This window comes from Candidatus Thiodiazotropha sp. LNASS1 (assembly GCF_964212655.1).
Taxonomy (GTDB): domain Bacteria; phylum Pseudomonadota; class Gammaproteobacteria; order Chromatiales; family Chromatiaceae; genus Thiodiazotropha.
Window position 1 is genome coordinate 57,307 of the sequence record NZ_OZ156465.1, and the last position, 115,343, is coordinate 172,649.

Sequence of the window (115,343 nt, forward strand, 5' to 3'; positions counted from 1 at the left end):
AAACGGGCTGCTTGAAGTCGTTGCCTGGGGCAGCCGGCTGTTTACCGGCGGTCTGCTGATTGCATTACCGATTGTCGGGGCCATGCTGATGGTTAATATGGGCATGGGTGTGGTGATGCGTGCGGCACCGCAGTTGAACATCTTTTCGATCGGCTTTCCGATTACCATGCTGCTCGGGTTTGCCCTGATATGGGTCACCCTGCCGAATGTCTTCAGTGTCTTCAATGAACTCCTCGATGAGGCCTTTCAGCATCTGATGCTGACCCTTCGGGTGACGGGGTGAATCATGGCTGAGAACGAAAACGGCCAGGAAAAAACAGAACAACCCTCGGCGAAAAGACTGCTGGATGCCAAGCGGAAGGGACAGGTTCCCCGTTCCCGTGAACTCAACAGCATGGCGGTAACCATGATTGGCGTGACCACGCTTGTTGTCATGAGCAATGCCATTGGCGACGGTTTGTCGCAGATGATGAGTGAGAGCTTTGTTCTGACCCGGGAGCAGATCTTCGATATCAACATCATGTTGATTCAATTGGGTGATCGTTTCCTGCAAATGATGGTAACGCTGCTACCTTTTTTTCTCTTGGTCGTGGTGGCAGCCATCTTCAGTTCTGTCGCCCTGGGCGGGTTTTCCGTCAGCAGCGAGGCATTGGCGCCAAAACTGAGTAAATTGAGCCCGTTAAAAGGTATGAAACGCATCTTTTCCGCGCGCGGGCTGGTAGAGATGCTGAAAGCTTTGGCCAAGTTCATCTTTATCGGTGGTGTCACCATACTGTTGCTCTGGAAGTCGCTGGATAAATTTCTCGCTTTACATGGTATGGAAATCTCGCAGGCAATGGAAAAACTGAATAGCCTGATCGGCTGGTCGGTGATCCTCATGACATCAACATTGATTCTTATCGCAGCGATCGATGTGCCGTTCCAACTGTGGGATCACAAGCGCCAACTGAAAATGACGCGCCAGGAACTGCGCGACGAATTGAAGGAGACCGAAGGCAAGCCGGAGGTGAAGAGCAGAATCCGGCAGCTGCAACGCGAGATGGCGCAAAAGCGCATGATGCAGGAGGTGCCACAGGCCGATGTCATCGTCACCAACCCGACTCACTATGCGGTCGCATTAAAATACGATCCGCAAACCATGCATGCACCGAAACTGTTGGCAAAGGGCGCTGACCTGGTGGCAATGACTATCCGTGAAGTAGGTGCTGAGGCCAAGGTACCCGTAGTGGAGTCACCGATGCTCGCGCGTGCCATCTATTTCCATACTGAATTGAATGCCTTTATTCCCGCCGGACTCTATCTCGCTGTCGCTCGACTGCTGGCCTACGTCTTCCAGCTCAGGGCCTACCGAACCGAGGGCGGGGAATATCCAGAGCTGCCGGATGAGCTATCGATTCCGGAAGAGTATCAACACAATGACTAAAGAGTTTTTAGTTATGAGTTTTGAGTTTTTAGTTATGAGACGTTAGTGATGAGTTTTGAGTCTATATGTTCACTTCACTATTGTTTCTTTTTAGGGCAGCTCACTAATGTGTGCACATTGTGCACACCCATAACTCAAAACTCAAAACTCAAAACACAAAACTTACCAAGGGTGTAACAATGGACGCCACAGCAATCCTCGACAATGTCAGACAAACAGGCGCACGCGGGCTGGGTGCGCCAATCATGCTGTTGATGTTGTTGACGATGATCGTGATTCCATTGCCACCGATTGCATTGGATATATTCTTTACCTTCAACATCACCCTCTCTCTGGTGGTGATGCTGGTGGTGGTCTACACTCGCCGACCCCTCGAATTCTCGGTTTTCCCCAGCATGCTGCTGATTGCCACGCTGCTGCGTCTTGCCCTCAACGTGGCATCCACCCGGGTAGTTCTGTTGGAAGGCCATACCGGTGGTGATGCCGCCGGTAAAGTGATTGAAGCCTTTGGCGCCTTTGTCATTGGTGGTAACTATGCTGTCGGCCTGGTGGTCTTTCTGATCCTGGTGATCATCAATTTTGTGGTTGTGACCAAGGGTGCGGGCCGAGTCTCTGAGGTCAGTGCACGTTTCACCCTGGACGCGATGCCCGGAAAACAGATGGCAATCGACGCCGACCTCAATTCCGGCCTTATCGATCAGGATGAGGCCAGGACACGGCGTGAGGATATCGCCCGTGAAGCGGACTTTTATGGTGCTATGGATGGTGCCAGTAAGTTTGTTCGTGGTGATGCTATCGCCGGGATACTGATCCTCTTCATTAATATAATAGGCGGTCTCTCCATCGGTATGGCCCAGCACGGGCTTGATTTCTCCACGGCGTTGCAGAACTATGTGCTGCTGACCATCGGTGACGGTTTGGTGGCTCAGATCCCCTCACTGTTACTTTCCACATCGGCTGCGATCATTGTCACCCGGGTGGCCAGCAGCCAGGATGTCGGCGGACAGATCGTCAGTCAGCTATTCAGCAGTCCCAAGGCGTTATCGGTAGCGGCATCAGTGCTGTTTCTGATGGGTATCATTCCGGGAATGCCCAACTTTGCGTTTCTTACACTGTCTGCGGCTGCCGCGGCAGGCGCATGGATGATCTGGCAACGTCAGATGAAACCGGTGGAAGAACCGGTCATAGAAGAACCGGTGGAGCAACCGGAGCAGCGTGAACTGAGCTGGGAGGATGTGCAACCGGTCGATCTGATAGGACTCGAAGTGGGTTATCGCCTGATCCCGTTGGTCGATCGCAATCAGGGCGGGCAGCTGATGAATCGCATTAAGGGTGTCAGGCGCAAGCTCTCGCAGGAGATTGGCTTCCTTATCCCTTCGGTGCACATTCGCGACAATCTGGATCTCAATCCCAACAGCTATCGAATCTCGATCAATGGTGTCTCTGTGGCATTGGCGGATATCTTTCCTGATCGTGAGTTGGCGATCAATCCAGGACAGGTATTCGGAGAGTTACAGGGTACCGTCACCAAGGACCCAACCTTCGGTCTGGATGCGGTCTGGATCGATCCGGATCAGAAGGATCATGCACAGACCCTGGGTTATACCGTGGTGGATGCCAGTACCGTGGTTGCCACCCATCTGAGTGAAATCCTACAGTCCCATGCCAACGAAATGATGGGCCATGAAGAGACACAGCAGCTCCTGGATATGCTCGGCAGGACCGCACCGAAACTGGTGGAAGACCTGGTTCCGAAGGCGCTTTCATTGAGCGTGGTGACGAAGATTTTGCAGAACCTGCTGACGGAGCATGTACCCATCCGTGATTTCCGTACCATCGCAGAAACACTGGCGGAGCAGTCACAAAGAACTCAGGATCCAACGGCGTTGACGGCTTCTGTCCGGGTTGCGCTGTCGCGGGGAATCGTGCAGCAATTGATTGGTAGTTCCGAGGAGATACCGGTGGCTGTGCTGGATCCGAGCCTGGAGCAACTGCTGCAAAGAACCCTGCAGGCATCTGAAGAGGGGCAGGCGGGATTTGAACCGGGGCTGGCGGAGAGATTGCAGAATGCGCTTTCCGAAACCTCTGCCGCAATGGAGGCCACTGGGCAGGAGGGTGTGCTTTTGGTCGCTGCGCCGATCAGACCCTGGATGGCTCGCTTCGCCAAGCACGCGGCTCCGGGGATGCATATTCTTTCCTACAACGAAATACCCGACAATCGACAGATCAAGGTGGTTACGACAATCGGTAATACGGCAAACGGTGATTGATGGTGCGCTAAGCTGGTGTCAGAGTTGGCTGCCAACTGCCGAATATGAGATAGTGACGGCAGGAGCATGATCTGAGGTGGCGTTTGGAGGGGTGGCCGGCGCTCGACCTCGGTAAGGACTTATCAAATGATCAAGTTAATCATAAAGGGGTGGTCAGACGAGTGTGCTTGGCTGAGTAGTGATAACTGGTCACATCTCGATTACTGTCAAAGACTCCACCATTGCACCTGTTTGCGGGGTATGGCGCTAAACCGTGCGGCTGAATCGCTGGTAAACAGAGAGTCATGTACGCTGGAACTGGTGAGTAGAGAACGGGCGGAGGCGCTGATCTTCATCCTTGCTTCGTGTGGTGCGCAATTTGACCTAAAATTTCTGCGACCACAGAAAGTCATATCGCTGGAGCTGTATCGCAGGAGCGCTGAAATCAAAACAGTCACCCAGGCAATTGCTGACGCCAGGTGAAACACCTCTGATTGTCCAATACTGACTGCATGTTCCTGTCCAATGTCGTTGAGCGTTGCGGGATGTGGCGTCTGCCCGGACACACCCCGACAGTTCCGGCAGGCCTCGCTCATATCGGATTACTTAGCCGTGACTTCGATGCTGTATACAGATCCTGCCGATTTTCTGTATCGGAACAAGGAACCTTAATCACAACCCAGGCAGTGCCGAATCCTTGGCGGATAGAGGTAGGGAGTCAAGAGACCGGCGTCTGCTTGAGGTCCGCCGGTACAGCGTCCATATCTAGCTGTCCTTCCAACCTGTTGTATTAAAGGTAAAAAATCTTGCCATTCCCGATGTGTTAGGGATTGGAACAGTAATTGCAGTAATTGTGTTGAACCCCTGATGGGAGCGATTGGCTTCAACGCCGTACTGGCTGAGACCGGTAGCGTAATAATAAAGCCGGAGAGTGGATAAGCAGGTTGACAGGCGCAAGCTCGACCCAGAGTGACCGCCGGGGATAGCGGACTATGAAGATACGACGTTTTTTTGCCTCTGACATGCGGCAGGCTCTGCGCCAGGTGCGAGAGGTGCTGGGTGCGGACGCTGTCATTCTCTCCAACAAGAACGTGCAGGGCGGGATTGAACTGGTGGCTGCGGCGGATTATGACGAATCCGCATTCAATGCTACCCAGCCAACCGCCATCGAACCCGCATCCCAATCACTGTCTGAAGACAGCACGACCCTGTCTGCTGCGGCCAGGACAGCCTATGCAACCAGCAGCGATGTCGAACAATCTGTAAAACCCAAGCAGGATTATCAAGACACCAAATCAAGTCAGAGACAGGAGCAGCCCCGGGTCGAATGGAGTCAGGATCCGGTATTGAGAGAGATGCGTCGGGAGATGCAGGCATTGCGACGGATGATGGAGAACGAACTCTCTGAGTTGACTTGGCGCGACCTTGGGCATCGTCGACCCCAGACACAGGATTTAATCCGCCGACTGATGGCATTGGGACTGGATACGGGTCACTGTAAGGAACTGGCATATCGTGTGGAAGATGCCGAAACACCCGAACAGGCATGGCGTCAGGCCTTGACCCAGCTCGGTGCAGAAATACCGGTTATAAAAAAGGACCTGCTCGATGAAGGCGGCACCCTTGCGCTGGTGGGACCAACCGGCGTCGGAAAGACCACCACCATTGCCAAGTTGGCTGCCAGATTCTGCCTGCGTCACGGCAATCGCCATCTTGCCCTGATTTCGGCCGACAGTTACCGGATCGGTGCTCAGGAGCAGCTACAAAACTATGGCCGAATCCTCGATGTGCCGGTTCGCAGCGTCACCTCACCGGAAGAGCTCAACAATGCCCTGCATGCCTTCGCGGAAAAACGTTTGGTTTTGATAGATACCGCCGGTATGGGACAGAGAGACCTCAAGCTGACAGAACGCCTGGCGCTGCTGCACAAGGGTAATCATCCCGTTAAATCTTTGTTGACCCTCTCCGCAACCACCCAACGCTCGGCCCTGAGTCACGCAATCCAAGCGTTCAATATCGTAAAACCTATTGGTGTCATCCTGACCAAGATGGATGAGGCCGCCTCGCTCGGGGGTGTGTTGTCCGCCGCTCTCGATGCAAAACTGCCGCTGGCCTTCGTGACTGACGGTCAGCGGGTGCCGGAGGATATTCAAAACGCCCATGCAGACAGGTTGATGAAACAGGCAGTGGAGCTGTCCGAGCTGATGGGCAGCAGTCCGGATGAGGAGTATCTGGCGATGGCTTTCGGGGGAATGAATGACTATGCACATGTCTGAACAGATCGAAGATCAGGCGACAGGGTTACGCAGGATGATCAACCCGGAACCAGTGAGAGTGATTGCGGTCACCGGTGGTAAAGGGGGGGTTGGAAAAACCAGTATATCAGCCAATCTGGGCGTTGCCTTCGCCGAACTCGGCCGTCGGGTAATGCTGCTCGATGCCGATCTGGGACTGGCAAACCTGGATGTGATCCTCGGTTTGCATGCGGAGCGAAATCTCTCCCATGTCATGCAGGGTGAATGCTCTCTGGAAGATGTCATGGTGACCGGGCCCAAAGGCATGAGGGTCGTGCCAGGCGCTTCCGGAATCCAGCATATGGCTGAAATGACACCCGCCGAGAATGCCGGATTGATCCATGCCTTCAGCGAAGTGGCCAATGATGTGGACGTTTTGTTGATCGACACGGCTGCCGGTATTTCCGATCTGGTGATCAGTTTCAGTCGTGCGGCACAGGAACAGATTGTTGTGGTATGTGATGAGCCTGCATCCATCACGGACGCTTATGCGATTATCAAGTTACTGAACCGGGAACACGGAATCAGTCGTTTCCGTATCCTGGCGAATATGGTGAAGAGCGTGCAGGAGGGGCGGGACCTTTACAATAAAATGTGCCGGGTAACCGATCAATACCTGGACGTTATGCTGAACTATATGGGCAGCATCCCATATGACGAACAACTGCGGAAGGCTGTAAGAAGTCAAAAACCCGTAGTCGAGGCCTATCCGCGCTCACGAGTATCACAGGCATTCAAGAATTTGGCCAAAAAGGCCGATAACTGGCCTGTACCCTCGGGTGTCAGCGGTGATTTGCAGTTTTTCGTCGAGCGATTGATCCAATTTTCTAGCCAATACGGGGAGATATGACGGTGAGCGGTTTAGCGACATACACCGCCATGCAGCAACAACAGAACTTTGATGATCTGGTGGATCAACATGCCGGACTGGTGAAAAGGATTGCCTATCACTTGATGAATCGGCTGCCACCGAATGTTCAGGCGGATGATCTGATTCAGGCGGGGATGCTGGGTCTGCTCGAGGCGAGTAGAAACTATGATCCCACGCAGGGCGCCAGTTTTGAGACCTATGCGGGTATCCGCATTCGCGGCGCAATGCTGGACGAGATCCGGCGCAGTGACTGGACGCCACGTTCTGTTCATCGCAAGGCACGCATGGTTGCAGAGGCGATGAGGGAAATCGAGAACAATGAAGGCCGAGACGCACGTGATGTGGAAGTGGCCGAGGCCTTGGGCATGAGCCTGGAGGACTATCACCAGATTCTGCGGGATTCGACAGGATGCCGCATATTCAGTCTGGATGAGTTGACTGCAGTGAGTGATGGCTTTCCTGTTGCACGGGAAGGGCCAGCAGATACTCCGTTTGACGGTTTACAGAAAGATGCCTTCAAGAAGGCATTGGCGGAAGCAATTGCCGGTTTGCCTGATCGCGAACGGCTGGTTATTGCCATGTATTACGATGATGAGATGAATCTTCGTGAGATAGGGCATGTACTGGGTGTCAGTGAGTCCAGGGTTTGCCAAATACACAGTCAGGCCACGCTGCGTTTGCGGTCGCGTTTGACAGATTGGCTCTCATTGGTACATGACGAAGAGTAATGGTTGGCCTGTGATCTGCTGATTGGTTATCAGCGGTAACAGGATGGAGGTAGCATTGGACAAGAATATGAAGATCCTCATTGTGGACGATTTTTCCACCATGCGGCGAATTATCAAGAATCTATTGCGCGATCTTGGGTTTAACAACACCCAGGAAGCGGATGATGGTCTTACCGCGCTACCTATGTTACAGAGCGGGAATTTCGATTTTCTCGTTTCAGACTGGAATATGCCGGGGATGACCGGTATCGATCTGCTGAAAGCCGTAAGGGCCGATGACAAGTTGGCCGCATTGCCGGTATTGATGGTGACGGCGGAGTCGAAACGAGAGCAGATCATAGAAGCGGCGCAGGCAGGTGTGAATGGCTATGTCGTCAAACCATTCACCGCCACGACCTTGGAAGAGAAGATCAATAAGATCTTCGAACGCGTGGGTTAAGTTGAGACTGGGCCGGGAGTAGAAAATGGGACAACCAGATAACCAACAACGATTAGAGATTGCAAAGTCCCTCGTTATCAGCCTGGAAGCCGGTGATGATGCGGAATCCGAGCGTTTGATTTCAAGTCTGACGCCGGCAGAGAAAAATGATGACCTGTTTCAAGAGGTGGGTCGTCTCACACGTGAACTGCATGATGCCATAAACGGCTTCCTGCTCGATGCCCGTATCTCTGACATGACGAATGTGGAGATACCCGATGCCAAGGAGCGGCTCACCTATGTCATTACCATGACCGAGCAATCCGCAAATCGCACCTTGACAGCGGTTGAACAGAGTATCCCGCTGATTGAGAAGATCGAACAACAGTCTGCAGAACTCGCAGAGCAGTGGGACAAACTGCGTTCCCGACTGCTCAATAAAGATGATTTCAAAGAGCTTAGTGGCGCACTTTCGAGTTTTTTACAAACCACCGGGACGGATGCCGGTGAGCTGCATAAGAACCTTTCGGAAGTGCTGTTGGCTCAGGATTTTCAGGATCTCACTGGTCAAATCATTCGCAAGGTCATCACCCTGGTCCATGATGTTGAAGAGAAACTTGTCATGCTGGTGCGTATTACCGGTAGCAAGCTGGACGATCCTGATCAGAAAAAAGATGTTAAAGAAGAGCTTGCAGGACCGGCTATTCCAGGGCTGGATCAGGGAGACCAAGTGACAAGTCAGGACGATGTGGACGATCTGCTCTCCAGCCTGGGATTTTAGTTATACAGGTAAGGACCGATATAGATTTCAACAACATTCGGTAAAGTTCGGTGATCTACCGGGAGCATTAGATGAGCATCGATGTCAACGACGAAATCCTTCAGGATTTTCTGGTCGAGGCTGGAGAGATACTTGAGCTGCTTAGTGAGCAGTTAGTGGATCTAGAGCAGCAACCTGATGATTTCGATCTGCTGAATGCCGTTTTTAGAGGCTTTCACACCATTAAGGGTGGTGCCGGGTTTCTATCAATAGATCCCTTGGTGGAGGTTTGCCACCGGGCTGAGGATGTCTTCAATATACTGCGCCAGGGGCAACGCAGTGTGGGTCCGGATTTAATGGACTCCGTGCTCGAAGTGCTTGATATTGTCAATGCCATGTTCGAGCAGGTGCGCGAAGGCGTCATGCCGGAACACGCGGACCGGGATCTGATCGAGCGACTCAACCGTTATGCCGTGCCGGAAGGCGAAAAGGAAGAGGTTGAGGAGGAAGAGGTTGCGGAGTCAGTTGAAACAGTCACTCAGGACGAGCAAGCACCTGTAACCGATACAGAGGTGTCGACGCAACCCGAACCACCTGCGGTGAAAGAGCAATCCTCGTCCAATGAGATCAGTGATAACGATTTCGAAACACTGCTGGATGCCATCCAGGAACCCGCCCCAGCCGGCAAAGACGACAATATCACAGAGGATGAGTTTGAAGATCTGCTGGATGAATTGCACGGCAAGGGCAAATTCACCGGCAAGCCACCGGCACAAACCAAGGCAGAAAAATCTGCGGCATCCGACGACATCTCAGAGGATGAGTTCGAGGCCCTGCTCGATGAGATACATGGTGAGGGCAAATTCAGCCCTGATAAGCTGAGCAAGGAGGAAGCGACCGCCAAGGATACGGTTAAACCGAAAGTAGCGGATAAACCTCCTGCTGGCGACGACGAAATCTCCGAAGATGAATTTGAGGATCTACTGGACCAGATCCACGGTTCGGGGAAATTTGATCCGAACAAGATTAAGCCGGATGACGCGGCCAAGGATAAAAAAGCTAAAAAAGCGGGACAGCCGGCGCAAAAGGCATCCCCTAAGAGCACGGCCAAACCAGCGAAAAAGCCGGCGGCTAAGGCAAAAACCAAACCAGCCAAAAAAGCTGCCGCAGAAGCGAAACCGAAAGCAGCGCCCAAGCAACCCAAGGCTGCCGCCAGCAAGCCTGCAGCCGAAACCTCTGTCCGTGTGGATACCCAAAGGCTCGACGATATCATGAATATGGTGGGTGAGCTGGTGCTGGTGCGTAACCGACTGGCGACACTGAAGGCCACCATGAACGATGAGGATGTGGCCAACGCGGTGGGTAATCTGGATGTGGTGACTTCCGATCTGCAATTGGCAGTCATGAAGACACGGATGCAGCCGATTAAAAAGGTCTTCGGGCGATTTCCCCGGGTGGTGCGTGATCTGGCGCGGAGTCTGAAAAAGGAGATCGATCTCGAAATGGTGGGTGAGGACACCGATCTTGATAAAAATCTTGTCGAGGCCTTGGCCGATCCCCTGGTCCATCTGGTACGCAATTCGGTAGATCATGGCATCGAGCTGCCGGATGAACGTGAGGAGAAGGGCAAGCCGAGGCGGGGCAGGGTGGTACTGTCCGCTGCCCAGGAAGGTGATCACATTCTGCTTTCCATCGCCGATGACGGTAAAGGCATGGATCCGGAAGTGCTGCGCAAAAAGGCTGTAGAGAAAGGCATGATGGATAGCGAGGCGGCCGCCCGTCTTGACGACAAGGAGTGTTTCAATCTTATTTTTGCACCTGGATTTTCCACAAAAACCGAAATCTCCGACGTCTCGGGGCGTGGTGTCGGCATGGATGTGGTGAAGACCCGGATTGCCCAGATGAACGGTTCGGTTGAGATCGATTCCGAATGGGGCCAGGGCAGCATCATTATAATCAAACTGCCCCTGACGCTGGCAATACTGCCCACTTTGATGGTGGTCTTGGGACAGCAACCCTTCGCACTGCCCCTGGCCAGTGTGGTTGAAATATTCAATCTCAATCTGAAACGCACCAATGTGGTGGATGGCCAGCTGACTATCATGGTTCGCGAGCGCGCTCTGCCACTCTTCTATCTGCGTAACTGGCTGATTCCGGACAAACCGATCAGTGATGAAGACAGGTCAAAAGGACATGTTGTGATCGTCAATGTAGGAAATATCCAGGTCGGTCTGGTAGTCGACCACCTGATCGGTCAGGAAGAGGTTGTGATCAAACCACTCGGCGCACTTCTGCAGGGCCTGGACGGTATGGCCGGCGCCACAATCACCGGTGACGGTAAAATAGCCCTGATCGTGGATGTGCCCGGTTTGATGCGCAAGTATGCCAAGAAGTATTAGGGCCGATTGGAATAGTGATAACAGGCCCGAATACATCCAGGCCGTTTCAGTTGAGCTTAAAGGGAACGAGCAAGATGGCCGGCAGCCCTGCTCACATACAAAGCGAAAAGAGTGAAAAATCGGATAATGGGCGCCAAACTGAAAGTACTGATTGTTGATGATTCAGCTTTCTTTCGAAACCGGATCACTGCGGCATTGTCGCAGGCGGATGATATCGAGATCGTCGGTATTGCAGCAGATGGCAAGGAAGCCATTGAGCGTGCCCGGCGACTAAAGCCCGATGTGATAACCATGGATGTGGAGATGCCCGTAGTTGATGGTATCTCTGCAGTACGCAAAATCATGGCGGAGACGCCAACGCGAATCCTGATGTTCTCCGCCCTGACAAAGGAGGGTGCCAAGGAGACATTGGACGCTTTGGATGCGGGGGCAATGGATTTTCTGCCCAAGGATATGAGCAATCTCGGCAGTGGTGTGGAAGAGGCCAACAAACAGCTGCTGGAGCGTGTCAGGGCAGTAGGTCAATCACGACTGAGCAGTGTGCGAAGCGTCCTCGGCGGCCACTCTCATGCCAGTCGCACGTCCAAATTGGCACCTTCTTCGATTACCGCCGGGCGGAAACCCGAGCTTCTGGCAATCGGCGCATCCACGGGTGGACCGGTGGCATTGCGCCAGGTATTAAGCGCATTACCGCGCAACTATCCATTGCCGATTGTCGTGGCGGTACATATGCCTGGCAGCTTCACCGGTGCTTACGCGGAACGATTGAATACCGTGTGTTCAATCAAAGTCAAAGAGGCAACCGATCGAGACATGCTGATTGCAGGTCAATGTCTGGTCGCCCCGGGTGGGAAGCAACTGAAGGTGGAGCGTGGGCCCTCACAATACCAGGTGCGGATTACCGATCCGCTGCCCAACCAGATTTACCATCCCAGCGTGGATTTGATGCTCTCTTCGGTCGCCGAAAGCTACCGTGAGCGGGCCTTGGGCGTGATCCTGACCGGGATGGGGGCGGATGGTTTGCAGGGCGCCAAAAAGTTGAAACAGGCGGGTTCAAGTCTATGGAGCCAGGATCAACAGAGTTGTGTTGTCTACGGTATGCCCCAAGCTGTCGAAAAAGCCGGTCTGTCTGACCGGGTAGTGGCGCTTGATGAGATTGGGCCGCTTTTAGCGAGGTTATCCTAGGGCCTGTGTACGCTAACCAAACAGGCCCTGTTGGCAGATAGAACAATGTGCAAGATGAGCAGGGTTAATAATAGGAATTTTGTGCCGATGAGAGTGTTATGAGACTCGACTTTCTTAGCTTTATCGGAATTATCATCGCATTTCTCGCGATACTGGGCGGCAATTGGCTGGAGGGTGGTCATATAGACTCCCTGGTCAATGGCCCGGCCATGGTGATCGTGACCGGCGGCACCATCGGAGCCATATTGCTGCAGACGCCAGTACCGGTATTTTTGCATGCACTGCGTCTCTCCGGCCGGGTATTCTTGCCTGCCAGACTGGATATGCGCGCAACCATTGAGAAACTGGTGGCATGGAGCAATATCGCCAGAAAAGAGGGTTTACTGGGATTGGAGACCATTGCGGACGAAGAACCCGATCCTTTCATCCGTAAAGGCATGCAACTGCTTGTTGACGGCAGTGAACCCGAGAGCTTGCGGGATATACTGGAAATGGAAGTGGACGCAAGCGAACAGCACGATATCCAGGCGGCCAAGGTCTACGAAGGTATGGGGGGCTATTCTCCCACGATCGGTATTATCGGTGCGGTTATGGGTCTTATCCATGTCATGCAGAATCTGGCGGACCCGAGCAAACTGGGCAGCGGTATCGCCACTGCATTCGTAGCAACTATCTATGGCGTCGGACTGGCCAATCTGTTTTTGCTGCCCATTGCGGCAAAATTGAAAACCCAGTCTGAGAACATCGCCAAATTCCGAGAGATGGTCATCGAGGGTGTGATCGGTATCGCTGAAGGCGACAATCCCCGCAGTATTGAGACCAAGCTCAAGGGCTTTCTCCAATGAGCAAGCGACGCAAACGTAAACAGGAACATGTCAATCATGAGCGATGGATTGTCTCATATGCCGATTTCATTACCCTGCTGTTCGCCTTTTTCGTCGTCATGTACTCGATTTCCTCGGTCAACGAGGGCAAATACAGGGTACTCTCGCAAACCCTCACAGAAGCCTTTCAGGAAAACAGTCGCAGTGTCGACCCGATACAGGTCGGTGAAATCAATCGCAATTCAGGCAATATGGCAGGTTTAGACCAGGATAACGCCCTGATCCAGACCGAACAGATTCAAGGGCCAGGCACCTATCAGGATCCGGGCCTGGATATGCACAAGATGCCCAACAACGAGACGCAACGGCTCAGTTTTCTTGCTGCCACCATCGAGGATATGTTGAGTGACTATGTCGATCAGGAACTGGTTGACGTCAGTTTCACCGAGGACCGGGTGATCGTCAACATGAAGGACAAAATGCTGTTTCCCAGTGCCAGCGCCCATCTTTCGCGAGAGGCTGTGAAAGCACTCAGAAGTATCAGCCGGGTGTTGAATACCGTACCCAACCAGATACAGGTCGAAGGCAATACGGACAATCGTCCCATCAACACCAAGGAGTTTCCTTCAAACTGGGAGCTGTCCGCTGCCCGTGCGGCAAGCGTGGTCCATCTCATGACACGCATGGGAATCGGGGCGCAGCGCCTGTCGGCGGTGGGATATGCGGAGCATCGGCCGGTTGCGGATAACGGGACAGAGTCGGGGAGGGCGAAAAATCGCCGGGTTTCCCTGATTATCATGGGAATGAGCGGCGGTGAGGACCGGGTTATCGATCTCCCCACAGGTGGCCAATGAAGGTCTGGACCGTAGCCAATCAGAAGGGCGGGGTGGGAAAGACCACCACCACCGTCTCATTGGGTGGCATGTTGTCCCAATGGGGTCTGCGGACGCTGTTGCTGGATATCGACCCACACGGATCCCTGACCAGCTATTTTCGCTACGATCCGGATGGATTGGATGAGAGTGTCTACAGCCTGTTTAAAGCTGTGGCACAAAAAAGCCATGTGGATCCCCTCAGTCTGATCTATCCGACAGGTACGGAAGGGCTGGATCTGATGCCCGCGGAGATGGCGCTGGCCACCCTCGACCGTCAGGCGGGAAAACTGGATGGCATGGGTTTGGTGATCAAGCAGGCACTGACTCAACTGGAGGACCGATACGATCATGTAATTCTCGATTGTCCGCCGATACTCGGGGTCTTAATGATCAATGCCATGGCGGCCTGTGAGCAACTGATCATTCCAGTGCAGACCGAATTTCTCGCCCTCAAGGGTTTGGAAAGGATGTTGCATACCCTGGAGATGGTTATGAAATCCAGGCATGTGCCTCTGCCATACCTTGTTGTACCCACCATGTTCGATCGGCGTACCCGGGCATCCATAGACAGCCTCCGGGTGATGCGGGAGAGCTATCCGGGGCGTGTTTGGCACAGCCTGATTCCGGTGGATACGCTCTTCAGAGAAGCCAGCAAGGCCGGCATTCCACCGGCGCTGTTCGCGCCGCAGAGCCGGGGGGTCGCAGCCTATGAAAGGTTGTTGCGCGACCTGCTCGATGAAGGTGAAGAGCCGGTAATTCAAGCAGGTGTCGCCACATGAATCGCCGGGTCAGGCAGTCTCAGCCGCCGCAGCCGGTCAGCAAGATTGCAGAGCCTGATACTGCACTGAAAAGCTATCTCGATACGCTGTTGTCAGAGATCGATGATTTGACGGTCACGCCTCCCCAGGTGGAGGTTAAAGAGCCGTTGCCCGATGCCGATATCAACTATGACAGGCATACTGAGTCTACGCTGACAACAGTATCGGAGCCGACGTCCGGCGGGGCTGAAACTTCGCTTGAGCCCAATGAACCGGACTGGGTTGCAGATGCGTTTCAGGTATTGTTGTTCGAGGTGAATGGAATCAAATTGGGGATTCCGCTCTCATCACTAAGGGGGATACTCCCCTTTGCGGGAGAGGCAAGTCAATTGCCGGGACAGCCAGCCTGGTCGTTGGGCGTCATCGTCAACAGGGAAGAAAAGGTCGTAGTCGTTAACAGCGCCAGATTGTTGATGCCGGAAAGATTGGATGAGAGTAGCGCTATCAGACCACAACACCTGTTGCTGATCGGTGATGGACGGAGAGCACTGGCGGTAGACACCATCTGCAATACGCTAATGGTGGAGAAAGAGGAAGTTCGGTGGCGTTCCGGCAGTGGGATAAGACCCTGGTACGCAGGTATTATCATACAGGAGTTGAGTGTGTTGCTGGATGTTGACGGGATCTTGAATATGCTCGCCGGCTGAATAGCCCTAGAGTGATATCGTTATGAGGTTTAAGCATGACTATTGAAGACGATGAAGAGGCTGGCGGTGGTCCGCTGATTCAGTTTGTAACATTCATTTTGATGGAAGAGGTCTACGGCATCAATGTAATGCAAGTGCAGGAAGTGCTTCGTATTACTGAGATCGCTCCCGTACCCGGCGCACCATCTTATGTTCTGGGTATCATCAATCTGCGTGGTAATGTTGTGACCGTCATTGATACCCGCACCCGGTTTGGGCTACCCACCAAGGAAGTGGATGACGCCAGCCGCATCATTGTTATCGAGTCTGAAAAACAGGTTGTAGGTATTTTGGTTGACGCTGTAGCCGAAGTGGTCGAACTGCGTGAAACGGATATCGATCCGGCGCCGAATGTGGGTACCGAAGAGAGTTCACGCTATATTCAGGGTGTAGCGACACAAGAGGACAGACTGCTGATCCTGGTCGATCTCAATAAATTGCTGACAGATGAGGAGTGGCAGGAGATCAGCATGTATTGATTTCTGTCGCGCATCGGAGATTGAACAACCGGTATCCATACAGGGTCGAATTTCCTAATTACATATTGCATTTCCCTGCAATGATGGGTTTTTATCAGTAACAGGCTAGCAGGACTTTGTCCCTGGAAGCGTTTTTCGGCTATTCTACCTATTGATCGACAGCGCAAGAGGCAAAAACGGTTAGATTTCGAAAAGGAAGCCAAACATGCCTGAGATTGGAGACCAAAATCCTCTTATTCCCCTGACTCCGGTGAAGCCAGCCAAGCCGCCGTTGCGACGTGAACGCCCCAGGCCTGCAGATGAACGTAAACAGAGACAGCAGAGGAAACCGAAAAAAAATGAGGATGATGGAAAGCCGCACATCGATGAGTATGCCTGACACTCCTCCTCTGCCCCGCTAAGGATGACAGGTATGACGGGTAGTGATGCGACACTCTTTTGGTTTGGTCTTCTGCCAATAGTGCTGCTGTTGTTGGTGCTGGTGGTTGTCTTTTTGATATTTGAACGAAATCGACGCGAGTCCTACGAACAGCTTCGGCGGGAAATCGACACATTAAAGCAGACAGTCAGTGCGCTCTGTTCCAGTGCCGTCGGTGTCGATAAGCGCGTGAACCGCTTGGAGCGCCATGGCAGAGACCTGGAAGAGCGCCAGGAAAATATCGAACAGAGCAGTCACCAGGGCGAACCCCCATACAGTGATGCCATCCGCATGGTGCATGCCGGAGCCGGCCCCGAACAGCTTGTCTCTGAACTGGGGATCAGCCGGGATGCCGCCGATCTGATTATCATGATCCACGGCATAAAAAGTGAAGACGCCTGACCCGTGTCCGGTACCCCTGCTTGGTTTCGCTGCCTACAGCGGCACGGGTAAGACCACCCTGCTGAGACAACTGATACCCCTGTTGCGCGATGCCGGTTTGAGGCTGGGGGTGATAAAGCATGCCCATCATCAAGTCGAAGTCGACCAGCCGGGAAAGGATAGCTATGAATTGCGCAAGGCGGGTGCCGGTCGGGTACTGCTCGCCACTTCCCGCCACTGGGCATTGATGGTGGATGAGCCGAAAGAGCGTGAGCCGGTACTGAAGGAGTTACTGACGCGACTCGATTGCAGTGAATTGGATCTGGTTTTGGTCGAGGGCTTCCGGCATCTGGCGTTTCCCAAGATAGAATTGCATCGCGGGACCCTGCGCAAACCCCTGCTGTTTCCGGCCGATACGTCAATTATTGCCATTGCCAGCGATAATGGGATCGGAGAGGCGACAGCACTGCCCCAACTCGATCTTAACGATGTGCCGGCCATTGCCGATTTTATATGCGATTATTGTGCGCGTTTCAGTTCAGTCGAGAGTGATGTAAACGCCCTTTAGGTGATTATTTTTCGGCGGTGATGTAGCAGATCCATCCGGCATCCGCCTCACCTTCGCGGACAGGTAGAAACACACCATCGGGTTCGCCATCTTCATCGAATCCCTGCCAGTAGAATGTAACTTTACTGAATCCCACTTCATCCAGCAGTTCATGGATCTCCGGCAAACTCCACAGACGCCAGTCGTAACTGAATGCGCGCTCCATGCGTGAGCCGTCCTCAAAATCAAAATGTATGTGACAGATCAGGTTGCCGGTGATGGGGTCATACTTCTCCTGTTCCCAGATGTAGGTGAACAGGCTGTCGTCATCCTCGATCTCCCGCTCCTCCTCGATCTCTTTGTAAGAGTCATAACCCCCATAGGCATCCATAAACAGGATACCGTCTTCGGCCAGTTGACCATGGACTCGCTGAAAATAGTTTTTCAGCGCTGTCCGCTCTTTAAACAGCCAATAGCTGAAATTCATGGCGGATATGATCTGCATCGGCTCGGTTTCTGCCGAGAGGACATTATCCTCGATTAATCTGATTCGTTTCTGCTGTGACGATTTCAGTCTCTGCAGTTGATTATCCCGACCCCAATCGAGCACCTCTTTATCCAGATCGATCCCGATAGCATGATTGGATTTGCGTCGCCGCACCCATTCGCAACAGACATTCGCGGTACCGCAGAAATCCTCCCGCAGACGTTTCGCCCTGCGACCGTGTATTTTCTTGTAGGTGTCATCCACGAAATCGATTTCGGCCTCCGCGCATTGCACAGAGAGTTCATAGAGGTGGTGACGATCGGCCGTTTTTGCCATCGAGGGTGATTTTTTCTTTCTTTTCGCCATGTTGATTCGTTACTTGGTCAGGTGATGCCGGTGTTAAAAAAACAGATCTGCAGAAACGTCATTGCTGTTGACCGGCGAACTATACTCCTAAATAGAGCCCTAAAAAACAGACGCAACCCGGATTGACAGAAGACCTCCGGCCGTGCGCTTTTCACGCATTTTGTGATCCCGTCTTCGTATAGAATGAAAGATATTATAAGTATTTGTTAAATAATATGAATCAGATGCACAAGCTTTTCCAAGGCTGAGCATCAGGGAGAGGTAAAAAGAGGTGAGGAAATGGCAATAGCAATTACACTCAGAGAGTATCTGCAAAATCACGGTGTCAGTTTCGACGTCATCGATCATCGGCGGACCGACTCCACCCTGCATACCGCTGAAGCGGCCCATATACCCGGCGACAGAATGGCCAAATCGGTCTTGCTCGGAGATGACGAGAGCTACCTGCTTGCGGTTATTCCCGCGACACATCGGCTGGAGCTGGAACAGTTGAAACAGCTGACCGGCCGTAAACTCAGCCTGATTTCCGAGGATGAACTGCAGCAGGCCTTCGCGGATTGCGAAACCGGCGCGGTACCGCCAACAGGCATGCCCTATGGCATCGAGACCCTGGTTGATGCCAGCTTGCTGAGGCAGCCCGATCTCTACTTCGAGTCCGGCGACCACGGCAAACTGATCCACATCAGTGTCGACACATTCAGAGAAATAGAGTCCGACGCCATCGTCGCCGAATTCAGCAGACACCTTTAGCCATTTGATTCCGGAGAGGAACTGGTTTAATCTTGCGCCTCCAAAAATCCGGAGAGATGTCCGAGTGGCTGAAGGAGCACGCCTGGAAAGTGTGTATACGTTAATAGCGTATCGAGGGTTCGAATCCCTCTCTCTCCGCCAAATAAAAGGGGGCCCAACAGGGCCCCCTTTTATTTGGCGGATAGCGAGGATTTGATTCAAACCCTTCGTTCGACCAGGCGCACAGCGCCGCAGGACGCCGCAGCGTAGCGAAGGCGCCCCGAAGGGGTGAGCCGCAGGCGAATCAATCCCTCCCACCAGCCGGCACCCATGCAAAGGAGTCCCTCGGCCCCCTTTTATTTGGCGGATAGGGAGGCTTTGATTAGAACCCTTCGTTCGACCAGGCGCACAGCGCCGCAGGACGCCGCAGCGTAGCGAAGGCGCCCCGAAGGGGTGAGCCGCAGGCGAATCAATCCCTCCCACCAGCCGGCACCCATGCAAAGGAGTCCCTCGGCCCCCTTTTATTTGGCGGATAGGGAGGCTTTGATTCAAACCCTTCGTTCGACCAGGCACGCAGCGCCGCAGGATTTCCCATTCTCCATATGCCATTGACAAAAGAACAAGAAATCTTCAGAATTCGCGTTCCACAAAAAGCGCCCGTAGCTCAGCTGGATAGAGTACCTGGCTACGAACTAGGGGGTCGGAGGTTCGAATCCTTCCGGGCGCGCCATTTTGCTTTCACCCCCTGAAAAACCTGCTAACGCCTTGAAAGGTAAGGTCGTTTTTGGGGTTCGAAAACCCTCTCCCCGCACATACGCCAATCTGTCCGCAAAAGTGAGTTTTAGCACGGCATGGCGGTCTTCCATGCACCCGGAGGCCCATAGTTCATGCGGGTTTGCGAGAAAGTCCATCGCGGTTCGAAAACTTTCATCGAAGTCTCTGATTGGACGGCCACATTGAGCGATTTTTTCCTGCATAACCTGCTGTTCCAGTTGAAGCTGGCCGATGCGTTTTTCATAGGCACTCACTACGGCATTCGATTCCGCATCGACAATGCGATCAAGCAACTGCTCAATCTTGCGTTCGGTTTTTGCAATCTCCAGTGCAAGAGATTTGCTATGCGTCTTTTGGAACTCCAGGCGGTAATTCCAAAGGTCTTTAAACATGGCTAAGGCCGCATTGAACAACTCTTGAGACGGTTTGAGTGACAGTAGGAACTGCTCAAACTCGCCCTCAATCACATCACGTCGAATTGATTTACGGTAGCTGGAACAGCCCTTCTGAAAACACATGTAATAGGGGTGATGCGCTGTGCGCCCCTTTGACCAGCACGCTGTAAGCGTGTGGCCGCACTCGCCACAGGTGACGAACCCGCGCAGGGGAAAGTCCATCGATATATCCTTTCTGGCGGGGGCTTTCGCGGTGGATTTCAGGCGATCCTGGATGGTTTTGAATGTTTCAAGACTGATCAGCTCTTCATGCCGTCCTGGCCTCAAGCTTACTTGCCAATCTTCTGAATCGACATAACCCGCGTACAACACTTTTGTCAGCAGATCAGTTACCCGTTGGTTTCGTACCTCACCATTCTTATCCTTAGGGAATTCAGGGAATGACTCCAGGAAACGTTTTACCTCAACCTGCAATTGGAAGCGTCCGGTGGCATAGCCTTCCAAGGCCTCCTGGACGATGCCGGCAAAGGGTTCGTCTCTGACAAGGACTTTGCCCTGGCCGGAGGTTTTCTGATAGCGATAGCCAACGGGAGCTTGGAACACCCAGTAGCCGTTCTTGAGCCGTGACTTCATCCGGTTGAGGGTTTGTTCGGAGTTCTTCTGGCGCTGGTGCTGCGAAACACTGGCCAGCAGGTTTTCAACCAGGACAGAATCCGAGTCATCGCCAAACTCAATGGAAGGGCTTTCCAGGGTAGCCCCGGCCTTGGCGATAGCGCCTCTGAGCTGAAGGTGAGCATCAAGCCCTCTCGCTAGCCGCGAAATATCGTCGATAATGGCGACACGCGGATTTTTGCGGTGTTTGCTCAAATGCTTGAGCATGGCCTGCATCCCCGGGCGCTTGGTCAGGCTACCGGAAACGTCATCGGTAAAGACCGCTTCGACCTCATATCCCTTATATTTGGCGTACTCACGACAGCGCGTTTCCTGGGAGCCGAGCCCGTCACCCCGTGTCGTTTGGGTTTTATTGGATACACGGCAGTAAATGACCGCCTTTGTGTCTTTAGTCGTCATGTGTAATTCCTTTCGGGTTCACCTGCTCCTCCTGAGCCGGAACCTGGGGCGATTCCTGCTGCTGATCCAAAGACGAGAGAAGCTGTATCGAATCTACCCCAAAACCCATATCGACAAAAGCCGCCATGATCGACCACAGGGTTTTTAACAGTTCAGCCTGTTCTTCCTCGCTCAAGTCAAAATTCTTGACGTGCTCCCGGTATTTCTCCAGATCGCACTGAGGAGGTGCCATCACTGGCTGACCTTGGGCAGAAAGCCATTGTTCATTTAAGTCAAATTTCTCTTTATCGGTCAATGGTTTTCTCCTTTCACGGCAGACATATCACCAGGTTTGAACAGGCATGGCGAGCATGATGATGGGGGCGACGCAAAAGAAATTTACAGCACTTGGTGCAACCTCTTTTGTCTACGGAAGACTGAATCGCAATCATGGAAACTGCGATACGCAGCGTATCTATATTCATCTTACTGTCTCAGCCGTTAATAAATTCTTAATTTGTTTCGTATAAGCCATGGGATCATCGCTCTCTAGTCGGCGCTGACCGCCGGTTTCGCTGCTGTACAACTTGGCGTTGCGCCTTGAAGGATTTGAGCTGCGCGGCCCGTTGTTCACGAAACCAGGCCTGATTGAAGGCGCTTCTGACGGGTCCTTCCTCATACTTTGGGCGCAGTTCCGGGAAGGGGCGATGAAGCTTGACCATCAGCGAGCCCCGTCCGCTCTCTTCCCGGCGCTGGGTTTCAGTTTTACCCCGGTCCTTCAATTGCCTGCTGATATAAGGGCAGCGGGCATGATCGAACGGTGTGTGCACAGGCCGGGTGTCACGCAGGCTGTCCGGCGTGCCCCGGCTCAAAGCCGGGTCACGTCCCGCATAGCTCATACGGCTTGCCTGTTTACCGCGCCCGGTCATGATCGTGGCTCCTGTCCTGATGGCGCTCCGGTTCCTCAGTGCTTTCCTTGCGTTCATCCTCATAGCTCTGCATGCGCTCTTCGCGCATTTCCCGCAGAGTCAGACGGCCATTGACCGGCAGGCTGGCAAGATCGATTTCCAATCCCTTGCCGTCACGATGCTCCCAGGCCGCGCCGATACGGTTCCAGTAACCCTTGCCGTCTCTGGATTGCTGCACGGTGTAAGCAACGAAATCCGGTTTTTTGCTGTAGGTGTTGTTGTCCTGGTCTTTCATGGTCTGTTTCCTCATGAATAGGGCCTTCGCGTATGATCATTACGGACGCGAGCGCCGGAAGGCCTTGCCGCTGCATCCCCTGGAATTTCTCCATCGCTCACCCTTTGTCATGGCCGGTGATGACGACATACGGACATGTGCCGCCATGGGCGGGTCTTTGTAATCGGCCCCGCAAGCCTAGGTAGTCGCAATCGAGCATGTGGCGGTAGGAGCCACGTCGCTCGTAGGTGTAATCCGTCAGGAGGTACGGACCCACCGGCGAGAAAATCAATCCGGCGATGAGCAGCAGCGGCCAAAGGCCGTACAGGCTGCAGAGCCCCCGCAGGCCCATGGCCACCCATTGCAGGGTGCGCCTTTTTTTCGGTTTGTAGACAGGCATACCTTTTCCTCCTTAGCTATCGCAGCTTGAGACGCACCTTCCTGAGGAAGGGCTTGCCGTGAAAGGGATTGATTCCGGCCTGCTTGCGCCAGGGTTGGATTTCCGCATAGGAGACCGGCTCGATGAGCGCGGGAGGCGCGCGGCGCACCAACAGCAGGCCGTTGGGACTGCGGCGGATTTCATCGGGTGTCATCAGGGGACGGGCGGTTTCACTCATTTGTTCATGCACAAACCCGTCGCGCTGTGAGAGGCTGGCCGCCATCACGCTCTGGTCGCCCAGCATCTTGCTGATCATCTCCAGGGTTTTCGGCGAACGCTGCCCCGGCAGAAACTGCTTGATCTCGGTCTCGGAGAGCAGGGTTTCCAAGGCAGTCTTACCGTAGACCCGTTCGAAGGCGGACAGGTCCTGGAAGATCAGATGCAGACGCAGGCCGTAGGACCGGCCCCAGGTAAGCAGACTTTCCAGGCCATGGATTTTATAATTTGTAGCTTCATCCATGATGAAGTAAACCGGCCTGCTTTTATGGGGATGACGCTTAATGGCGGTCATCGCGCACCATTGAATCAGGCCGATATACGGTTTGTAGACCTCCATGCGACTAGCATCGGCTACGATAAACAGGTTTACCGGTTTCTCCCCTTCTTTGAGATCATTCATGGAAAAGGTCGAGCGCCGCATGGCTGGAGCCAGTCGCCCGAAAGCGAATGGGGCTATGGCTTGTTGCGCGCCGGAAATAAATGAATCGAAGGTTTTTGACCCGATGAGCGCAAACCAATTGGCCGCCCAAGAACGGATCAATTTGGCGAACTCCACTACATCCTCTGGATCGTGATATTTTGCCCAAGGCGCTTGCTCAATGGGCATAGCGCCTTTAGGCAACGGATTGCCCTCCAGATCAATACCCAATACCCAGCGCAAGTTGTTTTCGAATGCCTCCCGGTCTTCAAGTAACAAGGCAACTGAAGCCAGGGTTGCGTCATTTTTTTCCACCATAATTTCAATGACTGTGCTCACACCGATAGCCCGGCGTGACCCTTCATTGAAATACCGGTCATTACTCCCGCTCTCCGCCTGTTCTGGATATATCTGTGCTGAGAATTCCCGCAGATCGTCCGACACATCGCGCAAGCCGCCGGGGCGGTCTAAATCCTCTACAATGATGTCCAGGGGATTGTAGCTGTCTCCTACCCCGACAATTTCCTGCCACAGACCGCCGGGATTGAGATACCGAACGACCTCGCCCCGTGCTTCCAGCGGTTCTTTCATACAACAGAGCAATTCGCCCTTAAAATCCCCCATCACCTTGCTTTCCTTGATGGAAAAGAGGTTCGGGATCACTGTGCAAATACCCTTGCCGGACCCGGCAGGCGCGACAGTCACGGCATTGGAGACATAATCGATAAAGAGCGGTTTCTTGCTACCGCCCAGCAGACCCCAGAAAGGCCCGTGCTGCTTGCGGTTGAGTTCTGATTTTAAGTCCCTGGCTTTGGCCCAATGCGCCGTGCCATCCTTGCCCGTGGGTCGATGCGTCCCGAACCATTCCAGGATGCCCGCCAGCAATCGGAAACAATCGGCTAGGATCGAACCCATGGCCAATAGAAGTATGCCCATGAGCACGGCGGACAAGGGTTGGATTTCCTCGCCGATCCTGATCGGTCCGCTCCAGTCGAGCGCAAGATACAACAGGAAGATGATCACAGCGCGTTCCATGATGCCCATGGGCTTATTCTTCTCTGTGCTCATAGCAATTACCCTCCCAGGCCGTGACGAATACGGATCACGCGCGGTTCCATGACGCCGTTGGCGCGAAAGTAATCGATCCAGAATCGACGGATTTCGTCTTCGTCACGGCAGAAGGGACCGTAAGACGGGCGCAACAGCATCAGAACATCGACTTGCACCCCCTCTAATGAACGGGGTTTAAGACGCTCCTGGTACACACGGCGCTTGGCAAACAGGGCAAAGGGTGGCATATCGTTCTGGACTTGGCAGAACTGTGCGGAATCGGAATTCATCACAAGATCAGAGGCCAAAACAATCTTTGCGCCGGGACGCACACTCGGCATGCGTGACAGGTCGGCAACCATCTCCAGGATTGGTGATTGGGAGGTTTGGCGGTGCTCATCAACCGGATCGTCGGAAAGCACGTCCTGCAATTCCGGCAGGAAGCGTTTTTCATACAGGCGCTGGCGCTGCTTCTTGAGGTAACCTTGTGAACCCGTATCCGCGCCGATGGCTGTCAGTTGATCCGGCTCCCTGGCGGGGCCGCAGATATGGAAGCGTGGGGATAGCACCGACGCTTGCTGATCGCCTTCGGTGGTGTAGACGGCAATCCGGTCACCGAATGCCAGCCTGTCATACGCCTGCTTGAAGTAGCGCAACAAAGCGCGTTGCTGGTCGGCATCGAAGCGTGGTTCGCTGGCATCGATCAAAACGTGTGTCTGCGTCCCGCTCACACCATCAAAGCAGCCGTAACGGTCCGGCACGGGTTTGCCATAGGTCTGAAAGGCGGCATAGCCGAGCCCTGCCATTGTGGTGAGGATAGCGACGGTTCCGCCAATCATCAGCGGCCAATTTGTTTTACGTCTGCGGCGGTATTTCATGATGAACGATCTCCATATGTGGCATGCAGGTTTTCAAACAGGCCTCGCAGCTCGTACAACGCGCTCGCCTTGGTTTCGTCCATGGATTTTCGATAGTCTTGGAAATTCGGAGGAACATCCAAAGCAGGCGGGGCAGTGTCTTCGAGAAAGTCCTGATAGGAAGCCAATTGATTTAAGGCGGCATCAGGCAGGGGCGTGTTGTCACTGCGTGCCGCTTGATGAGTTTCGTTTAACCGGGCAATGTCTGTGTATAGAGCGCTTTCAGCCTCATCCACTCCACGAAACAATTCGCGGCGGGCCTCCAGGCACCGACTGAGCAGTTTCTCTACTTTCACCTCTTCTTTACGGTATTCTTTCCATGCCCGGTCGAGCGCCTGCCGGGTGGCGGCGTGCCGGTCCTCGATCTCAGCGACGTATCCCGCATAGGCATCCTGAAATGCTTCATAGGCGGCGACCTTGACGCGGTGGTACTCGCTAAAGTACGGATAGGAATCAGCGATTTTTTTGCTTTTCTGGTAGGCGAGCACAGACATGCCAACTCCTGTCATTACCATGTAAAGCGCATGCGGGTTGGTCAGTATGCCGAGATAAGCCGTCAGAGATGGGCGCAACTCTTCCAGAGTGCCTTGCACGATCACCAGCCCGGAGGTTGAGTGGAAAAGCCCGACAACCAGCATGCACAGCCAGAACAGCCCGCGCGCCCGCCGACGGATCGCAACGAACTCGGGATTGTCCGAGTCCGCCGCATGTGCGCCGTACTGCATCCAGCGGCCAATATGGAATGCGACCCACACACAGAAGAATACGTTGGTGCCAGAGATCAGCAGAGCGAACAAAATAGCGTCGTCAGGGCTGGCGGCGAGATGAGCGTTGAGCAGAAAGCCGGTGATAACCACCGCCTCGAACATGATCATCAATATGAAGACCAAAACCGTTTCCATGTTTACCGATCCTCGGCCGCACGCGGCAGGCCATGGCGTAAACGAAAGGCCTCCTCGGCCTGGGCTTTACGGTGGAATTCAGCGGCGCGCTCTTTCAGTTCTACCGCCGCTCCACCAAGTAGATCGTCAACATAGAAAGTTTCAGGAATGAAACTCTCACGAATGGTTTTCAGGGTGTTGATTGCAGCACACGCTTCCGCACGTAGCTCCTGGTATTCCCGACGGGCATTCCTCGGTCCGACTTCATGTGCTTTCCGCAATCGGGCCAATTCGCCGTTCATACTCAGACCGGCAAGTGCTTGTGAAATAACCCAGTCCTGATTAAAAGTATTCATGAAACGGTCTCCAGTGTTGGGTGTGAAACAGGCCTTTCATCTCTGCTTGGCCTTCGGCACGGCCAGCTTAAACAAACCTTTTCCCCCATTTCATCCCCATGTATAATTTGTGGTTATGATTGAGAGAGATAACAAGACCGCAGATGATGCCGTAAACGATGTTCAGCAATTGACGTTGGAATACCGTCTCGCGGCGCTATCTGAGTTTCGAAAATATGTAGCTTCTGAAACGAAGCCGAATGGGAAGAAGAAATGGACTGTAGCGCCAATACTTGAGGAATTTTCAAATATCGCAAAAAAGCGGAAAACAGAATTCGAGCAGCACTACGATGCAAAGAAACTGGAAAATGTAATCAGAGGGCGATACGACATTATTCAAGATGTTTACTTTCATAATATTGTGAGCCAATTTTTACGGAAGCACTGTCCGGATCGTATCGAGAAATTTGCTTTACGTGATGACTTGGTTATCTTGGGAAAACAGCTCAATTCTTTCTACTATCAAACACCACCTAACGATGTTGTTGTAGCCATCTCAGAACATTACCGCGAGATAAGGGTTATGCAGGTGATATTTAAACCAACAAAAAACTATACCAGCCTTAGACATCCATCAGGAGAAATACGCTTATTTGTTTCATATGTCGCCTCAAAAGAAGTTAAAGACCTTTTTTATACAACCGCATTTGTATTTCCGGAGCCGTTCCACCATGCAGTTGGTGTTTGGCTTCCAATATACGGTTTGCATTTCTTACGCGGTTACCAAAATAAACTCCCGTTTATTTTCTCCTTGCAGAAGACTGAATCCAGTCAAGAATTGGTACCTGAGTCATGGACAGTTAACGGTTTTTGCTGGACAGTCCATCAATTTCTCTTTAATAGTGAAATTGATGAAGTTGTTGAGACGACAAATGAAGATGTAGTTTCTGTCGCAAACAACATACTTGGTGGGTTAATAGCGAGTGAGAGCGTGTAATGGGCCTGCCAGCAAAAAAATTATCGTATTACAAGGATCGGGGGGAAATGGAATACCCACCCAATATTCTCGAAGGCGCTTTATTTAACGATATAGAGGAAATTGAAGCCGCGATTTCCGAAAACCCCGCATGCATTAAAGATGTATCGCAGGAGGGAATGAACGCGCTGCAATTGGCATTGAGTCATGGCTGTTTTGAAGCAGCAGAATATTTGGCACAGGCGGGGGTCGATCCGCTCCATAGAGATTCATTCGGGCGTACAGCCGTGATTATTGCATCGGAGCTTGGATTTGAGCGTGGCGCAAAAATCGCTTGGGAAGCGGAGATGCGCGCAGCACCCATGCATATCGATGAACAGGGAGAAATTGTTCAGGATGCACCTAAACCACCTGGACCATTCTAAAATAGGCGTACTACACAAAGAATCTTTGTAATATAAATGCCTGTATAAAATGTAGTACATGAAATTTTATTACGCTCGCTGGGTTCGCGAATAATTGTTTTTTCACCGAATGTATCGGTAATCATGAATTACCAAAAGATGCAGACGCACATAAGTTATTACTCTGTAACCACTAGTAAACTTAAAATTAAACGTGGCCATCACTAATCCAACCCAAAAAATCCAATCAAAGCACGACAGAACTCGTCGAAGCATTGAAAGCCGTGGGTAGTGAGACCCGATAATCCTATTCCTCCAGCGCCCGGATTAATGTCTGTTCGTGAACCCGGAAGGATTCCGCAAGTTCCGTGATGGAGGAGTAGAAGTTGGTCTCCAGCTTATGGCGGGCCAGGGCGATCTGTTCCGAATTCAACTTCCGGGGCCGTCCCAGCTTCTTACCCCGCCGCCTCGCGGCTTCAAGACCCTCCTTGGTCCGTTTGGATAAAATCTCCCGTTCCCAGGTCGCCAGGGCGGCGGCCAGGGTGAACAGAAATTTCCCGTCTGGCGTAGTGGTGTCGAAATGCTGTGACAGCGACAAAAACTGAATGCCCCGTTGATGCAGTTTTTCCAATTCAGATAACGCATCGAGCGACGAACGGAAGGCGCGGTCCAGGGAACTGACCACCAGGACATCGCCGGGTTTCAATTCATTCAATACCTGCTCATAGACCGGGCGTTTCCGGCTGACGGCGGAGACGCCATCCTCGACAAAGATCAAATCGCATTCCTGCTGCAATTGATCACGTTGCCGGTCGTTCAACTGCTGGTCTGTCGAAGTACGGATATAGCCCAGTTTTCTCATCCTAAAATCCTTTCTCCGTGCGTTTTTCCATAGAGCTTAGACAAAAACGAACGTTTAAATCCGCATCCTAAAATGGAAGGTTACCTTCCATATTTACCTTTCCCACCAAGCCCTTACGATCATTCGTATTTCCAATCTTGAATCCGGCTTCTGAGCGGAATTTACAGGAATCCTAACAAAAACGTTCGTTTTTATAGGGGGCCGGTCAGGCCATGAAATCAATCGTTATTTTGCTTGCGTTGACAGTTTTCCACAGTACTGTAGCTTGCGCGGAAGAAACCGGGATCGAGTGGAAGACCCTGCCGGAATATATGGCGATGGATGGGATGGCGCAGTTCGAATTAATTGCGGAAACGCGACGGGTCGTAATGCGCAAGCTGGCTCATGAGGACTTGTACCGCGCTGAATGTGTCTCGGACCTATATAACTTTGATACCCAAGCGGGACGAAAACAATTCTATAACACCAAGGGGTTTCTGAAAGTCGCCGCAAAAAAGGGACTCGATTGGAAAGCGCAACAGCTTGTAGCACATATGATTACGAAGGAATTTTGTCCTGCTTTACCCATGAGGCGATAAGCGTTTATTCATACGAGAGTATGCAAACATCCTATTGTGTGTCATCGACATCTTCGGGCCAGATGAAGCCAATGGGTTTTTTCCTGTTTTTCGGGGGCGTCAGAAGGCGTTCGACATGCGCGTAGAGATTGCTGATATGCTTATCGTGCTCTTCCACTTTTCGGGCCAGGTCTTTATGGGTTGCCAGGATTTCACGCAGTCGAACAAAGGTGTCCATGATCGCAATACTGACCTGAACGGCCTGCTTGCTCCGCAATACCGCCGATAACATGGCAACGCCTTGTTCAGTGAAAACGTAAGGCAGATATTTCCTATGTTGCCCACGGCCTGCCGGGTTTAAGGTCACAATTTGTGATCTTAAAAAGTCGTACTCCTCCTTATCCAACTGAAACATGAAGTGCTGGGGAAAACGTTCGATATTACGTTTGACCGCCTGAACGAGTACGCGGGTTTCGACACCATACAATACTGCCAGATCGGCATCCAGCATGACCTTGGTACCACGGATGAGATAGATTTTTTCCGCTATGCGCTCAATCGGGATGATCGTTTGGCTCTTGTTCATGCCATCCTGCGTAGCAGATGGAAAGCGGAAAGCCAAGGGAAAAGATCGTGTCCGGTTGGAATCAAACTTAAGAGAGATCGAACCCGGCTGCCGGAGCCTTGTCCGGTAATGATGACATCTGTTTATTAATAACAGAATCGTCGGGAGTCTGATCAAATGAGTGCTGTTGATTGAAGCGTCTGCCGTTTGCATCCAGCCCTTCGACTTTCTGCTCCAGTTCCTCCAACCGCTGTTCCACATCATCCCGCCCGTATTGCAGTGTCTCTTCCGCTTCCGGGGCCTGGGAAGGATCATCTTCAACGTTGTCTTTCAGTGTATCGGCCTCCTGGCGGTTGTCCCGCACATCACCCCGTAAATCCAGGGCCTCGGTCAAGAGCACGGTCAGTTCAACAAGTCTATCCTGCTGCGCTTCCGTGCGGACTACCTGACCGTCGGCCTTTATAGAATTCACCTGCTCGCGTAGTGCCTCCAATTCTTCTCCGTCGGTCACGGCCATCCGTTCGCCGTCCCGTACGGTATAGAAGACGCCCTGTTCATCTTGATAGACCGCAGCCCCGTTGGCACCGGTCAGTAATTCTGTCCGGCTCTCAATACCCTGGATTTGAGCATTGATTTGGGTTTCCAGATAATCCAGCCGGTCATCGGCATCATCATAGAAAGCCGTAACGTCATCATAGGTCGCCTGGAAACGTTCATAAGACTGGCGGATGGTTTCATTGGCAAGTTCCGCTAGGTCACTGATCGCATCCTCCCGGTCCCTTTTCTTCTTTTCGGAATGGGTCGTATTAACCGTTTTATGCGATGAATTAATACCGGAAACTGTGCTAGCGTACGCCAGCCGCCCCATCTCTGTTGGCGCGGCATTGAACAGGTTGAAAGTGTCCGTCAGTCCCATTTTCCCCATGCTGTTTCCATATAACCCTTTGCGCTTTATAGGTAACAGGGTAGAGGAAAAGCGTTAAGAAACAGTTTATGGTAGTGGCACTGTTTTCTGTGTAATCGCAGATGTACTACATAATGCCGGTTGTAATACGGTGTTTGTAGTACAAAAACGATGACTTGGTCAGTAATGCTATATTGCTACAACTTTTTCGGTTAGCGTAGACCACTAGTAGTGTGTCATGTGCGGTCAGGGCGCCAACCTGAACGCTCACGTACTGGAGGTGATGTTATTTTTCGCGCATTCTTTAGGATTTCAGTGCTTCACAATCTGGCGCTATCCACGATTCCAGGCGATGAAAGCTTCGGTCTCGCGCCACATCATGGAATTGACCATCCAGCGTTTCTCAGCTATCGAACCGTCATAGATCAATACGGAATTCTCAGAACATATTTCTCAGCTTTTCAATGCTGAGCACGCTGTGGTATTTCTAAGCTGAAGTGGTAACAAAATCCCATTAAACCCATTAAATGAGATAAAATGCCACCACTGGCAAAATGTAGTGCAGTGTCTGGAACAAAATATGCCTATTCCCATCAGGTGTTTTGCCCCTCGTGGGGGAATGTTTGTTTCGTGACCTGAGGGCCACACTCAGATACGATCCGTTATAAGCGGATGTTTTTTAACAGCTTTCTACTTATTTTCAAGATTAGCGATAGGCCACACTAAGTTATCGCAAGAATACACCAGGATATTCCTCCAACATAATGCATTGCCAACCAATTTTTTGCGATAATTATATTTTTTGGGGCCATGCCCCGTAGAAACAAAGGCCTGGAACTGTTTGAAAGCAATGAAGGTGAGCAAAAAAGATGAAAACAAAGGCGATCGAAGATTTTTCACTACTGATAGTCATTGCCGTAAGTATATTTACAGGTCTATCTACATCTATTTAAGGAGTGTTTTATTCAAACCACAACGAAATCCTATTGAGGTAGAAGTATGCGGTCCATAGTTTTTACTGCTGTCCCCTGTAAGACTTTATTACTTGTAGTTGTTTCTGAAACTAAGGAGAATCTGGAAACCAAAACATCTTTCAAACTGCTTTCTAAATGTTCCGCTACTACGGGTACTGTCGATGCAAATACGGCCCCGATTACCATTCCTGCAACACCACCTAGCACAAATGGCTTTTGTTCTACTTTAGAAGATAAAACTACACAAGTGAATACCGCACTTAAAGCTCCCGCGCACCCCCCAATAATCATGCTTCCCATAATCTCACCTGTCGCTAGACCAATTCCGACACTACCTCCGGCGGCAAATGAAATCTCTTTACTTCCATGTTTCATCTATTTTCCTCCTTGACTCCTCCTTCATGCATAGAACCAGTAATTCACATATCACACCAAGACACACTCAGACAAGAACTATTTAAGCGAGGAAGGAAGAATGAAAGCCAATAGTGCAAAGATTTGGTTCGATCTGATAAAAGATTTCTTATGGCCGGGACTAGTGCTAATTGTCTTACTGTTAATCACAGCAGGCAGCACTCTTGTTTTAGATGGGATAATCAACAAAGAAGTATATCCAAATCTTTACCTGAGATTTTCTAATGCAAAAGACTTTTTGTTGTTTATTGAACTTGGGTTGCTAGGCTTGCTGGTTATTGCAGTGTCACTAAAGTTATTTATTAGAACGATCACAGACCTCTTTCCAGATGCGATGTTTTATATGAAACAATTTGTATTTCGCTGCCCACCCTCCGGTATAGAGTTGTTGAACCCCAATATGTTTGGAAAAGAATTTTACTTTTACAACGCCACCATTAGCAAAGGAGCTCGCATATGGATGAGACATTGTGTAACCACAGATAATGCCACAAGGTTTAGTCTTGATGTTTCAATTCCAAGTCCAATTAATAATGATGTGAATGATCTCGTAACTTACGATACGATCGCAACAAAAATTGAATCGTATTTAGTCATTATTGGAGCACCGCCAGAAGATCGCGAAGAGAAAAAGTTTATCGCTATATTATCTAGCCCGAAGGGAGAATATGAAAAAGGGACAAAATATGGCATTATTTTTCATGACACATGGTCTTTGGGTACTTCCGCGATGTCACCTTGCATGCTTATGAAGCATGATATTCTGAATATGTCGGACACACCCCATAGTGCGATATTGTCTGAAAATGACCAAGTATTCTTAGATAGGGAGTGGGACAGCATGCGTTCAGCTATAAAACTCCTTCCTGTCGATGAGCCTTTAGAATATATAGGTGTCTGGGTGTATTATTTTCGGAACTTTAAAGGGATCGATGCATACGGCGTATTCCATGTGAAGATGGATCATGAAACCAACCGTCTCACAGCAAAAGGCAAAGCTTGGTATTTTGGAACCTACAACAATAAACCAATAGTCAGAGGGGTGTGGACTAGCAAGCAACTGACATCTATTAAATACAACAAGGTATCAATAATTTACTCTATGGACATTGATAATTTATCGGAAGAGGAGATGGTGGAGGATGAAAACCATTACCTTGGTTTTTTTATTATAAAGAACAATAAACAAACGGGTAAATTGCATGGCTCAATATCGACATTCGAAAGCAATTGCGCAGAAAAATCTAAAAATATGAATGTATTTAAGTCTGTTTCTATGCGATCTCTTGAAGATGCTGAAGACTTTAAATTGCTTCAAAGCGAATTCACGCACGTAGCCAGAATTGATATCACCAACCCCAGAGATGAAGCCTCATACAAATACATAATATCAAATTTAGGTTAAAGGTCGCAATAGTCCGGTTGTTATGTCCGTTGTGCTTTAAACCACTTCTTTTACGAGAAGAGATGTAAAACAAAAGACAGTGTAATACGTAATACAGGCGATTCCGCTCCACGCGCGCGCAAGATGTGTATGTAATACAAAATGCTGCGATGCAGCATATTTCTATTCCATACCATCTTGGCAGGGAGATCACTGGCCGTTCTCCCGTGCACCCTCTGGGCCGCTCTAAGCTTCGCATGAGGCGCTGCCGTCATCCTCAGACAAGAGCTGATGTGGCGCTTTCAAGGCATTGAGCCTTTCCGCGCCAGCGAACGGGGTGGTCCGTTCGATCACCACTTGGAGAGCCTCCGGGATGCCCCAAGACCCCATGGCCAAGTGGGGGACTTCAGCTCTCCCCCTTGGAACCCCCATCGACAAAGGGCATGTCATAGCCCTCTGGACCCCTCGACCAACCGTCCGCCGCTTGGATGCCGTGAGCGTTTCTCCGCTCAATCCCGACCACTGTTGCGCCAAGTGGATGACGACCAAGGAGGTGTCCTTGGATGCGGCTACTAGGCCTTTTTGCATGTCAAATGTGTAGGAGTTGACAAGGCGTTCAGTACCCCTGCTGTGCATTGGTAGGTCCGGTTTGACCTTAAGCAAACCTTCAAAATCTCATAAAAATATTGATTTTTTCGCGTATGAGTAATGATTGTTATCAGTAGGGCTGATTTAGCTTTATATTCTTTGACGCGACATGTTAGCATGGGGGATGCAAGAACGATTTTTGAACACTGGTCGCCCAATGATACTCAGCCTTTTTTCTGGTTGCGGAGGATTGGACTTGGGATTTGAGACCTCTGGATTTCATACAGGGCTTGCGTTCGATTTGAGGCATGCAGCTGTCAAATCCCATAACCATAATCGGGAACATAACCCCGCACATCAAATTGATATCACAAACTTAAAGCTGGAAGACCTGGATCGATTGTATGAAGCTAGGTTTGATCCAGTCGGTGTGGTAGGCGGCCCACCGTGCCAAAGTTTTAGTAGGGGTAATTCTAATCGCAAAGATGATGATCCAAGAACAAAATTAGTTCGTAAGTTTTTCAATCTGGCATTAAGGATTCATCGCTTCAGAAGTGGATTAGATTTCATAGTAATGGAAAATGTTACAGAAGTGGCAAAAGCTGAAGAGGGGCGCCTTCTTGAACGTGAAATTCACCGACTAGAACAAGAGGGTTTCGATGTTTTTATTGAGAATACCAATGCTGTTGATTTTGGCGTGCCCCAATATAGAAAACGGCTCATTCTCGTTGCGATCAATTCAGAAAGGTCATCAAGAGATTGGACAGGGCTTCAAAAACTCTCTCTGTCAAAAACTGTGCGAGATGTGATTTTTGGCTTGGAGGAACCGGTACATTTTTCTGAGTTCAGTAAAGGCCACCGATCAAGTACGCACTTAAATCACTTGTGCATGACACCAAAGTCCAAAAAATTTTTCGACGGCTCTTTGAAGGCTGTACGATCTGGTGGAAGAAGCTTCAAAGTCCTTAATTGGGATAAACCTAGTTACACTGTCTCGTACGGGCATCGCGAAGTTCATGTCCACCCGGGGGGGCATAGAAGGTTAAGCGTGTATGAGGCCATGTTATTGCAAGGATTTCCACATGACTTTGAATTACTAGGAACGCTTTCTGATCAAATAACCCAGGTGAGTGAAGCTGTCCCCCCACCACTTGCAAAAGCTGTTGCGAACTCCATTCAAAAAGTGATGGGTTACGAAAATTTTTCGTCAAATGCTTCTAGAGCAGCTGCTTGATAACCCGCTCTAACCAACATTTCTCTCTGTGCCAATTTATATTGGTTTTTAAGCTCTAAACGATTTTGCAGAATTCTATCTAAGTTATCCATATTTTGAGCTCTCTGAAGAGCTTGCATCGAGAAATCAACCTGTTCCATTTCTGTGGTACGCTGAGGGTTAACAGCACCAAAAAGGTCTATCATAACAACTGGTCGACGACAAAATTCATATGCTAGACATGCCATAGATGGCGTATCATCCTCTTCGGGGCGAGTGGAATAGCAATAAAACTGCCGACTTTTTACATCCCACTCAGCAGCGTTAGCTAGGTGCAAAATCCATTTCGAAAACCCTAAACTGAACATTGAAAGAAAATGATCGTTGCTAGAATCGGCATGAGTAAGTGCCTGTTCGATATCGTGCTCATTATCGTCTGTAAGTATTTCTATTGCACCCATAGCAAACTCCTCAGACTCACGTGAGTTTTGGCGAATTGCCCCTATTAGTGCATTCCTAACTTCTTCAGATAGATTGTCATTTCGAGCATCAGTAGTAAGAAATAGAATCCAATTAGTACCACATCTAGAAAATTGTAGTTCTAATAGCTTATAAATCGCATCTATTATTCTATCTGGTTGCTTCGCTGTAGGTTTAGCAACAGAACCACATGCATCTATATTTACAACCTGGAAAGGAGAGCGCGCTTTTATTTCTCTGTACGCCTGAGATTTTTCATGGGCCAGTTCTTCAAACCGATAAGGAAATGTAATAGAAGTATCTTCTATTACACCTCTCTTTATCAGGCCGTCTGCTCTAAACTGTGATCTGGCACGGATTGTTTCTTTTTCTGTTTCTGCATGGAAACCTGTAGCTTCTAATCTAAGGCCAAGATTATTAATTGTATTGCCTAGTATTTCGACGTCAAAGTAATCAATTCCAGGTAGGGTTAAGTATCTTACCATCCCTCCAGGAAGAGTGTGTTGTGATCGTAAACGCTGGATGAATCTCTCTGTATACAGCTGCCACTGTTGTTCACGAACATACTGCTTCCTAGGGTGATGCCAAGGCATTAGTTCGTTTAGGGGAACTGGCACGGCTGGTTCTTCAATCTCTACTGGCAAGACAGACTCGCCAAAGTCTTCGATGTCTTCAACGTCCTCTGTCATTTTTTATTCTTCTAAAACTCTTAGGATATCTTTGATTAGTGCGGACCGTTGAGAAGAGCTTAATTGGCTAAGCACACCATAAGCTTCAAGCACAATCGCTATTGCAGAAGCCTTTGAAGGCGTTTCGTTTTTTAAAGGTGCATCTTCCTTGGATTTGTTATTCCAATCAATTTTTACACCACCTACTTCTCTAGTGGGTTCCGACGGTTCAGATTCGGTAATAGGGGGGTCAGCGTCTTCCCCCCTTTGCTCTTCCCATACTTTGACTGCAGTGGACATTCGAGACTGTTCCAAGTCTATTTGTTTTGTCTCTTTCTCACGATCTAAATTCTGCTTCGCTATTCCTTTATTACGATTGATCATTAATCGCAGCGCTCGATGCAACCATTTCTGTATAAATAGAAAATGAGGATGACTGTAATTGAAGGACTCTCTGTCGATATTAATTGCACCATCTAGACCAGTTTTAACAAATATTTCTGCTGTAATTTGAGACAACCTGTTTTGTTCTGAAATCTGGTAATTCAAGAATGATTGATCGAATAAGGTGCCACTTGCTTCACGAACTCTAATTAGAGCACCAGAGGTCTCTTTTGGAATTATTTTACTATTCCAATATAAGTAGGCTTCAAATGATAGTTGCCCACCAGCTCTAACGAGTTCTTTGTCTGTGAAAGCATCATTTACGCTGGCTACCATTAGCATTGGTGCAGGAATTCGTGATGGCCTTGCTAGATTAAAAGGTAGATCGATTGGCCGTCTTAGTTCCACGTCATCAACCAAGACTTGAAAAGAAAGTCCTGCGGGGCGAGTAACAGATGTGAGCTTTAATGCAGTACGAGGAGTGTCTGTATCTTGAAGTTCTAGCAGTTCTACTGATTTTCCTTTTTCAGGTATTTCATAATAAAGTAGGCCTGAACTGCCTGATATATCAAATGGATGATTTCTAATGTACTCAAGTGGAAGAGATAAACTCAATTGCCATATCAATCTGAGGTATTCGTCAAAGTGTTCAAGATTGGCCGGCGCACGCGAGAAATCTGAAACATCTGAGGCACTCTTTACTAAGCCTTCAAACTTTGTAAGTGAGTCCTGTTTGTTATTCCAAGGCAAGTTCGCATCAATACCCTCATCATATCCGGGTATTTGATTTTCCAACGCTCCGATATGGTAAGTTGGAGCTTCTCTAACCGGTTTACCATCGGGCCCTTCGGATTGTGCTGTTAGCCAACGTTGTCTACTTTGCAGGATTCGACGTATTTCTGGCCGAAGAGAGTAGAGAACTATGGTCGTTCCGTGTGTATCTCTTTCATTAGGCTGCACACGTTCGCTTTTGATACTTACATCTCCCGCGACATATTCTTCATCATCCCCTCCTGAGCGCTTCTCCTCGTCGTGAGTTCGCAACTTAACCGTAGCTGAAGTTCGGATGTCGCTATCAGCAGATTTAGTAATAATTTGAAAATGTTGGGTCAGCTGCGCAACAGCAAATAGACCTATCCCGATCTTGCCAATCAGTGGCCTTCCGCTTGGACTACATTCATTATTTGATTCAGAGACAGTATGAAACTTTTCGCCAGCATGTGTCCGTTTAGAGCTTCCCCCAATGGATTTTAGTATGTAGGCAACAGTCTCTGGAGACATACCAAGCCCATCGTCACGAACAATTACTTGTTCGAAATCTGGCGCACCAGTTTTTACTATCACTCTAGTTGCGTCAGCGTCATATGCGTTTGCGATTAACTCTCGAAATGCTGCCCAGGGTTCACGATAAATCCCATCTGTGACACGTGCAATAATCCGTTGGCTTGTTGCTAACTCAGTGCGGATAGGCTCCGCCGCATCGATATTTCTAACGATGTCTTCTGCTAGGTTATTGATCACTTCTGATTTTGATAGATCTTCTTTCACGTATCCTCCTACGCCAAGAATAACTTATACTTATCGTGGAAGCCAATCAAAAGTAAGTGAGCAAGTGAGAGAGTATAAACTGTATCAAGGGCATAACGCCCTTGATGCCAGTTCACTCTGAATATTTTCGATAGATGCCAGGGCGTTTCTGCGCTTTTGGCTTTTAGGTTCACTACTAGCAAGGGTGTTAAATGCCTCTCTGAGTAATGTGCGCAGCCCGGTTTCATTTTTGGCTGCCAGTTCAAATCGTGTAACAAGTTCCATTTTTTACCTCCTGATTTAGGAGGCCGCGACCACCGCGACCTTTCGTAAGGCCGCTCGTGCGCAGGAGGTCATGATCTGCACCTATGGTCGCAATGTATGGAGATGCGTGGACCCATTACGGATGTGCACGCTTGCAGATGTATGGCTTACTGTCGCTAAGAACAGGACGCTCGATAAGGCCGCTGGTTGTGGCTGGATTATCAGGTGCGTAATTGGTGACAGGTTATCTCGATGAACCGGTAGCCAGAAACCGCACTAAGAGCATGCCCAGAGCATTTATTCCTCAGCCGGGTCGGTTGTCTGGAGTGTCAGGTTTTGGATGCAGCGCTTGCGGCCTTCCTTGATCTCATGGAGGGAGATGTAGACCGGCTTGCTACCCGATAGAATGATTAGGCTGTCAGAAACCATACGCGGGCTCACCCATAGCCATGTGATCCACCGGTTTTCACCCCGGACCTTGTCAATGTATGCAACGGGCGGCGGGGACGCGTAGACCAGGTATTCCCGGCCCCTGTATGTCCGGTAGCGATAATCGCCTTCATTGTTGCGCTCACGAAGGTCTTTGATCCGGGGCGTCCGCTGATCTATATCCGGCGCGCCGTACATGCTGATCTCGAAACGGTGACCGGCCCGGTCCTCCGGGTCGGTGCAAAGGCCGGTGATTTCCAGCTTGGTTTCGAACTCGTGTACGGGTTCCTCTTCGTTGTCGATAAGACGCGGCGAACCCAGCAGGCTCGAATTTATCCCCGCATCAGCCCGTACTGAATAGTTATCCACCTTTATCGCAATGAAGGCGTAGTCGGGTTCCATCTTTTTTCGGCGTTTCATAACTTCTTCCAATCCTCTTTAGGAGAGCAGCCTGTCAATAGACCGCTGTTTTGGAGGTAACTGACTGAATAGCGCTGTGTTTATGCCTCATACCTCCCTGATTCCGTGAAATATTTAGTGTGGCAACTCTGGCATCAGCCGGGGCGCTGCAAGTCTTCCCTTTGGCTACGACCATCAAACCCGTGTCCTCGTGCCTGCGGGCCGCGCCAATTTTGATGGTCTTCGGACTTTTCCGCTTCCCCTTATGACTGCTGCCTGCCGTGAAACCCCGATTTCACGAAAAACAGGAGATACGAACATGACCACTTTCTTCGCCCAGCCTTACTCAATCGAACACACCGGATTTTACTTCGACAGCCTGGAGGACTTCGAGGCCGGAATGGAAAAGCTAAACGCCGGAGGGTGCGAAGAAGTAGAAATCCAGTACATTGATGGTGAATGTGGGCTCTCCCGTCTGGCGAAGGCCGCTGGGATCGACCAGGCCACCGTCGGTCTTTGGTTTGAGGAACTTGAAAACTTCGACAGCATGGAAACCGACCAACTCTGTTTCCTCCTGGATCGGGGCTTCTCCCTCGACGAAGCGCTCACCCGGTATCGATACGTTGCGATCTACTATGGATCGGTTGAGGACTACGCACGGGAGTTGATCGAAGAAACCACTGATATACCGGAGAGCCTGCGCTATTACATAGACTACGAAGCCATCGCCCGCGACATGGGCTATAACAGCGAGATCGAGGAAATCGAGCGTGAGGTTATCGTCACCAATGCCTATGAGTTTTAATCTCACAGCCAAGCCCTCGATAGAATAACCGGGGGCTTACCTTCGACCACCCGCAAGGCTGTAACGACGTGTCCGGTATTTACCGGGCATTTTATTGATTCTTTACGCTTCCTTCAGGTGTTGCTGGTAAAAATGGTAATTAATATCAATAAATCTGTTTGAAGGTGGGGATATGGCGCTTTGTCTAAGATATCCCCAAACCCATTCCATGAAAGTAAAACTCAACGGCATTATCACAACAGAAGAATTGCACCAATTGCTTTATCAGGCAGTGACAGAGGTGGAAGACCTCGGTATCCGGCAAATGCGGGGATGTAATCTATATTTTACGCCGGTCGATGGAAGTGGGAAATCGTATAAACCACGAAAGAACGGCAAGGCTGTATCGGAAATTGATGTTGATGGTCCTTATCGTTGTGCGGCTGATGATTTGAGTCTTTAGCTTGCTAAGCAGCAGATGTGATAAATATTTTCTGGTGAAATCAGAAGTTACTCTAGTTTGTCGCTACGTGATAAAGGACTGATGCAGTCCGTATTATTTAACATCTGTATCTTCGTGTTCAATGTTATCTTCGCTTTCCATTTCTTCGTTCATTGGGTCTAACGGTTCAATCGGCTTCCGTACTCGACGCACCATTGCTGCAACGATATCGAAGCCATAGGAATATTTCCACATCCTCGTTGAATAAAAAGAAAGAATTATGAAATGAAGCAGAAACGTAAATGCGAGAGGGAAGACAACTAGAAATAACGTAAGCCATGCCCAATATTCCGGTATTTCATGATTCATAGTGGACGCTTCTGCTAGAAACCATAGCAAGGCCATAGATATAACAGAAGCCAGCACTACAGCTATTTTTATCACTAACTCCGAGTGTTTACGATATTTAATTCTTAATTCACTGAGCAAGTGGCGAAGATTGGTAACTGATTCACTTTCATCCGGTTCAGTTCCTATGGAGCAATTGCCAGTTCCTTGCATGATTTCTTCGAGAGCAGCGATTATTCTCTCCTCTTGGCTGGAAAACACACGTTGAAATAAATCAAAGATAAGGTTTCTGATGGAATTTAAGAGACTGAACGCCAAATTGAGCCCTACGCCCACCTCAGCGAGCGAATTCAAAGCATCTGGCGTCACAAACAACGCCCTATTTCTAAAACCCGATTAGGTGTTCCGGAAAGTTTGAATGCTCTATCGAATGCTCTATTTAACTTGTCTGCAGTGTCGGGCTCGTTGAAGTTCGCAATGGCTTCGCAAGCCTGATGATTAAACTCGTATCTGAAACCGGTGTAATCCATTGTTGCAAAATGCTTTGCAGCAGACGAGGCGTAATTGCCAATTGCGTTTCTAACCTCGACACACCCGTGCCGTTCTTTGTCTCGCAACGAGTTGATTAGTTGCCCAAGCCGAAGACTCTCGAAGTCGTGGGGCGTCATAGAAGTTTGCAATAGGATTTGCAGTGTACTGTACGGATCAGATAAAAACTTGCTCGCGCTTTCGATCAATCCATCTGTTCCATAGACGCGGTCGTTTAGTCCGCCAGAATATATTCTTATTTCAGAAGACGCATATCTGAACATGGTACTGAGTAGCACCTCGGCATTCACTGGCTGACCATTTGGTATTCGTCTATTAATTCGCTCTTTGGCACATTTTTCTATTATATTTGAGTAATTGAGCATGGCGAAGGAATTCCCTGTGAACGCGCTAAACCCTGTACCCGAGTGAGGGTAATTGGTTAGAATATACCTGTCAGAGCAGAAAAACTACCCGAAAATGATCGAAAATGGGGAAAAAACACTTCTTTTTCCCTCGAACCGGAACTTGGCATTTGGATTAGCAAGAGCCTTAGTTCTCCCAGTTTGGGCTCTTAGATAGCTACTCTGCTCAGGCCACTCATATTTCCGGCTCGAAACCACGACCTCGCTTGCGATGCCATTCTAGTAAAAGTGACCGTTTTGGCTTCTCTGAGGTTTTTAGAAAATCTTCCCTCAGTTTTGAAAGCTTGCCGGATTTCATTTCCCTGTACTGATAAATATCCTGGCGTAGTTCCTCAATTTCCAGTTTATGGCGGTACTGTGCATTTCTCTGGCGCTGGCTGAGTTGCTGGTGCTGTTCGATATGCTTGAATATTAGATTGTCTTTTTCCGCACGGTCCCGCTGCATGGCCAGCAAAGTTTCCAGTTCGTTCTGACGCCGCACCTTGGCGTGTTTTCCTGTCAGGACATGCCAGACGCCCTTGAGACCGCCGACAAGACGTTTCGCCCTGACGTTGGTTTCAGCCTCCCAGCGTTCACTCTGCATCTGTTCAAGGTGCTGACGTTCGCTACGCTGGCGCTCCACTAGTTGTAAGCGCTTGAATTCCAAGGCGGCTGAGAGGTTTTGTTTTTCGTTTTCAGCGTCTTTCAGGTACTGCCTGAGCTTAGCCGCCATCCGGTCGGAAATTTGTGCTTTTGCCTGCTCAACCATGGGGAGGGCCAGGGGATCACCGAGCCTTTCCCGCACGGCCTTGGTCCGAACGCCCGTATATTTGGCGATGACGTAAACCTCACCCTGATAATCGAGCGCGACATAGCCGCGCCGATCACCCCGTGCCAGGACAAAGCCCTGAGCCAGGAGGGCTTGCTCAAAGGCCTTTCGGCTATCCGATACAGCCCAGCAATCCTGGAATATCCGTTTGATGTCTTTGGGGTTTAGGCCTACACGCCGCGCCTGTTGCCATTCTTCGCGACTGTAATTGAGGGGATTGCGGTCTTTTCTGTCGGCTAGCCCTGGAGGCATTTTCCAGTCATGCTCCAAATACAGCTCTCGGGAAACGTCTTTGAGTTTCATTTTGAAGAATGGCAGGTTAATCGCTTTCATTTCTGCAGTGTCAATCCGCGACCAGACGACATGGGCATGGCGGCGTCCTTCCTTCTCATGAAAGACGATGGCTCTTGGTTGGTCATCTAATTCAAGCTTTTGCTCGATTTGCTCTATCGCAGCCTCAAATGCCTTAATTGAAACTCGCTCAGAGGGAGGTGGATTCATGCTCAGGGAGAAGAAGGGTTGCTTTGCGCGAGTGCCTTTACTGATAGCATCAACCTCACTCAGGGCCGAGGGTAGATAATTGGTCACAAATCCCCGCAGTTCATGGATTTCAACATGCTCATTCTGGCCTATTTTGAGCAAATAATTACCAAGTTGCCTTCCATGGGCGCGTTGTTTCCCTTTGAGGATCATGGCAGTCCCTCGGAACTGGGGAAGCCCAGTGCTCGCATGAGCCGTCTGCGCATATCCTGAACCGCACTACAGGCCTCATTAATAGCTTTTTCGGTGTCCGGCGTCACCGGCAGGGAGCCCGTGTTGACGGCTTTGGCCAGTTGATTGAGGTTGTTGGCGATCCGGGACTGCCCCAACCCACCCAGTAAACTGGCCATGGCGCGGTCATCTTTTATAGGCTTTCGGGGGCGTGTCCGCACTTTGCGGGGTGCTTCACTGCCCCCGAACAGTTTGGAGCGTATATACACCCCTAACGGCAAGTGTCCGGCTTCTTGTTCCAGTGCCGCACGTTCTTCAAAGGTTAGTCTGAGGGAAAAGGGTGAGGGTATCCCATTGTTGTTTCTTGATTTTATCGGAGGTGTGCTCATCAGGCCACCTCCTTGAAGAATGGAGCATATTTCTTGAGAAATTCATCCCATTCCTCTAATGTTTGGAAAAGGCGGTTCGAAGTTTCTCCTTCGAAGTGCGCCATATTCTCAAGCATCACCAGTAGTACAAATCGCGCCTTAAATTTAATCGAGGATCTTCGAACCTCCGACTTCAAAGAGCCGGTTCGACCAGCGCCGCAGGTGCGCAGAACGCCGCGCAGCGGCGGCCCCGGAGGGGTGAGGGCCACAGGCCCGAATAATCCTTCCGGGCGCGCCATTTTCTCAAGTATCACCTGTAATGCAAATCGCGCCAAAAGAAGAATCGAGAGTATTCGAACCTCCGACTTCAAAGAGCCGGTTCGACCAGCGCCGCAGGCGCGCAGAACGCCGCACAGCGGCGGCCCCGCTGGGGTGAGGACCATCGATCCGAATAATCCCTCCGGGCGCACCATATAGATCTAAGAGTTAACGCTTATTTAGTGGCTAGCGCTTTTTCCTTTCCCGACAGTTTTCCGATAAATCCTTTACTTCAACCGACCATTTTCAGGGTGGGGGTCTGGGCGTTGCTACGATCAACGATCATTTCAGCGGTATTCAGCAGCTCTTGCCGTTCCGCTGCCGTGTAATGGGTCGTGATGTCCCCGTTAGCATGCCCCGGCAGGGATTTCGCATCTCCAGCGGAACGCCTGTTCCCCTGAACTGATACCAAGGCGATACTTCTGATATCTCTTTCAAAAAGCACTCGATTTAGGTGAAAGGGGGCTCAGCAGGGAATCAATGTCCTCTATCGGCAACGGCCGGTTAATCCAGTAGCCCTGGAAGCGTTTGCATCCGCAGCTTTTCAGTAGCTCGAATTGCTGTTCATTGCTGACACCTTCTGCAACGACCTCAAGACCGAGATTTCTACCCATCTCAATGATGGTCCTCACCATGGTGAGATCACCTTCGTCCACCAGGATGTCCTGCACGAACGACCTGTCGATTTTTAATTGTGAGACATTGAAGCGTTTCAGATAACTCAATGAGGAATAACCGGTGCCAAAATCGTCAAGCGAAGTCTTGATGCCCATGCGATTGAGTTTTTCTATCTTTTCATTGGTGCTGGAAAAATTGATGATCAGGGTGCTCTCGGTCAATTCCAGGTAGAGTTGATTGCAATCAATGCCGTACCTGTCGATGCTCGATGCCAGGTTACTGATGAAATCGGGTTTTTTGAACTGTAGCGCACTGATATTGACAGACAGGGTTAGCGAACGGGTTGAGCTTTCCTGCTGCCAGCGCTGCAATTGGTGGATGCCCTCATTGATCACCCATTCACCAATCGGGACGATCATACCGTTGAGCTCGATCAGGGGGAAAAGCTGGTCGGGGCCGATGATGCCTTTGTCCGGATGGTGCCATCTGAGCAATGCTTCGGCGCCGACCACATTGCGCTCGTGATCCACAATCAATTGATAAAACAGGCGGAACTGATTCTGTGTCAGGGCATAGGCCAGTTCACGCTCAAGTTGGAGTCTACTTTTGAGTTCCTGCTGCATCTCCGGATTGAAAAAATGAACGCTGTTGCGGCCTGATTTCTTGGCTTCGTACATGGCGGTGTCAGCACGCTTGAGAATGTCTTCCGCGCGTGGGTATTCATCCCTGAACAAACAAACACCAATGCTGCAGGTGCTAGAGTAGCTGATGTTTTTAAGGTTCGACTCGGCGGACACTGAAACCAGTATTTTTTCGCAAATGGTCAAGACACTGCTGTTGATTTCAGCTGAATCTCTACCCATGTTTTCCAGTATGACCACGAATTCGTCGCCACCGAGACGCGCCACCAAATCGACTTCCCGAAGGCAGGAAGTGATACGCGATGCGACATCGATAAGCAGCAGGTCCCCGATATCATGCCCGTAACTGTCGTTAAGATTTTTGAAATGATCCAGATCGATAAACAGGAGGGCGGAATAGGTCAGTTGACGACGGCTATGGAGTATTGCCTGTTTCAGGTGACTCATGAACAGGCGGCGATTGGGTAGACGGGTCAGTGGGTCATAAAAGGCCAGTTCTTCCACTTCCTTTTCGATCTGTTTGCGATGCGTGATGTCGTCCTTTACCGCGATGTAGTTAGTGATCTGTCCCTGCGCATCCAGCACCGGCGTGATGGTCATGAACACATCGAACAGGCTGCCGTCTTTCTTGCGGTTGATTAGGTCACCCTGCCAGACCTGTCCTGAACTGATGGATTGCCACATATTCTCGTAAAAATCATTTTCCTGCTTGCCGGAATAAATCAGTTGCTTCGGATTATTCCCCAGTACTTCTTCCATGTTGTAGCCAGACATCTTGAGGAAGGCCTGGTTGGCCCATTCAATCTCGCCATCCGGATCGGTGATGAAGATAGCGTTGGCGGTGGCTTCCAGCGCAAGGTTCTGTTTGAGCAGTTTTTGTTCGATCTGTTTGCGTTCTGTTACATCGACATGGGTGCCCACTAACCGTTTAGGCGACAGGGGGCGGCTGTTATCATCACAGGCGAGCGATGCCCTGGATAAAATATTCACCCAGTGTCCGGCCTTATGCTGCATGCGGAATTCCACTTCAAACTTGTCAATGTGACCGTCGAGATATTGCCGGACCTGTTTCAATGTGGTGCCTCTGTCATCGGGATGTACCAGTTGCTCCCACACCGTCAGGTCGTTCTCCAGCAGCTCATCGTCCCGATAGCCCAACATGCTTTTCCAGCGGGGGGAATAATAAACCTCGTCAGTTTCAAGATTCCAGTCCCAGTAGCCGTCGTTGGCACCCTGCAGCGCAAAGAACAGGCGTTCTCGATTCAGACTCAGTTCGCACAACATATCCTTATGTTCGGTGACATCGATGATGGTTCCGACAATGCCTGTGACATCACTAATTTCAAGTTGCGGCGTTAGGGTCATTTCGACCGGGGTGCGTATATCGTTTTCTCCTATCAATTCAGATTCAAATGAAAAAATCTGCCCACTGCTTATAAGCAGCTGATGCACAATGGCATCGAATTCGGCACGATCCGCTTCAGGTAGGAAATGAGACAATGGCAGATGAACAGCCCTGTCGATCGAGGTGCCGGTGATGTTTTCCCAGGCCAGATTCAGGAAAGTCATCCGACCGTCCCGATCCAATTGGAAGACGATTTGTTTGAGATTACTGACCAGTTCCCTGTAGCGGCGTTCAGAAGTACGCAAACGTTCAAGCAGTTTCAGGTTCAGCTGGGCCTGTAATTCGTCGCTTGTGATCTGCTTTTTCACCGTAGATCGCGGTTTATAGTTGCTCGGTCAGCTGCGATGAGGTGATGGCTTCGGCATACAGCGGAAATATCTCCTCACAATAAAATTCCTGCTCGAAACTGCTGCGTCCGGTGGTGCAGTCTTTCAGAATGGTGACTGAATAACCCTTGTCGAGCGCGGTGCGGGCGGTAGTGTCAATACAGATTGATGTGACCGCACCGGCGAATACCACATCGGTGATGTCGTGTGATTGCAGCAATTGTTCCAGTGATGTATTAGAAAAGGCGTTCAGTCCGCGCTTGCCCGGAACCGTAATGATCCTGTCACTGAAGGCCTTGATTTCAGCCACGGTCTCGCAACCTGTCGTACCATGCTTGAACGCCCCTATCTCCTTGATGGTTTTCAGGATACCGACCGGCTGGGTGATTTCGGAATAATCGCTGGTAAATACAATAGGAGTGTTAATCAGCAGGATCGGTGTGTCTTTCAGGTGCTTTATGAGATTGACCGTGTTTTTCAGAGCGAGACCTGCTGCTTCTGAACTCTCAAGTGCTCCATGCAATGCCCCATCTTTGAGAAAATAATCATTCTGAAATCCAATGAGAATGATGGCAGTTTGATTGAAAACCATGGATTCATCGATTTGGAAAAGTTATTGAATAAGATCGATTTTAGCACAGATTCGACCAGCGCCGCGTAGCGGCGGCCCGAATAATCCTTCCGGGCGCGCCATATTTTCAAGTATCACCGGCAGTGCTAATCACGCCTGGCGTGGAAGCGAGGTTGTTCGAACTTCCGACTTAAAAACCAGATGATTTTAATGGCTTATGCGAAATAGATATCCCCTTACACGACGAATTGAGCAACGCCATCACGAAACGACCAATCAACATCGTGATTCTCTGCAATCGTGATCAGAACATTCGCCGGATCTATACCGGGATTTTTTGCTAGGTTTTCAACACATTTTTTGTAAAAGGCCTGTTTCGCCTTGTTTGAACGTCCCGCACGCATGATGAGAAACATCATTACCCGATCTCCATCGCGCTCCTGAAATTGCAGACAATGCGGTTCCACTTCATGAACGATCTGATAACGATCATCGTCAGGAAAGTCCATCGTCTCAATAACCGCAGAATTCACACCGTCGGTAACGGCTTTAATATAGTCAGGTGACTTACCCTTGAGTATGGAAATGTTGACTAGCGGCATAGCAGATCCTCTTTTGTTGGTTGAACTGATTGCGCATATACAAAGCAGTAAAGTATCGAACCGCCTGGCCGTACTCTTGTCTTGCCATAATCCCCCATCGCTTATGAACAGCAAAGATCGATAGTCGATCTATACGTTCATCATTCAATCCCGATTGACTGGTACAGCCACAGCTTCGGTGTGTAACCTGCTGTGTTCCGGAATATATCGCGACACCAACGCAAACAGCCCTGTGGTTATCAACATCAAGAGAGCGAAGAAAACATAGTAGTCCGCACCCTGCAGAAGTTCACTGCCTTCGATGGCGAAATTGACCATGCTTGTAAAGAGGTTTCCCAAAGCGACGGACATCATGAAAAAGGCCATCACAAATGACTTCATCCGATTGGGCGCCTGAGTATACGAGAACTCCAGGCAGGTGATCGATACCATGACTTCGCCGCTGGTGAGCACCAGGTAAGCCAATAACTGCCAGGCGACGGTTGGGGTCTGCCCGATGTCGATCAGGTGCTGAGTCCATCCCGAGATAGCGAAGGCCGCAGCCGCGAGCAGCATGCCATAGCCGATCTTTCGCAGGGCCGTCAGGTGCCAGCGGCGTTGGATTGCCGGATAGATGAGATAGGAAAAGGTTGGTACCAGCAGCATCACCAGCAGGGGATTGGCCGCCTGGATCTGGGCCGGTAGTATCTCCACGCCTAACAACGTTAGATCCATTGACTTGGCCTGGATTACCCAGGCTGAGCCGGTCTGGTCGAACAGGGCCCAGAAGACGGCAACGAAGAGATAGAGTATCAATAGCCGAGCCAGGGTGAGCAATCCATCGCGGCTGAATGTCTCGCGGACAAATTCCCACCCACCAGGCGGGATGTGGACAAAGCGACGGCGGCCGGCCCAGAAGAGTATTGTGGCGATGACCATCAGTACACCGGGTACACCGAAGGCCCAGGCCGGTCCAACCTGCTGCAGCAGCCAGGGGGTGGCCAGGGTTGAGATGAATGCGCCCAGGTTGACGGCGAAGTAGAACCAGCCGAAGGCCCGCGGCAGAAGGTGTCCGTTGGTGCGGCCGAACTGATCCCCCACATGGGCGGATACGCAGGGCTTGATTCCACCGGAACCCAAGGCGATCAGCCCCAATCCGAGCAAGAGGCCGAGGCGGGTATGGTCCAACGCCAGAGCAAAGTGGCCGAGACAGTAGACCAGGGAGAGCAGGATGATGGTGCGGTACTTTCCCAGCAGGCCATCGGAGATCAGAGCGCCCAGCAGGGGTGTGATATAGACCGCCGAGACGAATAGATGGAACCAGCCCTTCGCCTCCTCTTCGTTCATCGGCTCCGCAACGCCGCTACTGTTAAGCAGGTACTGGGTCATGAAGACGACCAGTATCGCCCGCATGCCATAGAAGCTGAATCGCTCAGCCGCTTCATTGCCGATGATGAAGGGGATGCCCGCCGGCATATTACGGGATGGCAATGGGGCGTGGAGATAGTCAGTCACGTATCCAAAGGTACTCTATGGTGGTTGCATCTGACCCATCATAACCAATTACCCGGATACTCGCCCAGGCACTCTGATACGAGAGAAACCATTTATGGGCTCTGCCGCGGTGATTAAAACGAAAGCAGTCCTTTGACCCAATCGATGAAATCATAGATCCGGCCGACAAAGGTATCTTTGGGGCGATACCCTTTTGCGGGCGATTGGCAGGCACTTTTCTCGATGGCGTCCAGAAGCTGATTGAGTCGGCGTTGATGTATCCCGGTACGCTTCTGGATGGGATCGTGAAGCATGCCGGAAAATGCCGCCACCAGGGCGATCGTCACCATCACCACCAGAACGGTTGCCATCACGATGCCAATCGGCGGACTTACCGGGAAGAGGGTGTAGTAGAAGCGTCCCAATGTCTCTCCGAGAAAGAAATCCGAAGCGGCCTGTTCCCCGGCGACTAGGTGGGCGACTGCAGCACCGGCTGAAATGGAACCGGGTGTGAATTGATTCAACAGGATTAAACCCAGAATGGCCGCCAATGTGCCCGCGGTGATATCGCCGGCTACATTTCTTGTTTGCACATAGATCTGCAATGGCTCTTTGGCTGATTGGTGGAGAAGCTGCCGTAACCGTGTATCTGCTTCTTCATGGTGGCGGGATAACATGAGCAAGTCCGTATACAGGTGTGTGGTCAACGCCTGTTGAACCCTTGTGGGTAGTCCAAGATGGGTCTTCAACAGACGTCGGGCCAGGCGATGCGCTCCGAGTAGTTCGAAAAGCATAGCGATCAGCCGGAGCAGAAAATTGGGAAAGCCCATCAGGAAGTTGAATGGTGCGACCAGGATGTCGCCTCCCAGGGCCAGTCTGTTTAACCGGAAGGCGCCTTGCAGGGAAAAGTGCCTGTTTACGAAGGTTGGAATTCGTTGTCTGCAGGCCTCAATGTGGCTAACCAGTTGCCCCCGACTGACCGGATCGGTGAGATAGGGCTGTTGAATATCATCTGGCATCGTTTGAGGAAAGATCGGTGGCGGGCGGCAATGAGAACAGGTGACATCATATCACCCCAGGGGAATATTGCCTGATCTGGGTCACATTATCCAAGTACTTCTGCTTCATGGTTTTTTTCTATATTAACCAGCTACAGCAAGGTAGGTACGGCAAACCTGGAGGCAGAGTGAACAACCCCGGTTAAAAGTGACAATCGGGATAGTGTCTGCCGGATGGGTGTGCCCCATCCGGCAGAGTCGACTTGCTTGATTACTTTTCCGCCAGGCTGCCGCCTACAATCTTTTCACAGGTCCCTTTGAGTACCAGCATCCAGGCGTTGCCCTGGCCGTCTGATGTGGAGGAGCCGGCACAGCTGGTGCCGGGGCCTGCCTTACAGTCGTTTTTACCCGCTTTGGCTACGCCGTAACACTTTTCCGTACCGGCAGAGGGCGCAGCATTCGCCGCCCCCATGGCCAATGCAGTTGAAATCGCTCCGGCCACGATGGCTGTCTTTGTAGTCTTGTTCATGGTTTCTCCTCAGATGGATATGTAATTGAATCAGTAGAATTCATCAGCCTGCTTGATGCATGACTTCAAGCAAGAATACGGACCAAGTCCGATCCTGGATTCACCTGAAGAGAAAAATTTTCATTGTTCAATGTGGTTATTGGTTTTATTGGCCAGGTCGAATGGTAGGCGTCACTATCGCTGAAACGATTAAGCCTTTTCATATTCAGGATTACTAAGGAGATGCTGTCCATGGCATCGTCCAGAGGGAGAAAGCAGAGAATGAGATTTCCTGATTCCTTCAATTTCAATAGGTTACAGCGATGAAAGATGGCGATACGTCTCTGTGCGGCCTGATCCTCAAAATCTGTATGGTTGAAGGATGGGGTTCAACTGAATCCAACCCCGAACGGTTGCAGGATCATTTGGCAAGACGGGCGCCGATGATGCCGAATTTGGCCTTCGACAGTTGCGCTTTCGGGATATTCTTCACGCCCAGGTCGATGATTCGCTTTTTGCCGGAAGGCAAAACCGGTTTGTAGACGCGTTTGAGTTTTCTGATCTGGCCATTGGCATCGCGGAAATGGATTGCAATGACGATACTTTTTACATCGCGGGGGGTTGGGTTGTATAACTCCGCTTTGACTCTTCCCTTGTTGTCCAGGCCGGTCCGGAGTTTGATGTAGTTTTGCGGATTCTCCGACAAATCGAGCGCCATCAAGGCGCTGTAGGCGGCCTTGCCCTCCGTGGTATCTTTCGAGGCGGCCTTGCGATAGTAGGATTTGGCGGATTTCAGATTACCGGCCGCCTGAGCCAGATTGCCCAGGGAGTTGTAGGCATTCGCTGTCGGCAATAGTTGGATGCTCCTCTCCAGATCGAGCTTGGCGGCGTCGGCATTCTTCAGTTTTTCGTTCACCAGCCCCCGTTTGAGGTAGTAGTAGAAAAAGCCGTCATTCAGTTTAATCGCTTTGTTATAGTGCTGCTTGGCAATCGCAGGGTGCTTTCTTTTCTCCTCAATATCCCCGAGCAGGGCATGAAAGTGGCCCTCCTTGGGTTCCAGGCGCAGGGCCTTGCCGACCATTGTCCTGGCCTTTTTGAGGTTACCTTTTTGCAGTGCCTTGCGACCCTCTTCATAGGCCTCATAGGCTGGCTTGGTGCGTTTTATGTGGGCCGTTCTGGTTTTGAAACGATCCTTGCCGACGCTGCCGCCTTTAGGAAGCTTGGCGGCTGTCTTGATATTGTTCTCGACCCGCTCTCTGGAGGGTGGATGGCTGGCGAAGAGTCCACTGAGCCAATCCTGGTTTTTACCTTCAGAGAGACGTACGAATGTACGTTGCAGTTCGATTGCCCCCTGGGGATCGTATCCCGCCTTCGACATATATTTCATGCCGTAGTAGTCGGATTCACGTTCTGCGTCCCGGCCATATTTCTTGGTGATCAATTGGCTCCCGAGACCGGCCCCCAACTGTGCGATTTGGGCATAGTCTTTTCCCTGGGTACCGATCACAGTTGCCATTACCGCACCCTGAATCAACATCCCTCGGGACATGCTGCTGGCGGTATGCTTTGCCGCGGCATGGGTGATTTCATGTCCCAGCACGGCAGCCAGTTCCGCTTCGCTCCCCAATTCGGTCAATAGACCGCGGTTGATGGAGATCTTACCGCCGGGGAGTGCCCAGGCATTGGGAACCGAGTTATTCAAGACCTTGAATTCGTAGGGCAGCTTGCGATCACTGACAGCGGCCAGTTTTTGACCGATTTCGCTGACGTAGGCGGTCAGCTTCTTATCCACCACGTAGTCACCCCCCTGGGATTGGCGTAGTGGCGCATAGTTCTTTCGGCCGATCTCCATCTCCTGCGCCTCGGAAACCAGGCTTAGTTCTTTCTTTCCGGTGACAGGGTTCACCGCGCAGCCAGTGATCAGGGAAAGGGAGAGGGCGACAGGGATCAGTAACCTATTCATATCATATCTCGGTCTAAATCAGTTAAGTCATTCTCTGCTGCAATCCGAGCGGTTGTATAAGTCGCGGTGCGTTATAGACAACGTAAATTGACCCTACGATAGCTGGGCTCATGATGTCAATGTACCCGGCTCAAGCTGGATGAAAATCTATAGGTCTAGTCTATTGACCACGATCCGTTCATGATGTTCTGGTTCCTGTGCAGGCAATATCAATTCTGTTATGTGGCCTTTTTAAGTATATGAAATACATTATATTAGTTGAGGGACAGGGAGGCGGATCAGAAGCGCTGGAGGGAGTGCGCTTTATTACATTGTTTTACATTCGTTGAGTGCCGTTTTTACTTCAATCCGCTGATACATGCAGATAGCCAAGGATGTATGATCTTTCAGAAAGGCAGATACCGTATTATTCAAGGGCATGTTAACGGGCAACGGCCAGCCTCTTTGGTTCCCCTTTATTATTGCTGGCTGATTGGCAACTTACCTTCCAACGACTCGAGAAAGGCCACAATCTCTTCAACCTCAGTATCACTCAAGGCCTGATGGCCCTCTACCCTGAGTCGTTTACTGTTACTCAGCCATTGAATTGATCTGTCATCAGTGTCTCTATTGCTTATGGCTTTGTTCAACTGAACATGGGCCATGATGCGTACCGCCTCTTCCAGAGAGGAAACAGAACCATTGTGGAAGTAGGGACCGGTTCGAGTGACATTGCGTAGCGAAGGAATGCGCCAGACACCTCTGTCCGAGCCGTTATCCTTTGCTGCTGCGCCGAGATCATCGCTTAGGCGATGCCGCTGCTCATACACCGTATTGGGAATGGTAGGGAATATCCTGTAGGGCGTGTCGTCACTGAAGAGACTTGCTGCGCTGAAATTCGGTCCGGAGTGGCAAAGGATGCAGCCGGTGGACTCGAACAGCGCCATACCGCGAATCTGCTTTTCAGTGAGTGCGCTCGAATCGCCCCTGATAAACCGGTCATAGGGTGAGTCAGGCGTGATCAGGGTGCGCTCATAGCTGGCGATAGCCATTGCGATGGTGGCGATGGTGATCGCTGGCCGGGTTGGAAACGTTGAACTGAACAACGCCTGGTACTCTGGAATATTGCGTACTGTCTTTACCACATGATCCAGTGAGGGCATACCCATTTCAATCGGGTTTATCAGCGGACCCATTGCCTGCTCCTCAAGTGATGAGGCGCGCCCGTCCCAAAACAGTACTTTCTGGAAGGCCGCATTGAGCACTGTGGGGGCGTTTCTGGTGCCCTGTTTACCGTAAATACCGATCGATGCGATCCGTCCATCCCCGCCACCTTTGTCATCGGTGAGTTCATGACAGGATGCACATGAAAGGGTGCCGTCTGCCGATAACCGCGTATCGAAGAACAGCTTTTTGCCCAGCCTGATTTTTTCGGCAGTAGGCGGGTTGTCCTCAGGATATGGAGCTGAGGTGGGCAGTGCCTGCCAGGTATAGGGGGTTTTGAATATCCTTGAATCATAGCGTTGGTCGGTAGATGCAATGACCGATGCAAACTCATGCTCACGTTCGGGGAACAGCGACAACATAGGCCCGGGGAAGAGTGAGAAGATCACGATAAGCCCAATCTTCAGACTGAATGCGATGATACCGGTACCGAGGCCAATCCCTAGAAACCATTTTCGCCGCTGATTGGGTGTGAGTTCGCGAACCATGCTGATCAGCAGAAAAAAACCGGCTATGATTGCAATCAATCCGAATGCCAGAAGCTCAATTATTCCCGTATTCATCCTATCTCTTCAGTCCGCTAAATGTGGCAGATCTACATGCTGAAGGGGTTACTTGAAGCCAAGCTTTCTATACAGCACCAGTCCTGGACAGAGACCCGTAAGGCCGGCGAAGACCAGCATCCCGGCAGGCAGATAGAGGAACCAATGCACCTGATTCCAGCCGGACAATCCAATCCCGGCAAAGAGCAGTGCGGCGACGGTCAAAAACAGCATTCGCTGGGCGCTCATCGTTGATCTCCATAGTGTTGAATTGTGTCGATGAAAAGCATAAGCTCGAGCCGAATAATTGAGAAATTCTATTTATGAATACTATTTATTTGATATCCGAATAAATTAAGTTATGAATCTAAAGCAGCTTCAGTTTGCCGTACACGTAGCCGAGACCCACTCGTTCAGTCGCGCTGCGGAGCTTTGCTTCGCCACTCAACCGACGTTGTCGAATGCCATCTCGCAACTTGAGGATGAATTGGGGGGGAGGTTGTTCAGTCGCACGACGCGTAGGGTTGATCTGACTCCCTTCGGCGAATATATGCTGCCGCGTATCAAGGATGTACTACTGAGTCTCGATGAATTGACCAAGGCGGCAGAGTCCTTCCACAATCCCACGCATAAGATTTTGCGCATTGGTTTTTCTCCCCTGGTCGACATGCAGAGGCTGGATCATGTGTTGGCGCCGTTTCGACAGGCAAATCCGGATATCACGATCTTCTTCAAGGAGTGTTTTATCGATGACCTTGCCGAGCGTCTGAGCAGGGGACAGATCGATGTGCAGATCCTGCCGACGACAACTGAGAGCGAGAGAGAACACGCCTGCCTTTTCTACCGGGATTCTCTCCACTACCTGCCGGCGGCTGATGACAATCAAGTGGCGAATCATCTGTCATTCAAAATAACAGACCTGCCTGCCACTCCGATCATCCTTACAGGTGGCGGTTGCGGACTGAATGCTGCCTTGTCAACGTTACTCAAATCCCAGGGTGTTGAGTTGCATGCCTATGCGGGGCAGGCCCTGACCTATCAGGTGATCGAGGATTGGGTCTCATTGGGAATAGGCGCCGGTATTCTGCCGAAGGCCAAAATATCACCAGATAATATGGCCAACTTCCCGCTATTTATCGATAAAGATGAACCCGCCTGTTTCAGCTTTGAGTGGAGTTGGCAATCTGAAAGCACTGAGTCCGCGCATGTTCAATCGTTTATCGATTATATCCGGACGACAGTCCCCGCATTGGTTTCCGGTCAGGCCGAGACAGGCAGCCAGCAAAGTGTTGGCCAATCAATTTGAGAACGATTGGGATTGATTTAAAAACTGAATAAATTACATTCTTAAATACAATTTCTAATTTTATCGACATATACCTACCCTGAAACAGCGGCCAACAATCGAGTCGCTTTGCAAACAAATTTTACCGTTAAGGAGTAGTGTTATGAAGACCCGTTTTCACCAGTTTGCCATTACCGCTGTTCTGCCACTTGCATTGGTGTGTGCTGCACCATCAGCAATCGCCGGCGACAATAATCCATCACAAGTCTCTCTCTATGAACGGCTGGGCGGTTATAACGCCATCAGTGCTGTCGTGGATGATGTGGTTGTGCAGATTGCAGCAGATGAAAAACTCGGGCGCTTTTGGGCGCATCGCGGTAGTGACGGTATTACAAGGGAAAAACAGTTGATTGTGGATTTTATCGTCTCTAAGGCGGGTGGCCCGCTCTACTACCGAGGGCGGGAGATGAAACTTTCCCATGAGGGTATGAGGATAGATGAGAAGGATTGGGAGATCCTGATCACCGCACTGAAAAATACCCTGCACAAATTCAAAGTACCCGCCACAGAGAGTCGTGAAGTGTTGGATTTCTTTGCCGGTACAAAGAAAGACATTGTAGAGAAATCCTAGCATCGTCTGACAGGTTATATCGACCTGTTGCCTACTGATGACGGATAACTCTCAGCGTGTGATCAAAGTGGCTTGACCTGTTAGATTGCTCGCTGAGAGTTTGGCGGAAAATCATTGTTTACCGGAGTAAAAAAATGCTATCCAGGAGCCTCTACTTACTGACCGTGCTTGCCATATTCTTTAACAGTTCCGCAAATGCCGACTCGCAGCATGGCAGTGCTGTTTATCAGTTTCGGTCGATCTCATTGGAAATGGCTTCCAAGGCGGCATGGGGCGCAATCAATGACTGCCGTAATCGAGGTTATTCTGTTGCGGCTGCAGTGGTGGATCGCGGTGGCAATATACAGGTTCAGCTACGAGACCGTTTTGCCGGTCCACATACTTCGGAGACCGCATATCGGAAGGCCTGGACAGCCAACAGCTTTCGCCAGTCAACTGCCGAACTGGCAGGCATGCTTGAGGAACGGCGCATTCCTGACCAAGTGGCTAACAATCCCGGTGCACTGCTTGTGGGTGGTGGCTTGACGATAGAGGCGGGTGGTGAATTTCTAGGCGGTATCGGTATCTCGGGCGCGCCACCGGGGAATTCCGAACGGGACAGCATTGACGGCGTTTGTGCCATGGCTGGACTCGAAACGGTACGTGATGCATTGGAGTTCGCTGATGAATAATCAGAGTAGTTACGCGATCGATGCAAGAGATATTCGATCAGGTTGACTTTTAGAACCAGTACTACATGGTTCAATGAATGTGTTTGAGGAAATTGGTGCCGAGGAGAGGACTTGAATTTTCGCTGAATCTATGAAATCTTGTAATTATATCAATATGTTACGGCTTCTTTATTTCTCTGCGTTCCATTCACGTTCCACGCTGATCGTTGTCGATGTTCCACCGACAGAGACTTAACCTCAATATCTCGGAATATCTTCACTGCCCCAGCCATATGCAAAAATCTTGAATTATTATCGATTTTCACATATAAACGGGGAATGACTTCCCTTGATTACTATCTCGATGACCTGCTTTCCCGCGGCCAGGCCTACTTCTCTCGTGAAGAGGCGTTGGAAGCGCTTGGACTAAGCTCAAAGGCCTTCATTGCCGCGGCCAGCAGATTGAGCAAAAAGCATCGGTTGGCATCACCCCGTCGAGGTTTCTACCTGATCCTGCGGCCGGAGGACAGGGTGGCCGGTGCGCCCGATCCAGTGCGCTGGATCGATCCCCTAATGAAATACCTCAAGCTCGATTATCGCATCTCGCTGTTGCGGGCTGCTGCTTTCCATGGCTCCTCACACCAGGCGGCCATGGTCTTTCAGGTGGTCGTTCCCAAGCAGCTGCGGGCGTTCGATATCGGCCGCCACCGCCTCCAGTTTATTTACCAGACCCCGGCGGCCTTTACCAAGACCAATCTGCCTGATTGGCTTGCGCAAATGAAAAGCGAGGCGGGATTCGCAAAGGCTGCTGGCGTGGAGCTAACCCTCCTGGATTGTGTCCGCTACTTCCACAAGGCTGCCGGCATAAACGGCGTGGCCCAGGTCACAAAGGACATCGGTGCCAAGGCCGATCCACACAAGCTGGCCAAGGCCGCCCTGGCCTACGAGAACGCCGCGGTGCGCCGGCTGGGATATTTGCTGGAGCGTGCAGGCCTTGCACGCCAGGCTGAGGCGATAGAACCGTTTGCAAGGAAGGCCAAATCCATGAAGCCCCTGGACCCATCCGTTAAACCGTTGACCGAAGCGCTGGCGGAACTGCATGAAAAAAACGCCAAGTGGATGCTCGTGATCAATGAGCTTGTGGAGATCGACTTTTGATCCCGGCCTCCTACATCCAGGAGTGGCGCAGCAAGGCCCCTGGCCGGATTCGAGACAGGTCGAGCAGGACCTGATCATCTCGCGCGCCTTGTGTGACCTATTCAATTCACCAGCGTTAGAGGGCAAGATCGCCTTTCGTGGCGGCACAGCCATTAACAGGCCCTAGTACTACTATCGATGCTGTTCGTAACGCGCTTTCCTGGTTGGGAAAATGTAACCGGAATCAAGCCGACCACTCAATGCATCTTGTATTCAAGTTAGTGCCCGAAGCGGATATAGAAACTACGCTCAAGCTGAAAGTCGAGATCAATACCCGCGAGCATGAAAGCCTGTATGGCATTAGACCGTATCCTTTCGAGGTTGACAGTAGTTGGCACAAGGCGAAAACCGATATCTCGTCTTTCGAACCGGAGGAATTGTTCGGGACAAAGCTTCGCGCTTTGCTGCAACGGCGTAAGAACCGTGACCTGTTTGACTTACACGAGGGGCTCAGACAACTCTCGATGGATCCCGACAAGCTCATAGCCTGCTTCGAGCACTATTTGGTGCTGGAGGGTACGCTGATCACGCGCGCTAATGCTGAACAGCGCATGCTGGAGAAGCTACGTCGAAGCTTGACGGATGACATTGCACCATTGTTACCTGCTGGCATCCAATTCGATGATGACGTTGCCATAGATGCATTCAACCACGTATGGAGAAAATTGATTACGCGGATCAAAGGTGATCCGTGGAAGTTGTCCGAGCAGGTGATTGATGAGCTGCGCAATGGAAAGATGCCAAGTTTGCTTCGATAGTGTGTTGCCTCAATGGTTGACATAGGCATTCGCTACCCCTAAATGATTTAGGGGTAGCGACATATATTGGCAACTTAACGGACCTGGCGAATCTGACGCCGTTGAGGAAGTGGGATGGGTCCATACCATCAATCAGGTATGTTTATGGTATTGCAATACTTGAACCTGGCAGCGCCATTCCTTATCTGCAGTCGACCATGGAACGTCCGCACAATCGTATCATCTGTCAGGACACCACTTAATCACGTATTCATCAAGAAGGGCAAATGTCTTGATGTTACCCACACACTATCCATCCAGCCTGTTTGGGTACGATTAGCGCAATCGTAAGCTTCCACTGAATGTGAGGATTATAAGTAATGCATAGATGGAATGGCGCAAATAAATAAAAAGTCGTTTAATTCTTTGACTCAGATCAATTGTATGGATGATTTAGTTTACGTTGATTGGGCTGATGATTTAAAGTGATGGCCGTTCAATTGGGTTGGATCTTGTATCAGTAGTATACAGTTCAATAATTCTAATAACGAAGACACATCAGGTTACCGATGACCAGGATGCTGTCAATTTCAGGGACGAAATGCCTTATTCTTGTAATTTTTTTCCACGACTCCTCGATCATAAAGCCTCTCTGCTTTTCGGATCGCTGTTGTTGTTTTCCTCCTCGACTTCGGCGCTGGAAGGCTTTGATATTAGAGCTGCTTCGCCATTTACATCACAGCAGACCTCATCGGGTTATATTCTGTCGCTTTCCGATTGTGTCGAACTTAAAGATGTCCGTATCGATACCGGGAGCGAGCTTGTTTCATTATTGCCAGCCGATGCGTCAGGCAATCCTGGAAGCCAATTTGGCTGTGAATTCTCCTTTAATATGGAAGGGGCAGTACAGTATGAACCTGCTATAACGGCCTCATACATTGACGGAAGTACGACTCTCTATTCAGAACATTTCTCTGTTGAGCCTAATAAGCCCTCGATCAGTCTGGAAAGCATCGCGGTCAGTGAAGTCGATGGTAAGCAGTTTCTTGTTGCGAATCTGGATGCGAGCGACGATACGGATCTCTCATATCTCTCAATAAGGCTTACCGGTATACGGGCATCGGACCTGCGTAAGTCGGGCGGTGTGATTCAAAAAGCCAGGGAGAGTGCCTTTCTGGATAGCACCGAGGCTGTCAGGGTTTGGCCTCAGCACGACGAACAGGTGAGGTTTACCTTTTCCCAGGAAATCGATCAACCGTTGACTCCGGAGGAGATCGCCCGCAATGCATTGGTGATTCTTGAAGCAAGGGCTGTCGATGCATCAGGAAATCAGCAAGTTATCTCCGATATAAAATATCTGGGATCTACTGTGGACGAAAACATTAACGGATTCAGTGCATTTCCCGAGAGCCTGTTGTTTAGCGATGTACTGCAATCCGCGCGTATCATTCCGACCCTGGATTATGAATTTCGTGGCCCCACGCCGGTACCGGGCATCGGTCAGGGAATTAGCTATAGTTCGGCGGATCCGAACTCGGTCTTGGTGACCGCGGAAGGGGTTGTCTATCCACTACAGGAAACTGGTGGTGCGACCGTTGATATCACCGTGTCATTCCCCGGTCAGGATAGCATCACCATCCCTGTTACTGTCGATTTTAATCGACAGCTCATCGGGCTTGAATATGTAGGTCAGGAGCAGGGGCCGTTCGAACTGCAACGGCTCAACGAATTCATTGGTCTGCCCCCGCTCATTGCGGTGTTTGATGATGGCAGTGAAGCCCCTCTCAATGATTCGGTCGAAGTGATTTATGGGTTGCCTGATTTCGCGTCAGGTATTCTTTTTTTCGATGAACAGCAGGGGGTTAGTGCGAGTGCATTGATCACCGAAGCGAATCCGTTGTCGATCAATGCGCATCTGTTGCGGGATCCGTCGATCGAAGTGGCTATCCCCATTGTGTCGAACGATGCGCCCCCGGAAATCGCGTTCCAACTGCCGAGGAAGATTTCCGTTGGTGAAACGCTGATTCTGAAGGCCCAGGCAGAGGACGACTTAGGAATTGAGGCGGTAGAGTTTTGGCTTGAGGGGCAAAGAATAGGCAGACGCTTACGAATCCCGTACGAGTTGAGTCTTCCTGTGACTCAGGACATGGAGGGGAAACAACTCGTCATTTGGTCAATCGCTTATGATAGCGCCGGACAAGCGGTCAGATCGGCGGATCAGCAGGTGATTATCGAAGAGGAGAGTACCTTTGAACTGCCTAATTATAAGTTTGAAAAACCTATAAACTCACAAAGAATTATCGAATCCACTCCCTACCTGTTACAGGTGGCGTCCGATCTTGGTGAAGATGGAGACGCCTCTTCAAAGAGCGGGATCAGTTATATTGAATTCTTTTCTGAAGGTAGAAAAATATCTGAAAGTTACTTTTCCTTTGTCGAAGAGAGACCAAACCCGAGTAATCCGAAGAAAACCAACTATTTTGAGGTATGGCGGACACGTGCCGAAACGCCGTCTATCAGTACGGATGAGAGCAGTTTTAATGTCTATGCCCGCATTTACTCCCGCGGTTCCCATGCGGATTCCGATGTCAAGCTGGTCCGTGTATTGAAAAATGAGCAACCGATCGTCAACATCACCAGCCCGGTTCCGGGAGCCTCGGCGACCGTCGGCCAGCAATTGGATATTACCGTGGAGGCTGCAGATGATGTCTTGGCTGCGGGAACTGCGATCAGCCTACTGGTCAATGATGAAGTGGTTGATAACCTTTTTTATCAGGATACTGAGACCAGGGATTCAGGATCATTCAATTATCAGGTACATCAGCACACATTTCGCCTTGATGTAAAGGATGAGTGGCAGGGAAGTACACTGAACCTGAGAGCCAAAGCGGTCGATTTCCATCAGACCGTTTCACATTCCGAAGTGTTGCGTATTCCTGTGAAGGGCGATCAAGCGCCCACTGTTGCAGTCAGTCATCCGGCAGAAGGCGCTCATTTGGTATCGGGTTTGCCGGTTGAACTGCGCGCCAATGCGACAGATGACCTGGGTCTCTCCCACGTCAGCTTCTACGTCAACGATAACCTGGTTGGAACGGCTCATCGCGCACCCTATGCCTTTCTCTATCAAACCCGGGAGAATATCTCCGGTGAGCAGCCCTTGATGATCCATGCGGTTGCGTTTGATTCAGCGGGACAGAGTGCAACCAGTAACCAGGTCAATGTCACCTTGGGGCAGGATGAGCAGCTACCCGTCGTAAATATCGCATCACCACCCATCAACGAGTCAGATGCCGGGGATGACATCGCCGCTATTGTGGAAGAGAGCCAGTTTGTTTTCAAAGTGACCGGTTACGATAATGTGGGGGTCGAGGAACTGGAACTGACCGGCATCAGAAAAATAGACGGTCAGGGTTACCTGCTGACGGGGAACAGCGTAGATATATTGAGCGGAGTGGATTTCCTCCCCCAGGCGATACCCGGGGCGCTGAAGGCTTTTTCAGCCTTGAAACTGGTATCCGCCCCGGCATTCAGGCACCTGGATTCGGTAAATTACGATCGTTACCCGGTCGTGGTGAGGGCGAGAGACAAGACGGGCAATACAAGCGAAGCCCAATTCATCATCGGCGTTTATGCCGACCAGCCTCCGGTAATACGCGCCGTAACGGCTAATCAAACTACATTCTATAATTCCGATGAGCTGCGTTTGGATGTGGTGGCCAGGGACGACAGGTTTCTGGCTTCGGTGCATCTGGATATGTTTGTCGATGCTGAAACATCTCCTCGGCTATCCTTGGTCAGGGATGATTCAAACGGTTTTATTCAAACCCCGGAACTTGTTGAACGCATGGTCGTGCCGTTGGCCGATCTGGGTTTGAGCAACACCGCACACAATCTTAGAGCAGTTGTTACCGTAGCTGATGATCAGGGACAGGAGTCGGCTCCTTTCGAACTGTCGCTTGATTTGATTGCCGATGCGGTCACCCCGAATGTGGCCATTACCAGCCCGATTCAAAACACCAATTTATTTGCAGGCTCTAGAATTTCTGTTGAGCTCAGTGCCGCAGATGAGACGGGAATCAGAAGCCTCCAGGTTTCATCTGGGGGTGTGCCCCTCTACCAACAAAGCTATTCGGCGCCAGCGAAAACGGTTGAGGAGTCGTTTTCTTACCAGGTGCCTTCTGCGACGGGTGAGTTGGTATTGCAGCTTACCGCAGAGGATATACATGGAAATCAGGCGCCTGTTACTAACTGGCGTTACAACATAGTGCAAAACGATCCTCCACAGCTCGAGATCAGATCGCCTGCGCCTGGATCCCGTCTGGTGGAGGGAGAGCTGTTCAATATCAATTTTTCGGTGACGGACGATCAGTCTGTAGCACGTGTCGAGGTTTTTTTCAGAGACAGCGCCAGTGAGCAGGTTATCGAAACCATGGCTGGCCGTAATATCAATGAAGACCAGGAAACCGGCGCCTACTCAACCATTAGTGTCAGAGCGCCCCACTTGCCGGACTCATCAACTGGAATGCTCGGCGTACGCGCCGTCGATAGCACCGGACTGTCAACGGAAGTAGACCTCGAGATCGAAATACTCAATGATGAAGAGGCGCCGACCGTTGTAATTTCAGATCCGATCGATCCTTTCAATATCTTACCCGGAGAGAGTTTCGAACTGGAGGGAACGGTCAGTGACAATATCTATGTCAACGAAATAGAGCCTTTTTTCATCGATACGGCCAACAACACAGAAATTCCGGTAGAGTGGGAAGTGTTCTCCCGTGTCGATAGGCAGGAGAGTGTAACAGTGCCGAACCCCGGGTCATTCGGCAACGTTATCGTGGCAACCCGCTTCTATAGTGATTACAAAGGGCGGGTGCGCGTTCCGCGTACTTTCATTGAGAGTTATTCCGGACAGACATTAAGTTTTGTACTCAAAGCCCGTGACATGGGGATTAATGAGACAGCTACGAGCGGTCTGGATGTTACCATATTGGCGGATAGCGTTGGCCCTGATGTAAAGCTGTCGAGCCCCGCTGCTGATTTATACGACCGACAACCAGTTTATTTGGATGCCTCGATCCGTGATGAGATTTCGGTTGCTTCCTATGAGATTAGAGTCATCGACGATCAAGGCCGGGATGAGCTGATCGCGTCTGACGCGAATCTCAACGAGGTTCTGGTGACGGTTGATAACGTAAGTATTGATATATCAGCCTATCAGCCGAGTGAAAACCAGCCTGCATCTTTCGACATCGTGGTGCGGGCTACGGATCTCGCGGGTAATGAAACAGTTCTCACCAGCCGTCATCTGGTGCATGTGGATCAACCACCCTTGGTCTGGATTGAAGAGCTGGAGCCTGGACAGACCGTTGTCACCGGGCAGCCGACCAGAGGTGTCTATGTTGTTGAAGACGACTATGTTGATAGTCAGGAATCTTCCGTGAGGCTGTTGCCGGTATTCTCATCCCTGACAGGTATTGGCGAGCAACGGCTGGTCACGGGACACACGCTTCGCGTCGATGAGGAAAACAAACCAATCGTACAGATCGCCTATCCGGAAGCCGGCGCATGGTCTGGTCAGATTCTAATCAATGATATTGTCTATGCCGATATTGCTTCGGGCAGTCTCTCTTTGCATGCTCTAGTCGAACACGTGTATGGCGTAGCTACGGTCGATATCGAGTCTCTCGAGATTAGAACGGATACCCCACTGAATATCACCTACCATGTCAGGCTTTACTCGGATAATGCCTGCACAGGAAGTCCTGAGGTATTGCATATCGAGACTGACGGTAGGCTTAATCTTGAAACACTCCTCACCCCTGAGACTACACGTGCCGTGATAACGCCGGAATATCTCGGCGGGCCTGCTCCGACATTCTTGCATGAAATAGATCTGTCCTTGAAAGAGATTGAGGAGATACGTAGTTTCGATACAACCCAGGGGTTACAGAGTATCAATGCCGGTACGGCGGTGACTCTGGTAGTGGATGATAATGTAGAGGGCAGCTCGAGTCAGGGTTTTGTACAAACGGGTATCCAACATAGTCAGTCTGAGTTAGAGGGACGTTTTGGCTACTTTATGCCTAGTGTCGCCAACCCGGCATTTAACCGTATTGTCTCCCTGGGGCATGCTACTGACCGCTTCTCCCATGAAAGAGGTCCTCTAGAACTGACACAATTAGCTAGGCAGATCGTCATTCCCGACGATGTCACCCCTGAACTGACCATCACCGCTCCGGCTGAAGGGGTTGTGGTTGTGCCGCAGCAAAATATCCTGTTAGAAGCCGATTTCTCCGATAACACAGAAACCTTGGAGTCGCTGAATCTGATAGAGAACCGTCAGTCTGAAATCGCACTGTTCGGGGTCAACTACAGTCAAACATCATTCGCCATTCCCTATGTTGTTCCCATTGATTACAGTGCGGATGAATTGGAACTTACCCTGCTTGCAGAAGACAGAAACGGAAATATTGTCGAGCAAAGTATCCGGCTTCCGGTAGAGCAGAATGAGAAACCTTTATTGGATTTGAAAGGGTTTCACTCTTATTTGACCTCACAAGGCTATAAGAAGAATTACACCGAGCCGCAACGTCTGAATTATGGTGAGTTTTGGGTAAGGAGCGGTGAAACTTTCCGCATAGATACTGAAATATCCGATGATGCCGGATTGCAGAGTTTTGTCATCAACCAACTTGCAGCTGATGGTTCGATTGCGCAGGAGGTGTTTGCCGTGGATTACACGACGACCTGTCCGGTGCGACCGGTTGTGCATGATCTTGTGGAGGCTGAAATCCAGTTTGACCGGGCTGAGCCTACCGAGTACGAGGAGGTGGTTACCGACACATACGGTAATCAGGAACACAGAAGGTTCCTGGTTCATCCGCAGGTTAATGTCGTGCCGGAAGTCAGGATAACCTCACCGGCCCAGGGACAGCAGATTGCCGCGGGAACCTTTCAGGTCAAGCTTGGTGTCGTTGCCTCCGACGACCGGTTGTTGACGGATGCCAGCATTAAGGTCTTTGCGAATGGCGTACCCTTGAGTGTTACAAGCAAGAGTATCATTGAAGATATCGCCGGCGGCGATGTCGCGGTATCCCAGGCGTTTGCCTCGATCTATGACAGTTTCGAGCAGAATTACGATATTGAAACAGCGGACGCATACGGACATGCGGACAATCCTTATGCGGTAATGAGCAATTATGCTCTGGCGGTGCCGGATGGACTGATTCGCAGTGACCAGCCGTTGGTGCTCACAGCATATGTACATGATACCGATGGTGCGGTGGGTGCTCACGAAATAACCATGCTGGTGGCGGCGGATGACATTTTGCCCGAGCCGGCGATTACCAGGCCGGAAGTAGGCTATGGTGCAGTCGAGGACTCGGATTTCACGCTGGGTTTTCGCGGATATGACAATGTCAAAGTCAATCGTCTGGATATTTATACGGCCTATGGGGTATTGCATAACGATGGCAGCTATGCCCAGGGTGATTTCACTTTATTAAGATCGATTACCGGTATCCCTTCCGGGGACTTTGAGCCGGTCACGACCGTGAATATCGATACGCCGGAATATCTGCAAAAGCTCCATGTCGATCGGTTGAACGAGATACTGCCGCAGTTTGGCGTGAATATCGCCGATGTTCAGAGAACCGATTACTGGGTCCGTGTTGTCGCTTTCGATGCAGCCAATTCACAGGCTAGAGAGCTTCACTACCCGATTCGCGTGGATGAACGGCCGGTTATTGATGTGATCGAACCGCTTCCGGGGGCAAAGGTTGTCGAAGAGACCAGTCTCTATGTAAATGTACAGGCATTTGACGATGTCGGTATCGAGTATGTTCGCCTGGTCGCCAATTACGCGGATGGCAGGCCACCCTATGATATGCGGTTGAGACAGTCACCTTATAATTTCATGGTTCCCATGCCGGGCTTTGATGGCCAGAACTCTGCCAATAACCAGGTGACCCTGAATATCGAAGCCATAGACACCTATGGTGTCGCCAATAACGATCCGGATCAACATAGAGCGGAAGAGTCGCTCACGGTTGAGGTTGTCGAGGATCAGCCTCCTGTCGTGGCGATCGGTCTGCCCCGGAATGGTGACGAAATTATAGAAGGCCAGTATATGCTGGTGCAGGTCAACGCTGCTGACGATGCGGGTGTTGACCGGGTTGTGTTGAATGTTACTGGATTCAAAAATGGCGATCGCAGCTTTACCGACATGGTGTTCCCTTATGAATACCTGGTCGAAGTGCCTTACGGTCAGGCGGGATCGGATCTTTCCCTGACCGCTTCGGTCACGGAAAAGCGGCAAGGTGGCGAGCCACGTTCCGTTGAAACACCGGAAGCGGTTGTAGTGCATGTGCTCAAGGATGAACAGGCTCCCGAGATACAGGTGATGGCCCCGCCGTTGACGGGCGCCGCGATTGCGGAAAAACGGCCTTTACCCTTTAATCTGGACGTAAACGACAATGTACGTGTCGATTCCGTCAGGGTTTCGCTATATGTGGACATTAATTCAGACGGAATCTTCACTGACAATGAACAGGTATCCGATCATTTAATGTTGTCGGCTCCCTATTCAGGATCCAGGCCGGTAAAAACCATTCGTGAATATATGGGACTGCAAAGCGAAGCCCCTGCTCCCGAGAGTCTGGATATGCAGTTTCGCGTTACCGCCAGGGATGGTATAGGGAATGAAAGTGTTGTCGAAATTCCGGTCCAACTGGTGGGTAACAATCCACCCGAAGTGAATGGTATTACTATTCTGGATTCACGGGGATTCAGTCTTGGCGATATCGATGAGATTACCGAGGGACGCGAGATTGTCGTCAATGTCGTCGCAAGCGATCCGGAAGTCGGTGTGGATACCGCGACACTCTATTACGCCATCGGTCCTCCGGGAACTCAACCCGAGTATCAACTTGTTGGTGAGGATGCCAGTCTGCCATTTCATTTTCATCTCAAAGTACCGACAGGGAAGGTCGGCAACCTAGTGCGTTTCAGGGCGAAGGCGCGTGACATCGACGGCTATGAGTCACCTTTACACGATTCGCCCTTGGAACTGATGATCACAGCGGATGAACCTCCTGAGGTTACGATTACCCAGCCGGATAACAACAGTTCAGTCATTATCGATGGTCAGGATATCGATGTAGTGGCTGAGGTTTTCGACGACCTTGGGCCTGAAGGCATTGATCATGTTGTTTTCTATGTTAACGGCCAGCCTGCTTCTGTTGTCTATAGCAGTCGTGGGAAACTCAGCGGAAGTCATGCGCAAGAACATATCTATGAGGCTTCCCTAGCCGCTCCAAGCGGTGTCAACGGTTTTATCATAAAGGCGATAGCCTACGATGTTTTGGGTCAGACCGGTGAAAGCCAGGAAGTATTGGTCGGTCGGGTCGAAGATACCGTGGTGCCAAGAGTATCCATATTGTCTCCGCTAGATCATGAGATCCTGACCACTGCGGAAACTATAAGGGCTGTTGTTACCGTTGAGGATATCGGCACGACGAATCAGCAGGTCACCATGACCTGGCATCGCGAATTTCAGAATGCCCAGGGTCTTTGGGAACCCCTCAATGAAAGTGTGATTGAGCTGTTTCGCGACGATACCCGGGCTCCGGACGACAATACCCCGGTCAGTGACCCTGCCAATCACTACTATGTCTACTGGGCGGATTTTAGCGACGGTAATATCCTCCAAAGATCCGATAGGCGTAATGAACGGGTTCGTATCATAACCAGCGTGGTAACGCCGAACCATACAGTTAACCAGGAAACCTTTTATGAGGTCGGCCTGCCGATCAGTGAGCGGCGTTTTATCTCGCCGGATGAGACATCCTTTGAACAGGGCAAGGATGTTTACTATACCTCGGTACAACAATACCGTTCGCTTGACCGGGAAAACGCAATGGTTGCAGCCTGGTCGTCGGTCGATCCGATGCGCATCGAGCAGGGCTTGGGACAGAACTTCCAAGCGCAAGATGGGGATAGCGACCTGGATCACCTCTACCAACGGACCGGCATTTTTATCCTGGATGCGGTGGATGAGACAGAAGGTACTCAGGACGGTGAACGCTTTGTCTACTCGGCATTGCTGAACGGCGCCGCAGAGATCTTCAGCGGAACTATCGGAGAAATCGTTGCGGATGAGAACCTGGTGCTGGCTGCCAAATCAGGAGTGATCGAGCTCTCCGATCTACCATCCGAGCGGTTTGTTGAGGCTGGATTTGTGACCGAGTTGCAAGCCGAGATTCAGAGAGACTGGATAGGCGGACCCAACGGCAATGAAGGAAGCGGCGAACTATACCTACAGAACGAAAGCGCCGAACTGCTGCTGTTCAGCAACCAAAATGGCGATAATCAATTCGGTCTGCCTTTCCTCAAGCTCGGCAGGATCGATCTGCCCTATCCCGATACCTATGGCTTGGCGCGTAAGGACGATCTGGTTTTGGTCGCCAACGGACACGGTGGCATCCAAGTTATCGATATCAGCAATCTGCGGGCGCCCTACCATGTCGGTTATATCAAGCCGGACGGCTTTGCCAGGGATGTCAAGATCAAAGGCCGGTTCGCCTATATCGCAGCCTCCCATCAGGGGGTTGTCGTTGCGGATGTCAGCGATCCAGCTCTACCCATCGTCGCCTACGCCGATACACTGGGTGTGGCCAATCGGCTCCACCTGCTCGGGGATCGATTGTTCGTATCTGATATGGCCGGAGATGGTGGGAGTTCAAGACTCAATATTCTAGATATCAGCGACCCCTTTCATCCTCAGGTCACGAAAACGGTCGAATTGCATCCCGCACGCCCGGATCTTGTGCCGGATGGTGTCTATGATGTCCATGTTTCCGGCAATCTGGCCTATGTCACCGTACACTATTCGGATCAGGAGGATCTACCGGCTCAATCTGCTGTAGAGATCATAGACCTGGCGCGGCTTGAACAGGTCGATCTCGACGTTACGGTTCCGGCGATGATTCATCGGCAGGCTACCCTGGACAATTTCGCATCCCGTGATATTACATTGGCGAGGGGTGCTATCCAGGTGGCGGCGGGTCGCTCCGGTGTCAACCGGATCGAAATGCCGGCGCTCACGATTTTGAACCACCAGCCCTATTCCGACCAGACAAACGTTTCCACCCGGCTTACGGAAATTGCCATTGAACTCTCTTCTGTGCTGCCTGCGGATGTGGTGCTGTCAGATTTCATCGAGGTCCTGGAAGGAGATCCGCTGGTGGGTACGCCGGTTACCGACCGTTTCGATATCGGTTTCGCGGCCCGTGGTTCCGGTGTGACCCATCGGATCATCGAGTTGACGAGAAGGGACGGTGTATGGCTGTCACCCAATCAGCGCTACTATGTGCGTATCTCGTCAGGTTTGGCGCCGCTTACCGGGCAGGCATTGGCCGCTGACTATCTGTTTGCGTTTTCAACGGCGATCGCGGATGGCGCGAACTATCCCGAGATCACCTCGATCTGCACCGAGGAGAGCCATATATCCGGTGGTCCCTGTATCGCGGTGGGGGATATACGCGGTGGCACCGGGATCGTGGTGAGCGGTTATGGTTTTGGTGATGATCCACAATTGATACTTGGCGGCCAACCGCTGGTCGTCACCAATATTGTGACAACGGATATAGAGGGACTGCTACAACTTCATGCAACGACAGTGCCGAACTATGCGGGTCCGGCTGCTGTTTCCGTGACCAATGGACACCAACTCTCCGATACCGTGTTGGGCAGCTTTACATATGTAGACCAACTCAGTATCAGTTTCATCACGCCTGCGGTGGTGCGCACCGATCAGGCCGGCAGGAATGATCAGGTAGAGATTGTCGGCTATGGATTTCACAGCGGAATCAGCCTTAAGGCTTACAAGAGCGGGGTGCCTGAAAGTGCGATCATCGATGAGATAGATGGCGATCGGCTGCAACTCTACAGCGCGGAACGTATGGTCTGGGCAGCGCCTGATTTTCGCGATGAGAACGGAGCCGGCTATCGGGGATTCATCGATGTGGAAATCAGTGATGTGCTTGGCCGAAGGTTTGTACAGCCAAGGGCTCTTTTCTACGGAAGGCTTAGCGTCAACCGTACACTGCAGACAGAGTTCAGCTTTACCCAGGGAGATATCGATAGTCTGATTGACGAGTTAAATAACTATATCCCTGACGCGGGCAAGTTGCCTCCGGGGGAGATCGTCGATTTGGCGGTCGATAGTGAGCTGGATCTGCTCTACGTGCTTGGCCGTGGACTGACGGATGGGGATGTGCCTAAGCCGCAACGGGTTACCGATCCTGAGACTGTCCAGCACTACTACGCGCCCGGCTGGATCAGTCTTGTCAAATATCTGCCGGATACCATCGCCGATAGCGCACCGATGCATGGCCTGGGTTATTACAATCTACCTCAGGATATTGAACCAACCGCGATACTCCTGGGTGACAATCATGCCTATGTGACTGCCAAGGGGTATCACTTTCCCCATATCGATACCGCTTACGAAGGACAGTCCCTGTTACTTGTTTATGATCGGGAGATTCGTAATCCCGCTGACTATACGGAGCAGCCGCCCGGCAAGGACCGGGATATCATTTACGCCTTGCCCCTGCCGTTCAATACTTTCCCGACCCGTCTCACGCGCAAGGACGATTTGCTGTTCGTGGCGGGAGGCATCGAGGGTGTTGCCGTCCTGAGCACCACCAATCCCTCGCGGCCATCGGTGATTCGCAGAATCGATCAAGTATTCCATGCTGGGGAGCAGATCCGTTTGAACGCCAAGGATATCGCAGTCGTCAATGACGAGCTTCACGTGGTGTCGATCGGTGGCTGGCGCTATCTCTTCGATTTAACCAAACCTTCACTGCCCCAACTCAGTGTTTCGGAGTTTGGCGGTCAGACCGCTGCGATGCAGGGCGATCGGCAGTTTGCTACCGGAGATGGGCTAGAAATCGTCGACGTATCGACACCTGAAGTGTTGCGCATGGTGGGTGAATATAACGGCAACGGGTTTGTGGTTCCTGGTCAGAGCCACGGCATGGCGGCATTGTCCACGGAAGCGGTAAACCTGACACGCCTGAGAAAAAATGACCCGGCTGTTTGCGGCGATGAGTATACCGAGACATACCTTTCACTTTACGACGCCAGCCGACACAATCAGGTGACCCTGCTTGACGCGCTTTGGCTGAATCAAGGATGCCTTAAAACCAATGTGGTTGTCACAAACAGGGGCGGCGTTCAGACCTTGCCTGATCCGGTGCTGATGACAGATGAGGGATTTGCCGTATTCGCCTTACCGAAACAGGAAGAAGACGGCAGGCGGATATCCTATCTCAATTTTGTCGATACCCTGACTCAGGAGCTGGTCAGCGCATCGCCCTCACAGGGTGAGCGGGGTGTTTACCTGGACAGCGTAATTGAGTTGCGCTTCACACGCCCATTGCCTTCCGACTTGACCACCCTGACGCCCTATATATCGCTGGAGATGGATGATGGCAGCGGTGGTTTTCAGGCCGTGCCTTTCACCTTGCAATCAGGAACTGATGCCAGCACTCTCTTTGTCATGCCAGACAGTGTACTCATGGCCAACAGTAGTCATCGCCTGTTGTTGAGTGGGGATATCGATAGTCGCCGCACTGTAGGACTGTTTAATCACGAGATCAGCTTTGCCACAGGCAGCGCCACGGGTCCCAAACTGGAGCTGGTGGAGATGTCTCCAAGGGCCTTGGAGGTTTCAGGCGGTGAGTTCTTTGTAACGTTGCGCAATGTCGCGACCCTGCCGCAATTCACACTCTCCGGTGGAGCGGCGCCGGTCACTTCCCAGGAGGTGTTGCCCAATGGCGATATTCAATATCGGTTGGATGCGCCTCAGAACCTTCCGGGACCGGCAACCCTGCGGGTCGCCACCGCCGACGGAACCTCAATCACACGCATCGGCGCGGTTCACTATGTGCAGCCGTTGTTGGTGTCGAGTCTGTCGCCAAGCCAGGGTTCACTCACCGGGGGCACGAGGGTCCACATCAAAGGGCAGGGATTCCGCCAGGAGGATGGCCAGATAGAGGTACTGTTCGCTGGCTTTCCCGTGGCCAACGGAGAGGTCAAGGTGCTCGATACGGAAACCCTGGAGGTGATCACGCCCGGCGGAGCGATCGGAACCGTGGATGTGACCGTGATTCTGCCCAACGGCCAGCAAGGGGTGCTGGAGCAGGCCTACTCCTATCAACAACCCGTGCAGGGCAATATCGAGTCGATCGGCCGCATATATGACTTGGTGCTGGATCCCACCGGAAGCTTCCTGATTGCCGCGCAAGGCAATGAGGGGGTTTATATCTATGACGTGAATGCCGGAAATTTCACGGCGGATCAGGAGAATCCGCTCAACCTGGATGATCTGCTGAATTATATCGATCGGGACGGTGATGGAAGGGATGATCGCATCCTGACCAATGTCTCCCTGCCGGGCGGCTATATTGCAGTGGGTGTCGTACCCTACTTCGAACGGGGAGCCGACCGGATTTTTGTTACCGGCGTACGCCTGGCCGACGGGGTGCCGCAAGCTGCGAGTCTCTTTGTCATTGCCTTCGACTCGGTCGATATCGGCAACTCAACGCTGATCCGTCAACTGGAACTGCCCTCGGCCTCGGCCCGCGGTCTCAGCTCGATGAATAATCGCGTGTTGGTAGCGATGGGAGAGGCGGGATTCGGTATCGTCGATACCTATCTGCACAATAAGATCTATCTTACCGACGCACTGGCGATGCCTGCTGATAAACCGTTGCTGGATTTAACTCAGTTACCTGTTTCCACAGGCGAGAACAGCCGATACGTTGCGGTCGGTGGTGATTTTGATTTCGCAAATAATCGCCTGGTCGAGATGGAACGCGTGGGCGGTGGCGGCTTCTATGTCATCGAGCTGGATGATGAACTGGGACTGCAGGTTATCGCCAGCCTCGATATTCCCGCCAGCCGGGTGCGTGTCCTGGGAGATTACGCCTATCTTGCCGCAGGGGACGGCGGGTTGGTTGTCGTCGATCTACGCAACCTGGAGCAACCGGCCATCGTCGCGCGCCTCACGGATGTGGGTTTCATCTATGACCTCGATGTGAATGGCAATACCCTCTATCTGGCGCGTGGGGATGCCGGTGTGTTGACAGTGGATATCACCAATCCAATGACTCCGCGAATCAGTGAAGGTATGGAGGCATTTGACGGGAATTTCATCGATGCCGTTGCCGGCGGCCGCTATGCGGTGATCTCCGGCGGATTGAGCGGCGATGACGGAGCGACCGTGGTTCAGATCGCTCAGGATGTGATCCTGAAGCTGGTGGATGTGATACCCAGTGAATTCCTCGACAGACAGCCCGGCGGATCGGTGGAGATACGCGCACGTTTCAACAAGGCGATCGATCTGTATGCACCGAATAGTGGCCTGTTTCACCTGCTTGATGCACAGGGCCAACCCCTATCCACGACAGTCGCAATCACCAACAATGATGCACTGCTCGCCCTGAGTAATAGCGCAATTCAGTCACTCTCCGTGGGGGATCGAGTCACGCTGGTTGTTGAAGCCGGCGTGGCGTCCGTCAAACCGGAAGCGAACGGGGTCGATTATCTGACACTCTATGAATTGGGCAGTGAGCAGCGCACCGAACTGCTCTACAGAGGTTCGAGACCGGACCGGATCTCTATCGAAGCGGTTGTCCCCCGGCGTGTGCGGTTGGCGCAGGCGGAGACCATTACCGTGTCTGTGCTTGGCGCACCGTTGGATCCGCAGCGGCTCCGGCTGTTTGTCGGTGACCGGCCGCTGAACATCGAGGCTGTCTACAGTGAAGACGATGCGGAGGCTGTCGCCATTCTGAGTGCGCAAGTGCCGCCCATTCTCCATCCGGGACAGTTTGATGTGACTGTCGAGGTTGAAAAGGACGGCCTCTGGCAACCGGCGACCCTGTTTGGCGGTCTGGTGGTCGATGCGCCGATCAGCTTTGATTCGATTACGCCGCTCTGGGGGCCGGTGACGGGCGATACGATCGTTACCCTGACCGGCCATGGATTCGAGCCGGGCAATACCGTGATGGATGGTTTGAGGATTCGCATCGGCTCCCTACCGGTACGGGAGATTGATGTGCTGTCGAACAGCTTGATCAAGATTACCACACCGCGGGGTGTTGCCGGGCTGCATGATGTGCATGGCGAGGATCGCTACGGAAATACCACAACACTTTCCGGCAGCGAGGGCTTCGGCTACGGCCTCAGACAGCTGGCCGCAGTCAGGCCGTCGCTGGTGTTTCCCAGCGATATCTGGATCGACCGGGAGACCGGGGTTGCCGTCACCAACGGCGGTTATCTGCACCAAGGTTATGAGTTGCAGAATGCCGACGGGGTTAATTTTCCCGATACCACCCGCGCCGCGACCTTCGATATCCAGGATCCCTACCAACCGATGCTGGTTGGCGGTGAGTCATCGCTTCCGTCGGGTGCCGAAGGAAGAGGCCAGCTATTGATGAAGGTCGCCGCCCTGGCCATCGAAGCCAAACGTATGGCCATCGAACTATTTGGTGATGAACTGGAACTCACACCTGAAGAGCTACAGTTGCTCGAGAGACAGAGAGCGATGGATTTTGCCGTGGCGCTTGATTCCATCGATATACAACCGGTGGTTGAACATGAAGAGGGGGTCGATAGAAAACGGCTCTATGTGGCGACCGGCAACGGTGGTGTCGCACGCCTCAATCTAGATGACCAGAACGGTCTGCAGCTCATCCATGAAGAACCGGTCGTCGACAAAGTGACCAATGTGGAGAAACAGGGAGATGCCTTGTATGCCGTAACCGCTTCGTTCGATGGTGACCCACCGGATAGCCTGGACTGTGTACATGGTGGTGCGGAGAGCGAACCCCGCCGGGTGGAGCAGTTCAATTACCAGGTTGGCCGTGATCCGGTTAATCTCGGTGCGCTTTCCGGGGCAGTAGGCGGTACTGCCGCCCATCTGCATCGAGGATGGCTCTACAGCGGAGGCAATCATGGTGCGGTCTCTTGGAGCGAGCCCTGTATGCCTGCATGGAATACCTTTACGGCAGCCGCTCCCCAGGATGGGCCGAGTCTGTTGTCTGCCGTCAATCTCTACGATCCCGCACTGATCCGCCAGTTCGGCTTCGAGGGTAATGTGCATGATCTGGTGATCTATGGCGATTACATCATTGCAGCCGTGGGCGATGTCGGTATCGAAATTTTCCGCGTGGAGAGACCTGAGTCCAGGGTTCGTCTACCCATCGACAACACGCTGCAAGCGCACGCCGGACGTGCAGTGCAGCTGAAGCTCTACGGCAGTCTGTTGTTTGCGGCGACCGACACTGGTGTCCTGGTCGTCGATCTGGCTCAACCGATGAATCCACGGGTCGTCTCCGCCGGTAATGAGGAACTCATCAAGAGCATTGATCTGTATAAAGACAGACTGGTTGCCGGTGGCGGTGAAAGCGGGTTGCGTATACTGGAATTGCCGGCCGCTCTGGTGACCGGCGCCTCGATCGCTGAAGGAGGTCTGCTCTCATCGAATCAGTCTCATGAGCTGACGGTAACCTTCAATGAACTGATGACGACGGTATCCCTGGAACAGCCCGACGCTATCCGTCTGGTGAGCATCGATGGCAGCAGCGGACAAGAGACCGATGTGGCCTTCACGTTAACCGCCGTTGGTGGAGATGCTGAGGGTTCGGATCGCTATCGGTTGACATTTGATCGTGTTCCAGGCGCGGCTATGCGTTTACAGATCGATGATGGGCGTAATCGACGCGGCAGTGGTTTGTGGGCGCCCTATGTATTGCATTTTCAGATTACCGAAGAACCGGCGCTTCAGCCCAGTATAGCGGCGATCGAGAACGGTAACTTCCATCTCGGACGTCAGGAGACGATCACCATCAGAGGAGATGGTTTCAGACAGAACGGTCTGCAGCTGTCGGTCAATCAATATCCCGTTTCATACCAGTGGATCGACCCGCAGACCATCCAGATTCCCGCCCATGCGTTGGATCTGCTTCCGATTCAAGTGGGTCAGCAGCATCTGCGCCTGAATGACGATGGTTTGGTGACCGATTGGCTTGGTGGTCTTGTGGTGGGCGATGGAGCATTGTTATCCGATGTACAGTTCGAGATTGCTCCGGATGCCGGCGACCAGGATGGCGGGCTGCTGATCGAGGTCAACGCATCGGAATCCGTGATTCTTCCCGGCACCCGAGTTGTGTTGCGCGCCAACAGCAGCGCTACGGAGATCTATACGGGCCGGAGTCCTTTGGATGAAGCGGAGGGTCAGGAGACGATCGATTTAAAGGACAATGTGGTGACTCTGGATCAATTCACTTTTGTCCTGCCCGGTGTAGTGGACCCGGATCTCTATAATGTTTATCTGCAGATTCCGGCCAATGACGGTTTGCATGAGATCCATGTCGGTGATTTCTCCTATACCCTACCAAACGGACTGGGTATAGATCTGCCAAATTATCCGCCGATGCAGATCGGCGCCTCGATGGTTGCGGGAGACCTGATCTATGTCGGAGTCAAGGCCGGCGCACGGCCGACCCCGACCAACCGTTTCCTGATGGAAGCCGGTCTCGAAATCTACGATATCACCCTCTGGGAAAGGCCGGTCAGGTTATCGCAATTGCCTATGGCTTATGCGGTCAACGGTCTAGATCTGTCAGACGCGCAGCTCTTTCTTGCCAACGATCTCGGCGGCTTGCAGCTGCTCGATGTCAATGATCCGGAAGAGCCTCTGCTGATCACCACTTTCCATCTGCCCAGTCACCGAGCCATGGATGTGGCGGTCGACAGGCAGCGGGAAGTGCTAGCGGTGGCCGCGGCAAATGACTTGGGTACCGGATACATTCGTTTCTTCGATCTGCGTAAGGATGATCTGGGCGCCGCCGACGATTATCCGAATATCGATTTCAATGGTCTGAGCGGGAGCGAGGCGCTGTTTGGCGCACCTGTCGATATCCAGTGGTCCAACGGACAGCTTTATGTACTTTTTATACGTGACCGGCAACTCCATGTCGCTGTGTTCAGTGAGTTCGGCGCAAACCCGGTATACGATGTACATCCTTTGGAGCGTGCCGATTTGGATGGCCGTCTCGACCCGGTTACCCGGTTGCAAACGCCATCGATGCAGATTCAGCAAGGCCTGCTTGCCGTCACCACCGGCAGTCAATATCTGATGTACGAACCGGACAGCAATGGCGATTACCAGGTGAGTTATTGGCAGCAGATCCACGAAGGGGGTGGCAGCGAACTGCTGAGATACCAGGGTAGTCTGATGCAGGCGAACCCTGATGGGGTTGGGGTGAATATCACCCCGGATCTGGTTATCAGCGACATCATGCCGGCCAGCGGAAGCCAGATTGATGGTGATGATACGATCACGGTTCATTTCAACAATCTGATCAACACCGATCCGGTACATATTGGGCAGGTGGTTCAGGTGCTTGACGCAAATGCTCAACCTGTGGCCGATGCGGTCATCACAGCGATCAACACCCTCTATGGCGCGCAGCTCGAGGTCTCTTTCGCCGGCAGTTTCAGTGGCGACCTGACGCTGAATGTCAGCCAGGACCTGCTGGATATCCATGGTCACAACCTGCGCCAGCCCGTGAGCTTAGGGTATAGCAGAGTGGCGGAGCTCGGACCCGTCGTGGACTCAGTGGCGCTACTGACCAACGAGGGACCGGCATCCCACTTCTTCCATGGTGACGGTAGCGAGATCGGTTTGATCAGAGGTGCGAACTTCGGCGGCGACTGGGTCAATATACAGATCAGGGTCGGTGAAACCCTGCTCGACAATAGTGCGATCACTATGGTCAGCGATAACGCGATCGAGTTCCAGATGCCCGATCTCATGTTCGGTAGCCGTTCGGTGAACCTGCCGGTTGAGGTGGAACGCACCGATTCGGGATTGAGTTATGTGAGGTATGGCGCTGTATCGATATTACCCCAGTTCGAGATCGATGATATTTATCCTCATACCGGTCCTCCACAGGGTGGCAACAGGGTCAGTATCTATGGCCGTGGATTCAGTCATCGTAATCTGGTCAGGTTTGCCGGCGCCCTGGCCGGGGATCTGCGGGTATACAGCAGTAATCACATCGAAGTACAGGCGCCTGCCGGAAGCTTCGGGCCCGCACCGGTCACGCTGGAGAGTGAACTCTTTCCGGGGGAGACCGCCACCTCACCAGTCGACTATTTCTACTCCGGCAACAGCACCGGATCGGTCAATCTCTCCGACGATAGATCCTCGCCTGTTGCAGCGATTGAGCAAGGCGATCAACTGATCTACCTGGTTACCGGTGGTTCCTTCGATGTCGTCAATGAACAGGGCGTCACCACCAATCGTCTGACCAGCCCTGTGGCCAGACTGGTGGTTGCCGATGTTTCCGATCCCGTACACCCGGTTATCATCAACAAGCCTTTCGCCGACGGTGAGAAGCCCTACCATTTCGATGTCACCGGCGGCCTGGCACCGACTGGTTTTGCGGATATCGCACGGGAAGGCAACAACCTCTATCTGGTAGGGGCAAACCGGTTCTACCATTTCGATACGACCTTGCCGGCCGACCCGCTACTGCTCAACAGTCGGACACTGGTTGCCGATGCCAGCAGCCTGGCGGTTAAGGACGGTATGATCTATATCGCCGGTTCCAATGGTGTGGAACTCTACCGGGTTACCGCCGACCGGCAGTTACGCCACCTCGGCATTATCTCCAGTGAACGATTGCAAGGGGTGCCCGGAAAACTGCATATCGATGGTAACAGCCTGTGGGTTACCTTGCCTCAGGCTCAGCATATCGTCGAAGTTGAGTTGCAGAGTGGGCAACATAACCTGGTGCGCAGCTTTGTCACCGAAGATCGGGCCGGTAACCGTTTTCTACCCGAGGACCTGCTGGTTGTTCGCGATAAGGTACTGGTATCTAGCGGTGTCACCGCCAGTGTACAGCTCTATCATCTGGACAACGATCATTCCGCAAGTCCGGTTGCCGAATTGAGGCTCGCCTACCTGGTGCCCAACGGCGATCTGTATGCCGGACAGCTTGTTCTTGCAGGACAGACTTTGCTGGTGGCTTCCGGTCAGGGGGATGTTCAGCTGTTCGATATATCCGCTTGGCTCGATAATCGTATCCTTGATGCCACGCCGTTAACGAACTACTTCGCCTTAACCGGCAATACCAATGCGGTGACCTTTACTCCAGCTGCTATCTACGCGGGTACCTCCTTCGTCTATGCCGATGGTGAGGCGGTGGAAAACCCGGTTCCCGATAGTGTAGTAGCCAATCATCTGGGCGGCGGTCTCAACACCATAGCCAATGAGATGTTGATGATAACCGGCCAGCATCCTGTGCCGGGTGGAGAACTGGCCGTGGACCAGGATCTGGCGGTGCAGTTCAATCGGGTACTCGATTTCTCCCAGGTTGAAGATCAGAATACCAACCTGATCGAGGTTACGCTGGATGGCGTACCGGTTGCAGGCAATGTTTCTCAAATGGTCAATAATGATGGTTCACGCCTGATTTTCAGACCTTTGCAGGAATTCCAGGACGCCACACAGTACCAGGTTCGGATTTCACACCTGGTCAGGGATCTGCACGGTAATGAACTGGGCGAAGAGTATCGCTTCCGGTTTGTCGCCAGTAGCCAAGCGGCGCCGCAGGTCACCTCTGTACTGCCCGTCTCCGGTAGTTGGCGGGGCGGTGAGGTCATCACCCTGAGAGGCAGCGGTTTTAGTGGCGATACCGAGGTCGAAATCGGCGGTCTGCCGTTAGCGGCCAGTGACATCCTGGTGCGGCATGAAGATGAAATTCAGTTCCGGGTGCCCGGGCTGGCCGCTTCTCCGCAGCGGAATCTGCTGGTCGGACTGACGCTGCGCAACGGGCCGAATGAGTTCTTCCGCGGCGGCGCTTTTACTTACGTGGCCGATCCATTCATCGATGCGATTGGCCAGTACGACAGAAGCACCGGTGTTTTCAATGGTACGGATCATCTGTTTGTCTACAACGCCGGGGAAGCGTTTGCAATCCGAGGCCGAGGTTTGGGTGAATACACCCGGGTACGAATCAACGGTAGAGAAGTTACAGATGTTCGCTTAGAAGCGGCTGACATGATCAGCATGCCTCTGCCGCATAACACCCTTGGCGAACTGCTGGTTGAAATCAGCAACGGGGATTTCGGCGACGATACGTTGCAGAACCAAGATCTCAATATCGAACTCGAATTCACCCTGCGTATCGATGAGGGAGCGCAATACGCTGTACAACATGGCGATCTGCTCGCTACGGCCTATTCGAATGAGGTCAGGCTGTTCAGCGTGAGGGACTCGGCGGCGCCTCTCTTTCTGTCAATACTCGATGCATCCGGAACGATCCATGGTCTTACTATGGATGAACAGAGCCTGGTGGTGTTGACGGGGGATCGCCGGGATGTGCAGGTCTTCGATATCAGTAATCTCTACGCCCCACAAAGCGCCAATAGCCTGATCAACAACCGGGGTGTCGATTATCAGGATCTTCATCTTGCTGCCGGTAATATCTATATACGTGCGGGGGATGAGCTTCACTACGGCAATACCCTCAGTCCGGAACTTGCTTCACTGCCCCTGCGCCAAGCCGGTGATCCGGAGCTGGTCTCTGTCAATGCCGATTCCAAGGCGCTCTACATACTCTATGCTGACCATCTGGAAGTGCGTGACCTGCAGGATCCCTCAAGGCTTGTCACCAGCTACTATCACGGCTTTGCAACCGCGGACGGTATGCTGCTCAGTGAGAACAGAATTGCTGTTACCGCCATCAGTCAACTGGAGTTGTTGAGCATCAATCGCCTGCTGACCGCCAGCGGTGATCCACTGGTAGGTCTTTTGGATCTGCAGAGCGGTTTAGCAAGAGAAGCGGCCATCAACGGTGAATTGCTGGCTATGGTGAGTAACCACGTGCTGGAAGTATTCGATATGAATCTATCTGGCGGGCGTCAGCTTAGTCTCGACCTGATGGCGAGGGTTCGACGTAACCTATCGGTGATGAGCAATCTTACCTCTCTTCAGTTCAATGCCGGCCTGCTCGGCTGGGTCAGTCGCGACAGCTATTACAACGTATCTGTTCCGGTGGCCAACACCTGGCATTTCGATCCACAACGTATTGCAACTGCTAATGAGACCTTATCAATCCGGGTTGCAGGTGATATTGAACCCTGGAATCAGGCAGAGATCAGTGTCGCCTCCCTGACCGACAGCAGTGAAGTGCCGGGTACGACCCTGCTGGAAGGACAAATGCTCAGCTTTATCCCGCAGGGAGATCTCTTTGCTTTGGGTGAAGTCTATCAGGTGGCCTTGTCGCAATCCCCTGGCGAGTCGGTAGACGGTGCAGCGGTAGTTTTCGATCTGCCGTACTTCATCACTACCGAACTGCTCTTCGGCGTGACGGCGTTCGATCTGGAATCCCTGTCCCCGGGTATAGTAACAGCGGGTTCGGTCAACCGTTTTGAACTCAGAGGACGTTATCTCCAGCAGGTGGAAGAGCTGCAAGTCGGCAGCCTGATTCTGAGCGCTGGTCAGTTCGATATCGATGCATCAGGCCAGACCATCTATTTTGACGCCATCCTTAATGAAATCGGTTTTCACTCCCTGCAGGCGCGCCAAACCTCCCAGCGGGATGTGATTCCCATAGCCGTATCGGTTGTTGAACCCTTGGTAATCAGTGCTATCTCCAGCGACCATGCGGATGGGCTCGACCGGGTTGGCGATACCGGTGGAGATCAGGTCACCATCATGGCGGGCGGGTTGTCCGCGGGCATCGAGCTGCATTGGTATCCGGCCGGCCAGGGTATCGTACCGAATCAAAGCAATCGAATCGATTACCAGATGCTGGATGACCGGATTGAGTTTGTCTCTCCTGGAGGACTGCCAGATCAGGTCTATCAGGTCACTCTGATGAGAGAGAGCACCGGGGAGCAGGTCGAAGCGGCTACGGATCAACTGCTGCTGGTGATCGACGATACGTCACCGGAAGTCAATGTCATCAATCAGCTCGATTATTTGACACCGCTGATATTGGAAGGCTCAGAGCCGATCAGGGCTACATCACCCAGCAGCTACCGGGTCATCAAGACCTACAAGGACTATGAGACTCACGCCCAGCCGATACTCGATATCAGCGATCGCTTCGAGCCCTTGATCAGTCAAGGCAATAACCTGATCCTGCGCCTTATCGAAGGCGCCAGTCTGGAACACAATGCGATCTATCAGGTCACCATAGAAGGTATTCAGGATCTGCAAGGCAATCAAGCTTTCGGCGAGACCCTCACGGACGGAACCTATAGCGGGCGCTTCAGCGCCCAGGATCTGCTAGCGCCCAGCTATGACAGTATGAGTGTGACTATGGCTGATGGAGCCGTGTTGACCGATGCAACCCAGCTCAAGCGCGGCAATCGATATACCTTGAGCCTCAGTGCGACAGACAACTATGTAGAGTCGGATCGCATCAGCTTTACTTACCGCGTTTCCAGCAATGGCGGGCTCAGCTATCGTACCGGATGGTTGAATGTGGAGCGGGGTGAGATCGACCTCAACATCGGCAGCGATTTTCACAGCCTGCAACTGCTTGTGCGCGCCAGTGATGGAGTCAACAGCGTCGATCGCATCTTTAGCGCGATGGTCGTCGATCCGAGTATTGAGCTGGGCAGCCCGGGTTTTGTGACAGAACCTTCGCCGGTGGAAGAGCTGCAACGAGCCGACCTGGTCTTCAACCTCAGCGGCGATGTGGATCTGATTGCCTCCACGCAGATCAGAGTGCTTGAAGAAAGCTGGACCGATGTCGCCTACGATCAATTGAGTCGCCAGGCACGTCTCTCCTATGTACATCCCAGACTGAGTGATCTGCTGCCTGATGGCGCAGCGATCGAGCCCGTGTCGGTACCGGTTTCGTTGCGCATCGGTTATGGTCAACCCGGTCAGGAGAGCTATATCAGGTTTGATCAACAATATATGTTGATGCCGGACGACACCCCTCCAACCCTGCAGATCGTGACGCCGCGGGATGGCGACTTCGTTCAACGGGGCGGTCAGATCGATCTCCTGCTGAGCAGTTTTGACCGCTTCGGTATCGACTATGTTGAACTCTGTCTCAACAGCAGCGCGACGCCGGATCCGTTTACCGATGTTGCCGCCTGCCGACAGCTGGCCAATCCCAACCGCTTCAGTTTCGATGTCGCGGTGGATGAGACGGCGGATCAGGTAGTCGTTGCCAGGGCTGTGGATTTGAACGGCCATCAGAGTCCGGTGGTGAGCATCACCCTGCATCCCTACGATGGACAAGAGGGTGCGCCGGAACTGAGCTTGCTGGAACCCGACAACGGCACCCAGGTGCATGGTGGAGAACCCCTACCGCTACGCTTGAGGATGCGTCGTCTGACTTCGGCGACGCTGTATGCTGAAATTGGCGCTGATCCCGCCCATGCGGGTAATCCCGCTCCCCTGGAGATCAGCCGTCTGGCGGATGATCCGGAGGTTGTCGATCTGGAGATCACCGTACCTGCGGTTGCGCAAAGCACTGTGGTATTGCTCAGAGCCGAGGGTGTCTTCGATAGCGGTGTATTGAGTAGTGAACTCTATCTCAACGTAGTAGCCGATCATGGCATCGATGAAGATATCGATCTGCTTCTGACGCCTCAGACTAGAATATTGTCGGGCACCGATCTTTGGATCTCCGGTTCGCAACCGGCGGGTATGGATGATTTCAACAGCGACTCTTTGCTGGAAGTCAGAGACCCCGCCGATTCGGTCAACCCTCAGTCATTCACGATGGATGGTAACCGGCATACTGTTTCGGTCGGTGCATCCGGCGCTGAAGTCGAGGTCAGTGCGCTGTTGATGGATCGCTCCGGACATACCAAATCGAGGGTGGAGCGGCTTCAGAAGATCGCCTATCTGCAATCACAGCGCGAGCCGGTTTATCAGTTATCCGACAGCCAATACCGGATATCCGACCTGACAAGCCTACCCGGCGCCGACAGTGAGATAGTGTGGGTGGAAAGCCATCACAACGACGGCTATCGCATACGTGGCGTAGCGACGGTGCTCGATCAACAGAGTTCTGGACAGGTCAGCGGGATCAGCTTCACGGGTAGCGGCCTGGCGGCGCAAATTCGCCGCAATGGTGAGGACTGGGTGCGCTTTATTCCGCTTGAGAATGGTGCATTCGGTGCCCCGGTAGAGCAAAAGATACTGGGCGACCTGGTTGGGGCCAGCGGGGACTATCTCTATTTGCGTCATGGCGATTTTATCAGTGCGCTGAACTATCGGGTGGGCGTCCTGATCCCTGTCGCCGGTGTGACTGTTACCGATGAGATCATCGGTCTCACTGCAGACAGGGGACGTCTGGCGGTACATACCCAAACCGGTATGACAATGCTGCGATTAGGCGGCAACCACATACCGCGACTTGAGGTAGCCGCCCAGCTGCCATTGCCCGGTGTTTCGAAGTTGTCTCTGAATGGCGCCAGATTGTTGGCCTGGGATATGGCTAACCAGGTTACGCTCTACGATCTGGTCTGGAGCAATGGCGTATTGACGGCCAATCTGCTGCATAGTTTCGACACCCACGGAGCGGTCAGCGATATCTTATGGGACGGCGAACTGGTCTGGCTCAAGGTTGCCGGGGACCGGGGAGAGGTGCATTGGCAGCAATGGCTGGATGGGGAACGGCTAGGCTCCTTGTCGGCCGATGATGATGAGATCGAGATTACCGCCGGTCTTCTTTACCGTGCTAAGAACAGCTATGACGGAGCTACTGTTGAGCGCCAGACCATCGCCGGTGGATTTACAACCACCAGCGCGGTTGTTACCAGCCACGCGCTGCCGTTCGGGCTGCTGATCACGGAAAATACGGCAACCGACGCCATGGGATTGAGAGAAGCCTATTTTACCGACCAGGCTGGCCGGTTGCTGCCGGCGTCAAAACTCCAATACGCCGGTGAGCTGGACAGTTACCTGGGGACTCAGGTTGCCCAGGGTGACGCCTGGTTCATTGCCGCCAACCAACTGCCCGCCGAGCTGGTGATGCACATCCGCGACCATTCTGCTCAGGCGCAGAGCCATTCGCTGATGCCCGATACCACCGAGAGTGGCGTGCCAAGTGTCGTTTGGCCCGCCGATGGCGAGAGCATCGTCAGTGGCGCTCAGCTTCCGGTAAAAGTCGAATTTGCCGCAGGCACCCGGGCAAACCAGGTCTCAATCATCCATCAGGGCGAGACCTTCCCGTCTCTGCTGACAACTGAAGGTGTTGCTTATCATTGGATGCCGACCGCTGAGGATGCGGTCAGCTTGGATTATCTTCTCAACTATGCCGGGTTGCAGCAGACGGTCAATCTGAATCCCGTGACCAATGCCCAGAGTGCATCCATCACGATTTCCGGATTGCAGAACAACCAGTTGATGGCGGAAGGCGAGACCCTTTCGTTCGGCTACCAGGTCACCGTAGAGGACGGCCATCTCTTCAACTACGGGGAAGTGAGCCTGGAAGATTTCAACGGCAACCGAGTGGTCACACTACCGCTCAGTGAAGCCCAGGGAACGCTCAGTGTCAGGCTTCCAGCTGTCCAGGTGCAGGATAACTACTTCCTGCGCATAAGGGCCTATCTGGATGCCGATTACCGCTATACCGAGACACAGGTCGGTATCCGGGTTGCTCCCAGACTCGATCTGCCTGAGATGAATCTGGTCGGTTTCTCTTCCCATATCGCAGACGGATCCGAGCTGGATCTGCAGTTGACGGGATTCGATCCGGCCCGTTATCAGGGTGCTATCACGATCTACGATGGACAAGGCGGGCTGTTATTTACCGGCAACGAAAGCCTGTTCGTCACCCTGCCTGAAGGCTTGAGTGAAATCGAAGTCGTGACGAGTCTCGACGACGGTTTCGGGAATGTTACCGAAGAGCGCTACAGCGCCAGCATCACCAACGGCATGAATCTCACGCTTGATGCGGCTACCCTCGCGTTTGACGCATTCGAACCCGATGTGGGCGGTTACTGGTATAGCGATGGCCGCGAACTGTATAACCAGAATGGCCTGGTTTATACCGCCGATGGCGAAATTACGGCCATTGCTCATGTCGATCGCTATCTACTGATTGCGGTGCAAGGTTTCGGTCTCTATCTGCTTGACCCGGCCAACGGCTATGGCGTGATCAGTACTGAACCGCTCGCTGTTGGTGTTACGCTTTTGGCTGCGGGTGAGAATGGCGTAGCGGTGGGTTACGGTTCCAATCTGGATCTCTATTCAGCTCAGGGGGCTGATCTGAGGCTCGAACAACACCTGGATCTAGCGGAGGGTGTGATCGATGTCCATGCTTATGGTTCCGGTTATCTCTTCCTCACCGCCTCGCGGTTGACCTCGATCGATAGCGGTGGCACAACCCTGGCTGCGCTGCAGGGCAACTACTTCACAGCCATGACGCTGTCGGGCGAACGGATATTCGTGACCGATGCTGCCGGCAACCTGCGGCAACTCGATCCCCAGCTCCAGGGAGCGGCTATCGCCCTGGCGGTCGATGCGGAGCGTCTGTTCAACCTGAGCGGCAAACTGCTTGCGCTGAACGGCAGCCTGGGGCGTGTGCAGTTGATTGATATCGCATCTGAAACCGGTTTGCAGAAATCGGCCCAATGGACGCTGGCAATCCAGACCGATATTTCCAGGGCGGAGATGGCCGGTGGCCGGATCTGGTTGGGTGGTACAGCCGGGCAGGTCCTGCAGATAGATCCGGGCTTAGCGGAATTCGTGACCCTCCATGACAGTAATCTAAATGGCGCCGGCGTAAGCGGACGCTTAGTGGACATCACTCTGCATCGTGGTCAATTGATTGCCGCAGCGGATAATTATGGATCCCAGGTTTTCACACAAATGCCTGACCAGGGTTGGACGATGCGCGGTTATCCGGGACGGGCCTATACGGAATCGGCCACTGCCGTCGATGGGGCGGGGGACTATCTGTTTGTACTCCAGCCCGAAATGCAGCGATTGGTGGCCCTTGAGCAGGGGAGCCTGACGCCAACGGTTGTGTTCGACCAGCTCATGTTGAATGGTCTGGCAGTGGTTAATGATGAAGTTGCGGTCTCCGCGGGTGGCTCGTTACACCTGGCGCATCTCAATGACTTCAGTGTGCAACGCACGATTTCCGTAAGCGATGAATCATTGGCGGAGATCGATGCCAGCGGTTCATTGCTGACCGCGGTGACCGATACGGGGCGTCTGCTGCTTGTCGACACTACACCTGAACGGCTGGAGCGTGAACGGGTTGTCGATCTGAGCAGCCATATGGGATTCGGGGTCTCGCAGGTCAACCTGAGTGGTGATCTGATCTTTGGCCGGGTAGGTGATCAGTTACAGCAGCTCAATCTTGCTGACTACACTGTGGATACCGTACCTGTTAGCGGCACCCTGGTGTTCCATGCCTTGCAAAGAGGACGTCTGTGGGTTGTGACCGAAGAGACAGGCCAATTTGTCTTGCGGGCATTCGATCCCTATCAGTTGCAGGCGATAGACAGTGGTGTGACCTTGACACTGGATGGTATTCCCACTGCACTGTCGGTGGAACATGACCGTATCGCCATTGCCTACGGCTCCGACAGGCTGCAGATCTTACGTCTGCCCAGGCAATTGTCGGTCGGTGAGCGGGCGTCGGATAATCCCGCACCGAAGAGCCGTTATCATGCGACTCAGCCTGTTGCGGTTACCCTGGACGATCAGAACCTGGCCGCTGCCGCTTACCTGATCAACGGAACCCCGGTAACTACCGTAACCGAGGCACCTTTCGATCGTCATATACCTATACCGCCACAACTGCCTAATGGTCAGTCTTTCTATTTGACCACCCGGGTTGAGTTTGAGTCCGGGTTGGTGGCCGAGTCCAATCCGAGACAGCTCTACCTGCAATCGGAAAACAGTGTGTCCAACCCGTTTGATGTAGCGCTCTCCTTTAGTGAGCATAGTTGGGAGCCTGTACCGTTGACCCTGAGCGCCGAAGTTGTGGGCAGCAGTCAGCCGATCGCCGCGGTTGAGTTTCTCATGGCGGCTGAAGAGACAGGTCCCTGGCAGCAGATCGAACAACAGTTCGGGCCGGTATTCGAGTTGAGCCTGAGTATCGGTAGCGAATACAGCGGTTACTACTTCAAGGCCAGAGGCGTGGATGTCTTCGGTAACGCGGCAGAGTCGATGCCAAGACGTTTCTTCCGTCATCAGGATGTGGTGGCACCCACTGCAACCCTATCGTTGATCGGCAGCGAGGTTCAATCTGATTTGGGGCCCGTGGTCGCCGGATATCCCTACCGCCTGCATATCGCTTTGAATGACGAGGGCAGCGGAGTGGCGCGCGCATTGCTGCATCGGGACGGTGAGCTTGTCAGTGCCGCTTTCTCCGACGGGGTGATCGAATATCATGACATTCTAAACGGTATCGCCACGGTCAACTATTCGCTGCAGGTCATCGATCAGGCGGGTAACACTTCAACCGGCGAACTCACTGTCAGCTCCGTGGCGGACGGGCATCCGGTTATCCAGGATGTCGGTCTACCCGCCGATATCCGTGAGCAGGGCCGCTTCAGCGTTACCCTTTCCGCGACTGATGATCTGGCCATTGATGCGGTGGAATTCGAGTGGAATGGCTTTACCCGCCGCTTCGAGATCAGTGGAAACGCACTGACGCAGCAGGTCTTCGAACTGGTCGACCAGCGCACAGATCGTATCGGAACGGCGCAACAGCAGCCGCTCAATATCCGGGTTATCGATAGCCAGGGCCAGATGGCTTTGATGCAACAGATGGTTACCGTTACCCCTGACCAGGCGCCCGATATCAATAACCTGGCGGTTAGCTTGCCCGATCAGGGATTCTATGGCGGCACGGCGACGGTCGTGCTGGGCAATCTGGACGCGGTTGATGATGCGCCGGGCGGACTCGTGCTGCGACTGCTGCATCCGGATGGCCAGCAGGTTCACGAATTGGCCGTTTTCAACCAGACGGTAGAGAACAGTTTCAGCCATCGTTTCAGTCTGCCCCTGGCGGCGCAAGTCAACGACGAGTACCGCCTCAAGGTCGAGGTAGCGGATGCGCTTGGTCAGACCGTCGAGACGCCGGAGTATGTCATTCCACTGAGACAGGCTCCCAATCAACTGCAGTTCGTCAATAACGATGTAACGGTCAACAGTCAGAACGTCCATGTCGGCGAGACCGCCCAATACCGGGTACAGGTGCTCGATACTTCCGCCAGACCGGTGCCCGGACAAAATATCCACTGGCGCCTGCGTCAGGCGAATGGCGCGACGACCTATGTGATTGGCGATACCCTGAGTGACAGCAACGGCGAGAGCACCTTGCCTGTCGATATTGCGTTCAGCGCCGGCGATTACTTCCTGAGGGCGGAACTGACACAACATCCTCTGGTGCAATATGCCGAGCTGCCGTTGACCGTCGCCGCGGGTGATACAGCAAATCTCCTGTTTGCTCACCTGCCGCCGGTGGTGGTGAATGAACCCTTCACCCTGCATGTTCAGGCTCGCGACGAGCAGAACAATCCAGTGACGAATGACAGTCAGACGGCGTTCTCACTATTGCTGCCCACCGGTTTCAGTTTCATACCTGCCGCCGGACTGGAAGTGGTCACAATCAACGATGGCCAGCATTCCGAGCGGGGTAACGTCACCCTGGTTACCGGTCAGGCCGAGGTACAGATTACGGCTGCCGTGACCGCTGGAGATTACCAATTGCCATTGGTGCTTTCCGATGGTTTGGGGGCCTACTACGACAATAGTGGAGCAGGGGGGATCTCTCCGGTTTCGGCCATACCCTTGCGCTTGATCGCCTCCGTACCCGCCAGCTTGAGATTCCTGGACGAGCATGGGGAGCCCCAGGGCGCTGTGCCTGCCACTTATGGCACCAAACATGTGGTCCCGGTACAGCTGCAACTGGTCGATAGCTACGACAACCCGGTCGCCGAAGTGGCCGGTGCGGATGCCGACTATACAGTAGACCTTGCTGTAACCGGCGCTGCGATGATCGATGGTGAGGCCGCTGCGGCGAGTGTCGCACTGCAGCGTGGAACGGCGACCTTCAGCGTCACCGACAACAGCTTCGAATCGGTGGTTGTGACTATCGCCGCTGTGCCCGAGGCCCTTGCCACAGTGGATACCTCCAGCGAATTCCACATCATATTCAGCGAACAGCCGCCTGAAATCGTCTCAGCCATGATCGATGCCGGTTTCGGCCGTGATTTGAGCGCAAGATTTGAATACGACGAGGCCGTGGAAACAACCGCCGCCAGTCCGCTGATCTCGATGAGTGACAACCAGGCGGCTCTCGCAGGCTCGGCGCAGCTCGACCAACAAACGGTGATCTTTACACCCGAGACGGCATTTGAGTTGAACCGCTGTTACGCCTATAGCACAACCGGCTCAGTGCTGGTGGGCAGTGTGCGCGGTGATGCTGTACTGGATCAGCAGGGTGAGCTCTGCGCGCCCCATGTTTTGATCGATCTGGACAGCCCGCTGCAGGTGCTGGAAGGTCAGCAGGTCACACTGCCGATCCGCTTCGGCAATGGCATCAACGCATACCGGATCAGCAGCGGAAGGGCGTGGCTGAATGAAGAGGAGCAAGCCTTTTCCTGGTTGGCAGGCTACCGTTCGGTATCGATCCCGCTCTACTCGGCCCGCAGCGACAATACCCTGGCCGACGGTGATAACGTCGAGTTGTCTTTAAGCGGATTACTGGATGGCGGTGAAGCGCTGTTGGTCGGTAATCGCCTCAGACTGCAGGTCTTTGTCGAAGATGCGGACTTCGATGGTGACGGCTTGAGCAACGGCGACGAGGTAATCTACGAAGGCCTCGATCCGACCCTGGCCGATAGTGACGGCGACACTGTGCCGGACAGCCAGGAAGATCTGGATGGCGACGGATTGCTGAATCTGGACGAAGTGACCGCGGGAACCCGGCTTGATCAGCGCGATACTGATCAGGATGGCCTGTTTGACGGCACCGAAGTGTTGACCCATGGCACCGACCCACTGCTGGTCGATAGCGACGGCGACGGTCTTAGCGATAACTTCGAAGTGAGCAATATCCCTTCATCCTCGCCGATAGATCGGGATACCGACGATGACGGTATCGATGACAATATCGAGATCGCAGACGGCCTGAATCCCAACGATCCGGCCGATGCCGACGCCGACGAGGATGGCGACGGATTGACCAATCTGCAAGAGGTTCAGCAGGGCACCGGCATTCGTGATACGGATAGTGATGATGACGGCGTGACCGATGGAGAAGAGGTCAATAACCTCGGTACCGACCCGACCAATCCCGATCATGATGGCGATGGACTGCTCGATGGGGAGGACAGCGAACCCGCCGTAGCGGATATCACACCGCCAAGCGTAACGCTGACTTTACCGGCGTCCGGCGCCTCACTGTTGAAAGGGCAGACCATCACCCTGTCGGCCGATGCGACAGATAACGGACGTATCGAAGAGCTGGCATTTCTGGTCAACCACAGCCAGATCGCTACCCTGACCGAACAACCCTATGCGGTCGAATTCCAGCTGCCGAGCGCCCTGGATCAGGTCAATCTCCAAGTCAGCGCCACAGACACTAACGGTAATACCACACTTACAGAAGAAGCTCTGTTCAACCTCGTTGACGATCCCTATACCACAGTGATCGGTTCGGTTGTGAATGCCCAGAGCGAATCGCTGGCCAATGTTACGGTCAGCAGTTACGGTCGCACTTCACTCACTCAGGCCGATGGTACCTTCGTAATTACCCAGGTACCGGTGGCGGCCGGTGAAATCCTGGTCTCCGCCAGCGGCGATTTGGGCGGTGAAACGGTCAATGCGGTTAGCACCTCCGTAACGCCAGTGTGGGGCGGAACCACCGACGTTGGCCAGATTCTGCTGGAGCGCACCACCGTCAATGTCGGCTACTTCTCCAGTGTCGGTAACACCGGCCAGGAGTGGCAGCGCCAGATAATCGAGCGGGCGGGTTATGACGCGATCAATACCGGTTCCCTGGCGACAGCGGATCTGACCGGGCTCGATATGCTGATGGTCGATACGAGCGACTATTCGAGTTACGAATACTACTTCAGGAATCATAGGCAGAAGGTCTTCGATTTTGTCAGCGCCGGCGGCTTGCTGGTGCTGCATAACGACCATCCCTACACGTCCGGGCTGCAGGATCTGCCCGGTTCGCCGGCCAGTGCGATACAGGAAGACACCTACCTCTACCGCACGAGGACCAACGGCGCCATCGACACGACTTCGCTGATCTACGAAGGCGTTGCGGGTCCGCTCGGTTCCCTGTACGAGAATTATTCGGTCTACGGCTATATCAATTTGGCTGATCTGGCACCCGCGGTTACGCCGTTGATGTACCGCGAGTCGTTCTCGAGAGGACGCATCTCTGCAATCACCTATGCCTATGGCGAGGGTCATATCTACTTCTCAACCATCCGCTTGAGAAACCTCTCCCAGACAGGCCGTTATCACCAGGTCTATGCACCGAATGTGTTGGCCTATATGTACGACAAGAGTCTGGTCGATAGCGATAACGATCGGCTGAAGGATATCTACGAGTTTGTGGCGGGTACCGATCCTTACACCCAGGACCATGACGGCGATGGTTTGTTGGATGGCTTTGAATATCGCTATGGATTCGATCCGCTGGTCAATGGCGAAGCTGATCCAGCGACCTGGGAGGCGGCAGCTGACAGCGATAATGATGGTTTGAACAACCTGGCTGAACAGCAGCACAATACCCATCCGCGCCTCAGCGATACCGATCTCGACGGATTGTCGGATGGCGCGGAAGTCGATCTGCACGGCACCGATCCGAAAGACTACGATACCGACCGGGACGGCCTGGCGGATGGCCAGGAGATCTCCAGAGGCGCCGATCCGTTCGATACCGACAGCGACGACGATGGATTGAGCGATGGCGATGAGGTCAATAACTATTCGACCAATCCGGTACTGGCCGACACCGATGGGGATGGCTTGTCCGATGCGGTGGAAGTGGCGACACAGGTCTTCTGCGACAATGGCCAGCAGTGTCTCAGTCCCACGAACTCCACAGATGCCGGCCAGGACTTCGACGATGACGGCCTGACCAACAAGCAGGAGATCCAGGTCTATCTGACCGACTGGGTCGATACCCCGGATACCGATGGAGACGGCATGCTGGACGGTACCGAGGTACTGCTCGGCCTCGATCCCCACAATGAGGATACGGATGGTGACGGCTTGCTGGATGGGGAAGACAATGATCCCCTCTCAGTCGATACCGAATTGCCCAGCGTAGCGCTTGTGGAGCCGCTCAGCGGCGAGACCCTGGTCTATGAGCAGCAGCTCACCCTGCGAGCGGATGTAATTGACAACGGTCAGATCGCTGAGGTGATCTTCTTTGCCGATAGTGTTGAAATCGGCACCGTTACCACTGCGCCCTACGAACTGCCCTATACGGCTCCCGTGTCGGGAGCGACCCTGATATTGGAGGTTCGCGCAACAGACAGTAATGGCAATAGCGAAACCACCGGTCCAGTAGAATTCACTTTGGGTAGTGATCCCTACACCACGGTTACCGGGCGTGTCGTGGATGTGTTGAACAATCCGGTCGCCGCTGCGACGGTGACGGTTAGCGGCCTCTCAGAGGTGACCGATGCCGAGGGGCTCTTCACCATCGCCGCGCTGCCGACAACCTCGCAGAGCCTGCTTGTCCATGCGGAAGCCCTGTTCGGTAACGAGCCCATGCAGGCCGACTCTGCCGCTTTTGCACCGCCGCGTGGCGCTGTCCATGATGTAGGTGATCTGGTGTTGAGGGCTGTGGGCCTGACCCCGGTCGATCTGGTGGCTGAGCAGGATCTTGCCTACGAGGGTGATGTCAATCTGGCGCATGCGCTCACGGGGGCCGGATACCACTGGGATGTCACCAGTTACGGGACTCTTTATAATGGCACCGACAATGCCTTCGATCATGCCCAATATCTCTACATCAATGGCAGTCGCTATCAGTCCGGATCGCTGGCAAGCCTGAGAATGCAAGGGCGCGAGTTGACCTTGCGGACACAACAGATCGGCGGCCTCAATGTGGCGCGCAAGATCTACGTGCCGGAAGAGGATATCTATGCCCGTTACCTGGAGCTGATCGAAAACACCTCCGCCACGGAGCAGATCGTGACGATCTCTGTGCGGGGCAACTTCGGCGCGAATGCGGCGACCCAGGTGATTGCAACATCCGGTGGCTCAATCGAACGCGACATCGACGGCAATTTCATCGAGGCGACCGATTACTTCCTGGTCGATGACGATTGCGAGGGATGCGGCACACCGGCAGTCGCTCTGCTGCTGAGCGATTCGAATGGCGGCGTGACTCCCGGGGTTGTTCGTCTCTACAGCAGTGACGACTATATCGTGGATTACCAGGTCACCGTGCCCGCCGGGGAACGGCGCGTGCTGATGCACTACGTGGTGCAGCATCATGATCGCGCCACCGCCCAGGCCCGTGTGGCGGCCCTGCACGCCGCCAATTCCGATATTCAAGGATTGACGGTTGAGGAAGCGGAGCAACTGGTCAACTTCCATCTGCTCGCTGACAGCGATAGCGACGGCCTCTTCGATGCGGAAGAGGTGCCACTTGGACTCGATCCCTTCAATGATGATAGTGATGGTGATCAGCTGCTGGATGGCTTTGAGGTCAACTATGGTCTGAACCCGGCTTCGGAGAGTGGTCTTGGAGAGACCGACGAAGACAGCGATTCGGACGGATTGAGCAATCTTGAAGAGCAGAACAACGCTACCAACCCCAATATCGACGACAGCGATGGGGATAACCTCTCAGACGGCGACGAAGTCAACATCCATGGCTCGGATCCGAATTCTGCAGATTCGGATGGCGATGGCCTGACCGACGATGTCGAGGTCGGACTGGGCACCAATCCGCAATTGGTCGATAGCGATGGCGATGGGCTGGATGACAATGCGGAAATCTACAACCACGCCACCGATCCGACCCTTGAGGATAGCGATGGGGACGGTATGGGCGACGGTTTTGAGGTCACTTACGACATGACCACTGTCGATGCGGCCGACGACACCGACCAGGATGGTCTCAGCAATCTGCAAGAGTTTACCGCGGGCACCAATCCGCGCAGTGAGGATACGGACGGTGACTTGTTGCTCGATCGTTGGGAGATTGCGACCTATCCGACAGATCCTCTCCTGGCCGACAGCGACAGCGGTGGCCGCAGGGACGGGGATGAGCTGTATGCCGACGACAGCGATGCCATGGACGGAGCGGATGAGCTGGCTTCCATTCGCTACGATCAGAATCTTACGGATGAAAACGGACGCTACTGGTATGTGGAAGACTCGGACGGCCGTGTGCGCGGTTCGACCTCGTACGCAACAAGCTTCGCTTTCGATCTGCGCATCAATGGCCAGGATTACACCAACGCCACTTATGATAACTATTATGAAATGGCCACCAGTGCCGATGGCCGTGAATTGCGCTATTCGGCGATGGCGGTGGGGGATCTGCGGGTCAGCCGCCGGGTCTTCGTGCCCAGTGTGGGCGGGGCCTTCATCCGTTACCTGGAGGTGTTCCACAACCCGGGCGACCTGGCTCGTGAAGTCAATCTCCAACTCGATTCCCGCTACTACGGCACCAACCTGGAGGTGGTGACCTCCGATGGGGACGATGTGCTGACGGACGCTGACAACTATGTCATCTTCCGTGACCTCAGCAGTTCAACCAGGCCGATCCTGGGCCATATCTTCGCCGGTCCCAACCGCGATATCGGTCCGCATAGTCAGACCGCGCGTCCTGACAACAACTGGAACGTCAACTATCGTTTCACCGTGCCGGCCGGCGGACGGCGTATCGTCATGCACCTGGGCATCCTGGAAGGGGCGATGAGCAATGCCCAGAGCAATGTCGGGCAGCTGCTGCTGGCGGAGGGTGCGGTGCTCGACTACCTCACCGAGCAGGATCAGGCCGACATCGTCAACTTCTTCGCCTATGCGGATGCCGACCAGGATGGTCTCAGCGACGCCCAGGAGTCGATCCTGGGAACCGATCCCGCCAACCCGGATCATGATGGTGACGGCACGCCCGATGGTGTGGATCACGCTCCCCTGGATGCGGATGCCCTGGCGCCGGTTATCGCAGCGGTTACACCGCCCGATACGCAGATGCTGGTCGTCGGCGAGACGCTGACGCTCACGGCGCAGGTGACCGACGATACCGGTTTGGCCTCGGTCGAGTTCCTGGTGGATGCCAGCGCCGTTGCACAGGATCCCTCGGAGGGAGACCTCTACTCGGCGACAGTCAGCGTAGCGGATGCCGCCACTCTGCAACTGACGGTGCGCGCGACGGATAATGCGGGTCTGTCGTCCGAGACATCCCAGACTTATACGATCTCCACAGATCCGGGTGCTACGGTTACCGGCCGTGTTGTGGATAGCGCCCAACACCCCATCGCCGGCGCGACGGTATCGATCGGCAGCCGCACCACGACCACCGATGCGGACGGACTGTTTACCCTGACCGATGTGGCGACCGTCGATCAACTCATGCAGGTTCATGCCGAGTCCATGTTCGGTAACGAACGGGTTGTGGCGGACTCCGCACGCTTTGCACCGCCCCGCGGAACTTCCCACGATGTGGGTGATATGATCCTGCAGTCCCTGCTGTTGAAGCCGGTGAATGTGATCCCTGAGCGTGATCTGACCTATGAAGGCCAGGTGCCGCTACCGCATCTTCTCATGGGCAGTGGTTATCGCTGGGATATCGATACCCTAGGTCGCATCGACAGCGGTACGGACAGCGCCTTCTCCCGGGCGGGACTGCTCTATATCAATGGCAGCAACTATTCAGATGGGTCGCCCGTCGGTGTGAGAATGCAGGGCCGAGAGCTGACCTTGCAGGCCAGGCAGATGGGTGAGTTCAATGTGGTGCGCAAGATCTATGTGCCGGAGAACGATATCTATGCCCGCTATATCGAGCTGATCGAAAACAGCTCGGCGATCGAACAGAGTGTCACGGTTCGGCTCAACGGTTGGGTCGGTTCCACCTATGATACACAGCTTCTCGCCAGTTCCACTGACAGCGTTGAACTCGATCAAAACAACCGGTTTGTGGAGCCCACGGACTATTTTGTCACCGATGATGACTGCGATGGTTGCGGAACACCGGCGGTCGGTCTGCTGTTCAAGGGCGTCAGTTCACAATACGCCCCGGATAGCGTTGTCCTCAATCCGGCTTATGGCGACTACTCCGTGACCTACCAGCTGACGATTCCAGCCGGTGAGCGCCGGGCGCTGATGCACTATAAGGTGCAGCACAGCGATCCGGTGACGACCCTGGGCAGAATCGACGAGCTGCATGCGGCCGATTATGAGATCGAAGGGTTAACCGCTGAAGAGACGGGGCAGTTGGTCAATTTCCGCATCCAACTCGACAGTGACGCTGATGGTGTTTATGACGCCGACGAGATACCTCTGGGTCTCGATCCGTTGGATCCGGATACGGACAACGATGAACTGAGCGACGGATTCGAAATCTACTACGGCTTCAATCCCGATTCGCCCGCCGGTAGCGAAGAGACCCATCTCGATGGCGACAACGATGGCCTCGACAATCTGCAGGAACAGACTTACGGCTCGCAACCGGATAATCCCGATAGCGATGGCGACGGACTGTCGGATGGCGACGAGGTCAATCTCTATCAATCCGATCCTGTATCCACTGATAGCGATAACGATGGCCTGGCCGATACCCTCGAAATTACCCTGGGTACCCTGCCGGGGAATGCGGACAGTGACGGTGACGGCTTGGACGACCGGTCGGAAATCTATGACTACTATCTGGATCCCCTCAATGTGGATTCCGATGCTGACGGTATGTCGGACGCATTCGAGATCAACTACGATCTGCTGGGTGCATCGCCCTATGACGATAACGACAACGATTCGTTGACGAATCTGGAGGAATATACTCAGGGTACCAACCCGCACAGCCAAGATAGTGACAGTGACGGACGCAGCGATGCAGTGGAAATCCTTATCGATCATACCGATCCGCTGGATGCCGCTCAGTTCGGTGAGCAGGTCAATTACACCCATAGCCTGACCGATGCCGATGGTGATTATTGGTCCTTCTACAGCTATACCGGCGTCGTTCAGGACACCACCAACGGCTCCACCGGCAACGCATTCAATTTGACGGTCAACGGATTGTCATATCAGGCCGGTTACGCCATGGCCCTCAGCCAAACGGGAAGAGAAGTCCATTTTATCCCGGATCTGCTCGACGGCCTGCGTGTCTATCGCCGTGCCTATGTTCCGGAGAGCACAGACGCCTTCGTGCGCTATATCGAAGTGATCGAAAACCCGAGCGATAGCGACAAGACGGTGGAGCTGGCGCTCACCTCAACCTATGGCAACAACGCTAACGGCATCGAATACATAACCTCGGACGGTGATGCTTTACTGGATCGGCATGATGACTATGTGGCAATGCACGATCCGGCCAATACCACCCCCAGGTCACTGCTGCATCTCTTCAATGGCGCGCACAGTCAACTGGAACCGGATGCCGGTACCGCAGCGGTTGGCCGCGACTGGACCGTTGGATACACCTTCGTCGTGCCCGCGGGCCAGCGGCGGATGATCATGCACCTGGCGGCCATGGAGACCGGTCTCGCCAATGCGCTGACGGTCGCCGAGAGTCTGCATGGCGTGCAGGGACAGGCGCTGGACGGACTGACTCCGCAAGAGCAGGCTGAGGTGATCAACTTCTTCGCCTATCCCGATCAGGATGGCGATGGCTTGAGTGACGCGGCCGAGACCCAGTTGGGCACCCTGGTCGATAATCGGGATAGTGATGGCGACGGACTGTTCGATGGGTTCGAAGTCGAATACGGTTTCGATCCGCTCACCCTCTCAGGTGAAGCTGCCGCCGATGCCGACAGCGATGGTTTGAGCAATCTCCAGGAACAGGAGCAGGGTAGCGATCCTCATCAGGAGGATACGGACGGCGACGGCTTGTTGGACAGTAGCGAGGTCAACGACCACGGATCGAATCCCAACACCGCCGATAGCGACGGGGATAGCGTTGAAGATGCCGTAGAGGTGGCCATGGGGACCGATCCCGCTGCTGCGGATAGCGACGGCGACGGCCTGGATGATTACGCTGAGATATATACCCATCCCACCGATCCGCTGCTCGAGGATACCGATGGGGATCTATTGCCGGACGGTTTCGAAATCAGCCATGGCTTCGACCCCCTCAACGATACGGGTGTGACGGCATCGGACAACGATCTGGATGGACTCGACAACCGGGCTGAATCGCTGGCCGGCACGGACCCATTCTCCGCTGATACCGATGGCGATCTGTTGGGCGACGGGAACGAAATCGGTTATTACAATACCGATCCGGCCCTCAGGGATACCGATGGCGCGGGTCTATGGGACATCGACGAGCTGTTTGTCACGGAGACCGATCCTCTGACGGCGGGCGATGACGCCAACGTCACGCTGACCTACTACTCCAGCTATCTGTACGATAACTACGGCCATGATTGGGAGGTCTCAGCCAGAGATGGAGAGTTGAGCGCCTACTTCGGTGAAGGTCAGCTTAGAGCCCTGACACTGTCGGTCAATGGTGTCGAGTATGCTGCTCATAACGGGAACCAGGATTCCGGCGAAGGGAATAATGCTCCGCTGGTGGAGACCGGTATCGGCCGGTTGAGCACGACGGCCGGCGCCATCGACGATCTGGTGATTCAGCGCCGTATCTATGTACAGGGTGTCGCCTCAGATGGTGGTGAGGAAGGGCCACCCGAAGGCGCGGGTGATTTCACCGGTTTCGTGCGTTATCTCGATGTCGTGGACAACCCCACGGACCAGGCAAAACAGTTGTCCCTCACTGTTACGACGGCGTTGCCCTACGGTCTGAACGGATCACCGCAGACATCGAGTGGCGATACCCTGCTTACGGATGAGGACCGCTATATCCTGCTGCCGGACTACGGTACCACCATCGGTTATCTGTTCGCCGGTCAGCAAACCGTGGCTCGGCCGTCGGTGAGCATGGCTGACACCGGCCTATCGGTCACCTATCAGTTATTCGTGCCGCCCCATAGCCGTCGCTCGGTGATGAGTTTCGTCACCTACGACTATGACAATACCCAGGTCGAATCCACATTGGTGGATCTGATGAGTATGCAGCCTGGCGCGCTGGATGGCCTGAGCGAAGCGGAAAAAGCCACGATCACCAACTTCTTCCCCGCTGAAGATCGTGATTACGATCGCTTGAGCGACAACGACGAGGCGCAGCATGCCACCGATCCGGACGACCCGGATTCCGACGGTGATCAACTGGAAGACGGCTTCGAGGTCCGTTACGGTTTCGATCCGCTGTCGCCGGCGAACAGCGGTGAAGCGGATCAGGACGGCGATCTCGACAATCTGACCAATCTTCAGGAGCAGTCTCTCGGCACCGATCCGACCGTGAGCGACAGTGATGGAGACGGCATCGGCGATGGCGATGAATATCTGATTCACAATACCGAACCCACCCTGCCGGATAGTGACTTCGATGGCCTGAGCGATGGAGAGGAGCTGGCTTTGGGCACCGATCCGTTACTATCGGATAGCGATCAGGATGGTCTCACCGATGCCGAAGAGATTCAGCAGCACGGCACCGATCCTTTGCTGGCCGACAGTGATGGCGACAGCTTGAGCGACGGTTTCGAAATCACCTACAGCCTTAACGATCCGCTGGCTGACGAGGATGGTGACGGCTTCAATAACGCGCAGGAGTCGTCGGCCGGAACCGATCCATTCAATCGGGACAGTGACGCCGATCTACTGTGGGACAACCGGGAGGTGAATGAGTATCAGACCGATCCCAACCTCACCGACACCGACCTTGGCGGCCGCAGCGATACCAATGAACTGATTGTCGATGGCACTGATGCCACACTTGAGACGGACGATCTTGCAACCCTGTCGGGCCATCAAACACTGTATGAAGAGAGTGGTCGTTATTGGCGCATCGACAACTACCGTGGCCGAGTCAGTTCGACGACCGATAGCGCCACCCGGGATAGCTTCCTCCTCAGGGTCAACGGCATTGAATACACCAATCCCAGCTATCGCATGGGACAGAGCAGTGACGGCCGGGAACTCTATTTCAATGCGGCTGGCCAGGATAACCTGATTTTCAGTCGCCGGGTTCGTGTACCCGAATCGGGACAGGGGTTGATCCGCTATCTGGAAATCGTGCATAACCCGACAACGATGCCGCAGGTAGTTCGGCTGGAGATAGAGAGCGACTACCGCGCATCGGATGAGAATATAGCCGTAGTCACCTCCTCAGCCGATGAGCAATTGACGCCAGAAGATGATTTCCTGGTGCTTAGCGATATCGCGTCAACCAGTAACCGCCCCAGTCTTGGCCATCTGTTCGCAGGAACCAACGGTAGGGTCAGGCCTGACGCCACAACCCTGATCGGCGGACGTTGGACCCTGGCCTATCGCTTTATGGTGCCGCCGGGCGAGAGCCGTATGGTTCTGCACGCCGGGGTGATGCAGAACAGTAGTGACGCCACCCGGATTCTGCTGGATAGCTTGCGCCACCCCGGTGATCATCTGCTCGCCGGTATGAGCGATACAGATCGGGCGTCGGTGGTGAACTTCTTTGCCTATGTCGATCGGGATGAGGATGGGTTGAGCGATGAGGATGAGCTGGCGGTGGGCACGGACAACAGTCTGCGTGATACGGATGACGACGGCCTGTTGGATGGCTTTGAGTTCCACAACGGCTTTAATCCGTTGTCGCAGGATGGCGGTGAGGCCGCTTTGGATGAAGATGGCGATGGCCTGAATAATCTGGATGAGCAGACCTTCGGAACAGACCCGCGTGCGGTGGATAGTGATGGCGATGGTCTCGACGATGGGGCAGAAGTTCACGATCACGGCACGGACCCGATGCTGTCTGATACCGACGGTGACGGCTTGTCGGATGCCCAGGAGATAGCCGCGGGTACGAATCCGGTATTGGCCGACAGCGATAGCGATGGTCTGTCGGACAGGGATGAGTTGCAGCTGCATAACACCGATCCTCTGGAACCCGACACAGATCACGACGGTATGAACGACGGTTTCGAGATTATTTACGATATGAGCGCCGCCAATGCGGCCGACGATCCAGACCAGGATGGCCTGAGCAACGCTGAAGAGTCCGCCGCGGGCAGTAATCCTCACGTAGCGGATACGGATGGTGACCAGCTTCTCGACCGCTGGGAAGTGGTGCTTTACGGTACGGACCCCAGCCAGGCGGATAGCGACAACGGCGGCCGCCGGGATGGGGATGAATTGTTCTCCGACGACAGCGATGCCCTGAATGGCGCCGATGAACTTGCCACTCTCCACTACAATCAGAATCTCACGGATGAAAACAATCGTTATTGGTCCGTGGAAGATTCGGACGGGCGTGTGCTTGGCTCAAGTTCGACGGCGACAACTTTTGCTTTCGATCTGCGGGTCAACGAAGTGGAGTACACCAATCTGCTTGACGGCGGCTCTTACTACATGGCCACCAGCGCCGATGGCCGCGAGCTGCGCTATTCAACGATGGCGGTAGGGGATCTGCGGGTCAGCCGCCGGGTCTTCGTACCCAGCGTGGGCGGGGCCTTCATCCGTTACCTGGAGGTGATCCACAATCCGGGAGAAGAGGCTCGTGAAGTCAATCTGCAACTCGATTCCCGATACTATGGCACCAACCTGGAAGTAGCGACCTCCGATGGTGACGATCTGCTGACGGATGCCGACAACTATGTCATCTTCCGTGACCTCAGCAGCTCATCCAGGCCGGTCCTGGGTCACGTCTTCGCCGGCCCCAACCGTGATATCGGTCCGCACAGTCAGACCACCCGTCCTGACAACAACTGGAACGTCAACTATCGCTTCACCGTACCGGCCGGCGGACGGCGCATCATCATGCATCTGGGCATCCTGGAAGGAGCGATGAGCAATGCGCAGAGCAATGCCGGGCAGCTGCTGCTGGCGGAGGGCGCGGTGCTCGATTACCTCACCGAGCAGGACCAGGCGGATATCGTCAATTTCTATGCCTATGCGGATGCCGATCAGGATGGCCTCAGTAATGCACAAGAGACGGCTGCCGGTACCTCCTCCAATAATCCGGACAGCGATGGCGACGGTCTGAGCGATCGTTTCGAGGTCAGATATGGTCTGGATCCGTTATCCGACACAGGGGAGGCGCTTGCCGACACGGACGGGGATGGCTTGACAGCGCTACAGGAACAGCAGTCAGGCTCCTCTCCCGACGACGCCGACAGTGACGGCGACCAGCTCGACGATGGTGCGGAATCCGCCGCGGGAACCGATCCGGCAAACCCCGACACTGACCAGGATGGTCTCACTGATCATGAGGAGATCAACAGCCACAACACCGACCCGCTGGCGGTGGATTCCGATCTGGACGGCATGGACGACCACTTTGAAGTGGTGTACGGCCTGCAAAACGAATCTGCGTTCAACGACTTCGATGGGGATGGTTTGAGCAACTTGGCCGAGTTTGATTTCAGTACCGATCCGACGCTGCCCGATACGGACGGCGATGGTTTGGGTGATTACCAGGAAGTGTTTGTCCACCAGACCAACCCCAACAGTCAGGACAGTGATGGCGATGGCTTGAGTGATGGAAGCGAGATCACAACCCACAATACCGATCCGACAGAACGCGATACGGAGTGGGACGGACTGGATGATTACCAGGAAGTCATGGTCTATTTCACCGACCCGAATAACTGGGATACCGATGGCGACGGCGCAGCGGACCAGGAAGAGATTATGGAGGGCACAGACCCTTTGGACAGGACCAGCGTGCCGGACTACATCGGTGAAGGGGGATATTGATGAGACAGAACTTCTCCCCAAGCTATATGAATTACTCCACGGAGGTAAATTGAATGAGATTGAAACATCTGATACCGGCGGCGTTGCTGACGCTGTTGGGGCCGCTGGCCCTGACCGGTTGCAGTGATACGGGCAAACCCGCTGTTGTTGGGCAAGTGGTGGCGGAGGTCAATGGCAAGGCGATTCACAAACAGACCTTTGACGCCTATCTCAACCATAAGCGTATCGCCGAGGATGACGAAAAGCGGATCGAACGTGAACTGAATACTTACCTGGAGCGTGAAGGTCTGGCGGAGGTCATTCTTCAGCAAAAGGTACTGGATGCTGAACAGATCCAGGTGGAGGTCAATGAATTTAAGAAGCAGATGCTGACCTCCCGCTATTTCGAACAGTATCTGCGTGACAAGGTCAACGAGGCCGCGATCCGTAATTTCTATACGGCCAACCCTGAGCGGTTTCAGAGCCGAAAGGTCCATGTCGCCCACGTGCTGATCCGCACCAATCCGAAAATGAGCCAACAGGAGAGAGAGGCGCTGCTGACCAAGGCCCAAGAAGCCTATAGCAAGGCAGTGAGCAGTCAGGATTTCGAACTCCTGGCCAAGCACTACTCAGAAGATCTGATGTCGGCCAAAAAGGGCGGGGATCTGGGCTGGATCAAGGAAGGCTCCATCGATCCGGCCTTTACCAAGGCGGCATTCGGCATGAAGACCGGGGAGGTCTCCCCGCCTGTCACCACGCCGTTCGGCTTCCATATCATCAAGGTGCTGGAGGCGGCGCAAATCGTGAAGCAGCCTTATGAAAGCGTCAAGGGCGATATCAGCTTCGAGCTGCGTCAGCAGGCGAAACAGGCCGAGATGAAACGTCTCTTGTCCCTGGTTTCCATCGACAAGCGTGGTTCGTAACGTGATGGATCGATGCTACAGCTTTGGCTTGATCGCACCCCTTTGCGGTCTGCTGCTGTTGAGCGCCTGCAGCCGGGATGAGGCGCCTTCCGGAGAGCCAGTTCAACCTCGGCAGGAAGTGACGAATAAAGGCGCTGAACCGGTGGCTCTGGCCTATGTCAATGGTTCGCCGATTACCGAAAACGAGGTGCAACGGGCGATGCGGAAATTGTTTACTGAGCGGGTACCTCAAGTCGGTGGGGAGCAGGTAAGAAAGCGTATTCTCGAGAGTCTCATCAGCAGCCGGGCCATCTCCCTGTTGGCCCAGGAAGAAATCGATAGTGAAGCGCTTCAGACTCTGGATGCAAAGGTAAAGGCCTATCGTGAAGAGCTGTTGGTGCAGGATTACCTGTCTCGCCATGCCGCTCCGGAGCCGGTATCGGGCGATATGGTGAGCGACTATTACCGGGATCATCCGGACGAGTTCGGGGGCGGTGTCAGCAAACGCTTCGAAATGATCCAGACCTATCGTCAGATTGAGGAGGATGAGCGCAAGACACTGATCGGCAGGCTGTCTGAGCTCGGCAAGGTGGAGGATTGGAATCGTTGGCTGGAAGAGAACAAATCCCTCCCGGTCAATCTGCGCCAGCTGACCGCCAGGGTCGAGGTGCTGGATCAGCCGATACAGGCGCTGGTCGCCTCCACGAGTGAGGGTGAAACCTCGCCGCTGCACATCGACGATGTCATTACGGTCGTCCGGGTCAATGCCGTCGAGCGGCATCCGCCGCAACCCCTGGCGGAAGTCAGCGCTGAAATACGCAAACGGCTTGCGCCGATCAAGATGCGCGCGGCGATCAAACGATTGGCCGAGGATGCCTTGCTAAAAGTCAAAGTCGATGTCGTGGCGGACAGGCCGGACAACAGCGGATAGACAGCATTTAAGGATAGAGCGGGTTCATGAAATCTCTTTTCGACACTAGTCAGAGCAGCTTTTTTGGCGGGGGTCACGCACAGCCCATGACGCTGCAGAAGCGTCTGCGCGGATTGATCTGCCTGTTCATGCTGCTGGTCACAGGCGCCAACCTGCAAGCGGCAGTTGATGTTCCCTATCCCTATGCCACCGGCTTTGACACGGCGGATGAGCAGGCCCTATGGCTAGTGAACGGACATTGGGGCATCACCACCGGCACGCCGGACAGACCAAGCCAAAGCGGCGACTATCACCTGGACAACAATCCCGATGCCTTGGATCAGTATGCGGCCAACAGCAACCATGACGCTGTTGCAGACTGGCGTGTCGCCATTCCGCTTGATGCCGTCAACCCGGTGTTGAGCTACCACTATCAACTTCATCTCCTGAGCAGCGACAATTTTTATGTCGAGGTCAGAGACTCTGAGACTTCACCCTGGACCAGATTGAAGGTCTATACCCGTAAAAACAACCACAGCAGCTATGTGCGCGAGACCCTGGATCTGAGCAGTTTCCGTGGCCAATCGATTCAACTGCGCTTCAACCAGCGCAACTCGTATAATCACGGCGCACGGCTCTGGCTGATCGACGACCTGCAGGTGGGAGAGGAGCAGTTGCCGGCCCTGACCTATCCCTATGTCAACGGTTTCGAGACGGTGGCGGAACAGGCCGACTGGAACCGCCAGGGGACCTGGGAGGTGCTGGACGAGCAGGGCGCCAGGGTCAACCACGGCGGCGGTTATCATCTGGACAACAACCCGGGCGAGTTGGATCAATACGCCTACAACTCGGGCCAGCTGGCGACCCTGAACGGCGCCATCGCCATACCGGCGGACGCGATCCGGCCGGTGCTGAGTTACTGGTATCAGCTCGAACTGGGGAACAGCGACAACTACTATGTGGACATCCGGCCGTTGGGTGAGACCGCCTGGACGCTGCTGAAGAAATACACCCGCAAAGACAACCACGGCGGCTATGTGCGCGAGACCCTGGATCTGAGCGCCTACCTCGGTCAGTCGATCCAACTGCGTTTCCGCCAGGGCAACGCCTACAACCACGCGGTACGGCTCTGGCTGATCGATGATCTGCAGGTGGGAGAGGAGCAGCTGCCGGCCCTGACCTATCCCTATGTCAACGGTTTCGAGACGGAGGCGGAACAGGCCGACTGGAACCGTCAGGGGACCTGGGAGGTGCTGGACGAGCAGGGCGCCAGGGTCAACCACGGTGGCGGTTATCATCTGGATAACAACCCGGGCGAGTTGGATCAATACGCCTACAATTCGGGCCAGCTGGCGACCCTGAACGGCGCCATCGCCATCCCGGCGGATGCGATCCGGCCGGTACTGAGTTACTGGTATCAGCTCGAACTGGGGAACAGCGACAACTACTATGTGGACATCCGGCCGTTGGGTGAGACCGCCTGGACGCTGCTGAAGAAATACACCCGCAAAGACAACCACAACGGCTATGTGCGCGAGACCCTGGACTTGAGTGCCTACCGGGGTCAGTCGATCCAGCTGCGTTTCCGCCAGGGCAACGCCTACAACCACGCGGTACGGCTCTGGCTGATCGACGACCTGGAGGTGGGAGAGGAGCAGCTGCCGGTCCTGACCTATCCCTATGTCAACGGTTTCGAGACGGTGGCGGAACAGGCCGACTGGAACCGTCAGGGGACCTGGGAGGTGCTGGACGAGCAGGGCGCCAGGGTCAACCACGGCGGCGGTTATCATCTGGACAACAACCCGGGCGAGTTGGATCAATACGCCTACAATTCGGGCCAGCTGGCGACCCTGAACGGCGCCATCGCCATCCCGGCGGATGCGATCCGGCCGGTACTGAGTTACTGGTATCAGCTCGAACTGGGGAACAGCGACAACTACTATGTGGACATCCGGCCGTTGGGTGAGACCGCCTGGACGCTGCTGAAGAAATACACCCGCAAAGACAACCACAACGGCTATGTGCGCGAGACCCTGGACTTGAGTGCCTACCGGGGTCAGTCGATCCAGCTGCGTTTCCGCCAGGGCAACGCCTACAACCACGCGGTACGGCTCTGGCTGATCGACGACCTGGAGGTGGGAGAGGAGCAGCTGCCGGTCCTGACCTATCCCTATGTCAACGGTTTCGAGACGGTGGCGGAACAGGCCGACTGGAACCGTCAGGGGACCTGGGAGGTGCTGGACGAGCAGGGCGCCAGGGTCAACCACGGCGGCGGTTATCATCTGGACAACAACCCGGGCGAGTTGGATCAATACGCCTACAATTCGGGCCAGCTGGCGACCCTGAACGGCGCCATCGCCATCCCGGCGGATGCGATCCGGCCGGTGCTGAGTTACTGGTATCAGCTCGAACTGGGGAACAGCGACAACTACTATGTGGACATCCGGCCGTTGGGTGAGACCGCCTGGACGCTGCTGAAGAAATACACCCGCAAAGACAACCACGGCGGCTATGTGCGCGAGACCCTGGATCTGAGCGCCTACCTCGGTCAGTCGATCCAGCTGCGTTTCCGCCAGGGCAACGCCTACAACCACGCGGTACGGCTCTGGCTGATCGACGACCTGGAGGTGGGAGAGGAGCAGCTGCCGGTCCTGACCTATCCCTATGTCAACGGTTTCGAGACGGTGGCGGAACAGGCCGACTGGAACCGTCAGGGGACCTGGGAGGTGCTGGACGAGCAGGGCGCCAGGGTCAACCACGGCGGCGGTTATCATCTGGACAACAACCCGGGCGAGTTGGATCAATACGCCTATAATTCGGGCCAGCTGGCGACCCTGAACGGCGCCATCGCCATCCCGGCGGACGCGATCCAGCCTGCGTTGAACTTCTGGTCGCGACTGCAACTCAACAGTAGCGACAACTACTATGTAGACATCCGGCCGTTGGGCGAAATCGCCTGGACAACGCTAAAAAACTACAGGGCAGCCAACAACAGTTCCGTCTATCAACTCGAAGTGCTGGATCTGAGCGCCTACCGCGGTCAATCGATCCAACTGCGCTTCCGTCAAAGAAACGCCTACAACCACGGCGCGCGGATCTGGCTGATCGATGATCTGCGTGTCGGCGTCGACGCCACCTACGACCAGGATGGAGACGGCACTCCGGACTTCGAAGATTCCGACCGGGATGGCGATGGGGTCGAGAACGCCCAGGATGTCTTTCCCGACAATAGCAATGAGTGGTCGGACCTGGACAGCGACGGCATCGGCGATAACAGCGATCCGGACCGGGATGGGGACGGGGTGGTCAACGAACAGGACGCTTTTCCCGACAATCCCGGTGAATCATCCGACCTGGACGGCGATGGCGTCGGCGACAACAGCGACCCCGACCGGGATGGCGACGGCATCGGCAACGACTATGAGACCCAGCTCGGTTTCGATCCCGACAATGCCGCCAGCGTTCCCCCGGACCTGGATGGCGACCGGATACCCGACGCGCTGGACGACGACCGGGACGGGGATGGTGTGAACAATACCCAGGACGCCTTTCCCGATGATGCCGCCGAGTCCTCGGACCTGGATGGAGACGGTATCGGCGACAACAGTGATCCGGACCGTGACGGGGATGGCTTCAGCAACGAAGAAGAGATTCAGGCGGGCACCAATCCCGATAACCCTCAACACTACCCCGACCAGGTCGCCCCCCAGCTCACCCTGGATGGTCTGACGGAGCGGGTGACCGATGCCGCGACCATCGACCTGCGCGGAGGGGTGTCCGACGACAACAGCGGGCTGGCGTCTCTGACCCTTGCCTCGGACCGTTTTCCCGGGGTCGCCATGGCGGCCATCATCAATAACGGACAGTGGACGGCCAATGTACCCCTGGAGATCGGCATCAATCTGATCACCCTCACCGCATTGGACCAGGCCGGCAATCAGGCACAGCTCGGCCTCAGCGTGGAACGGCAGAGCACCGACAGCCAGGTCGCGCTGGTCATCGACTATCCCCAGAGCAACAGCGTGGTCAATGAACCCGAGATAGTGATTCGCGGCCTGTTCCGTATCGAAACTCCGGCTCAGGTCATGAGTGTGACGGTCGACGGCACACCCCTGGTACTGACCGATACGGCGCTCAATACCGAGTTCCGCTTCGAGTCCGCCCCCCTGGCCCTGAGCGAAGGCCTGAACAGCTTCCTGGTGCGGGGCGAGGCGGACGGGCAGGTGGCGACCCGGCAGGTCAGCGTGACCTACCAACCCGAGCAGCAAACCCCGGCAGCGCCGCAGATCAGGGTCCTGACTCCCGTCTCAGGGAGCTATCTCTATGAATCCGGTTTCACCCTGGCAGGTGAGATCGACGCCCCCGGACAGCTCGCCAGTTTGAGCCTCAACGGCACACCCGTTGCATTCACCGATCTGCACAGCGGTCTGTACGCCTTTCGCGAGGCGGTCGGCTTTGAGAGTGGTGCTTCTCAATTGACTATCGATCTGGTGGCGGAAGACGAGCAGGGCCAGGTCGCCACACTGCAAGTGGAGTACCTGCGGGATCAGGAGGCCCCGGTGATCGTCATCGACCAGGCCCTGGATCCGGCTCCGGCGGAGAATCAGGTCAACGAGCAGCCCTACCGCCTGCAGGGCAGCATCATGGAGGCGAACCTCTCCGCATTCACCATCAACGATATCCCGGTAGCGCTCACCCCGGGAGTTGTGGATGGAGAGTACCGTTTCGATACCGCCCTCCAGCTCAATCCGGGTGAGTCCCTGCCTCTGGTCCTTACCGCGCATGATCTGGCGGGTAATCGCAGCAGCCTGGATTACCTGCTGCGTCTCGACGCCAGCGTCTCCCTCGCCATGCTACTGCCCGCTACCGGCACCGAGCTGATCCAGACCGGTGCGCCGATACCCTTGCAGCTGGCCGTGGAGATCAGTGGCGTCGGTGCGGCGGACGTCCTGGCTAATGCCGAGCTGCACAATGCCGGTGGCAGCGTGGTGGCGACCGCCGCACTGTTTGGAGACGCAGGTGTCAAGGGTGGCGAGATCGAGGTGCCCGCCCAGGCGGGAGATTACGAAATCACGGTGACGGTCAGCGACAGCGGCGGCCAGATCCTGGCGGTCACCCACCGGCGCCTGTTGGTGAAAGACCCGGTAGATGTCCCCCTCGAACTGGAGCGCATGGAGCCTGCCGACGGTCAGCAGGGGGTCGAGCCCAATGGGTTCATCAGCTTCTATTTCAACCAACCCATCGACATTACTGAACTGACCCTGAGCGTGCATGAAACGGCCCACGGCTACACCTACCAGGACCTGGATGAGCCGGGTACGCCGGCGCTCAACGCCCAGGGTTACCAACTGGTTGAGATCAGCCGCAGTTACGAGCCGGTGCCGGGTAGCCTCTCGCTGCTGCCGGGGGATCGGGTAGTGGCGTTCTATCCCGGACGGGAACTGGCCTACGGTGGGGAGGTGTTTGTCGATGTCAGCTATGCGGGAGAGGAGATCCACCGCAGCCTGTTCCGCACCCGCCCCCTGCCGACCTTCATCAACGGCACCGTGGTCGATCAGTTCGGCCAGCCGATCCCCGGCATCAGTGTTACGATCCCGGAACTGGGGCGCAGCACCAAAACCAACAGCGATGGTGCGTTCGCCTTCGGCTATCGTGATCGTTATGACCAGACAATACCCGGCGGTCGCTACGAACTGCGGATCAACCCGGAGCTTGGCGACCCCAGCTTCGGCTCCCTGGCGCTCTGGGCCAGTGTACAGGAGGGGCGGCTCAACAACCTGAAAGTCTCCCGCCTGCCGGTGCTGAACAAGGATGTGCCCTTCACCCCGGTGCAGGGACGCGGCAACCTCAGCCTGCTGCAAGGCGCCCTCAACCTCGATCTGACCCAGGCGGACCTGCTGTTTCCCGACGGCGGCCGGCAGGGGGACATCCATCTGCAGTTCAGCGATTTCGCGCAACTTCCCTATCCGGTCGGCGGCAACCACATGCCTCACTGGGTCTATACCGTGCAACCGGCCGGTGTGCGGGTGGAGGGCGAGCTGCGGGTCGATATCGCGATGCCGACCCTCAACCATACCCACAACTACCTGCCTGACGAAGGCGATCATGTGCTGATGCTGGGGGTCGACCCGCAGGCGCGGCACATCGTTCCGGTGGGCGTGGCGCGGATCGAGAACCGGCGCGCGGTCAGTGCCGGAGACCAGCACTACCAGGTGCTCGACGTATTCGGCTACGCCCTGGTGCCGAGCGAGGCCCAGCCTCACATGCAGGCCTATGCGGACGGTGAACTCGAGTTGAGGCAACTCCTGATCGCCCTGGACAATCTGACGGAACAATAGAGAGCCATGCGGACATCCCTTACCAGACACCCTGCCAGACGGCCATTCTCCCTGCAGCAAACCGCCCGCTTATGCGGATTGGCGTGGCTGCTGTTTCTCCTGCTGCTCAGCGCCCCGACCCAGGCTTTCCATGGCTTCCAGCACGGCGCGGTGTATGCCAAGAGCCTGATCCTCAGCGAGTCGGACTTCCCGATCTACGTGGAGTACGGTGTGGACGGGGAGATCGCCGGCGAGATCGGCGAGGCGACGGGGCGGTACGCCGAGGCGCGGGTGATGGCGGCGGAGATCTACCGGGCCTACCAGGTGCAACTGGAGGCGGTGCGCGCGCAGTTCCCCGAGCTGGAGCTGGTGAGCAAGGAGACCTACGAGGGCGTGCAGTACACCACGGTCAACGGTGATACGATCCAGAAGCCGCCCCTCGGCGGCAATACGGTGATGGTGGCGCTGCGCCCCCCGGCGCAACGGCTGCTGGCCGATCCGAGTCAACTGATCCTGCTGGAGCTGCCGATCAACCCGCAGCTGCAGCTCGGCGGCGCCACCCAGTCGCTGCTGCTCGACCCGGACGGGGCGATCCTGTGGGAGACGAGCCTCAACATCGGTTTCAAGACCGGCTTTGTCAGCGACCCGGAGGGGAACGAGGTCAAATACCGTGAGCACGAAGACACCATCCACGGCCCGCTGGGCCATGTGGTGATGGAGAACGGGCTGTTCGCCCGGGGCATCACCGACGAGGACGGCACCTTCTCCTTCCGCTACCCGCTGCCCCCCTGTCCGGGATTTTTCTACGATCTGGATATGCCGATCATCGTGCAGCTCTACTACAAGCGGTTCAACCCGCGGCGGGGTGCGCGCTACCCCTACTTCATGCGGCGCTTGGGGTTTGACTACTGCGTCGGTTATGGGCAGGTGCCGCTGGGGGCGGACCTGGGGGCGCAGATGGCCCAGGTCGCGGCGATCGGCATCGTCGCCAGCATGGCGACGCCGGTCAAACGGCCGTTGGACTTCGTGGTGGACATGACGGTGCTGGCGGGCGAGGCGCGGATGCCCAACACGGTGAGCTTCGGCGGCGAGACCCGCTACAACGGCGAGAGCGCGGCGCTGGAGCGGATCGCCCAGGACCAATATGACTTCGACGGCGACGGCGAAGCGGACCGCACGGAGTTGGGGCGGATCATCACGGAACCGGACCCGGTGACCAATGAACCGGTGGAGCGGTTCGAGGCCCAGCCGGCCACGGCCGACCCGGAGCTGCAAGGGGTGTGGCTCTCCAGCCGCCACGACTTGGCCGGCCTCAACCCGGCCGAGACCCTGCCGGACCTGACGCGGCTGGCGGACTGGAGCAGCGACTTTGCCCATCGGGGCCTGCTGAGCCAGATCAACGAGGAGGACCTGATCAACACCGACCTGTACGTGTTCCGGGTCTCGGACGGGACCCTGGTGACCGAGCGCCACGGCCTGAAAGACAGCGAAATATCGAGTGGCTTCATCGGCGTGAACGACGAGAAGGGGACCTTCTACTACACGATCC

General features: G+C 53.5%; 71 protein-coding genes and 2 tRNA genes (2 of these 73 only partly in view). 40 read left to right on the forward strand and 33 right to left on the reverse strand.

Annotated features, from left to right (window positions below):
- From fliR to mobB, 19 genes are all read left to right on the forward strand, one after another.
- Nucleotides 1-283, forward strand: the final stretch of a protein-coding gene (gene fliR, locus AB8516_RS00285; RefSeq protein ID WP_108294422.1) for a flagellar biosynthetic protein FliR. 497 nt of this gene lie to the left of the window's left edge; 283 of the gene's 780 nt are visible here — the last part of the coding sequence; the start codon falls outside the window, past its left edge; its stop codon occupies nucleotides 281-283.
- A gap of 3 nt (nucleotides 284-286) precedes the next feature.
- A complete protein-coding gene (flhB, locus tag AB8516_RS00290) occupies nucleotides 287-1,423 on the forward strand; it encodes a flagellar biosynthesis protein FlhB (RefSeq protein WP_369156937.1) in 1,137 nt (378 codons plus the stop codon).
- Between the two features lie 179 nt (nucleotides 1,424-1,602).
- Complete coding sequence (flhA, locus tag AB8516_RS00295) at nucleotides 1,603-3,693, forward strand: flagellar biosynthesis protein FlhA (protein ID WP_369156939.1); 2,091 nt, start codon at nucleotides 1,603-1,605, stop codon at nucleotides 3,691-3,693.
- A gap of 126 nt (nucleotides 3,694-3,819) precedes the next feature.
- Nucleotides 3,820-4,155: a hypothetical protein gene (locus AB8516_RS00300; protein ID WP_369156941.1), complete on the forward strand. Its 336-nt coding sequence runs from the start codon at nucleotides 3,820-3,822 to the stop codon at nucleotides 4,153-4,155.
- A gap of 509 nt (nucleotides 4,156-4,664) precedes the next feature.
- On the forward strand, nucleotides 4,665-5,948 hold the full coding sequence (gene flhF / locus AB8516_RS00305) for a flagellar biosynthesis protein FlhF (RefSeq protein ID WP_108294430.1): 1,284 nt from the start codon (nucleotides 4,665-4,667) through the stop codon (nucleotides 5,946-5,948).
- A gap of 34 nt (nucleotides 5,949-5,982) precedes the next feature.
- Nucleotides 5,983-6,816: a MinD/ParA family protein gene (locus tag AB8516_RS00310; protein ID WP_369163204.1), complete on the forward strand. Its 834-nt coding sequence runs from the start codon at nucleotides 5,983-5,985 to the stop codon at nucleotides 6,814-6,816.
- Between the two features lie 2 nt (nucleotides 6,817-6,818).
- Nucleotides 6,819-7,565 (forward strand): RNA polymerase sigma factor FliA, encoded by a 747-nt coding sequence (locus AB8516_RS00315; protein ID WP_108294510.1) that lies wholly within the window; start codon nucleotides 6,819-6,821, stop codon nucleotides 7,563-7,565.
- A gap of 55 nt (nucleotides 7,566-7,620) precedes the next feature.
- Nucleotides 7,621-8,004: a chemotaxis response regulator CheY gene (gene cheY / locus AB8516_RS00320; RefSeq protein WP_069128097.1), complete on the forward strand. Its 384-nt coding sequence runs from the start codon at nucleotides 7,621-7,623 to the stop codon at nucleotides 8,002-8,004.
- A gap of 25 nt (nucleotides 8,005-8,029) precedes the next feature.
- Nucleotides 8,030-8,764, forward strand: coding sequence for a protein phosphatase CheZ (locus tag AB8516_RS00325; RefSeq protein WP_108294434.1), 735 nt, complete (start codon nucleotides 8,030-8,032; stop codon nucleotides 8,762-8,764).
- Nucleotides 8,765-8,835: 71 nt separating this feature from the next.
- Nucleotides 8,836-11,142, forward strand: a complete 2,307-nt coding sequence (locus tag AB8516_RS00330) for a chemotaxis protein CheA (protein ID WP_369156945.1) — start codon at nucleotides 8,836-8,838, stop codon at nucleotides 11,140-11,142.
- A gap of 126 nt (nucleotides 11,143-11,268) precedes the next feature.
- Nucleotides 11,269-12,327, forward strand: a complete 1,059-nt coding sequence (locus AB8516_RS00335; protein WP_369163206.1) for a chemotaxis response regulator protein-glutamate methylesterase — start codon at nucleotides 11,269-11,271, stop codon at nucleotides 12,325-12,327.
- Nucleotides 12,328-12,425: 98 nt separating this feature from the next.
- Nucleotides 12,426-13,172, forward strand: a complete 747-nt coding sequence (locus tag AB8516_RS00340; RefSeq protein WP_108294440.1) for a flagellar motor protein — start codon at nucleotides 12,426-12,428, stop codon at nucleotides 13,170-13,172.
- Nucleotides 13,169-14,005 (forward strand): flagellar motor protein MotD, encoded by an 837-nt coding sequence (motD, locus tag AB8516_RS00345; protein ID WP_369156948.1) that lies wholly within the window; start codon nucleotides 13,169-13,171, stop codon nucleotides 14,003-14,005. The genes AB8516_RS00340 and motD overlap by 4 nt, the downstream gene beginning before the upstream one ends.
- Nucleotides 14,002-14,805 carry a ParA family protein gene (locus AB8516_RS00350; protein ID WP_108294444.1) on the forward strand — a complete coding sequence of 268 codons (804 nt, stop codon included), beginning with the start codon at nucleotides 14,002-14,004 and terminating at the stop codon, nucleotides 14,803-14,805. Before motD ends, AB8516_RS00350 begins: the two co-directional genes overlap by 4 nt.
- The gene (locus tag AB8516_RS00355; protein ID WP_369156950.1) at nucleotides 14,802-15,491 is read left to right on the forward strand and encodes a chemotaxis protein CheW; all 690 of its coding nucleotides are present in this window, start codon (nucleotides 14,802-14,804) and stop codon (nucleotides 15,489-15,491) included. Before AB8516_RS00350 ends, AB8516_RS00355 begins: the two co-directional genes overlap by 4 nt.
- Nucleotides 15,492-15,526: 35 nt before the next feature.
- Nucleotides 15,527-16,009 carry a chemotaxis protein CheW gene (locus AB8516_RS00360; protein WP_108294448.1) on the forward strand — a complete coding sequence of 161 codons (483 nt, stop codon included), beginning with the start codon at nucleotides 15,527-15,529 and terminating at the stop codon, nucleotides 16,007-16,009.
- A 205-nt stretch (nucleotides 16,010-16,214) separates the two neighbouring features.
- On the forward strand, nucleotides 16,215-16,388 hold the full coding sequence (locus tag AB8516_RS00365) for a hypothetical protein (RefSeq protein WP_154723202.1): 174 nt from the start codon (nucleotides 16,215-16,217) through the stop codon (nucleotides 16,386-16,388).
- A 33-nt stretch (nucleotides 16,389-16,421) separates the two neighbouring features.
- On the forward strand, nucleotides 16,422-16,829 hold the full coding sequence (locus AB8516_RS00370) for a DUF2802 domain-containing protein (RefSeq protein WP_108294512.1): 408 nt from the start codon (nucleotides 16,422-16,424) through the stop codon (nucleotides 16,827-16,829).
- Entirely contained in the window at nucleotides 16,816-17,376 is a 561-nt protein-coding gene (gene mobB, locus AB8516_RS00375; protein ID WP_369156954.1) for a molybdopterin-guanine dinucleotide biosynthesis protein B, read from the forward strand. Before AB8516_RS00370 ends, mobB begins: the two co-directional genes overlap by 14 nt.
- Nucleotides 17,377-17,380: 4 nt before the next feature.
- On the opposite strand, the gene AB8516_RS00380 is transcribed toward mobB, so the two are convergent.
- Nucleotides 17,381-18,208 (reverse strand): class I SAM-dependent methyltransferase, encoded by an 828-nt coding sequence (locus AB8516_RS00380; protein WP_369156956.1) that lies wholly within the window; start codon nucleotides 18,206-18,208, stop codon nucleotides 17,381-17,383.
- Nucleotides 18,209-18,487: 279 nt separating this feature from the next.
- Here AB8516_RS00380 and AB8516_RS00385 point away from each other — a divergent pair, with 279 nt between their 5' ends.
- The 3 genes from AB8516_RS00385 to AB8516_RS00395 all read left to right on the forward strand — a co-directional run bounded on the left by AB8516_RS00385 (nucleotide 18,488) and on the right by AB8516_RS00395 (nucleotide 19,667).
- A complete protein-coding gene (locus tag AB8516_RS00385) occupies nucleotides 18,488-18,958 on the forward strand; it encodes an aminoacyl-tRNA deacylase (RefSeq protein ID WP_369156958.1) in 471 nt (156 codons plus the stop codon).
- 50 nt (nucleotides 18,959-19,008) lie between these two features.
- A tRNA-Ser gene (locus AB8516_RS00390) sits at nucleotides 19,009-19,099 on the forward strand.
- A gap of 491 nt (nucleotides 19,100-19,590) precedes the next feature.
- Nucleotides 19,591-19,667 (forward strand) — tRNA-Arg (locus AB8516_RS00395).
- Here the strand turns inward: AB8516_RS00395 and AB8516_RS00400 are convergent.
- From AB8516_RS00400 to AB8516_RS00440, 9 genes are all read right to left on the reverse strand, one after another.
- Nucleotides 19,630-21,177 (reverse strand): recombinase family protein, encoded by a 1,548-nt coding sequence (locus AB8516_RS00400; protein WP_369156960.1) that lies wholly within the window; start codon nucleotides 21,175-21,177, stop codon nucleotides 19,630-19,632. The two genes, AB8516_RS00395 and AB8516_RS00400, sit on opposite strands and share 38 nt — an antisense overlap.
- Nucleotides 21,167-21,472, reverse strand: a complete 306-nt coding sequence (locus AB8516_RS00405) for a hypothetical protein (RefSeq protein WP_369156962.1) — start codon at nucleotides 21,470-21,472, stop codon at nucleotides 21,167-21,169. The genes AB8516_RS00400 and AB8516_RS00405 overlap by 11 nt, the downstream gene beginning before the upstream one ends.
- A 223-nt stretch (nucleotides 21,473-21,695) precedes the next feature.
- A complete protein-coding gene (locus AB8516_RS00410) occupies nucleotides 21,696-22,085 on the reverse strand; it encodes a hypothetical protein (protein ID WP_369156965.1) in 390 nt (129 codons plus the stop codon).
- Nucleotides 22,069-22,359, reverse strand: a complete 291-nt coding sequence (locus AB8516_RS00415; protein WP_369156967.1) for a hypothetical protein — start codon at nucleotides 22,357-22,359, stop codon at nucleotides 22,069-22,071. Before AB8516_RS00415 ends, AB8516_RS00410 begins: the two co-directional genes overlap by 17 nt.
- A gap of 97 nt (nucleotides 22,360-22,456) precedes the next feature.
- Nucleotides 22,457-22,738 (reverse strand): hypothetical protein, encoded by a 282-nt coding sequence (locus tag AB8516_RS00420; protein WP_369156970.1) that lies wholly within the window; start codon nucleotides 22,736-22,738, stop codon nucleotides 22,457-22,459.
- Nucleotides 22,739-22,754: 16 nt separating this feature from the next.
- Entirely contained in the window at nucleotides 22,755-24,482 is a 1,728-nt protein-coding gene (locus AB8516_RS00425) for a type IV secretory system conjugative DNA transfer family protein (protein ID WP_369156972.1), read from the reverse strand.
- Nucleotides 24,483-24,487: 5 nt separating this feature from the next.
- Nucleotides 24,488-25,342, reverse strand: coding sequence for a hypothetical protein (locus tag AB8516_RS00430; RefSeq protein WP_369156974.1), 855 nt, complete (start codon nucleotides 25,340-25,342; stop codon nucleotides 24,488-24,490).
- Entirely contained in the window at nucleotides 25,339-26,283 is a 945-nt protein-coding gene (locus AB8516_RS00435) for a hypothetical protein (protein ID WP_369156976.1), read from the reverse strand. Before AB8516_RS00435 ends, AB8516_RS00430 begins: the two co-directional genes overlap by 4 nt.
- Nucleotides 26,284-26,285: 2 nt before the next feature.
- Complete coding sequence (locus tag AB8516_RS00440) at nucleotides 26,286-26,618, reverse strand: hypothetical protein (RefSeq protein ID WP_369156978.1); 333 nt, start codon at nucleotides 26,616-26,618, stop codon at nucleotides 26,286-26,288.
- 115 nt (nucleotides 26,619-26,733) lie between these two features.
- On the opposite strand from AB8516_RS00440, the gene AB8516_RS00445 reads away from it, so the two are divergent.
- Together AB8516_RS00445 and AB8516_RS00450 are read left to right on the forward strand one after the other, a co-directional pair.
- On the forward strand, nucleotides 26,734-27,594 hold the full coding sequence (locus AB8516_RS00445; RefSeq protein ID WP_369156980.1) for a hypothetical protein: 861 nt from the start codon (nucleotides 26,734-26,736) through the stop codon (nucleotides 27,592-27,594).
- Complete coding sequence (locus AB8516_RS00450) at nucleotides 27,594-27,998, forward strand: ankyrin repeat domain-containing protein (protein WP_369156982.1); 405 nt, start codon at nucleotides 27,594-27,596, stop codon at nucleotides 27,996-27,998. The genes AB8516_RS00445 and AB8516_RS00450 overlap by 1 nt, the downstream gene beginning before the upstream one ends.
- A 286-nt stretch (nucleotides 27,999-28,284) precedes the next feature.
- On the opposite strand, the gene AB8516_RS00455 is transcribed toward AB8516_RS00450, so the two are convergent.
- Nucleotides 28,285-28,839: a recombinase family protein gene (locus AB8516_RS00455; RefSeq protein WP_369156985.1), complete on the reverse strand. Its 555-nt coding sequence runs from the start codon at nucleotides 28,837-28,839 to the stop codon at nucleotides 28,285-28,287.
- Nucleotides 28,840-29,051: 212 nt separating this feature from the next.
- On the opposite strand from AB8516_RS00455, the gene AB8516_RS00460 reads away from it, so the two are divergent.
- A complete protein-coding gene (locus AB8516_RS00460; protein ID WP_369156987.1) occupies nucleotides 29,052-29,417 on the forward strand; it encodes a hypothetical protein in 366 nt (121 codons plus the stop codon).
- A gap of 31 nt (nucleotides 29,418-29,448) precedes the next feature.
- Here the strand turns inward: AB8516_RS00460 and AB8516_RS00465 are convergent, their stop codons facing one another.
- From AB8516_RS00465 to AB8516_RS00475, 3 genes are all read right to left on the reverse strand, one after another.
- A complete protein-coding gene (locus AB8516_RS00465) occupies nucleotides 29,449-29,982 on the reverse strand; it encodes an ORF6N domain-containing protein (protein ID WP_369156989.1) in 534 nt (177 codons plus the stop codon).
- Nucleotides 29,983-30,049: 67 nt separating this feature from the next.
- On the reverse strand, nucleotides 30,050-30,886 hold the full coding sequence (locus tag AB8516_RS00470; protein WP_369156991.1) for a hypothetical protein: 837 nt from the start codon (nucleotides 30,884-30,886) through the stop codon (nucleotides 30,050-30,052).
- Between the two features lie 962 nt (nucleotides 30,887-31,848).
- Nucleotides 31,849-32,214: a hypothetical protein gene (locus AB8516_RS00475; protein ID WP_369156993.1), complete on the reverse strand. Its 366-nt coding sequence runs from the start codon at nucleotides 32,212-32,214 to the stop codon at nucleotides 31,849-31,851.
- Between the two features lie 100 nt (nucleotides 32,215-32,314).
- On the opposite strand from AB8516_RS00475, the gene AB8516_RS00480 reads away from it, so the two are divergent.
- The 3 genes from AB8516_RS00480 to AB8516_RS00490 all read left to right on the forward strand — a co-directional run bounded on the left by AB8516_RS00480 (nucleotide 32,315) and on the right by AB8516_RS00490 (nucleotide 35,459).
- Nucleotides 32,315-33,658: a hypothetical protein gene (locus AB8516_RS00480; protein WP_369156995.1), complete on the forward strand. Its 1,344-nt coding sequence runs from the start codon at nucleotides 32,315-32,317 to the stop codon at nucleotides 33,656-33,658.
- Nucleotides 33,659-33,928: 270 nt separating this feature from the next.
- Nucleotides 33,929-34,213, forward strand: coding sequence for a hypothetical protein (locus tag AB8516_RS00485; RefSeq protein WP_369156997.1), 285 nt, complete (start codon nucleotides 33,929-33,931; stop codon nucleotides 34,211-34,213).
- A gap of 196 nt (nucleotides 34,214-34,409) precedes the next feature.
- Nucleotides 34,410-35,459 carry a DNA cytosine methyltransferase gene (locus AB8516_RS00490; RefSeq protein ID WP_369156999.1) on the forward strand — a complete coding sequence of 350 codons (1,050 nt, stop codon included), beginning with the start codon at nucleotides 34,410-34,412 and terminating at the stop codon, nucleotides 35,457-35,459.
- Here the strand turns inward: AB8516_RS00490 and AB8516_RS00495 are convergent.
- The 4 genes from AB8516_RS00495 to AB8516_RS00510 form a co-directional block, all read right to left on the reverse strand.
- On the reverse strand, nucleotides 35,417-36,607 hold the full coding sequence (locus tag AB8516_RS00495) for a PP_RS20740 family protein (protein WP_369157001.1): 1,191 nt from the start codon (nucleotides 36,605-36,607) through the stop codon (nucleotides 35,417-35,419). The genes AB8516_RS00490 and AB8516_RS00495 overlap by 43 nt on opposite strands.
- Nucleotides 36,608-36,610: 3 nt before the next feature.
- Nucleotides 36,611-38,518: an ATP-binding protein gene (locus AB8516_RS00500; RefSeq protein ID WP_369157003.1), complete on the reverse strand. Its 1,908-nt coding sequence runs from the start codon at nucleotides 38,516-38,518 to the stop codon at nucleotides 36,611-36,613.
- Between the two features lie 84 nt (nucleotides 38,519-38,602).
- Nucleotides 38,603-38,782, reverse strand: a complete 180-nt coding sequence (locus tag AB8516_RS00505; protein WP_369157005.1) for a hypothetical protein — start codon at nucleotides 38,780-38,782, stop codon at nucleotides 38,603-38,605.
- A 276-nt stretch (nucleotides 38,783-39,058) separates the two neighbouring features.
- Nucleotides 39,059-39,610, reverse strand: a complete 552-nt coding sequence (locus tag AB8516_RS00510) for a hypothetical protein (protein WP_369157007.1) — start codon at nucleotides 39,608-39,610, stop codon at nucleotides 39,059-39,061.
- Between the two features lie 298 nt (nucleotides 39,611-39,908).
- On the opposite strand from AB8516_RS00510, the gene AB8516_RS00515 reads away from it, so the two are divergent.
- Nucleotides 39,909-40,394, forward strand: coding sequence for an antirestriction protein ArdA (locus tag AB8516_RS00515; RefSeq protein ID WP_369157009.1), 486 nt, complete (start codon nucleotides 39,909-39,911; stop codon nucleotides 40,392-40,394).
- 208 nt (nucleotides 40,395-40,602) lie between these two features.
- Nucleotides 40,603-40,836, forward strand: a complete 234-nt coding sequence (locus AB8516_RS00520) for a hypothetical protein (RefSeq protein ID WP_369157011.1) — start codon at nucleotides 40,603-40,605, stop codon at nucleotides 40,834-40,836.
- Between the two features lie 93 nt (nucleotides 40,837-40,929).
- Here AB8516_RS00520 and AB8516_RS00525 read toward each other — a convergent pair whose 3' ends face one another.
- The 15 genes from AB8516_RS00525 to AB8516_RS00595 all read right to left on the reverse strand — a co-directional run bounded on the left by AB8516_RS00525 (nucleotide 40,930) and on the right by AB8516_RS00595 (nucleotide 55,420).
- Nucleotides 40,930-41,532 carry a hypothetical protein gene (locus AB8516_RS00525; RefSeq protein ID WP_369157013.1) on the reverse strand — a complete coding sequence of 201 codons (603 nt, stop codon included), beginning with the start codon at nucleotides 41,530-41,532 and terminating at the stop codon, nucleotides 40,930-40,932.
- Nucleotides 41,529-42,077: a hypothetical protein gene (locus AB8516_RS00530; protein WP_369157015.1), complete on the reverse strand. Its 549-nt coding sequence runs from the start codon at nucleotides 42,075-42,077 to the stop codon at nucleotides 41,529-41,531. The genes AB8516_RS00525 and AB8516_RS00530 overlap by 4 nt, the downstream gene beginning before the upstream one ends.
- A 214-nt stretch (nucleotides 42,078-42,291) precedes the next feature.
- A complete protein-coding gene (locus tag AB8516_RS00535) occupies nucleotides 42,292-43,617 on the reverse strand; it encodes a relaxase/mobilization nuclease domain-containing protein (RefSeq protein WP_369157017.1) in 1,326 nt (441 codons plus the stop codon).
- Nucleotides 43,614-44,024 (reverse strand): plasmid mobilization relaxosome protein MobC, encoded by a 411-nt coding sequence (gene mobC / locus AB8516_RS00540; RefSeq protein WP_369157019.1) that lies wholly within the window; start codon nucleotides 44,022-44,024, stop codon nucleotides 43,614-43,616. Before mobC ends, AB8516_RS00535 begins: the two co-directional genes overlap by 4 nt.
- A complete protein-coding gene (locus tag AB8516_RS00545; RefSeq protein ID WP_369157021.1) occupies nucleotides 44,024-44,446 on the reverse strand; it encodes a hypothetical protein in 423 nt (140 codons plus the stop codon). Before AB8516_RS00545 ends, mobC begins: the two co-directional genes overlap by 1 nt.
- A 107-nt stretch (nucleotides 44,447-44,553) precedes the next feature.
- A complete protein-coding gene (locus AB8516_RS00550) occupies nucleotides 44,554-44,733 on the reverse strand; it encodes a hypothetical protein (RefSeq protein ID WP_369157023.1) in 180 nt (59 codons plus the stop codon).
- A 22-nt stretch (nucleotides 44,734-44,755) separates the two neighbouring features.
- Complete coding sequence (locus AB8516_RS00555) at nucleotides 44,756-47,293, reverse strand: EAL domain-containing protein (protein WP_369157025.1); 2,538 nt, start codon at nucleotides 47,291-47,293, stop codon at nucleotides 44,756-44,758.
- Between the two features lie 13 nt (nucleotides 47,294-47,306).
- A complete protein-coding gene (locus AB8516_RS00560) occupies nucleotides 47,307-47,903 on the reverse strand; it encodes a cysteine hydrolase family protein (RefSeq protein ID WP_369157027.1) in 597 nt (198 codons plus the stop codon).
- 215 nt (nucleotides 47,904-48,118) lie between these two features.
- Nucleotides 48,119-48,484: a tautomerase family protein gene (locus AB8516_RS00565; RefSeq protein WP_069126823.1), complete on the reverse strand. Its 366-nt coding sequence runs from the start codon at nucleotides 48,482-48,484 to the stop codon at nucleotides 48,119-48,121.
- 144 nt (nucleotides 48,485-48,628) lie between these two features.
- Nucleotides 48,629-49,978, reverse strand: a complete 1,350-nt coding sequence (locus AB8516_RS00570) for a POT family MFS transporter (protein WP_369157030.1) — start codon at nucleotides 49,976-49,978, stop codon at nucleotides 48,629-48,631.
- Between the two features lie 113 nt (nucleotides 49,979-50,091).
- Nucleotides 50,092-50,976 (reverse strand): DUF6635 family protein, encoded by an 885-nt coding sequence (locus tag AB8516_RS00575; RefSeq protein WP_369157032.1) that lies wholly within the window; start codon nucleotides 50,974-50,976, stop codon nucleotides 50,092-50,094.
- A 250-nt stretch (nucleotides 50,977-51,226) separates the two neighbouring features.
- Nucleotides 51,227-51,484 (reverse strand): DUF2282 domain-containing protein, encoded by a 258-nt coding sequence (locus AB8516_RS00580; RefSeq protein ID WP_369157034.1) that lies wholly within the window; start codon nucleotides 51,482-51,484, stop codon nucleotides 51,227-51,229.
- Between the two features lie 400 nt (nucleotides 51,485-51,884).
- Nucleotides 51,885-53,426: a M48 family metalloprotease gene (locus tag AB8516_RS00585; RefSeq protein WP_369157036.1), complete on the reverse strand. Its 1,542-nt coding sequence runs from the start codon at nucleotides 53,424-53,426 to the stop codon at nucleotides 51,885-51,887.
- A gap of 458 nt (nucleotides 53,427-53,884) precedes the next feature.
- Nucleotides 53,885-55,192, reverse strand: a complete 1,308-nt coding sequence (locus tag AB8516_RS00590; RefSeq protein WP_369157038.1) for a cytochrome-c peroxidase — start codon at nucleotides 55,190-55,192, stop codon at nucleotides 53,885-53,887.
- Between the two features lie 48 nt (nucleotides 55,193-55,240).
- Entirely contained in the window at nucleotides 55,241-55,420 is a 180-nt protein-coding gene (locus tag AB8516_RS00595; RefSeq protein ID WP_369157040.1) for a hypothetical protein, read from the reverse strand.
- Between the two features lie 112 nt (nucleotides 55,421-55,532).
- On the opposite strand from AB8516_RS00595, the gene AB8516_RS00600 reads away from it, so the two are divergent.
- The 10 genes from AB8516_RS00600 to AB8516_RS00645 all read left to right on the forward strand — a co-directional run.
- Nucleotides 55,533-56,477: a LysR family transcriptional regulator gene (locus AB8516_RS00600; protein ID WP_369157042.1), complete on the forward strand. Its 945-nt coding sequence runs from the start codon at nucleotides 55,533-55,535 to the stop codon at nucleotides 56,475-56,477.
- Between the two features lie 142 nt (nucleotides 56,478-56,619).
- Nucleotides 56,620-57,087 (forward strand): group 1 truncated hemoglobin, encoded by a 468-nt coding sequence (locus AB8516_RS00605; RefSeq protein ID WP_369157044.1) that lies wholly within the window; start codon nucleotides 56,620-56,622, stop codon nucleotides 57,085-57,087.
- A gap of 134 nt (nucleotides 57,088-57,221) precedes the next feature.
- Nucleotides 57,222-57,758, forward strand: coding sequence for a heme-binding protein (locus AB8516_RS00610; RefSeq protein WP_369157046.1), 537 nt, complete (start codon nucleotides 57,222-57,224; stop codon nucleotides 57,756-57,758).
- Between the two features lie 318 nt (nucleotides 57,759-58,076).
- The gene (locus AB8516_RS00615; RefSeq protein WP_369157048.1) at nucleotides 58,077-58,895 is read left to right on the forward strand and encodes a type IV toxin-antitoxin system AbiEi family antitoxin; all 819 of its coding nucleotides are present in this window, start codon (nucleotides 58,077-58,079) and stop codon (nucleotides 58,893-58,895) included.
- Between the two features lie 239 nt (nucleotides 58,896-59,134).
- Entirely contained in the window at nucleotides 59,135-59,692 is a 558-nt protein-coding gene (locus AB8516_RS00620) for a nucleotidyl transferase AbiEii/AbiGii toxin family protein (RefSeq protein ID WP_369157051.1), read from the forward strand.
- Nucleotides 59,693-60,272: 580 nt separating this feature from the next.
- The gene (locus AB8516_RS00625) at nucleotides 60,273-105,686 is read left to right on the forward strand and encodes an Ig-like domain-containing protein (protein ID WP_369157054.1); all 45,414 of its coding nucleotides are present in this window, start codon (nucleotides 60,273-60,275) and stop codon (nucleotides 105,684-105,686) included.
- 53 nt (nucleotides 105,687-105,739) lie between these two features.
- Nucleotides 105,740-106,588, forward strand: a complete 849-nt coding sequence (locus AB8516_RS00630; protein WP_369157056.1) for a peptidylprolyl isomerase — start codon at nucleotides 105,740-105,742, stop codon at nucleotides 106,586-106,588.
- Between the two features lie 4 nt (nucleotides 106,589-106,592).
- Entirely contained in the window at nucleotides 106,593-107,498 is a 906-nt protein-coding gene (locus AB8516_RS00635) for a peptidylprolyl isomerase (RefSeq protein ID WP_369157058.1), read from the forward strand.
- A gap of 26 nt (nucleotides 107,499-107,524) precedes the next feature.
- Nucleotides 107,525-113,815, forward strand: coding sequence for a thrombospondin type 3 repeat-containing protein (locus AB8516_RS00640; RefSeq protein WP_369157060.1), 6,291 nt, complete (start codon nucleotides 107,525-107,527; stop codon nucleotides 113,813-113,815).
- A 78-nt stretch (nucleotides 113,816-113,893) separates the two neighbouring features.
- Nucleotides 113,894-115,343 carry the 5' portion of a hypothetical protein gene (locus AB8516_RS00645; RefSeq protein WP_369157062.1) on the forward strand. It continues 4,448 nt past the right edge of the window, so the window shows 1,450 of its 5,898 coding nt (coding positions 1-1,450); the start codon lies at nucleotides 113,894-113,896; its stop codon lies beyond the right edge, outside the window.

What these genes read in the sequence shown, in the direction of transcription:
- flhB (WP_369156937.1), top strand. Translation starts at nt 287, where the DNA reads ATGGCTGAGAACGAAAACGGCCAGGAAAAAACAGAACAACCCTCGGCG.
- flhA (WP_369156939.1), top strand. Translation starts at nt 1,603, where the DNA reads ATGGACGCCACAGCAATCCTCGACAATGTCAGACAAACAGGCGCACGC.
- AB8516_RS00300 (WP_369156941.1), top strand. Translation starts at nt 3,820, where the DNA reads ATGATCAAGTTAATCATAAAGGGGTGGTCAGACGAGTGTGCTTGGCTG.
- flhF (WP_108294430.1), top strand. Translation starts at nt 4,665, where the DNA reads ATGAAGATACGACGTTTTTTTGCCTCTGACATGCGGCAGGCTCTGCGC.
- AB8516_RS00310 (WP_369163204.1), top strand. Translation starts at nt 5,983, where the DNA reads ATGATCAACCCGGAACCAGTGAGAGTGATTGCGGTCACCGGTGGTAAA.
- AB8516_RS00325 (WP_108294434.1), top strand. Translation starts at nt 8,030, where the DNA reads ATGGGACAACCAGATAACCAACAACGATTAGAGATTGCAAAGTCCCTC.
- AB8516_RS00330 (WP_369156945.1), top strand. Translation starts at nt 8,836, where the DNA reads ATGAGCATCGATGTCAACGACGAAATCCTTCAGGATTTTCTGGTCGAG.
- AB8516_RS00335 (WP_369163206.1), top strand. Translation starts at nt 11,269, where the DNA reads ATGGGCGCCAAACTGAAAGTACTGATTGTTGATGATTCAGCTTTCTTT.
- AB8516_RS00340 (WP_108294440.1), top strand. Translation starts at nt 12,426, where the DNA reads ATGAGACTCGACTTTCTTAGCTTTATCGGAATTATCATCGCATTTCTC.
- motD (WP_369156948.1), top strand. Translation starts at nt 13,169, where the DNA reads ATGAGCAAGCGACGCAAACGTAAACAGGAACATGTCAATCATGAGCGA.
- AB8516_RS00350 (WP_108294444.1), top strand. Translation starts at nt 14,002, where the DNA reads ATGAAGGTCTGGACCGTAGCCAATCAGAAGGGCGGGGTGGGAAAGACC.
- AB8516_RS00355 (WP_369156950.1), top strand. Translation starts at nt 14,802, where the DNA reads ATGAATCGCCGGGTCAGGCAGTCTCAGCCGCCGCAGCCGGTCAGCAAG.
- AB8516_RS00360 (WP_108294448.1), top strand. Translation starts at nt 15,527, where the DNA reads ATGACTATTGAAGACGATGAAGAGGCTGGCGGTGGTCCGCTGATTCAG.
- AB8516_RS00365 (WP_154723202.1), top strand. Translation starts at nt 16,215, where the DNA reads ATGCCTGAGATTGGAGACCAAAATCCTCTTATTCCCCTGACTCCGGTG.
- AB8516_RS00370 (WP_108294512.1), top strand. Translation starts at nt 16,422, where the DNA reads ATGACGGGTAGTGATGCGACACTCTTTTGGTTTGGTCTTCTGCCAATA.
- AB8516_RS00380 (WP_369156956.1), bottom strand. Translation starts at nt 18,208, where the DNA reads ATGGCGAAAAGAAAGAAAAAATCACCCTCGATGGCAAAAACGGCCGAT.
- AB8516_RS00385 (WP_369156958.1), top strand. Translation starts at nt 18,488, where the DNA reads ATGGCAATAGCAATTACACTCAGAGAGTATCTGCAAAATCACGGTGTC.
- AB8516_RS00400 (WP_369156960.1), bottom strand. Translation starts at nt 21,177, where the DNA reads ATGACGACTAAAGACACAAAGGCGGTCATTTACTGCCGTGTATCCAAT.
- AB8516_RS00410 (WP_369156965.1), bottom strand. Translation starts at nt 22,085, where the DNA reads ATGACCGGGCGCGGTAAACAGGCAAGCCGTATGAGCTATGCGGGACGT.
- AB8516_RS00415 (WP_369156967.1), bottom strand. Translation starts at nt 22,359, where the DNA reads ATGAAAGACCAGGACAACAACACCTACAGCAAAAAACCGGATTTCGTT.
- AB8516_RS00420 (WP_369156970.1), bottom strand. Translation starts at nt 22,738, where the DNA reads ATGCCTGTCTACAAACCGAAAAAAAGGCGCACCCTGCAATGGGTGGCC.
- AB8516_RS00425 (WP_369156972.1), bottom strand. Translation starts at nt 24,482, where the DNA reads ATGAGCACAGAGAAGAATAAGCCCATGGGCATCATGGAACGCGCTGTG.
- AB8516_RS00430 (WP_369156974.1), bottom strand. Translation starts at nt 25,342, where the DNA reads ATGAAATACCGCCGCAGACGTAAAACAAATTGGCCGCTGATGATTGGC.
- AB8516_RS00435 (WP_369156976.1), bottom strand. Translation starts at nt 26,283, where the DNA reads ATGGAAACGGTTTTGGTCTTCATATTGATGATCATGTTCGAGGCGGTG.
- AB8516_RS00440 (WP_369156978.1), bottom strand. Translation starts at nt 26,618, where the DNA reads ATGAATACTTTTAATCAGGACTGGGTTATTTCACAAGCACTTGCCGGT.
- AB8516_RS00445 (WP_369156980.1), top strand. Translation starts at nt 26,734, where the DNA reads ATGATTGAGAGAGATAACAAGACCGCAGATGATGCCGTAAACGATGTT.
- AB8516_RS00450 (WP_369156982.1), top strand. Translation starts at nt 27,594, where the DNA reads ATGGGCCTGCCAGCAAAAAAATTATCGTATTACAAGGATCGGGGGGAA.
- AB8516_RS00455 (WP_369156985.1), bottom strand. Translation starts at nt 28,839, where the DNA reads ATGAGAAAACTGGGCTATATCCGTACTTCGACAGACCAGCAGTTGAAC.
- AB8516_RS00460 (WP_369156987.1), top strand. Translation starts at nt 29,052, where the DNA reads ATGAAATCAATCGTTATTTTGCTTGCGTTGACAGTTTTCCACAGTACT.
- AB8516_RS00465 (WP_369156989.1), bottom strand. Translation starts at nt 29,982, where the DNA reads ATGAACAAGAGCCAAACGATCATCCCGATTGAGCGCATAGCGGAAAAA.
- AB8516_RS00470 (WP_369156991.1), bottom strand. Translation starts at nt 30,886, where the DNA reads ATGGGGAAAATGGGACTGACGGACACTTTCAACCTGTTCAATGCCGCG.
- AB8516_RS00475 (WP_369156993.1), bottom strand. Translation starts at nt 32,214, where the DNA reads ATGAAACATGGAAGTAAAGAGATTTCATTTGCCGCCGGAGGTAGTGTC.
- AB8516_RS00480 (WP_369156995.1), top strand. Translation starts at nt 32,315, where the DNA reads ATGAAAGCCAATAGTGCAAAGATTTGGTTCGATCTGATAAAAGATTTC.
- AB8516_RS00485 (WP_369156997.1), top strand. Translation starts at nt 33,929, where the DNA reads ATGTGGCGCTTTCAAGGCATTGAGCCTTTCCGCGCCAGCGAACGGGGT.
- AB8516_RS00490 (WP_369156999.1), top strand. Translation starts at nt 34,410, where the DNA reads ATGCAAGAACGATTTTTGAACACTGGTCGCCCAATGATACTCAGCCTT.
- AB8516_RS00495 (WP_369157001.1), bottom strand. Translation starts at nt 36,607, where the DNA reads ATGACAGAGGACGTTGAAGACATCGAAGACTTTGGCGAGTCTGTCTTG.
- AB8516_RS00505 (WP_369157005.1), bottom strand. Translation starts at nt 38,782, where the DNA reads ATGGAACTTGTTACACGATTTGAACTGGCAGCCAAAAATGAAACCGGG.
- AB8516_RS00510 (WP_369157007.1), bottom strand. Translation starts at nt 39,610, where the DNA reads ATGAAACGCCGAAAAAAGATGGAACCCGACTACGCCTTCATTGCGATA.
- AB8516_RS00515 (WP_369157009.1), top strand. Translation starts at nt 39,909, where the DNA reads ATGACCACTTTCTTCGCCCAGCCTTACTCAATCGAACACACCGGATTT.
- AB8516_RS00520 (WP_369157011.1), top strand. Translation starts at nt 40,603, where the DNA reads ATGAAAGTAAAACTCAACGGCATTATCACAACAGAAGAATTGCACCAA.
- AB8516_RS00530 (WP_369157015.1), bottom strand. Translation starts at nt 42,077, where the DNA reads ATGCTCAATTACTCAAATATAATAGAAAAATGTGCCAAAGAGCGAATT.
- AB8516_RS00535 (WP_369157017.1), bottom strand. Translation starts at nt 43,617, where the DNA reads ATGATCCTCAAAGGGAAACAACGCGCCCATGGAAGGCAACTTGGTAAT.
- mobC (WP_369157019.1), bottom strand. Translation starts at nt 44,024, where the DNA reads ATGAGCACACCTCCGATAAAATCAAGAAACAACAATGGGATACCCTCA.
- AB8516_RS00545 (WP_369157021.1), bottom strand. Translation starts at nt 44,446, where the DNA reads ATGGTCCTCACCCCAGCGGGGCCGCCGCTGTGCGGCGTTCTGCGCGCC.
- AB8516_RS00560 (WP_369157027.1), bottom strand. Translation starts at nt 47,903, where the DNA reads ATGGTTTTCAATCAAACTGCCATCATTCTCATTGGATTTCAGAATGAT.
- AB8516_RS00565 (WP_069126823.1), bottom strand. Translation starts at nt 48,484, where the DNA reads ATGCCGCTAGTCAACATTTCCATACTCAAGGGTAAGTCACCTGACTAT.
- AB8516_RS00575 (WP_369157032.1), bottom strand. Translation starts at nt 50,976, where the DNA reads ATGCCAGATGATATTCAACAGCCCTATCTCACCGATCCGGTCAGTCGG.
- AB8516_RS00580 (WP_369157034.1), bottom strand. Translation starts at nt 51,484, where the DNA reads ATGAACAAGACTACAAAGACAGCCATCGTGGCCGGAGCGATTTCAACT.
- AB8516_RS00585 (WP_369157036.1), bottom strand. Translation starts at nt 53,426, where the DNA reads ATGAATAGGTTACTGATCCCTGTCGCCCTCTCCCTTTCCCTGATCACT.
- AB8516_RS00590 (WP_369157038.1), bottom strand. Translation starts at nt 55,192, where the DNA reads ATGAATACGGGAATAATTGAGCTTCTGGCATTCGGATTGATTGCAATC.
- AB8516_RS00595 (WP_369157040.1), bottom strand. Translation starts at nt 55,420, where the DNA reads ATGAGCGCCCAGCGAATGCTGTTTTTGACCGTCGCCGCACTGCTCTTT.
- AB8516_RS00600 (WP_369157042.1), top strand. Translation starts at nt 55,533, where the DNA reads ATGAATCTAAAGCAGCTTCAGTTTGCCGTACACGTAGCCGAGACCCAC.
- AB8516_RS00605 (WP_369157044.1), top strand. Translation starts at nt 56,620, where the DNA reads ATGAAGACCCGTTTTCACCAGTTTGCCATTACCGCTGTTCTGCCACTT.
- AB8516_RS00610 (WP_369157046.1), top strand. Translation starts at nt 57,222, where the DNA reads ATGCTATCCAGGAGCCTCTACTTACTGACCGTGCTTGCCATATTCTTT.
- AB8516_RS00615 (WP_369157048.1), top strand. Translation starts at nt 58,077, where the DNA reads ATGACTTCCCTTGATTACTATCTCGATGACCTGCTTTCCCGCGGCCAG.
- AB8516_RS00620 (WP_369157051.1), top strand. Translation starts at nt 59,135, where the DNA reads ATGCATCTTGTATTCAAGTTAGTGCCCGAAGCGGATATAGAAACTACG.
- AB8516_RS00625 (WP_369157054.1), top strand. Translation starts at nt 60,273, where the DNA reads ATGCCTTATTCTTGTAATTTTTTTCCACGACTCCTCGATCATAAAGCC.
- AB8516_RS00630 (WP_369157056.1), top strand. Translation starts at nt 105,740, where the DNA reads ATGAGATTGAAACATCTGATACCGGCGGCGTTGCTGACGCTGTTGGGG.
- AB8516_RS00635 (WP_369157058.1), top strand. Translation starts at nt 106,593, where the DNA reads ATGGATCGATGCTACAGCTTTGGCTTGATCGCACCCCTTTGCGGTCTG.
- AB8516_RS00640 (WP_369157060.1), top strand. Translation starts at nt 107,525, where the DNA reads ATGAAATCTCTTTTCGACACTAGTCAGAGCAGCTTTTTTGGCGGGGGT.